The 115,343-nt window shown below is 61.2% G+C and carries 93 protein-coding genes (2 of these 93 only partly in view); 54 read left to right on the plus strand and 39 right to left on the minus strand.

From position 1 onward, the window contains the following. From gcbA to J1G18_RS03945, 12 genes are all read left to right on the plus strand, one after another. On the plus strand, positions 1-861 hold the 3' portion of the coding sequence (gene gcbA, locus J1G18_RS03890) for a diguanylate cyclase GcbA (protein ID WP_027613596.1). The gene continues 810 nt to the left of window position 1, outside the view; the window shows 861 of its 1,671 coding nt (coding positions 811-1,671); its start codon lies off the left edge, out of view; the stop codon is at positions 859-861. Positions 862-1,815: 954 nt separating this feature from the next. Continuing rightward, positions 1,816-2,859: a methyl-accepting chemotaxis protein gene (locus J1G18_RS28320; RefSeq protein ID WP_410477704.1), complete on the plus strand. Its 1,044-nt coding sequence runs from the start codon at positions 1,816-1,818 to the stop codon at positions 2,857-2,859. 252 nt (positions 2,860-3,111) lie between these two features. Beyond that, positions 3,112-3,564 (plus strand): type II 3-dehydroquinate dehydratase, encoded by a 453-nt coding sequence (aroQ, locus tag J1G18_RS03900; protein WP_007914604.1) that lies wholly within the window; start codon positions 3,112-3,114, stop codon positions 3,562-3,564. A gap of 48 nt (positions 3,565-3,612) precedes the next feature. After that, positions 3,613-4,074, plus strand: a complete 462-nt coding sequence (gene accB, locus J1G18_RS03905; RefSeq protein ID WP_027613594.1) for an acetyl-CoA carboxylase biotin carboxyl carrier protein — start codon at positions 3,613-3,615, stop codon at positions 4,072-4,074. Between the two features lie 17 nt (positions 4,075-4,091). Beyond that, positions 4,092-5,450, plus strand: a complete 1,359-nt coding sequence (accC, locus tag J1G18_RS03910; RefSeq protein ID WP_027613593.1) for an acetyl-CoA carboxylase biotin carboxylase subunit — start codon at positions 4,092-4,094, stop codon at positions 5,448-5,450. Between the two features lie 266 nt (positions 5,451-5,716). Further along, the gene (prmA, locus tag J1G18_RS03915) at positions 5,717-6,595 is read left to right on the plus strand and encodes a 50S ribosomal protein L11 methyltransferase (RefSeq protein WP_027613592.1); all 879 of its coding nucleotides are present in this window, start codon (positions 5,717-5,719) and stop codon (positions 6,593-6,595) included. A 30-nt stretch (positions 6,596-6,625) separates the two neighbouring features. Further along, positions 6,626-7,900 carry a DUF3426 domain-containing protein gene (locus J1G18_RS03920; RefSeq protein WP_223007124.1) on the plus strand — a complete coding sequence of 425 codons (1,275 nt, stop codon included), beginning with the start codon at positions 6,626-6,628 and terminating at the stop codon, positions 7,898-7,900. Between the two features lie 185 nt (positions 7,901-8,085). Next, entirely contained in the window at positions 8,086-9,096 is a 1,011-nt protein-coding gene (gene dusB, locus J1G18_RS03925; RefSeq protein WP_007961945.1) for a tRNA dihydrouridine synthase DusB, read from the plus strand. Then, the gene (fis, locus tag J1G18_RS03930; protein ID WP_003221275.1) at positions 9,093-9,413 is read left to right on the plus strand and encodes a DNA-binding transcriptional regulator Fis; all 321 of its coding nucleotides are present in this window, start codon (positions 9,093-9,095) and stop codon (positions 9,411-9,413) included. The genes dusB and fis overlap by 4 nt, the downstream gene beginning before the upstream one ends. Before the next feature lie 82 nt (positions 9,414-9,495). Then, the gene (purH, locus tag J1G18_RS03935; RefSeq protein ID WP_134785341.1) at positions 9,496-11,103 is read left to right on the plus strand and encodes a bifunctional phosphoribosylaminoimidazolecarboxamide formyltransferase/IMP cyclohydrolase; all 1,608 of its coding nucleotides are present in this window, start codon (positions 9,496-9,498) and stop codon (positions 11,101-11,103) included. Between the two features lie 149 nt (positions 11,104-11,252). Then, on the plus strand, positions 11,253-12,548 hold the full coding sequence (gene purD, locus J1G18_RS03940) for a phosphoribosylamine--glycine ligase (RefSeq protein ID WP_027613589.1): 1,296 nt from the start codon (positions 11,253-11,255) through the stop codon (positions 12,546-12,548). A gap of 99 nt (positions 12,549-12,647) precedes the next feature. Next, positions 12,648-15,422 (plus strand): hybrid sensor histidine kinase/response regulator, encoded by a 2,775-nt coding sequence (locus tag J1G18_RS03945; RefSeq protein WP_223007125.1) that lies wholly within the window; start codon positions 12,648-12,650, stop codon positions 15,420-15,422. A gap of 30 nt (positions 15,423-15,452) precedes the next feature. Here J1G18_RS03945 and J1G18_RS03950 read toward each other — a convergent pair whose 3' ends face one another. Both J1G18_RS03950 and J1G18_RS03955 read right to left on the minus strand, forming a co-directional pair. Then, positions 15,453-16,247: a hypothetical protein gene (locus tag J1G18_RS03950; RefSeq protein WP_227698860.1), complete on the minus strand. Its 795-nt coding sequence runs from the start codon at positions 16,245-16,247 to the stop codon at positions 15,453-15,455. Beyond that, on the minus strand, positions 16,228-17,013 hold the full coding sequence (locus tag J1G18_RS03955; protein WP_098967026.1) for a hypothetical protein: 786 nt from the start codon (positions 17,011-17,013) through the stop codon (positions 16,228-16,230). The genes J1G18_RS03950 and J1G18_RS03955 overlap by 20 nt, the downstream gene beginning before the upstream one ends. A 256-nt stretch (positions 17,014-17,269) precedes the next feature. Between J1G18_RS03955 and J1G18_RS03960 the strand changes: the two genes are divergently transcribed. After that, a complete protein-coding gene (locus J1G18_RS03960) occupies positions 17,270-17,866 on the plus strand; it encodes a MarC family protein (RefSeq protein WP_027613585.1) in 597 nt (198 codons plus the stop codon). A gap of 62 nt (positions 17,867-17,928) precedes the next feature. On the opposite strand, the gene J1G18_RS03965 is transcribed toward J1G18_RS03960, so the two are convergent. The 7 genes from J1G18_RS03965 to J1G18_RS03995 form a co-directional block, all read right to left on the minus strand. Then, the gene (locus tag J1G18_RS03965) at positions 17,929-24,885 is read right to left on the minus strand and encodes a TcdA/TcdB pore-forming domain-containing protein (RefSeq protein ID WP_262415514.1); all 6,957 of its coding nucleotides are present in this window, start codon (positions 24,883-24,885) and stop codon (positions 17,929-17,931) included. Positions 24,886-24,995: 110 nt separating this feature from the next. Then, positions 24,996-32,051: a TcdA/TcdB pore-forming domain-containing protein gene (locus tag J1G18_RS03970; RefSeq protein WP_223007127.1), complete on the minus strand. Its 7,056-nt coding sequence runs from the start codon at positions 32,049-32,051 to the stop codon at positions 24,996-24,998. 409 nt (positions 32,052-32,460) lie between these two features. Continuing rightward, entirely contained in the window at positions 32,461-34,161 is a 1,701-nt protein-coding gene (cobJ, locus tag J1G18_RS03975) for a precorrin-3B C(17)-methyltransferase (RefSeq protein ID WP_096794810.1), read from the minus strand. Beyond that, the gene (locus J1G18_RS03980; RefSeq protein ID WP_410477703.1) at positions 34,161-34,895 is read right to left on the minus strand and encodes a precorrin-2 C(20)-methyltransferase; all 735 of its coding nucleotides are present in this window, start codon (positions 34,893-34,895) and stop codon (positions 34,161-34,163) included. The genes cobJ and J1G18_RS03980 overlap by 1 nt, the downstream gene beginning before the upstream one ends. Continuing rightward, positions 34,892-35,518 (minus strand): precorrin-8X methylmutase, encoded by a 627-nt coding sequence (locus J1G18_RS03985; protein ID WP_096794809.1) that lies wholly within the window; start codon positions 35,516-35,518, stop codon positions 34,892-34,894. The genes J1G18_RS03980 and J1G18_RS03985 overlap by 4 nt, the downstream gene beginning before the upstream one ends. Beyond that, the gene (cobG, locus tag J1G18_RS03990; protein WP_316851770.1) at positions 35,511-36,809 is read right to left on the minus strand and encodes a precorrin-3B synthase; all 1,299 of its coding nucleotides are present in this window, start codon (positions 36,807-36,809) and stop codon (positions 35,511-35,513) included. Before cobG ends, J1G18_RS03985 begins: the two co-directional genes overlap by 8 nt. 119 nt (positions 36,810-36,928) lie before the next feature. Beyond that, positions 36,929-37,585, minus strand: coding sequence for a hypothetical protein (locus tag J1G18_RS03995; RefSeq protein WP_223007129.1), 657 nt, complete (start codon positions 37,583-37,585; stop codon positions 36,929-36,931). Between the two features lie 232 nt (positions 37,586-37,817). Between J1G18_RS03995 and cbiE the strand changes: the two genes are divergently transcribed. From cbiE to J1G18_RS04120, 25 genes are all read left to right on the plus strand, one after another. Next, entirely contained in the window at positions 37,818-39,029 is a 1,212-nt protein-coding gene (gene cbiE / locus J1G18_RS04000; protein ID WP_223007130.1) for a precorrin-6y C5,15-methyltransferase (decarboxylating) subunit CbiE, read from the plus strand. Then, complete coding sequence (locus tag J1G18_RS04005) at positions 39,022-40,119, plus strand: cobalt-precorrin-5B (C(1))-methyltransferase (protein WP_139053469.1); 1,098 nt, start codon at positions 39,022-39,024, stop codon at positions 40,117-40,119. Before cbiE ends, J1G18_RS04005 begins: the two co-directional genes overlap by 8 nt. Further along, a complete protein-coding gene (locus tag J1G18_RS04010) occupies positions 40,116-40,844 on the plus strand; it encodes a cobalt-precorrin-6A reductase (RefSeq protein ID WP_139053470.1) in 729 nt (242 codons plus the stop codon). Before J1G18_RS04005 ends, J1G18_RS04010 begins: the two co-directional genes overlap by 4 nt. 255 nt (positions 40,845-41,099) lie before the next feature. Next, positions 41,100-41,390, plus strand: coding sequence for an addiction module antidote protein (locus J1G18_RS04015; protein ID WP_003221244.1), 291 nt, complete (start codon positions 41,100-41,102; stop codon positions 41,388-41,390). Between the two features lie 98 nt (positions 41,391-41,488). After that, on the plus strand, positions 41,489-41,887 hold the full coding sequence (locus J1G18_RS04020; protein ID WP_223007131.1) for a DUF2946 domain-containing protein: 399 nt from the start codon (positions 41,489-41,491) through the stop codon (positions 41,885-41,887). A gap of 47 nt (positions 41,888-41,934) precedes the next feature. Next, the gene (locus J1G18_RS04025; protein WP_098967008.1) at positions 41,935-42,414 is read left to right on the plus strand and encodes a copper chaperone PCu(A)C; all 480 of its coding nucleotides are present in this window, start codon (positions 41,935-41,937) and stop codon (positions 42,412-42,414) included. Positions 42,415-42,435: 21 nt separating this feature from the next. Further along, positions 42,436-42,882, plus strand: coding sequence for a DUF2946 domain-containing protein (locus J1G18_RS04030; protein ID WP_134785329.1), 447 nt, complete (start codon positions 42,436-42,438; stop codon positions 42,880-42,882). 85 nt (positions 42,883-42,967) lie between these two features. Then, entirely contained in the window at positions 42,968-45,088 is a 2,121-nt protein-coding gene (locus tag J1G18_RS04035) for a TonB-dependent copper receptor (RefSeq protein WP_223007132.1), read from the plus strand. A 177-nt stretch (positions 45,089-45,265) separates the two neighbouring features. Continuing rightward, the gene (locus J1G18_RS04040; RefSeq protein ID WP_223007133.1) at positions 45,266-46,645 is read left to right on the plus strand and encodes a PepSY-associated TM helix domain-containing protein; all 1,380 of its coding nucleotides are present in this window, start codon (positions 45,266-45,268) and stop codon (positions 46,643-46,645) included. A gap of 219 nt (positions 46,646-46,864) precedes the next feature. After that, a complete protein-coding gene (locus J1G18_RS04045; protein WP_223007134.1) occupies positions 46,865-48,988 on the plus strand; it encodes a TonB-dependent receptor in 2,124 nt (707 codons plus the stop codon). A 220-nt stretch (positions 48,989-49,208) separates the two neighbouring features. Beyond that, a complete protein-coding gene (locus tag J1G18_RS04050; protein WP_098966999.1) occupies positions 49,209-49,997 on the plus strand; it encodes an ABC transporter ATP-binding protein in 789 nt (262 codons plus the stop codon). After that, positions 49,994-50,941, plus strand: a complete 948-nt coding sequence (locus tag J1G18_RS04055; protein WP_223007135.1) for an ABC transporter substrate-binding protein — start codon at positions 49,994-49,996, stop codon at positions 50,939-50,941. Before J1G18_RS04050 ends, J1G18_RS04055 begins: the two co-directional genes overlap by 4 nt. Then, positions 50,938-51,948, plus strand: a complete 1,011-nt coding sequence (locus tag J1G18_RS04060) for a FecCD family ABC transporter permease (protein ID WP_223007136.1) — start codon at positions 50,938-50,940, stop codon at positions 51,946-51,948. The genes J1G18_RS04055 and J1G18_RS04060 overlap by 4 nt, the downstream gene beginning before the upstream one ends. A 324-nt stretch (positions 51,949-52,272) precedes the next feature. Next, positions 52,273-53,538, plus strand: coding sequence for an urea ABC transporter substrate-binding protein (gene urtA, locus J1G18_RS04065; protein ID WP_064585757.1), 1,266 nt, complete (start codon positions 52,273-52,275; stop codon positions 53,536-53,538). Between the two features lie 237 nt (positions 53,539-53,775). After that, on the plus strand, positions 53,776-55,278 hold the full coding sequence (gene urtB, locus J1G18_RS04070; protein WP_027613563.1) for an urea ABC transporter permease subunit UrtB: 1,503 nt from the start codon (positions 53,776-53,778) through the stop codon (positions 55,276-55,278). After that, the gene (gene urtC / locus J1G18_RS04075) at positions 55,278-56,357 is read left to right on the plus strand and encodes an urea ABC transporter permease subunit UrtC (RefSeq protein ID WP_223007137.1); all 1,080 of its coding nucleotides are present in this window, start codon (positions 55,278-55,280) and stop codon (positions 56,355-56,357) included. Before urtB ends, urtC begins: the two co-directional genes overlap by 1 nt. Further along, positions 56,354-57,223 (plus strand): urea ABC transporter ATP-binding protein UrtD, encoded by an 870-nt coding sequence (gene urtD / locus J1G18_RS04080; protein WP_086794501.1) that lies wholly within the window; start codon positions 56,354-56,356, stop codon positions 57,221-57,223. Before urtC ends, urtD begins: the two co-directional genes overlap by 4 nt. Before the next feature lie 132 nt (positions 57,224-57,355). Continuing rightward, entirely contained in the window at positions 57,356-58,054 is a 699-nt protein-coding gene (urtE, locus tag J1G18_RS04085) for an urea ABC transporter ATP-binding subunit UrtE (RefSeq protein ID WP_098966990.1), read from the plus strand. Between the two features lie 30 nt (positions 58,055-58,084). After that, positions 58,085-58,924 carry an urease accessory protein UreD gene (locus J1G18_RS04090; RefSeq protein ID WP_098966988.1) on the plus strand — a complete coding sequence of 280 codons (840 nt, stop codon included), beginning with the start codon at positions 58,085-58,087 and terminating at the stop codon, positions 58,922-58,924. Positions 58,925-59,071: 147 nt separating this feature from the next. Further along, positions 59,072-59,374 carry an urease subunit gamma gene (gene ureA, locus J1G18_RS04095; RefSeq protein ID WP_007915951.1) on the plus strand — a complete coding sequence of 101 codons (303 nt, stop codon included), beginning with the start codon at positions 59,072-59,074 and terminating at the stop codon, positions 59,372-59,374. Between the two features lie 9 nt (positions 59,375-59,383). Then, complete coding sequence (locus J1G18_RS04100; RefSeq protein ID WP_047600616.1) at positions 59,384-59,917, plus strand: GNAT family N-acetyltransferase; 534 nt, start codon at positions 59,384-59,386, stop codon at positions 59,915-59,917. Between the two features lie 6 nt (positions 59,918-59,923). Continuing rightward, positions 59,924-60,460: a GNAT family N-acetyltransferase gene (locus J1G18_RS04105; RefSeq protein WP_027613558.1), complete on the plus strand. Its 537-nt coding sequence runs from the start codon at positions 59,924-59,926 to the stop codon at positions 60,458-60,460. Further along, a complete protein-coding gene (locus J1G18_RS04110) occupies positions 60,457-60,762 on the plus strand; it encodes an urease subunit beta (RefSeq protein ID WP_098966985.1) in 306 nt (101 codons plus the stop codon). Before J1G18_RS04105 ends, J1G18_RS04110 begins: the two co-directional genes overlap by 4 nt. A gap of 160 nt (positions 60,763-60,922) precedes the next feature. Next, positions 60,923-62,623 (plus strand): urease subunit alpha, encoded by a 1,701-nt coding sequence (gene ureC / locus J1G18_RS04115; protein ID WP_150369550.1) that lies wholly within the window; start codon positions 60,923-60,925, stop codon positions 62,621-62,623. Between the two features lie 147 nt (positions 62,624-62,770). Next, positions 62,771-63,898 carry a sensor histidine kinase gene (locus J1G18_RS04120; protein ID WP_027613555.1) on the plus strand — a complete coding sequence of 376 codons (1,128 nt, stop codon included), beginning with the start codon at positions 62,771-62,773 and terminating at the stop codon, positions 63,896-63,898. A 142-nt stretch (positions 63,899-64,040) separates the two neighbouring features. Here J1G18_RS04120 and J1G18_RS04125 read toward each other — a convergent pair whose 3' ends face one another. Continuing rightward, positions 64,041-64,346 carry a chaperone modulator CbpM gene (locus J1G18_RS04125; protein ID WP_027613554.1) on the minus strand — a complete coding sequence of 102 codons (306 nt, stop codon included), beginning with the start codon at positions 64,344-64,346 and terminating at the stop codon, positions 64,041-64,043. Positions 64,347-64,369: 23 nt separating this feature from the next. After that, positions 64,370-65,317, minus strand: coding sequence for a DnaJ C-terminal domain-containing protein (locus tag J1G18_RS04130; RefSeq protein ID WP_027613553.1), 948 nt, complete (start codon positions 65,315-65,317; stop codon positions 64,370-64,372). A gap of 291 nt (positions 65,318-65,608) precedes the next feature. Here J1G18_RS04130 and J1G18_RS04135 point away from each other — a divergent pair, with 291 nt between their 5' ends. Then, complete coding sequence (locus tag J1G18_RS04135; RefSeq protein WP_098966982.1) at positions 65,609-66,883, plus strand: Hsp70 family protein; 1,275 nt, start codon at positions 65,609-65,611, stop codon at positions 66,881-66,883. A 114-nt stretch (positions 66,884-66,997) separates the two neighbouring features. Here J1G18_RS04135 and J1G18_RS04140 read toward each other — a convergent pair whose 3' ends face one another. From J1G18_RS04140 to J1G18_RS04150, 3 genes are all read right to left on the minus strand, one after another. Further along, the gene (locus J1G18_RS04140) at positions 66,998-68,011 is read right to left on the minus strand and encodes an AI-2E family transporter (protein ID WP_027613551.1); all 1,014 of its coding nucleotides are present in this window, start codon (positions 68,009-68,011) and stop codon (positions 66,998-67,000) included. Between the two features lie 197 nt (positions 68,012-68,208). Further along, entirely contained in the window at positions 68,209-68,514 is a 306-nt protein-coding gene (locus J1G18_RS04145; RefSeq protein ID WP_007966973.1) for a PsiF family protein, read from the minus strand. 63 nt (positions 68,515-68,577) lie between these two features. Next, positions 68,578-69,372, minus strand: coding sequence for an AraC family transcriptional regulator (locus J1G18_RS04150; protein WP_134787546.1), 795 nt, complete (start codon positions 69,370-69,372; stop codon positions 68,578-68,580). A 96-nt stretch (positions 69,373-69,468) separates the two neighbouring features. Here J1G18_RS04150 and J1G18_RS04155 point away from each other — a divergent pair, with 96 nt between their 5' ends. Continuing rightward, a complete protein-coding gene (locus J1G18_RS04155; RefSeq protein WP_108181533.1) occupies positions 69,469-70,356 on the plus strand; it encodes a DMT family transporter in 888 nt (295 codons plus the stop codon). Between the two features lie 120 nt (positions 70,357-70,476). On the opposite strand, the gene J1G18_RS04160 is transcribed toward J1G18_RS04155, so the two are convergent. The 3 genes from J1G18_RS04160 to J1G18_RS04170 all read right to left on the minus strand — a co-directional run bounded on the left by J1G18_RS04160 (position 70,477) and on the right by J1G18_RS04170 (position 72,403). Next, a complete protein-coding gene (locus tag J1G18_RS04160) occupies positions 70,477-71,367 on the minus strand; it encodes an esterase/lipase family protein (protein WP_098966979.1) in 891 nt (296 codons plus the stop codon). A 91-nt stretch (positions 71,368-71,458) separates the two neighbouring features. Next, on the minus strand, positions 71,459-71,764 hold the full coding sequence (locus tag J1G18_RS04165; protein WP_098966977.1) for a DMT family transporter: 306 nt from the start codon (positions 71,762-71,764) through the stop codon (positions 71,459-71,461). Beyond that, a complete protein-coding gene (locus J1G18_RS04170) occupies positions 71,765-72,403 on the minus strand; it encodes an FMN-dependent NADH-azoreductase (RefSeq protein WP_223007138.1) in 639 nt (212 codons plus the stop codon). It lies immediately after the preceding gene. A gap of 108 nt (positions 72,404-72,511) precedes the next feature. Between J1G18_RS04170 and J1G18_RS04175 the strand changes: the two genes are divergently transcribed. Beyond that, a complete protein-coding gene (locus tag J1G18_RS04175; RefSeq protein WP_223007139.1) occupies positions 72,512-73,441 on the plus strand; it encodes a LysR substrate-binding domain-containing protein in 930 nt (309 codons plus the stop codon). A gap of 90 nt (positions 73,442-73,531) precedes the next feature. Next, a complete protein-coding gene (locus J1G18_RS04180; protein WP_027613544.1) occupies positions 73,532-74,065 on the plus strand; it encodes a bacterioferritin in 534 nt (177 codons plus the stop codon). A 103-nt stretch (positions 74,066-74,168) separates the two neighbouring features. On the opposite strand, the gene J1G18_RS04185 is transcribed toward J1G18_RS04180, so the two are convergent. Then, entirely contained in the window at positions 74,169-76,244 is a 2,076-nt protein-coding gene (locus J1G18_RS04185) for an AsmA family protein (RefSeq protein WP_135294851.1), read from the minus strand. Between the two features lie 385 nt (positions 76,245-76,629). On the opposite strand from J1G18_RS04185, the gene J1G18_RS04190 reads away from it, so the two are divergent. From J1G18_RS04190 to J1G18_RS04220, 7 genes are all read left to right on the plus strand, one after another. After that, entirely contained in the window at positions 76,630-77,094 is a 465-nt protein-coding gene (locus tag J1G18_RS04190) for a hypothetical protein (protein WP_098966970.1), read from the plus strand. 173 nt (positions 77,095-77,267) lie between these two features. Continuing rightward, positions 77,268-77,900: a TetR family transcriptional regulator gene (locus J1G18_RS04195; protein ID WP_027613541.1), complete on the plus strand. Its 633-nt coding sequence runs from the start codon at positions 77,268-77,270 to the stop codon at positions 77,898-77,900. 314 nt (positions 77,901-78,214) lie between these two features. Next, entirely contained in the window at positions 78,215-78,715 is a 501-nt protein-coding gene (ureE, locus tag J1G18_RS04200) for an urease accessory protein UreE (protein WP_003221180.1), read from the plus strand. Then, positions 78,712-79,386 (plus strand): urease accessory protein UreF, encoded by a 675-nt coding sequence (locus tag J1G18_RS04205; protein ID WP_098966968.1) that lies wholly within the window; start codon positions 78,712-78,714, stop codon positions 79,384-79,386. The genes ureE and J1G18_RS04205 overlap by 4 nt, the downstream gene beginning before the upstream one ends. A gap of 23 nt (positions 79,387-79,409) precedes the next feature. Continuing rightward, positions 79,410-80,024 carry an urease accessory protein UreG gene (ureG, locus tag J1G18_RS04210; RefSeq protein ID WP_098966966.1) on the plus strand — a complete coding sequence of 205 codons (615 nt, stop codon included), beginning with the start codon at positions 79,410-79,412 and terminating at the stop codon, positions 80,022-80,024. Positions 80,025-80,051: 27 nt separating this feature from the next. Then, a complete protein-coding gene (locus tag J1G18_RS04215; protein ID WP_098966964.1) occupies positions 80,052-80,624 on the plus strand; it encodes a HupE/UreJ family protein in 573 nt (190 codons plus the stop codon). A gap of 181 nt (positions 80,625-80,805) precedes the next feature. After that, entirely contained in the window at positions 80,806-81,945 is a 1,140-nt protein-coding gene (locus J1G18_RS04220; protein WP_223007140.1) for an AGE family epimerase/isomerase, read from the plus strand. Positions 81,946-82,067: 122 nt separating this feature from the next. Here the strand turns inward: J1G18_RS04220 and J1G18_RS04225 are convergent, their stop codons facing one another. The 9 genes from J1G18_RS04225 to J1G18_RS04265 all read right to left on the minus strand — a co-directional run bounded on the left by J1G18_RS04225 (position 82,068) and on the right by J1G18_RS04265 (position 93,303). Then, positions 82,068-82,973 (minus strand): cation diffusion facilitator family transporter, encoded by a 906-nt coding sequence (locus J1G18_RS04225; RefSeq protein WP_223007141.1) that lies wholly within the window; start codon positions 82,971-82,973, stop codon positions 82,068-82,070. A 174-nt stretch (positions 82,974-83,147) separates the two neighbouring features. After that, positions 83,148-83,912 (minus strand): SDR family oxidoreductase, encoded by a 765-nt coding sequence (locus tag J1G18_RS04230; protein WP_027613536.1) that lies wholly within the window; start codon positions 83,910-83,912, stop codon positions 83,148-83,150. Positions 83,913-84,762: 850 nt separating this feature from the next. Further along, entirely contained in the window at positions 84,763-85,479 is a 717-nt protein-coding gene (locus J1G18_RS04235) for an ABC transporter ATP-binding protein (protein ID WP_047600666.1), read from the minus strand. Beyond that, the gene (locus J1G18_RS04240; RefSeq protein ID WP_027613534.1) at positions 85,476-86,348 is read right to left on the minus strand and encodes an ABC transporter ATP-binding protein; all 873 of its coding nucleotides are present in this window, start codon (positions 86,346-86,348) and stop codon (positions 85,476-85,478) included. The genes J1G18_RS04235 and J1G18_RS04240 overlap by 4 nt, the downstream gene beginning before the upstream one ends. Beyond that, positions 86,345-87,646, minus strand: a complete 1,302-nt coding sequence (gene livM / locus J1G18_RS04245) for a high-affinity branched-chain amino acid ABC transporter permease LivM (protein WP_096794779.1) — start codon at positions 87,644-87,646, stop codon at positions 86,345-86,347. The genes J1G18_RS04240 and livM overlap by 4 nt, the downstream gene beginning before the upstream one ends. A 3-nt stretch (positions 87,647-87,649) precedes the next feature. Then, positions 87,650-88,564, minus strand: coding sequence for an ABC transporter permease subunit (locus J1G18_RS04250; RefSeq protein ID WP_027613532.1), 915 nt, complete (start codon positions 88,562-88,564; stop codon positions 87,650-87,652). Positions 88,565-88,802: 238 nt separating this feature from the next. Next, positions 88,803-89,936 carry an ABC transporter substrate-binding protein gene (locus tag J1G18_RS04255; protein WP_027613531.1) on the minus strand — a complete coding sequence of 378 codons (1,134 nt, stop codon included), beginning with the start codon at positions 89,934-89,936 and terminating at the stop codon, positions 88,803-88,805. 368 nt (positions 89,937-90,304) lie between these two features. Beyond that, on the minus strand, positions 90,305-91,588 hold the full coding sequence (locus tag J1G18_RS04260; protein ID WP_223007142.1) for an NAD(P)/FAD-dependent oxidoreductase: 1,284 nt from the start codon (positions 91,586-91,588) through the stop codon (positions 90,305-90,307). Between the two features lie 224 nt (positions 91,589-91,812). After that, positions 91,813-93,303, minus strand: a complete 1,491-nt coding sequence (locus J1G18_RS04265) for an aldehyde dehydrogenase family protein (protein ID WP_223007143.1) — start codon at positions 93,301-93,303, stop codon at positions 91,813-91,815. A 165-nt stretch (positions 93,304-93,468) separates the two neighbouring features. On the opposite strand from J1G18_RS04265, the gene J1G18_RS04270 reads away from it, so the two are divergent. The 3 genes from J1G18_RS04270 (at position 93,469) to nadE (ending at position 96,650) form a co-directional block, all read left to right on the plus strand. Next, positions 93,469-94,380 carry a LysR family transcriptional regulator gene (locus J1G18_RS04270; RefSeq protein ID WP_098966954.1) on the plus strand — a complete coding sequence of 304 codons (912 nt, stop codon included), beginning with the start codon at positions 93,469-93,471 and terminating at the stop codon, positions 94,378-94,380. A gap of 214 nt (positions 94,381-94,594) precedes the next feature. Beyond that, a complete protein-coding gene (gene pncB, locus J1G18_RS04275; RefSeq protein ID WP_003221154.1) occupies positions 94,595-95,818 on the plus strand; it encodes a nicotinate phosphoribosyltransferase in 1,224 nt (407 codons plus the stop codon). Between the two features lie 4 nt (positions 95,819-95,822). After that, positions 95,823-96,650, plus strand: coding sequence for an ammonia-dependent NAD(+) synthetase (gene nadE / locus J1G18_RS04280; protein WP_098966951.1), 828 nt, complete (start codon positions 95,823-95,825; stop codon positions 96,648-96,650). 198 nt (positions 96,651-96,848) lie between these two features. On the opposite strand, the gene azu is transcribed toward nadE, so the two are convergent. Then, positions 96,849-97,295, minus strand: a complete 447-nt coding sequence (azu, locus tag J1G18_RS04285; RefSeq protein ID WP_098966950.1) for an azurin — start codon at positions 97,293-97,295, stop codon at positions 96,849-96,851. A gap of 340 nt (positions 97,296-97,635) precedes the next feature. Here azu and J1G18_RS04290 point away from each other — a divergent pair, with 340 nt between their 5' ends. Further along, a complete protein-coding gene (locus J1G18_RS04290; RefSeq protein ID WP_223007144.1) occupies positions 97,636-98,223 on the plus strand; it encodes a TIGR00730 family Rossman fold protein in 588 nt (195 codons plus the stop codon). A gap of 68 nt (positions 98,224-98,291) precedes the next feature. Beyond that, positions 98,292-98,477 carry a hypothetical protein gene (locus J1G18_RS04295; protein WP_007967464.1) on the plus strand — a complete coding sequence of 62 codons (186 nt, stop codon included), beginning with the start codon at positions 98,292-98,294 and terminating at the stop codon, positions 98,475-98,477. 211 nt (positions 98,478-98,688) lie between these two features. Here the strand turns inward: J1G18_RS04295 and J1G18_RS04300 are convergent, their stop codons facing one another. From J1G18_RS04300 to rnr, 11 genes are all read right to left on the minus strand, one after another. After that, positions 98,689-99,579 (minus strand): transglutaminase N-terminal domain-containing protein, encoded by an 891-nt coding sequence (locus J1G18_RS04300; RefSeq protein WP_098966948.1) that lies wholly within the window; start codon positions 99,577-99,579, stop codon positions 98,689-98,691. Next, positions 99,579-102,065: a circularly permuted type 2 ATP-grasp protein gene (locus tag J1G18_RS04305; RefSeq protein ID WP_223007145.1), complete on the minus strand. Its 2,487-nt coding sequence runs from the start codon at positions 102,063-102,065 to the stop codon at positions 99,579-99,581. Before J1G18_RS04305 ends, J1G18_RS04300 begins: the two co-directional genes overlap by 1 nt. Positions 102,066-102,153: 88 nt before the next feature. After that, positions 102,154-105,429, minus strand: a complete 3,276-nt coding sequence (locus tag J1G18_RS04310; protein ID WP_223007146.1) for a DUF2126 domain-containing protein — start codon at positions 105,427-105,429, stop codon at positions 102,154-102,156. 338 nt (positions 105,430-105,767) lie between these two features. After that, entirely contained in the window at positions 105,768-108,071 is a 2,304-nt protein-coding gene (locus tag J1G18_RS04315; protein ID WP_007967456.1) for a YgiQ family radical SAM protein, read from the minus strand. A gap of 192 nt (positions 108,072-108,263) precedes the next feature. Further along, the gene (gene dnaB / locus J1G18_RS04320) at positions 108,264-109,661 is read right to left on the minus strand and encodes a replicative DNA helicase (RefSeq protein WP_003221138.1); all 1,398 of its coding nucleotides are present in this window, start codon (positions 109,659-109,661) and stop codon (positions 108,264-108,266) included. 120 nt (positions 109,662-109,781) lie between these two features. Beyond that, complete coding sequence (gene rplI, locus J1G18_RS04325; protein ID WP_003221136.1) at positions 109,782-110,228, minus strand: 50S ribosomal protein L9; 447 nt, start codon at positions 110,226-110,228, stop codon at positions 109,782-109,784. 19 nt (positions 110,229-110,247) lie between these two features. Then, positions 110,248-111,141, minus strand: a complete 894-nt coding sequence (locus J1G18_RS04330) for a hypothetical protein (RefSeq protein WP_027611422.1) — start codon at positions 111,139-111,141, stop codon at positions 110,248-110,250. Between the two features lie 36 nt (positions 111,142-111,177). Next, positions 111,178-111,408: a 30S ribosomal protein S18 gene (rpsR, locus tag J1G18_RS04335; protein ID WP_002551829.1), complete on the minus strand. Its 231-nt coding sequence runs from the start codon at positions 111,406-111,408 to the stop codon at positions 111,178-111,180. Positions 111,409-111,436: 28 nt separating this feature from the next. Beyond that, positions 111,437-111,859 (minus strand): 30S ribosomal protein S6, encoded by a 423-nt coding sequence (rpsF, locus tag J1G18_RS04340; RefSeq protein WP_003221133.1) that lies wholly within the window; start codon positions 111,857-111,859, stop codon positions 111,437-111,439. A gap of 309 nt (positions 111,860-112,168) precedes the next feature. Continuing rightward, positions 112,169-112,933: a 23S rRNA (guanosine(2251)-2'-O)-methyltransferase RlmB gene (gene rlmB, locus J1G18_RS04345; RefSeq protein WP_003221131.1), complete on the minus strand. Its 765-nt coding sequence runs from the start codon at positions 112,931-112,933 to the stop codon at positions 112,169-112,171. After that, on the minus strand, positions 112,930-115,343 hold the 3' portion of the coding sequence (gene rnr, locus J1G18_RS04350; RefSeq protein WP_027611420.1) for a ribonuclease R. Its footprint extends 217 nt past the window's final position; only the last 2,414 of its 2,631 coding nucleotides appear in the window; the start codon falls outside the window, past its right edge; its stop codon occupies positions 112,930-112,932. Before rnr ends, rlmB begins: the two co-directional genes overlap by 4 nt.

Consider the following 115,343-nt stretch of genomic DNA (forward strand, 5'->3'; position numbering starts at 1 on the left):
GCCGGAATCGTCACACGCACCCTGATCGAACCGATCCAGGCGATGGCAGAACTGGCGGACTTCCAGCCGGATCTGATCATCCTCGACATGTACATGCCGGCCTGCACCGGCACCGAACTGGCCAAGGTCATTCGCCACAACGACCGCTACGTCAGCGTGCCGATCATTTATCTTTCGGCCGAGGACGATCTGGATAAACAGCTCGACGCCATGAGCGAGGGCGGCGACGATTTCCTGACCAAACCGATCAAGCCTCGGCATCTGATTACGACTGTGCGCAACCGCGCCGCCCGCGCGCGCAATCTCAAGGCACGCATGGTCCGCGACAGCCTCACCGGCCTGTACAACCACACGCACATCCTGCAATTGCTCGAAGACTGCTCGTTCCGCGCCCGTCGCGAGAACAAGCCGCTGAGCTTTGCCATGCTCGACATCGACCACTTCAAGCGAGTCAATGACAGTCACGGCCATCCGATGGGCGACCGAGTGATCAAGAGCCTGGCGCTGTTCCTCAAGCAACGCCTGCGCAAGACCGACTTCATCGGCCGGTACGGTGGCGAGGAATTCGCCATCGTCATGCCCGACACCGACATAGAAGCGGCGCACAAAGTGCTCGACGAGATCCGCCAGCGCTTCGCCGAAATCCACTACCCGGCGCAACCGCACGATTTGTGGTGCACCTTCAGCGCCGGCGTGGTGGAAATGCACGAGGATTCCGACAGCCTGATGATGGCCAGCCAGGCCGACGAAGCGCTGTACCGCGCCAAAGGTGCCGGACGCAATCGAGTGCAGACCGCACGCGACTCAAAGCAAAGTGCCACCTTTTCATCGGAATCCACTGATTCGGTCATAACCCTGTAACAGAACCGCAATAAATTCAGGCGCTTACCATTTCTGCCGTTGGTAGCCGTCATGCGCCTGAAGTTGCTCACCAATCTCAACACTCTGCTGTTGGTCGCCGTCTGCGTGGCGCTCGGCGCGACGCTGTGGTGGTCGCAAAAAGCCTTGGAGCGTCCGTATCTGTTGATGGAGCGCTACCTCGGCCTGTCGCAGCAATTTCAGAATGACGTGGCGCGCAATGTCGAGGACTACCTCGCCAGCGGCGACGCCCTGCGCCTGAGCAGCGCCAGCCAGGCCATCGACGGCCTGCAGAAGGAACTCGGCGAACTGCCGCCGGCACTGGCCGAGACCCTGCGCCCAAGCCTGTCGAGCCTCGAAGAATTCAGCAAAACCGACCTGCTCGCCGCCGGCAAACTGGCCGGTGATCCGCAGGCACTGCTGTTGCAGGCCGAACGCGAACTGAGCGCCAGCCTCGATCAGATCAGCACCTACGCCAATGGCAACGCGACGTACCTGACACCCCTGCTCACCGCCTCGCAGCATCTGGGTAAGCTGTCGCTGGCCCGCGACAAACTGGTCAGCAGCGGCCGCAGTGAACTCGCGGCCGACGTCGAGCGCGAAGTCGACAACATCCGCACCCAGGCTCAGGCCATCGACGCCCTGCCGCTGCTCGGCGTGGTCGCCAGGAACGAATCCGGCAGTGATGATTTCGCCGCGATGATGGGCATCGAAAGCACCGAAAAAGCCGCCGCCGAAGACGCCGGGGTCGGCCTCAAGCGCGAACTCAACAGCCTGCTCGGTCGCTACCCGGCGGAGCTGGCGCGTACCCGCGAGCAGATCCAGAAACGCACCGATCTGAGCACCGCGACCCATTTGAAGATCGCCGCCGTGCAGCAAGCCATCGCCGGACTCGAACCGGTGGTACGCGCCCAGCACGGGCAGATTCAGGGCGAAGTGCGCCTGATGCAGGGCGTGATGATCGGCCTGATTCTGCTGATCGCGCTGCTGATCGACACCTTGCAGCGGCGCCTGTCGCGCACTCTGACCAACCTCGCGCCGGCCCTGTCGACCTGGGCCGAAGGCGATTTCAGTCGCGACATTCAGTTGGGCAAAACCAACCGCGAACTGCATGACATCGAAGCGTCACTGAATCGCCTGCGCGCGTATCTGGTGGATCTGGTCGGGACGATTCGCGGCAATGCCGAACAGGTGGCCGGCAGCAGCCGTACGCTGGCCGAACTGAGCAACGACCTGCACAGCGGCGCCGAGCATCAGGCGGGCGACACCGCGCTGATCCGCGATTCGCTGGGTGAGTTGGAAGCGACGATTCAGCAAGTCGCTGGGGATGCACGACAGGCCGCCGATGCCAGTCGCCATGCGGGTCTTGCCGTCGAGCACGGACAAGCCGTGATCGGCCAGAGCCTCACCGGCCTGCATGCGCTGGTCGGCGAGGTGCAAGGCAACGCGCAGATGATCGAGCATCTTGCCGAAGAGTCGGCGACTATCGGCGGCGTACTGACGGTGATCCGCTCGATCGCCGACCAGACCAACCTGCTGGCGCTGAATGCGGCGATCGAAGCGGCGCGGGCCGGGGAAATGGGCCGTGGTTTTGCGGTGGTGGCCGAGGAAGTGCGCTCACTGGCGCAACGCACGGCGGGCGCCACGGCGGAGATTCAGACGCTGATCGCCGGCCTGCAAACTGCTGCCCGACAATCGGTCGAAGGCATGCGCGCGCAGGTCGAACACGCCGAAGCCACGGCCAGTCAGGCACAAGCGGCAGATGGCGCACTGGATAAAATCGTCGGCGCGATCCAGACCATTTCCGACACGGCGATCCGCATCGCCGATATCACCGCCCAGCAAAGCGGCGCGGTCAGCGAGATCCGTGATCATAGCGAGCGGATCCATCAATTGGGCGGGGATAACCTGCTGCGTATCGGCCGCGGGCGTGAGCAGGGTGAGAATCTGCTGGAGTTGGGTGGGCAATTGCATACCGCCGTTCAGGCATTCCGCGTCTGATAGGCCGCTATCGCGAGCAGGCTCACTCCTACAAGGGAACGCATTCCAACTGTAGGAGTGAGCCTGCTCGCGATAGCGTCATTCGCATCAGCGCAAATCTTGCGGAATGACCGAATCAAATCACTCAGTCATAAATTTCGCGCAAACATCGGTCATCGTGCTGGCTATTGCAGAGAACTGGACAGTCACAAAGCCTTTGCGGCATAGTCGCCGGGTTCTGACGACTGCTCATTCATAACAAGGAACACGCAGATGGCGACGCTACTGGTGCTGCACGGCCCCAACCTGAACCTGCTCGGCACCCGTGAACCCGGCACTTACGGTTCAACGACCCTGGCGCAGATCAATCAGGATCTGGAGCGCCGCGCCCGTGAAGCCGGCCATCATCTGCTGTATCTGCAAAGCAATGCCGAGTACGAATTGATCGACCGCATCCACGCCGCTCGCGGTGAAGGTGTCGATTTCATTCTGATCAATCCAGCAGCATTTACACACACAAGTGTCGCATTACGTGACGCGCTGCTGGGAGTGAGCATCCCATTCATCGAAGTGCATTTGTCCAACGTGCACAAGCGCGAACCTTTCCGCCATCACTCTTACTTCTCCGATGTAGCGGTGGGAGTGATCTGCGGCCTTGGCGCCAGCGGTTACCGACTGGCCCTGGAGGCCGCACTAGAACAGCTTGAAACACAGGCAACGACTTGAACCACAAGCGTTAAACGCCCCTGACCGACCCTTGGGAGTTGATGATTCATGGATATCCGTAAAGTTAAGAAACTGATCGAATTGCTGGAAGAGTCCGGCATCGACGAGCTCGAGATCAAGGAAGGCGAAGAGTCCGTACGCATCAGCCGTCACAGCAAGACCCCGGCTCAGCAGTACTACGCTCCGGCGCCGATGCAGGCTCCGGCCGCTGCGCCTGCCGCCGCTGCTCCAGTAGCTGCTGCCGCTCCGGCTGCCGCTGCTGCTCCAGCACTGAACGGCACCGTGGCCCGCTCGCCAATGGTAGGCACCTTCTACCGTAAATCTTCGCCAACCTCGCCAGCCTTCGTTGAAGTCGGCCAGACCGTGAAGAAAGGCGACACCCTGTGCATCGTCGAAGCCATGAAGATGATGAACCACATCGAAGCTGAAACCAGCGGTGTGATCGAATCCATCCTCGTCGAAGACGGCCAGCCGGTTGAGTACGACCAACCGCTGTTCACCATCGTTTGAACTGCGGAGAGCCTTTGATGACTGCGAAGTTGGAAAAAGTTCTGATCGCTAACCGCGGTGAGATCGCCCTGCGGATTCTGCGTGCCTGCAAAGAGATGGGCATCAAGACCGTCGCCGTTTACTCCAAGGCCGACAAAGAGCTGATGCACCTGGGTCTGGCAGACGAGTCCGTCTGCATCGGCCCGGCTTCTGCCGCTCAGTCCTACCTGCACATCCCGGCCATCATCGCTGCCGCTGAAGTGACTGGCGCTACCGCCATTCACCCAGGCTACGGTTTCCTCGCGGAAAACGCCGATTTTGCCGAGCAGGTCGAGAATTCCGGCTTCGCCTTCATCGGCCCGAAAGCCGAAACCATTCGCCTGATGGGCGACAAGGTATCGGCCAAGCACGCGATGATCGAAGCAGGCGTGCCTACCGTTCCAGGTTCCGACGGCCCGCTGCCGGAAGACGAAGAAACGGCGCTGCGCATCGGTCGTGAAGTCGGCTACCCGGTGATCATCAAAGCCGCTGGCGGCGGCGGTGGTCGCGGCATGCGCGTGGTGCACAAGGAAGAAGACCTGATCGCCTCGGCGAAACTGACCCGCTCCGAAGCTGGCGCGGCGTTCGGCAACCCGATGGTCTATCTGGAAAAATTCCTGACCAACCCGCGTCACGTCGAAGTTCAGGTACTGTCCGACGGCCAGGGTCACGCCATCCATCTGGGCGACCGCGATTGCTCGCTGCAACGCCGTCACCAGAAGGTGCTTGAAGAAGCACCGGCACCCGGCATCGACGAGCAGGCACGTCAGGAAGTTCTGGCTCGCTGCGTCAAGGCGTGCATCGACATCGGCTACCGTGGCGCCGGCACATTCGAGTTCCTGTACGAGAACGGTCGTTTCTACTTCATCGAAATGAACACCCGTGTTCAGGTGGAGCACCCGGTTTCGGAAATGGTCACCGGTATCGACATCGTCAAGGAGATGCTCAGCATCGCCGCTGGCAACAAGCTGTCGTTCACGCAGGATGACGTGGTGATCCGCGGTCACTCGCTGGAGTGCCGGATCAACGCTGAAGACCCGAAAACCTTCATGCCGAGCCCGGGCACGGTCAAGCATTTCCACGCCCCAGGCGGCAACGGCGTTCGCGTCGATTCGCACCTGTACAGCGGTTATGCAGTTCCGCCGAACTACGACTCGCTGATCGGCAAGCTGATCACTTACGGCGCCACCCGCGACGAAGCCATGGCGCGCATGCGTAATGCCCTGGACGAGATCGTGGTTGACGGGATCAAGACCAACATCCCGCTGCACCGTGAACTGACCCGCGACGAAGGCTTCTGCAAAGGGGGCGTGAACATTCACTACCTCGAGCACAAGCTGGCTGGCGAGAAGCACTAAGCTTCAAGTCCGCACAGACAAGGCCGCCTTCGGGCGGCTTTGTTGTTTCTACAGATTACATAAACCCCTGTAGGAGTGAGCCTGCTCGCGATGAGGCCGGCACATCCAGCATATGTGTCGACAGCACCATCGCCATCGCGAGCAGGCTCACTCCTACAAGGGAATGGCGTTTCAAGTCTCTCCCACAAACCGCCTGCGCTCGCGTAAACTTGCGCGCTTCTCGCTGGCCGCTAGGCTGCAATCATATTTTTTCAAAGGTGCCCGCCATGCCTTGGCTGCAAGTACGTCTCGCCATCAGCCCGGAACAAGCCGAAACCTACGAAGACGCTTTCCTTGAAGTCGGCGCCGTTTCGGTGACCTTCATGGACGCCGAAGATCAGCCGATCTTCGAGCCGGAACTCAACACCACCCCACTGTGGGCGCACACGCACCTGCTGGCCCTGTTCGAGGGCGGCACCGAGCCTGCGCCGGTGCTCGCGCATCTGGAACTGCTGACCGGCAGTCCGCTGCCCGAGCATCACAGCGAAGTCATCGAAGACCAGGACTGGGAACGCAGCTGGATGGACGGCTTCCAGCCAATGCGTTTCGGTCAGCGCCTGTGGATCGTGCCGAGCTGGCACGCCGCGCCCGAGCCTGACGCGGTCAATCTGTTGCTGGATCCGGGCCTGGCGTTCGGCACCGGCACCCACCCGACCACCGCCCTGTGCCTGGAATGGCTCGACGGTCAGGACCTGAAAGACTGCAACGTCCTGGACTTCGGCTGCGGCTCGGGAATTCTGGCGATCGCCGCCCTGCTGCTCGGCGCGAAAGAAGCCGTCGGCACCGACATCGACGTGCAGGCGCTGGAAGCCTCGCGCGACAACGCCGGGCGCAACAATATTGCCGACGAGCTGTTCCCGCTGTACCTGCCGGAAGATCTGCCGCAGGTCAAAGCCGACGTGCTGGTGGCCAACATTCTGGCCGGCCCGCTGGTTTCCCTGGCGCCGCAGCTGTCCGGCCTGGTGAAAACCGGCGGTCGTCTGGCACTGTCAGGCATCCTCGCCGAACAAGGTGAAGAAGTCGCTGCCGCCTATGCGCAGGACTTTGATCTGGACCCGATCGCCAATCGCGATGGCTGGGTGCGTATCACCGGCCGTCGGCGCTAGAATGGCCGCCTGCATAAACCGGATCGCCGCATGACCGACAGCTTCGTCACCCAGTGCCCGCATTGCCAAACCAGCTTCCGCGTCAGCCATGCTCAATTGAGCGTGGCCCGCGGGGTGGTTCGCTGTGGCTCCTGCCTGCAAGTGTTCAACGCCGCCAAACAGCTGCTGGAACAACACGCCGGCAAGGAAGCGGTCACTCCGGTGGCGCCGTCCATTGTCCAGCCAGCACCGTCTCAGGCGGTGGTCAGCGAGCCGCCGCCAGTGGTCGAAGCACCCGTCAATGACGAACCGCCCGCGCCGCGCGCCATCAGCCAAAAGCAATGGAGCGCCAGCGAGCTGGACCTGGACAGCCTCGATCTGGACGAAGAACTCGCCCGCCTCGAACAACGGGAAATCCAGCCGACCACCGAATTCGGTCGTCAGCGCGAAGAGTCCCTGAGCGCCCGGCGCGACAGTCCTGAAGCCGATGAAACGGAGTGGCGCGACAGCCTGTTCAGCGCACGCGACGATGAACGTCTGCCCGAGCCCGAAGATGACGTCGAGCCAGATGCCGTCGAACCGGAACCGCTAAACACCGCGCGCACCGAGCCTTCCCTGTCGCTGGAGCCGGTGGATCTGGACGGTGAACCGCCGATCCCGCAACTGCGCCTGCACGATCCGATCGATCCGAATGCCCGTCGTGAACGCCTGTCGGCCAACGTCGAGCCGGACGATGACGACTTGCCATCGGTCGAACCGCTGCGCAAAAAACGTCAACGCGCCGAAGTGTTGCAGGACCTGACCGACGACCCGCTGCAACTGGACTGGCAGAAACGCCGTTCACCCTGGGGCCGGCGTCTGCTCTGGGCTTTGCTGGTGCTGCTCGCCGCCGCCGGTCTGGCCGGCCAGTACATCGCCTATCATTTCGATGAACTGGCGCGGCAGGATCAGTACCGCCCATGGTTTCAGCAGTTCTGCCCGCAGATCGGCTGCACGGTGCCGTCCAAGGTCGACATCGGCAAAATCAAAAGCAGCAATCTGGTGGTGCGCAGCCATCCGGAATTCAGCGGGGCGCTGGTGGTGGATGCGATCATCTACAACCGGGCGACGTTCTCCCAGCCATTTCCGTTGCTGGAGCTACGCTTCGCTGACCTCAACGGTCATCTGATCGCCAGTCGTCGCTTCAAACCCGGCGAATACCTCAACGGCGACCTTGAGGGCATGGCGGAAATGCCGCCGCAGACGCCGATCCACATCGCGCTGGATATCCTTGATCCAGGCCCCAAAGCGGTGAATTACAGCCTGAGTTTCCACTCGCCCGAGTGAATCGCTTCATCGCTTCAGGTTTGACGGCAGTTTTCTGACTTCGCCCGCGCTTACCAAACCGCTGGTAATAACAGAATAACTGTTCAGATTTTGTTCAATTCAGCCTTTATCCAGTCATCGAGAGCGGGTATCATGCCAACCCTTTTTCGAACTCTCATGATCCGGCCCCACTTCAGGGAAGTCCTATGTCGGCGGTACGCATCGGCCCATATACATTGCAGAACGGTTTGATTCTCGCCCCGATGGCGGGCGTCACCGACCAGCCCTTTCGTCAGCTGTGCAAGCGTTTGGGCGCAGGGCTTGTAGTCTCGGAAATGGTCACCAGTGACATGAGCTTGTGGAACACCCGCAAGTCGCGCATGCGCATGATCCACGAAGGCGATCCCGAGCCACGCTCGGTGCAGATTGCCGGTGGCGATGCGCAGATGCTGGCGGACGCGGCACGAGCCAACGTCGAACTGGGCGCACAGATTATTGATATCAACATGGGTTGCCCGGCAAAGAAGGTCTGCAACAAGGCCGCCGGCTCCGCGTTATTGAAAGACGAAGCACTGGTGACCGAGATCCTGCAGGCCGTCGTCGCTGCAGTGGATGTGCCGGTGACCCTGAAGATCCGCACCGGATGGGATCGCGACAACAAGAACGGCCTGACTGTGGCGAAGATCGCCGAGCAGGCCGGGATCACCGCGCTGGCCGTGCATGGCCGCACGCGCGCCGATCTGTACACCGGCGAAGCCGAGTACGACACGATTGCCGCGATCAAGCAGGCGGTGTCGATCCCGGTGTTTGCCAATGGCGATATCGATTCGCCGGAAAAGGCCCGTTACGTGCTTGACGCGACCGGTGCCGATGGCCTGCTGATAGGCCGGGCTGCCCAGGGGCGGCCATGGATTTTTCGCGAGATCGAACACTTCCTGCGTACCGGCGAGAAATTGCCGGCGCCGGAGCTGAGCGAAGTGGAACGCATCCTGCTGGAGCATCTGGCCGCACTTCACGCCTTCTATGGGGATGTGATGGGCGTCCGTATTGCCCGCAAGCATGTGGGCTGGTATCTCGCAACCTTGCCGGGCGCCAGGGAGTTTCGCGCCCACTTCAATCGTTTGGATGGTACGGAAACACAATGCGCCAACGTTCGGGAGTTCTTCGCCGAGCGTTACAAGAGCCTGACAGGGGACGAAGAAGGGGTGGCCGCATGACGATGATGACCGAGACTTTAGTGAGTGGAACAGCACCCGTGAGCGACAACGTGAATTTGAAACAGCACCTCAATACCCCGAGCGAAGAAGGTCAGACCCTTCGCGGGAGTGTCGAGAAGGCGCTGCACAATTATTTCGCCCACCTTGAGGGCGCGTCCGTCACGGATGTGTACAACCTGGTGCTCTCCGAAGTCGAGGCTCCCCTGCTCGAAAGCGTGATGAACTACGTCAAGGGCAACCAGACCAAGGCCAGCGAGCTGCTCGGACTCAACCGCGGCACGCTGCGCAAGAAACTCAAGCAGTACGATCTGCTGTAAGCATTCAATCAAACCAGAAAGGCGCCCGCGTAAAACCGGTCGCCTTTTTTGCTGACTTCCTTTGCTTTTGATGGAAATTGAGATGACCGACCAGACTACCCGCCTGCCGATCCGCCGCGCCTTGATCAGCGTTTCCGACAAGACCGGGATCCTCGAATTCGCCAAGGAGCTTGAAGCCCTCGGCGTCGAGATCCTCTCCACCGGCGGAACGTTCAAGCTGCTGCGCGACAACGGTGTTGCCGCAGTGGAAGTCGCGGATTACACCGGTTTCGCGGAGATGATGGACGGTCGGGTGAAAACCCTGCACCCGAAAATCCACGGCGGAATCCTCGGTCGTCGCGGTATCGACGACGCGATCATGAACGAGCACGGCATCAAGCCGATCGACTTGGTTGCAGTCAACCTGTACCCGTTCGAAGCCACCATCAACAAGCCAGGCTGTGACCTGCCGACCGCTATCGAGAACATCGACATCGGCGGCCCGACCATGGTTCGTTCGGCAGCGAAAAACCATAAAGACGTGGCGATCGTGGTGAATGCCAGCGATTACGCCAACGTTCTGCAAAACCTCAAGGCCGGCGGCCTGACCTACGCTCAGCGTTTCGACCTGATGCTCAAGGCGTTCGAACACACCGCCGCCTACGACGGCATGATCGCCAACTACATGGGCACCGTGAATCAGGCTGCCGACGTACTGAGCACCGAAGGTCGCAGCGAATTCCCGCGCACCTTCAACAGCCAGTTCATCAAGGCCCAGGAAATGCGCTACGGCGAGAACCCGCACCAGAGCGCGGCGTTCTACGTGGAAGCCAAGCCTGCCGAAGTCGGTATCGCCACCGCGACCCAACTGCAAGGCAAAGAGCTGTCGTACAACAACGTGGCCGACACCGACGCCGCGCTGGAATGCGTGAAGAGCTTCGTCAAGCCGGCCTGCGTGATCGTCAAGCACGCCAACCCGTGCGGCGTGGCGGTGAGCCCGGATGCAGAAGGCGGTATCCGTCAGGCCTACGAACTGGCCTACGCCACCGACACCGAGTCGGCCTTCGGCGGCATCATCGCCTTCAACCGTGAACTGGATGCCGAGACTGCCAAGGCGATCGTCGAGCGTCAGTTCGTGGAAGTGATCATCGCGCCAAGCGTCAGCGCAGAAGCTCGCGCCATCGTCGCCGCCAAAGCCAACGTGCGCCTGCTGGCCTGTGGCGAGTGGTCGGCGGATCGCGTTCCGGCCTGGGACTACAAGCGCGTCAACGGTGGCCTGCTGGTGCAGAGCCGCGACATCGGCATGATCGGCGCCGACGACCTGAAAGTGGTGACCAAGCGCGCACCGACCGAACAGGAAATCCACGACCTGATCTTCGCCTGGAAAGTCGCCAAGTACGTCAAGTCCAACGCCATCGTCTACGCCAAGAACCGTCAGACCATCGGTGTCGGCGCCGGCCAGATGAGCCGCGTAAACTCCGCGCGTATCGCCGCGATCAAGGCTGAGCACGCCGGTCTGCAAGTGGCCGGTTCGGTGATGGCCTCGGACGCGTTCTTCCCGTTCCGCGACGGTCTGGACAACGCGGCCAAGGTTGGCATCACTGCAGTGATCCAGCCAGGCGGCTCGATGCGTGATGCTGAAGTGATCGCTGCCGCTGACGAAGCCGGTATCGCCATGGTGTTCACCGGCATGCGCCACTTCCGTCACTGATACAACTCGATCCAAATGTGGGAGCGGGCTTGCTCGCGAATGCAATCTGTCAGCAACAGCCGTTTTGCCTGACACACCGCTTTCGCGAGCAAGCCCGCTCCCACATAAAGCGCTCCAGCAGCGCCTGACAGATTTTTGAGGTTTTTGAAATGAATGTTTTGATCATTGGCAGCGGTGGCCGTGAACACGCCCTGGCCTGGAAAGTGGCTCAGGATCCGCGCGTGCAGAAGGTTTTCGTCGCGCCGGGCAACGCCGGTACCGCGATTGAAGCCAAGTGCGAGAACGTCGCCATCGACGTGCTGGCCCTTGAGCAACTGGCCGACTTCGCCGAGAAAAACGTTTCCCTGACCATCGTCGGCCCGGAAGTGCCGCTGGTGGCAGGCGTGGTCGATCTGTTCCGCTCCCGTGGCCTGGACTGCTTCGGCCCGACCGCCGGCGCTGCACAGCTGGAAGGCTCGAAAGCCTTCACCAAGGATTTCCTCGCGCGCCACAAGATCCCGACCGCCGACTACCAGAACTTCACCGAGATCGAGCCGGCCCTGGCTTACCTGCGTGAAAAAGGCGCACCGATCGTGATCAAGGCCGATGGCCTGGCCGCCGGTAAAGGCGTGATCGTTGCCATGACCCTGGCCGAAGCCGAAGACGCCGTGCGCGACATGCTCGCCGGCAACGCCTTCGGCGACGCCGGTTCGCGCGTGGTGATCGAAGAATTCCTCGACGGCGAAGAAGCCTCGTTCATCGTCATGGTCGACGGCAAGAACGTCCTGCCGATGGCCACCAGTCAGGACCACAAACGTGTTGGCGACGGCGACAGCGGCCCGAACACCGGCGGCATGGGTGCCTACTCCCCTGCCCCGGTGGTCACCGCCGACGTGCACCAGCGCGTGATGGATCAGGTGATCTGGCCGACCGTGCGCGGCATGGCCGAAGAAGGCAACGTCTACACCGGTTTCCTGTACGCCGGTCTGATGATCGACAAGGCCGGCAACCCGAAAGTCATCGAATTCAACTGCCGCTTCGGTGACCCGGAAACCCAACCGGTGATGCTGCGTCTGCAGTCGAGCCTGGTGCTGCTGGTCGAAGCCGCTCTGGCGCAAGCGCTGGACAAGGTTGAAGCACAGTGGGATCCACGTCCGAGCGTCGGCATCGTGCTGGCCGCCGGCGGCTATCCGGGCGACTACGCCAAGGGCGCGGTGATCAACGGTCTGGACACAGCCGCAGGCCTGGAAGGCAAAGTCTTCCACGCCGGTACGGCGCTGAAGGATGGCAACGTGGTGACGGCCGGTGGTCGCGTACTCTGCGCCACCGCCATGGGCGCCAGTGTCAGCGAAGCGCAGCAGCAAGCCTACAAGCTGGCCGCTGCCATCGACTGGGAAGGCTGCTTCTACCGCAAGGACATTGGCTACCGCGCCATTGCCCGTGAACGTGGCGAAACCCAGGAATAAGCTGTCCTTCACGTCCGGCGCGGGATGCAGTCCCTCGCCGGGCTGTTCCGCCGCCGCGCATCGTTATATTCTGGCATCAACCTACGAAGGGATTTCGCCGTGCGCTGGCTCAGGATTGCCATAAGTTTCACCGTCACGTTGCTGACCTTGCTCTGCATGCTTCCGGCTCTGGCCGCGCAAGGCAGTGGCTGGTCGGTATTGCTTGACGATCAGGGTAATCTGCAACTGAGCGACATCCGCTCGGCGCGCTACACCAATCAATTCAGCCCTATCGAACTTGATCGCCTCACGGCGGCCGAGCCCGATGGTGCACTCTGGCTGCGCTTCAAACTGGCGCCGGGCAAGCACGAGCAGGTGCTGCGGATCTTCGCTCCCGACCTGTCCAACCTCAGCCTCTACGTGCTGGACGGGGACAAACTGATCGAGCAACGCACTTCCGGCACCCATCAGCCGCAGGTCGAGCGGCCACTGCCGAGCAGCGACTTCCTGCTGCCACTGCCGCAAAGCGACAAGTCCCTCGACGTTTATCTGCGGATGGTTTCCGACCATCAGCTGCGCCCGCACATCACCCTGCAATCGGCGGTGATGAGTGCCGCCAACCAGAACCAGACGCTGATCTTCGGTCTGCTGTTCGGCTGCCTCGGCATGTTGCTGCTGCACAACATCGTGCGCTACGCCTACTCCCGCTCGCGTAGCAGCCTGTGGCTGGCGGTCTGCGAAGGGCTGCTGGGCCTGAGTCTGTTGCTGTTGCTCAACCTCGCCGGCCCGTGGTTGCCGAACTGGCACGCGATCCAGACCCCGGGCGCCTATCTGGCGTTGCTGCTGACCGCCCCGGCCGGGCTGATGTTCGCCCTGCGCTTCTTCGCCCCGCTCGGCCCGCACCCGCTGAACAAACTGTTGCTGGGCGACATTCTGTTCATTGTGATCTGCAGCCTGCTGCTGTTATTCGTCAACACCCTGCCGCTGAACATCATGACCTACGCGCTGGTGGCGCTGGCCGGTCTGAGCATGTTGCTGGTCGGCTTCTATCACTGGCAAAAAGGTTATCGCCCGGCGCGGCTGTTCGTTGCCGGGATGGTGGTGTTCAACATCGGTACGCTGATTATTTTGCCGGCCCTGCTGGGGCTGACCCTGGTGGCGCCGCAAGGCCTGATCATGACCCTGATGGGTTTCATCTGCATCAGTGGCTTGCTGATGAGCATCGCCTTGGGTGAACGCCAGCGCAGCATCACCGAAAGCCGGTTCAGCATCAGCCGCGATCTTGCCGCGAGCAATGCCGAGATCAACGCCAAAGCCGAATTCCTCGCCAAGATCAGCCACGAAATCCGCACCCCGATGAACGGCGTGCTGGGCATGACCGAGCTGCTGCTGGGCACGCCACTGTCGGTCAAGCAACGCGATTACGTGCAAACCATCCACAGTGCCGGCAACGAACTGCTGACGTTGATCAACGAGATTCTCGACATTTCCAAGCTCGAATCCGGACAGATCGAACTGGACGATGTGCAGTTCGACCTCAACGCGCTGATCGACGACTGCCTGAGCATCTACCGGGCCAAGGCCGAACAACAGAACGTCGAGCTGATCAGCTTCATCCAGCCGCAAGTGCCGCGCGTGATCAGCGGCGACCCGACCCGCTTGCGCCAGACCCTGCTGAGCCTGCTGGAAAACGCCCTGAAGAAAACCGACGAAGGCGAAGTGCTGATCGTCGTCGCCCTCGACGAGCGCAGCGTCAAACCGCGCCTGCGCATCGCCGTGCAGGACAGTGGTCAGCCGATGGAACCGGAGGAGCGCGATGCGTTGCTGCACGCCGAACTGCACAGCAAACACTTCCTCTCGGCCAACCGTCTGGGTGGCAACCTCGGGCTGGTGATTGCGCGGCAACTGATCCGCCTGATGCACGGCGAGTTCGGGATCAAGAGCGGCGCCAATCAGGGCAGCACCTTGTGGCTGACCCTGCCACTGGACCCGGATCGTCTGGAACACCCGACCTCCGACCTCGACGGCCCGTTGCAAGGTGCGCGCGTGCTGGTGGTGGACGACAACGATACCTGCCGCAAAGTGCTGGTGCAGCAATGCAGCGCCTGGGGTCTGAACGTCAGCGCCGTGCCATCGGGCAAGGAAGCGCTGGCGCTGCTGCGCACCAAGGCGCACCTGCGCGACTACTTCGATGTGGTGCTGCTGGACCAGAACATGCCCGGCATGACCGGCATGCAACTGGCGGCCAAGATCAAGGAAGACCCGAGCCTCAATCACGACATCCTGTTGATCATGCTCACCGGCATCAGTAACGCGCCGAGCAAGATCATCGCGCGCAACTCCGGGATCAAACGCATCCTCGCCAAACCGGTGGCCGGCTACACGCTCAAGACTACGCTGGCCGACGAGTTGAACCAGCGCAATAAAGGTCAGGTAGTGTTCCAGCCGCAAGTGGTCACTCCCGCGACGGCGGCCAAGGTGCCGAGCGATTTCCGCATTCTGGTCGCCGAAGACAACACGATTTCGACCAAAGTGATTCGCGGCATGCTCGGTAAACTCAACCTGCAACCGGACACCGCCAGCAACGGCGAAGAGGCCCTGCAGGCGATGAAGGCCCAGCGTTATGATCTGGTGCTGATGGACTGCGAAATGCCGATCCTCGATGGCTTCTCGGCGACCCAGCAGCTACGGGCGTGGGAGGTCAGCAATCAGCGTATACGCACGCCGATCGTCGCGCTGACCGCGCACATCCTCGCCGAACACAAGGAACGTGCGCGTCAGGCCGGGATGGATGGCCACATGGCCAAACCGGTGGAGCTGTCGCAACTGCGCGAGCTGATCGAACACTGGGTAGCCCAGCGCGATCAGCAGAACCGTACGGCGTCGACCTTTTAAGCAGGGGTACCACGCCAATTCGAGTGTGAATCAATCGGCTGCGCCGTTCTCTTCGGCTGAACCGTCTTCATTCAGCCTCAACAGCGCCACGTTAGCTTCAAGCCTGTCCTGGACTTTCAGGGCGATGGCTGCGCGAACCGGCCCATAGAGCGTTTCGGACAAATTGGCACTGGCAGAGCGTCTGCAAACACTGCCGCGAATATCCTCAGCCTGGAATAGCTCGGCCAAAGGGTTGTCAGCGAGAGTCCGTACAGTCGCAAATTCGATGTAGACGCTGCTCATCGACATCGGCGAGTGCGCCACGACCACCAACAGCCGTATGATTCTGGAAACATCTGACTGATCCGTCGATGCATCGCTGGCGCCTTTCTGCATGTAACCACGCAGCAGCTCTAGTGCCGGCTCGCTTGCGGAAAGTGCTGCCAGTCGACGCATGACTGCGTTCGCAACGCCACATTGCTCCACAGCACCCCCGAACTCAGGAGCGACCACCCAGTCAGCGACAGACACGCTGTTACCCTGTGCGACGGACAGATCCAACCGTGCTCTGAAATGTCGCAGCCAGTATTTGTCCAGAAATTCCATGTAGACGTCATACCAGCCAATACCCGGATCTTTCTCAAGTTTCTTGTTGGCCGCCAGTTGCGCCAACAACAGAGAGTTTATTAAATCCTGATAGCGTTCCGGTTTGTCTGCCGGCGGAATCAGTACAACGGCACCCGCAACGATCAAAACGGAATATTTGCAATTCATATAATCGCCCCCCAAAAAAAGCAGTCGACCTTCGACTGCTTTTTTCGATTTATCAGATATCAATATCTTCAATCTGATCGATACCCACCAGCTTTTTCTTGATCGTCTCACGCACTGCGTTGGCGACGTCGGTGTTTTTGGCAAAGAAAGTTTGAGCTCGATACAAACTTACATTACGAACATCGACATCCACGAACATCACTTTGGTAGAGGTGTTCTTGCGCAGAAAACGCACCGTTCCCAGCGCCATGATTGCCTCACCGTCGAGTTCGACACACGCTCCGGTGGAGATGCCGCCCACGCCGTGGTCCAGCAAATTTCGCTCATAAGCGGTCAACGCAGCAGTGTCCCGTTTTTGCAGGGCCGAGATTGCATCACCCGCGACCTTCAGCATCAGAACGCTGGTTGGTCCTGGCAGTGCAACATTAGCCAGCACGGAACCCAGAATCTCCAGTACCAGCTTGTCCATCCGCACACTCGTGCCTTCGATACTGAGGTCATTGTAGTACTGATCGACAGGCGTCCAGCCAGCGAGGGTCATCACCTCACGGAACCGCTTATACCAATCTCGGCCCTGATGCTCTTCGGGGTATAGCTTGTTCGCTGCACGTGTGGCGAACAGAAGAGCGTTCTGGGCATCCGACTTGTTCTGATCCGAAAGTTTGCCAGAAAAACCCATTGTGACTTCGCCGACAACAGAGCCTTTCGACGGTGCCTCGATTTCGTCCCCTACAGCCAACAGGCCACGAGAGCGAATAACCGGCGCACCCACATCACAGGCTTCAATCGCGTTAATACAGGAAGAGATATAAAGCTCATTAACGATTTGACTATGCACAATAAAAGTCCTTATTAATTAGTAGGCAAGCCCCTCTTGAACTTGCAAGAAAACAATAAACAAACAAGCCCAGCACCACAAACTCAAATCTGTAACATCTTATCCAGCAAACAAGATGCAACTAACAACATCACACAAAACAACTATCAAACAAAAAACGAAAAACCGACTGCCTCGCGCAGAATCTTCTGCACACACAAGCAACTAACCGACTGATAGACTCGCCGTCATCACTCTCCGGATGCGAGTCGCCCTCATGCTCCACGTGTTATTCAGCGTTTACCTGAAGATGCTGGTGCTCTACAGCCCGTTCTTCGTGTTGTCCTGCTTCATCAGCCTGACTCGTGGCTACTCGCGCAAGGAACAGCGGCGCCTGGCCTGGAAAGTGGCGATCGCCACGCTGATCTCCAGCGTCTTGCTTTATCTGTTCGGGCGGGTGATTTTCGATGTATTCGGGATCACTGCGGACGCATTCCGCATCGGTGCCGGCAGCGTGCTGTTCATTTCGGCGTTGGGCATGGCCCAAGGCAAGCCTGTGGTGCAGAGTGACAACGTGCAACAGGACGTGACGATCGTCCCGCTGACCATCCCGCTGACCGTCGGCCCGGGCACCATTGGCGCCCTGCTGGTGATGGGCGTCAGTCAGCCGCACTGGGACGACAAACTGACCGCGATCATGAGCATCACCCTGGCCAGTTTCACCGTAGGGGTGGTGCTGTATCTGTCCAATCACATCGAACGGGTTCTCGGCGATCAGGGCCTGCAGATCGTCAGCCGGCTGATGGGCCTTTTCGTCTGCGCACTGGCGGCGCAGATCATCTTTACCGGGATCAAGGGCTATCTGGTGTCCTGAACGAAAAAGGGCTGCGGAGGAAAATCTCCGCAGCCCGGTCTGATCTGCCAGCTCGCAATGGCTTACTGGTCGATGGACAGCCCGATCAGCGCGCCGAGTTCCAGCAGGGGTTCCGTGGCCATCGCACTCATCAGCTCCTCCAGGCTAACGGTCACCGAGATTTCGTCAGGTAACGCAATCCCGAATGTCACCTGCTGTTGCCGTGCCGCATCAAGGCTCGTGGCATTGCGCAAGATGATGCTGCTTCCCGAATCGGGATCCGTCAGCAGCAAATGGCCGTCGGACCTCGAGACCAGCCATCGCTGCATCGGCTCCAGTGTCAACGCCAGATGAATGCCTGCTTCCTCGGCGTCGACAATCAGGCAATCAAGCCGATCCCAAGTCTGTCGGGCCAGTGAAAGGTAATCTGCAGATTTCGCAAACTTGAGTACCAGTGTATCGACGCCATCCGGAATCGCTACAATCCTGCCCGATGAGCCAATACCGTCGATAACCAGCGTATCTGCAATCCGGCTGACCGCTTCCACAGTCATCCATATATCGATGGGTTCAATGCCTTCACTGGCATTGCTGAACAGTCGGCCCGTTACAGGGTCATGCAGCACCAGGGTCTGATCGTTCGCCACGCCCAGATATTGTGGCCATTCACGTCCTGACACCGAGACACTGAGCAGACGGCCGGCTGCGACGTCATACCAGCTGCAAAGATTATCGCTCCTGCCCGCAAAGAGGTAAGGACCGCTACGCTGACCGGCAAGCAGTCGCGCCAGCTTTTGCTCCCGCGCCTGACGAGACGCCAGGCCATTGAAGAATTCGACTTCCACACCGACGATACGCGGTGGCTCGCCATCGGCCAGGTCGAACAGCACGTGGTCATGCCGGCGGACGTGCAGGCCGGCTCCATGGGGCACGGCCCAGGCAAAAGTGTCCCGCGGCATGACTCGCTGCATCGGGGCCAGCAAGTGCGCCTGCAGCAGACGTGTCCCCGAACCGAATGCCGCCGCCAGGCTTTCAGGCGCCATGAAGGGCTGACGATAGATTCGTCCGGATACCCAGTCCATCATCCACGCCGCTTTTTTATCTGGCGTCAGCCTCAACACGCGCATGGCTTTGCCCGCCGTGTCGGCAATCAGAAATTGCTGATCCAGATAGATGACATACAGCGATGTCTTGCCCGTTGCGTCGCGGATACCCCCGACTTCCACGCCATCGGCGGACTCGTTCTGAATGCTGGTCCCGACCGTTTCCCACCACTTGAACCCTTGCCCAGTGCGCTGCTGGCGGGCCGAAAGCCATGCGTGATTGAGTCCCACCAGCCGCGTCTGGCCGTCGTCATTCATCTGGAACAGCATGCCTTCGTCAGTGAGGATGACGTATTGTCCGCCCTGGCGGTGCACATGCTGCACCTCAAGGTGCAAGACACTTTGTGCAAACATCTCGGGCATCTGATCCGCTGCGCCGATGTGCTGTCGATAAACAAGGCGATGGCCAAGATGATGAAACAACACTGTATCGCCGCTTGATTGAAGCGGATCAAGCAGCACCCAATCGAGAAAGTCAGGTGTACCTTCCGTATTGCGCAGCACAGGCCGAATGACGCGCTCATCTTCACTGCGCACCCAGGCTCGGGTGGCTTTACGCAAATTCTCGTCGAAGGTGTCGATCGTAATCATTGCGCCCAGTGTGAATTCCACTCTCTGGTCATCAAGTACCTCATGGTATGGGTAGTCGTGCCGTCGGAGGAAATCCGAAACATTGTCGCGTCCTTCGCGAATGATCCACGGATGGTCTGAATTCATATCGGAGATCGCAGTAAGGGCGAGGTAGTCTTCGCCGAGCAGGTAAGTCAGCTTGTAGAAGCTTTTCCACATGTCTTCAAAGCGCTGGACCACCTGCAGCAAACCCTCTGGCGTCGCCTGAATCGAAACAATGCAGGGGTTTTTTGATAAATGTATTTTCATCACCCGGTAAGTGCGTTTGATCTGCCCGGTGACCAGATCCGTACGCCAGATGATTCCCTGCGCCGGGCAGTAATAAAACATCTCCTCGCCGATCTTCGGGCCGATGCAGATCTGCGCCGCATACTGTGGGTCCAGTCCGCGCACCAAGTGCATGGCATCTTCGGTGTGGTCGTACCAGGCCGTGGTACGAACACCAGTCAGGGCATCGTGATAGTTGCGGATGACCGTCGGGCCATCGGCCAGACGATGAGCGCGGGCGAGTTCGCGCAAATGCTTGCGTGTGGCCGGGCCGTCGGCATCGTTGAGCGCGTCGAGTTCAGCAAAGAGCAGCGCTCCCGTTGCCCAGCCAACCTGATAGAAGCCCTCCGCAAGTTGCAGGTACACGACACTCCTGGCGGGCACCTGCACCCGCATCGAGCCCAACTGAAAAGTATCCTGTTCCAGCTTCACCGCCGCCGCACTCACCCATGGGGCACGCAATGACCACGTCATTGGATCATCGGAGGAAACCTGCAGCCGCAACGACTTGACGCCCTCGGTCAGGGTGATCGAGCAGTGCCCGCCAGTGGCATCGATGTCATAGCAAAGGTAACCGTGCACCTCCTGCGGCAATGGGGGGACGTGCAGAAAACGCTGATCAGGGCCAATCGCAACACTGACGCGGGTTTCCTCGTAGTTGGGCACCATTTTTTCGATGATGTATTCGGTCGGCAACCGGTAAAAAGTGAACCAGAATTGCCGCTTGCCTTCCCTGTCGTGCTCCAGCGCCAAAGCCGTTTCCAGGTTTTCCCTGAGTGTTGTCGAAAAGGGTAGACCACCGTATTCGTAGCCCAGGAAGCACTCTGGCAAACTCGGCAGCACGACGCTTTCAATACCGGGAGTCATATCGAGGGAAATCGTACCGCGAAGGTCGAGAGTCTCTCGAAGGCTGAAAGCCTTGCTGCGATCCCCAACGATCTTCGGCGGATGCAGATCGGAGTAATCGTCCGCTGCGAAAATTTTGTGGTGGCCGAAGGTAATGAGCCCTTTGCGCAAATCAAGCCCGGTATAGACCGCACAAGGATTGGCAATGTAGGTATCGCCTTGCACCGAATGGCTTTGCGGTCGATAGGCCGAATGCACATCATTCAGATACCGGCCGATCCGTCTTCCACGTTCTGCCCTGGCGCTGAACCCCTCGACCAGGGCGCCGATGCCCACCGCCAGCCCGCCCAGAATCACCCCGGCGCCGCCGAGGAAGGCCGCCGCCGTGCCCGCACCGGCAACACCGGCGCCCAAAGCGCCAACACCCAGCACCAGCCCAGCTGAATCGAAGGCCAGCTGCGTGGCATAGACCGCACGCTGGATATCGTTTTGTGCATTGACCAACAGATAAATGTCGAAGCCGATGCTGGCCAGCTGCAAAACGGTTCCGACACCCTCGTTCAAGACGTTGCCCAGTGCATTACTGACAATCGACGAGGTGGTTTTGGCCACCCGCAGTCCGTCGGTAAAGGCATGACGCACCAGATTCAGCAGTTGTACTGCGTCGACCACCAGCCCATGAGCCATCTGCGCGTAGGCCAGGTAACCGTGGATGCGCACTGCCGATGTCAACGCGGTCGACCCCATCCCGGACTCCGCGTTCTGCAACCCGAGCAGCAGGGCTTGAATGGCAAATCCGGCATTGAGCGTGTGCACCGCTCCGACATCCGTCGGATCGATCACTGGCGCCCCCGCGCGTCTGCCGGACAACGCTTCAAACGTATCGCTCAGGTAAGACTTGATCCCTTGCAGGCGCGTGTCATCGGTCTGCACTGTGCGTGTGCGCTGCGGATCACTGGCACTGACCATGGTGATTTCGCTGCGCCCTTGCGCAGTGCTCTTCAGGGAGTCGAACACCGGAACGAAGTCACGAGACAGTTGATGCTGGTCCTGTAACCGCAGGGTCGCGCTTTCGATCGTCCGCGCCCACTTGTGGCTGTCCACACTGCTCAGCGCCTGTCCCAGACGCGCGTTCTCTGACAGGGAACGCGCGCGCAAGGCGGCATGCTGACTCCAGGGTTCGACGGCACGCCCGCCACCCAGCGGATCACTGCTGAGCAAATGCTCAACGCTAATTTCCGAAGGCAACGATTTACCGGCAATGCTTGCGCCGTCGAGTTCGATGACCTCGAAAACGCTGGCAGCCCCCTGTTCCAGACCATAAAGCCGGGCAATCACTTCCTCCTGCATGAAGCGCTGGACGCCTTGTTGCAGATCCTCGATCCGGGCGAACGCATACAGCCCGAAGTTGGGATCGTAGAAGCGATAGGATGTCTCGCCTTGCGCTACAACCTTGCTCACCAGCATCGAATGATTGTCTGTGTTGAGCAACAGGCTGCCGGCAGCGGTTTTTGCTTCCAGCGTCTGCATCACAGTGGCCAGGTTCGCCGCCGGTCTCTTCTCGCCGAATCGCGCCATGGGTACGCCACGCAACTCGTCCAGCACCTTGAGCAGGGCATGGGCTTGCGGTGCGTCGGGAGTGAGATTGGCAATCGCCAGTTTGCCGATCAGCGCGCGCTCGGCCGGAGCGCCTTTCTCCAGTGCGGCGGCCATCACCAGCGCCAGTGGATAGCAGCGTCGGCCCGGATCCCCCGCACCGCGCAGCAGCAAATCCTGTGGCAATTGCCTGCCCGCGTAGGCGCCTGCCTGGACGAAGGTCTCACGTACCGCCTTGCCCCGAGAGAGGATCGACGCCCGGCGCTCATTCATGGCGGCGACTTCGACCCGACTCACGTACTCGCGCCATTGCCGTACGCTGATCGGTTCGGCAAATGCCTGCGCCTTCAACACCCTGGAGTTCTGCCCGAGCGATTCACGCTCCGATGCATTGACTCGTGCCTCGACCGGTGCAGGATCGCGACTGAGCAGTGTCTGTTCGATCACTTCGTAGCGCGCTATCAGGCCACGGTCTCGCGTATCTTCGGCAAAGCCGACGGTGGTTGCCCATGCGTCTGCGAACCCGAGCTGATCCAGTGTTGCGGCACCGAACAGGCCGCCGAACATCACCCGGTGCAACGGGCTCAACTGCTCCAGCGGCAACTTGCCCGCAGCGATGCGCGCCAAGGCCTCGTTGAGATTGCCCAGTGACTCGGCCCCCATGGACGTTGGAGCTTTGTCGACTGTCTGGTTCAGCACCTGCTGTCGAGCATCAAAATCGAGGCGGATGGGAACGTTGAACGTCACATCACCGGTCAAGCGGTCATTCATGGCGCGCACAAACGGCTCACCCAGATCATCCAGCAGTTGCTGCAGAACCGAGGTCAGCAACACGGACTTTCCTTCTATGACCGGCCAGCCCAGTTTGAACGTGAGGGTCCGCTCTTTGAGCAAATCGGACAGATTGCCGGCGTAGCGCGACTTGACCTTGCCCGAATTCCACTTCTCATGTTCTTTTGCCAGCCAGTCTTCGGGGGTATCCTTGACTGCCCAGCCGGAGATCATTTCTTCTTCGGTAAAGACGTTGAAGCCGTCGACCTGCTTCATATGATGGCGAATGTTGTTCAGCTGTTCACTCTGCAGTTCTCTTTCGACATAGCCGATTACACCGCCTTCAAGTGCGCCCGGACCGGTCATGTAGATGGTGCCCAAGGCGTCGAAACGAATCCCGTCCTGATAATACTGAGCTATGGCGCGTATGAGCTTCTCTGATGAATATTCACGCGATGTATTGGGCAAGCGCCCATCAGCCTGTGCTTCAGAGACGACCTTGATTGCAATATCATCGACTGACGACACATCTGCTGGCGTCACGCCTGCGAGTATCATGCGGCGCTCAACCTCATACAGGCAGTCATAAGCCACCCGGATGAAGTGCATGCTCGCATTGACCATCTTGCTGCCAGGATGAGCCAGAACATAGGCATTCATTTCCTTCGACGACGGATTGCCCCAGGCCGCGCCGCGCCCGATGGCATCCTGGGATAAAGACGTCGGCTGCGGCGAAGCGAAAATCTGCTCCACACCCGGCCTGCTCCGGGCAAATGCGCTCAGTGCCTCGAGATGTTCGGCGGGAATATGCCCGGTTCTGTCGGCATAACGTTGCCGATCGCGCCCCGGCATCAAGGTATCGTCATGGTTGAGCAATAACTGCAGGACACCGATCTTCGCGTCTGTGCTGAAACCACTGATATCCACGCCGCCCGGCTTCTCGATCAGTGGTGGCAAATAATCCATGTCGCTGTAACGCCCGCCCTCGAGAAACTCGGCCTGCAGTCGCACCACGTCACTGGCTGCAGCAAAGTTGCCGCGCATGGCGACTTCGCGCTGGTAGACGTCCGCCAGAAAGTGGCTGGCAAACTCCTGGCGAACATCGCGCAGGCGCAAGTCCTCACCCACCATGGCCTGATGCGAATCCAGACATTTCTGGCGGAAGGCTTCGAGCGTCGCACGTTCCTTGCCATAACCCCGCACCATCAGGTCGATCCGCGCCTCGTCTGCGCGTCCGGCCCAGCGTGGATGATTCAGGTAGTCGAACATCTGCTGTTTGAGTACCCGTGCGCGGTCTTCGATCATTCTCGACAGTCCCGTCGGGGTTACCTTTTCGTCCTTTAATACCTTCATCGTGTCCGCACGGGCACTGTCGAGAATCACCCGATTCATTTCAAAGGCCAGCAGCGCATCACTGTCATACCAGAGATTGAATGCATATCCCTGCGACGCCAGCACTTTGCGCCAGATGTTCATGTAATCGCGCTGATTCGGCCCGACCTCACTGCCACCGACCCAGACAAAATGCATGATGCGCGGTATCGGTTTGCCAGCGGAGAGCATCTTCACAGTCGCACTCAAGCGGCGGTCGTAGTCGCCCAGTTTCAGGCGCAGTTTATTGACCTGAGCATCCGCGGCGTCCAGCTGTGGTGATTCAATCGCGTCCTTGAGCAACCTGATCGCTATCAGTTGCTCCGGAAGACTGGTGGCCGCAGCGGCCCCGTCGTAGTAGCGCAAAGGAGCCTCCCCCAGACTACCGCTGACGGACTCAAGTTCTGTGCGCGCAATAAGATCGGCGAACACTCTGCCCATCGTGACTTCATCCATAGTGCTCAATGCAATTTCCTTTTTTTTGGCCAAACGAACCCATCGCGACGACATGAACCGTCGCGACATAGAGAGAAAACAAACTTCAAAAAACCCAACGAAGACTTTCGTCAGGCTGGCACCGCTCCCAGCAACTGCGCCAGCGTTGCACTGCCGTCGGCATCATCGACTTCGACGATTTCCCGCAGCCTCTGCACCAGGCTCGATACCGGATAGGAACGCCCGCCCTCGAACCCGAGGAAGACGTCACCGCGCATCGCCGGATCCACCGAGCACACATCCCGCAGGATCAGGCTGTGCTGGCGATCCGGGTCGACAATCAGCAAGTGCTCGTCGACAAACGACAGTTGCAGTGTTTGCGGTGCGTCCAGCGCCCAGACCAGCTTGCCGGGAATCGCCGGGACCTCGCCCAGCGGGTGACGGCAATCGACAATCACCGAGTCCAGCCGCAACCAGCAGGCCTTCGACAGGTGGTACGTGACGCCGCCCTGCCCCAGGCGCAACACCAGACAGCTCACGTCATCAGCGATCAGTGGCAACAGGTCTTCAACCTTGTTCTGGCCCTCGACCACCAACACCTCGGCGTCACGCCGCATGTATTCGAACGGGCCGATGCTCTGCTGACCGGGGTAGACGTGTACGCGGTGTGCCTGAAGTTCGTGCAACAGCACATGCCGATGGCGGGTGCCGAGCAATTCGCAATCGTCTGGCAGGTTCTGGCCCGCTACCCGAATCAGTTGTGCATTCGCCACGTCGTACCATTGCACGTTGCCCGCGCCAGACTCCACGGCGATGTAGGGCCCATGCTCGGCGGTCTCCAGCAATGCCTGCAGAGACTCCGGCAAATGTTCCGCGTGCTCGCTGGCCCAGTGATGATCGACGCCGATGATCCTTTCAGCTTCCTGATATCGCAGCTTGAGTGACACGCCGTTGACCGATGTCCCGTACAGACCGGAGCCGTCATTGCGCACGGCGCTGAACCGCCAGTCATCCCACTCGGCCTGCGGTGCCGGCAGCAAGTCGCTCGCCAGTAACTGGGCGCCGCTGCCGAATGCTGGCTCGAGTTGCCGGCTGTCGAAGAACCGCTGACTGCAGATTTCACCGCTGGCGACATCGAACAGCCAGACCGCCTGGTTGTCCGGTGTGACCCCGAGCAGGCGCATTTCCCGTTCGTGCCCCGGATCGCACAGCAGCAAGCGGTTATCCACATACCAGGCACACAGGCTGCGATCACCGGCGGCGTTGCGCAGACCCAGAATGGCGAAACTGTTGACCGGGTACTTCGCCGCCAGCGTTTCGAGTGCGTGCCACCACTGTGCGCGCCCCCTGAGCCAGCGCTCACTCAAGCCACCCAGATGCACTTCGCCCTCTGCGGTCAGGTTGAAGAACAGACCGTCGTCGGTCAGGGCCAGATACCCGTCCTGCACCGGTACCACGTCATTCAACCCGTCGGGCTGCAGCAATTGATGCGTCCACTGCGCCGGCCAGCGCTCGCTGCCAGCGGACGCGCTGCGTTGCACCTTGCACAGCTTTTGCGCCAGCCGGTCGTAGATGAAAAACAGCTCGTGCTCATCGTTGACCGGCAGAAGCAGCAGATCACCAAGCTGTTTGATCGAATCGACCCAGCCGCGGTCATGCCCGAAGGTAAACGGATGAATGCACAACAGGTCACGGCTGCGAATCCAGACCAGGTCACGTTTGCCCGGATCGAACGCCCAGCAGACCGACACGTAGGCGGCCGGTTGCCAGTCGACGGTACTGACGCCTGCGCGTTCGGGCACCGGCGATAACGTGAAATAGTGACCAAGCACTACCGACCAATCCGTCAAGGTCGGGTTGGCGAACACTCGCTGGCCCAGCTCACGGTCAATCTCCCGGGTAACTGCCACCAGTTGCAGTTGGCCCTCATGGATCAGATAGTTGAATTGCGTGACTTGCCGATCGGTACCCAGCCATTGCTGTTCGATATGAATCACACCCTGCGCATCGACTTCAATACGGCGAATGCTGCACTGCCCCTCCATGACAAGCAGACGGTAGCGGCACTTGAGCAAACCGCTGACGGCATCGACCTGCCAGATGTCGTAGTTGCGCACCTCATAGAAAAACGCAGAATCGTCGACCACCGCCGCCAGCAGCATTTCATCGGCCGCCAGTACCTCTTCACTGCGGATGTACAGAAAACGATCCTCGGCAGCGTCGTACCAGGCCGTGGTGTGACGCGGCTGGCTCTCGGGCTCGAAAGGAATCGGAAAGTGATGAACTGGCGTGTAAGGCAGCACCAGCCGATGCTCCCGGGCCAGTGTCTGGTAATGCGTGAGCAGCGACTGCTCATTCTCCCCGGCTGGCGCGCTCTGCTCGATAATGTCCAGTCGCCCGTCGCTGCGGTTAACCTTGAACGATTGCCGCCCGGTCAGTTGGAGCATGACCTCATGCCGACCTCTGCCGCCGAACGTCACCTTCACGCCACCCACCGAAAGAACCCCGCCAACGTCGATCCGCACATCCCTCTCAGTGGCCCAGGCGGCTACCAGATTCCAGCGGCACTGCTGCAGGCTGGGGGACTGCAACTGGAGATTGACCCCGCGATTGAGGATCAGTGAGCAGGCGCCGCCCGCACCTTCGATGCGGTACGACACCTTGTCGTGCCAGAGCTGCGGCATCATTGGCACCGCCAGCGCACGCTCGTGGGCATCCAGCCGCACCTCGATCACGGTTGGCCGATACGACGGTGCGAGACGGTTGATGATGTAGTGCACGGGAAAGGAGTAGAACGAAAACAGAAACCGCCACTGGCCAGCCGCATCCTTCTTCTCCAGCTTGCGGGCGGTATCGAAGCCGGTGTCGTGACGCAGCGTCGAGAAAGGGAGCGCTTTGTATTCGTAACCGTAGAACGTGGTCGGCGTGCACGGCAGGACGACCAGTTGCGTGCTCGGCGGATCGAAGTGGATGTAGCCGGGAAGACCCAGTTCACGCCGCAGATCGAGCGCTTGTTGATCATCCGGATTGAAATCCGGCACCCCGAAATGGTCGCGCAGCCGATACACCTTCGGACTGTCGAGCACCAGCATCGTGCGATTGAAGTCCAGGCTCTGGACGACCAGCGAAGGGTGAGCGACCCACGCCCCGAGTCCGTCGTCATACCGATAACCGACACCCCGACAGGCCCGCTCCAGCTCATCGAAGAACAGCCCGACCTCCTGCGCCTGCTCAGCGATCCTGGCAAACCCCTGGGCCAGGGCTGCCACACCCACGGCCAGTCCGCCCAGGATCACCCCGGCTCCACCGAGCACGGCGGCCGCTGTTGCCGCGCCCGCCGTGGCAGCCCCCAGACCACCGGCGGTCAACGCCAGACTGGCGGAGTCGAAGGCCAGTTGGGTGCCGAATTGCGCGCGCTCGATCTCGTTGTCTGCCGTCGCCAATTGATAGATGTCGAAACCGACATTGGCCAGCCCCAGCACCGCGCCCACGCCTTCGTTGGCAACATGTCCCAGCGCCTCGCCAACCACCGGCGCACAGGTGCGGGCGATGATCTTCTCTTCATTGAGCGCGGTTTTTACCAGACTGATCAGGCCAGCGACATCCGTGACATTGCCGTGCACCAGCTGCGCGTAATTGACGTAAGCGTGCAAGCGCACGGCGGTGGTCAGGGTGCGGTCATCCCCCTCTCGTCCACGCAGGACGTTCATCAGTGCCTGGATGGTGAAGCCGGTATTGAGCGTGTGTACGGCACCCGCCTCTGCCATCTGTGGCGAGGCTCGGGTGCCCAGTGCCGAAAACTGCTCCGACAGATAATTTCTGATGCGCAGCAGACGATGATCGGTGCTCACCACCTGCACCACATGCTCGGCCTGCGTGGGATCGACCAGGTTGATCCGGTATTCGCCGGCAGGCGTCATCTCCAGGGTTTCGAACAACGGCACCAGCGGTTTTGCCGCAGCATGCAAGTGCTGTAGAGCGTCAGTCGCCTGGGCAATCTGCTGTCCCCACCAATGACTGTCCAGATCGCGCAGGCTGCGCCCCAGGTGCGGATTACTGACCAGCGAATGGCCGCGAGCACTGTTCAGGCGCCGACGGATCGGTCGCTGTGTATGCTCCGGCAGCACATTGTCGGATTCCAGCAATTGCCCGACGCGCAAACCGCCGGACAGATCCAGCGCCGCTATCTTTTGCCCCTGCAGCTCGATCAGATCAAAGGTCGGGCGCGCGTCGTCGCCATAGGCCGCATAGTATTTCGCCATGCCCTGTTTCTGAAAAAGATCGGTCAGTGCCAACTGAAACTGGTCAGGCTGGCTGAACTCGAACACGCCGAAATTGGGATCATAGAAGTGATAGGTGGCGTGCCCACCATTGAAGATTTTCGCCACCAGCATGGCGTGGTTATCCGAGTTGAGCATCAGCGTGCGCGAGCTGGCGAACGCCTCCAGCGTGGTGCCGAGCTGCTGCAGATCGACCCGCCCCAGCGGCTTGCCGATATCGTGCAACTGCACGCCGCGCAACTCCTCGAGCGCCTCCAGAAATACAATTGAATCGCGCTGCTGCGGCTCGACGGTGGCCAGGAAGAATCGCTCGCGCAAGCGTCGCGACGCCGCCACGCCGTGCTCCAGAGCAGCGCTCATGATCAGCGCCAGCGGGTAACAGCGGCCACCGGGATCCCCTGGCCCCTGGAGCAACAGATCCTGCGGCACCAGTTTGACGTCACTGGCCTCGATTTGCCCCAGTACCTGACCCAGCCGCAGGATCACCTGCTCACGATGTTCGCGGGTGGCGATGGTCTGGATATGGGCAACATGACGCCCCCATTGAAACAGCGTGTGCGCCTGCGACAGCGCAGCTCGTTTCAACGTTAGCGCGCTGTCCGACGAGACCATCGGCTGGTCGACATGGCTGGCGAGACCGGCCATGAATTGCGGCGCCCGATGCTGATACAGATGGCGTTCAATAGCCGCATAACGCACCGATGCTCCTACCTCGGCAACGCTGTTGGCGAGGTTGTCGAGCTCGGGGGCAAGTTGCGTGAAGCTTGAGTTATCCAGTGAGCGTACCCCGAGCATCTGTCCCAACAGTACCCTTTGCAAGGGACTGATCTGGAAGAACTGCAGCGAACCCTCGGCAATGCCGCTTAGCAACTCATCCAGCGCCAGCCCCTGAATCCGCGCATCACTGAGCGACGCCGGAGCTTGCAGAGTGGCGGGTTGGGCCTTGATGGCCTGACGATCGTCGAACCCCAGACCCGGCCCTTCGGGAAAAACCAGCGGACCGTTATGACCTTGCCTCATCGCCGCCACAAACGGTGCACCGAGTCGGTCGATCATCCCTTGCAAGACCCCCGTCAATAACACCGGGCGTCCCTCGATGAGCGGCCAACCCTCTTCGAACACCACAGTCTGCTGTTTGAGCAGGGCAGCAACATCACCGCTGTAGCGGACACTGAACTGTCCTTGCCGCCAACGCTGCTGTTCGTCGACAACCCATTGTTCATCATCGCTGGCGTTGTCTTTCCACGAGTGATCCTGCTCCTCCTCGGTCTTGTCGTTGATCATCCAGAGCGGCTCGATGGCAGTCTCGACGCGCACTGTTTCATCTTCGCGCGGGACGAAATTGTGCTGTTCGTAATCGCGCATGCCAGCGCGCATCGCGGCCGGGCCAGTCAGAAAAATTGTCCATTCGCTCTGCGGGCGGATACCGTCTTCGAAATATCCGGCGACCGCCAGAATCAGTTCGTTCACCGTTGCATGCTCGATCGAGGACAGAGCGGCAATAGAGCCGCAGTTTTGCTCGAATACCTCGCGCGCAAGCGTCGACATGCCGTAAAAATCGCTCAGCGCAACACCGCGCTTGGCCGCCAGTCGAGCCGTCAGGTCGATGAAGTCATAATTGAAGCGAAACCGGTCGATCACGCTTTTGAGCATCGGCGATCGGGCATGGGCCATCAGGAAGGAATTGCTCAGCGAGCTCTGCACAGCAACTGCCCGCAAGTCCTGTGGGCGGACGAGCAGCTCGGCCGGCGCCTGGAACACTTCATTCAGCGCCGGTTTTTGTCGGGCAAACGTCTCAAGCGCGGCGCGGTGTTGCTCGGGAATGCTTGCCAGATAATCAGTGTACTGGTGGCGCAGCGCCTCGCGTGCAGGCATCCAGTGCCGATTGTGATCGAGCAGCAGTTGCAGAACGCCAACGCGTGACCGGGGATCAAACCCGCTGATGTCAACACCTCCCAGAGTCTTGACCAGTGGCGGCAGATTATCGACATCGGCATATCCGCCGCCCTCTTCGTAAAGGACCTCGGCGCGCACCACATCGGAAGCAGCGGCCAGATTGCCGCGCAACCGGATTTCACGCTCGTAGATATCCTGTAATTGCAGCGGAGTATCAAGGGCGTTCAAGTCGCGCAACTGCAGGTCGTCTCCTGCGAGGTCCAGCAGACTGCGGCGGTTTTGCTCGATCAGCGCCTCCAGTTGCGCGGCGTCCTGCCCATAGGCGCGGGCCAACAGATCGACGCGTGCTTCATCAGCTGAAAGTCCCCGCTCCAGTGCGGCATCGATATGCATGGACATCTGTTGTTTAAGGACGATGGCCCGTTCTTCGTACAGCGTGCCCAACTGGTCTTTGGAAATACTGTCGCTGCCATCTTGTTGCAGGGCGTCAGCCTTGGCCGCCTCGACGATCAGCCTGTTGGTTTGCCAGGCCAACAATGCGTCGCTGTCGTACCAGAGATGGAGGCTGTAACCTTGCCCGTTCAGCACCTGTTTCCAGAGGTTGAGATAGTCACGCTGTATCGCGCCCAGTCCTCCACCGAGCCAGACAAAGTGCAGATTCTTCGGCACCGCAGTCGGGGTGCTCTTCGCGTACGCCAGGCTGTTTTGCACACGGGTCTCGAAAGCCTGGATGCTGTTATAGATGCGCGACAACTGTGCAGGCTGGCTATCGGATTGCGAGTATTTATGTGGCGAACCGATCAACTGGCCGATCGACTGCTTGAGCAGTGCCAAAGGCTCGATCAGTCGTGGAGAATCGAGCAAGCCGATACAGGCAAAATAATAACGCCACACTGACTGATAGGATTCACTGCCCCTGTACGCCGACATGGCCTGTTCCAGATCCGCTTGTTTGAACAGTTTGATGAATTTGACAAACCCGCTGGCGTCTTGAGTTCTTCGGTCCTGCATGAAAGTTGCTCCTTTGCCCTGACCAATAACGAAAGTGCCCGCTGGCACTTGCATAGCGGCCAAACTAACTTCTGGCGAATCGGAGCTCAAACTTCAAAACTTTCAATACATGTCAAAATCAACAACTAAAAAACAACTGATAACGCATGTAACGGCAACAAGTTATTTCTACAATTAATATATAAATCAAACGCACCCGAGCAGAACGCGAAACTACCAAGGCTGCAATTTCAGGTCTGTCTATCAGTATTCAAGATAAGTCGAACAGAATGTAAGCAAAGAGAAAGCTCTCACACAGAAGCGGAGCAGATCGTACAGGTCGCGTTGAACAATATGACGCGGTCAGATCCGGAAACAATCTGTGCGGGAGATCGCGGTTGGCGAGGCAGCAAGCTCCCTCGCCAACGGCTCAGGACTGGGGCTTTTCGCCGTACCAGCGCGGCGTGTAGACCCACTCGCCACCTTCAGCCTTGGGGAAGGTGCAAGTCGTTGAAGAGCCAACCAGCACCATGGTGCGCATGTCCACCTGATCCGGGGTCAGTTGCCCCAGTGTCGTCACGCGCAGGGTTTGCCCCGGGCGACCGATGTCGCGCCCCAGCACCACCGGTGTTGCCGCGCTGCGATGCTGCGCGACGATTTCCAGCGCACGCCCCAATTGCCACGGGCGTGCCCGGGAAATCGGGTTGTAGAAGGCCAGCGCCAGATCGGCCTCGGCCGCCAGATCCAGACGTTTTTCAATGATCGACCACGGCTTGAGGTTGTCCGACAGCGACATCACGCAGAAATCATGCCCCAGCGGCGCCCCCGCTTGCGCAGCCGTGGCAAGCGAGGCGGACACCCCCGGCAGGATTTCCAGCTCGACGCTGTGCCATTTCGGGTCGGTCGACTCGTGCAACGCTTCGAGCACCGCCGCGGCCATGGCGAACACGCCGGGGTCGCCGGATGAGACCACGATGACCGAACGCCCCTCGGCCGCCAGCCGGAAGGCGTGGCGGGCGCGCTGCATTTCTTCGCGATTGTCGGTGCAGTGCTGCACCTGATCATCGCGAAACGGGCCGGCCATGCGCACATAGGTTTCGTAGCCGAGCACATCGGTGGCCCGCGCCAGTTCCGCCTTGACCGCAGGCACCATCAACTCGGCAGCGCCGGGGCCAAGGCCGATCACCGCCAGGCGCCCACGTTGACGACCGATCTGCGCGACGTCCAGCGGCTGTTCGGCGCGCGCAATCGCCAGACCGTTGGTATTGCTGATCGCGGCCTGCGGCAGTGCCTGACGAGCCAACTCGCCGAGGTCTTTCTGCGCCGCGACAAAGCGAAGCGGCACCCCCAGTTCGAGGGCGGCTTCACGCAGTCTGGCCGACGCCATTTCAGTGTCAGCCGCCAGCAGACAGGCCAGCGACTGCTGCGCAACCCCGGCCTGCTGCAACGCGGCGCGCACGGCATGCGGCAGATCGTCCAACTGCGCACTCACCGCCACCGCCACACTGCGGGGATAGATCAGCAACTCGTTGGCGCTCGCGACACGCTCGGCACTGCCGACATGAATCGAGCGCTGCGCCTGCGGGTCTTGCGGCAACTGCGCCTGATCCAGCCACGGCGCCGCCCCTTCAATGCGCACGCTGTGCCCCGCCAGCAGATCGGAAACGAAACGCTTGCCCAGTTCCAGATCAGCCAGCGCATAACCGCTGGGTGGATTGAGCAGGCAGGTGCCAAAACGCAATTCGCCACTGGTGGTGATCGCCGCGGCGACCTGCAATGCGGCAGCGATTTCCCGGGCCATGACATTCACTCCGCCGAGGCCACCGAGCAGCGGCACCACGGCGCTGCCGTCTTCAGCAACGGCGAGCACCGCCGGTTCAGCACCTTTTTCCAGCAACAACGGCGCCAGGGTGCGAATGACAATACCAGCCGCGCACAGGGCAATGATCGGCGTGTCTTGCTGATACAACTCACGCAGGGTCGCGCCGAATTCCTGATAGCTGCAGTCGGCGCCTTCGACGCGTCCGGCGAGGCCATGGATCTGCGCCGTCGGATACAACTGCTGGATCCGCCGTGCGGTGGCGAGCGCGCCCTGTCCGAGGATGACAATGGCCGGTGTGGATGGCGTCATCAACCTTGCCACCGTTCGCCCGGGACGATGATCAGCGAGAAGTACGGCGAGGACATCGGCTCGACCTGATCCAGCGGCACGATCTTCTGATTGGCCATGGTCGCGCGTTCGACGTACAGCGCCCGCTCGGCCAGACCGAGTTCTTCGAGTACCGTACGAACTTTGGGAAAGTTGCGCCCCAGCTTCATGATCACCGCCGCATCGGCGTCGGCCAGACGTCGCTTCAGATCCTCATGCGGCAATACGCCGGAGAGCACCGACAGGCTCTGGTTGCGATACACCAGCGGCGCACCGAGCACCGAGGCGCCGCCGAGCATCGAGCACACGCCCGGCACCACTTCGGCTTCATAGCGCGTGGACAACCGGTCATGCAGATACATGTAGGAGCCGTAAAAGAACGGATCGCCTTCACAAATCACCGCCACATCGCGGCCGGCGTCCAGATGTGCGGCCACAGTCTCGGCGGCATCATCATAGAAATCGCTGATCACTTGCTCGTAGGACAGCGGCGCCGGCAGCACTTCGGTGGTCACCGGGTACACCAGCGGCAACAGATTCTGCGCGTCCTGCAGGTGCGCTTCGATAATGCCGAACGCATTGCCTTTCTTGCCCTTGGCGACGAAGTACGCCACCACTGGCGACTCGCGCAGCAGACGCAGGGCTTTGACGGTGATCAGTTCCGGATCACCGGGGCCCACACCGAGGCCGATCAAACGTCCTTTGGCCTGCATCATTCGATCTCCGTGGCGAGGGCATTGACTGCTGCGGCGGCCATGGCGCTGCCGCCGAGCCGGCCTTGCATGATCACGAACGGTACGCCGCGACTGTCAGCCGCCAGCGCCGCTTTCGATTCGGCAGCGCCGACGAAACCCACCGGGAAGCCGAGGATCAGCGCCGGTTTCGGTGCCCCGGCGTCGAGCATTTCCAGCAGATAGAACAGCGCGGTCGGCGCGTTGCCGATCACCACCACGCTGCCTTCCAGATGCGGACGCCACAGTTCCAGCGCGGCCGCCGAGCGGGTGTTGCCCAGCTCACGGGCCAGCTGCGGCACGCTGTCGTCACGCAAAGTGCAGATCACCTCGTTGTTGGCTGGCAGACGAGCGCGGGTCACGCCTTCGGAGACCATCCGCGCGTCGCACAGGATCGGCGCACCGGCCGCCAGCGCATCGCGCCCGGCCTTGCCGGCACCTTCGGAAAACTGCAGACCATCGACCGCCTCGACCATGCCGCAGGCGTGGATCACCCGCACCGCGAGTTTTTCCAGATCGGCCGGGATGCGCGCCAGATTGGCCTCGCTGCGAATGATCGCGAAGGAGTTGCGATAGATCTCCTGACCGTCGCGGATGTAATCAAGCATCAAGGGGGCTCCGTGAGCGGGCGTCGAGCAGGATCGCGGCCGCTTCAATAGTAAGGTTGCGTGCGTGCAGCGTGCCGAAACCCGGCAGCGCTGCATCGCGAAAATAAAGGTCGTAATGACCGGGGCTGACCGCCAGCAATGTCGCCGGGGCGCAATGGGCCGCCGCACAAGAGCGCGGGCAACCGGACAGGTGCACGTGCTGCGCCTGTGGCAACAACGTCGCCAGCAGCCGCGCGTCGTGTTTGGTATCGGCCAGGCCTTTGCCGCAGCCACTGGAGCCGGTGCAGGCAATCAGCCGGGACAGCGGCTCGCGGGTGTCGGTCAACCAGTGCAATTGACTCAGGTGTTGCAGGACTCGCCCCGCGTCGGCGGGCTTCACATTCGGCAGCAGCAGACTTTGCCAAGGGGTGAAACGCAGGCTGTCATCACCGAACTCGCGAGCCAGCCGGGCCACGCCCCGCAGCATGGCCGGATCGAGACGGCCGAGCGCCGGCACCGCACCGACATATACCCGGTCGTCAGCGTTTTGCGCGTGAACACCGATATGCAGCGCATCCGCCATCGGCGTGCGCTGTCGGGCAATGGCGGCTCTGATCGCCACGCGTTCGCGCAACTGTTCGACAAACGCCAGCATCGGCCATTCATCGAGCAAGTGGCGCATGCGCGTCTGCTCCGGCCGAGCCAGCTCAAGGAACAATTCCAGCACCGCGACCACCAGCGCATGGCCGTCTTCCACGGTCACGGCACCGGCCGCACGATCAGCCGGGCAGCCGGCCAGACCGAACGCCAACAAAACTTCACCGTCACGTTCGAACGCCGACAGCCACAGATCATGCGGATGCTTGAGCATCGCCAACGCCTCACCGCCGTCCAGTTGCACGGCGAACTTGGCACTCAACTGGTGAAAGCGCGGATGCGTCTGCAATGTCGCCAGAGTCTGTTCGGCCAAAGGCCGGGTATCGAACAGCAACTGCCGATCGATCCCGGCAGTCGGGCTGAGCATCAGGTTGCGCACATCGTCGCCCGCTGCGGTTTGCGGCCCCAACCCGGCGGCCAGCAAACTGTCGACCAATGCCGCGGACTGCTCGCCGATGCCGCGAATCTGCAGATTGGCGCGGTTGGTCGCCTCGATCGCGCCACTGGCGAAACGCTCGGCGGCATCAGCCACCGCGTCGGCCTGATTGGCAGTGATCGAGCCGCCATTGAGCTTGATCCGGCAGATGCCGCCGTCCAGCGCCTGGACAATACGCAGCAACCCCGGACAAGCCGAGGGGCGCAGAGCGGTGGACATAGAGCGTTCGTTCAAGGGATGACCGGCTGACGGGCAGCGCTGTGGTGGGCGAAAGGTCGCCATTATGCCTGCTTTGCCCGAGCGCATGAAAATGCCTGCCGGTCGGAAACTGCGGCTTTTCAGAGTTCGACCTCCTCAAGGTCGGCCACGCTCTCGCGAATCGCCTGATCTACAACGTCCCGGTTTTTGTCGATGTCCCGGCGATTGATCACCATTCTTCTGGCGCGGATGTCCAGTTGCGACATCGGTTGATGGACCTGCCAGAACAGGTAGTTGGTACTCAATACCAACTTGAAAAAGCGGATATGGCTGAGCACCACCACCAACTCGCCGCTGGCATTCTTACTGACCGGCACAATATGCGAAGTGAAGGTTTTGCCACTCAGAGCAGTAAACTTTTGCAGCAGTGCTGTATCTCTTTCCAGCGCTGCCAGCCCAGCCTCAACCTGCTCTAATTGACCGCGCGCGAGCAAAGGGGCTGTCAACCGCCGCCACGCCTCCTGCACACTTCCGGAAAACGCCTCCTGGACTAGCACCACCGGCTTCTGTTCCAGGTTCCAGCCACATGACCAAAGGCCCCCGGCAAAGTAATCGAACCACTCTGCAGGCTGCAGGCTGCTGTCACAACGGCTGTCCGCCGCGATCTGGGCAAGATAAATGCAGTTCCTCACAAATCTGTTATCGGCCTCTGCCCGTCCCTCCAGTCCGGTGAACAACATATTATTAACGGCAACTGCATTACTCTGACTTAAACCTTTAGCTGAATTGATATCCATATCGCTCCCTGCCAACTTGGCACGTATTAATTTTATAGTTTCATTGCGCCAGACTTATTAAAAAGAACTGACTTGAATCAAACTAACAAAAACGGAAGTTGAAAAAATCACTATTACTCGACATTAAGTTTCCGCGTTGCTCTCGACACGCCGCGACGACAGACCCGCGTCAGGTGCCGGCAGTCGCGTTATCATGCCGCCCGTGAAGATCTACTCAGGATTAAGGAACGGCATGACACCCTGGCTGACGGTTGTGGGAATCGGTGAAGACGGCTTCAAGGGCCTGGGCAAAAATGCCCGGCGCGCCCTGATGGGCGCCTCGCGGATCATCGGCGGCCAGCGGCAACTGGACTTGCTGCCGGTGTGCATTCGTGGCGAACGCGAATTGTGGCCGAGTCCGTTTTCCCTCGCGCCGGTATTGGAGCAGCGCGGCGAAGCGGTGTGCGTGTTGGCCAGTGGTGATCCGATGTTCTACGGCGTCGGCGCCAGCCTCGCGCGGCACGTGCCGAGTGTCGAGATGCTGATCCTGCCCGCGCCCTCTTCCTGTTCGCTGGCCGCCGCCCGGCTCGGCTGGCCGTTACAGGAGGTGGTCACCCTCTCGCTGGTGGCGCGACCACTGGCGGCACTCAATGCGCAGCTGTTCAGCGGGGTGCGCCTGTTGCTGTTGAGCAATGACCGGCACAGTCCGGCGGCAGTCGCGGCGCTGCTGCGCGAGCGCGGTTTTGGCGGCAGCCGCCTGACTGTACTTGAGCACTTGGGCGGCGATGCCGAACGGCGCCTCGAAAGTACTGCCAATGACTGGAATGACCCGGCGATTGCCGATCTGAATGTGATCGCCATCGAATGCCTGGCCGATGCGCAGGCACCGCGCCTGTCACGTCTTGCCGGACTGCCCGATTCGGCATTCCAGCACGACGGCCAACTGACCAAACGCGATGTCCGCGCCATCACCCTCGCCCGCCTCGCGCCGATCCCCGGCGAACTGCTGTGGGATGTCGGCGGCGGTTGCGGCTCGATCGGCATCGAATGGATGCGCGCGCACCCGAGCTGCCGCGCGATTGCCATCGAGGCGGACGAAGGCCGACAGGCCTTGATCGAACACAACCGCGACGCGTTGGGCGTACCCGGTCTGCACCTGGTGCGTGGCCGCGCACCGCAGGCCCTTGCCGGGCTGGAGCGACCCGACGCGATCTTCATCGGCGGCGGCGTGACCCGTGAAGGCGTGTTTGAAACCTGCTGGGAACAACTCAAACCCGGTGGTCGAGTGGTTGCCAACGCCGTGACCCTGCAAAGTGAAGTCACTCTGATGCACTGGCGCGAACGCCACGGCGGCGAGCTGACCCGCATCCACGTGGCCCAGGCGCAACCACTGGGCGAATTCGACACTTGGCGTCAGGCGTTGCCGATTACCTTGCTGGATCTGGTCAAACCCCTCGATGCGTGACGAAACCGCCGAACAACCCGCGCCCCTGCGCAGCGGCCTGACCACCGGCAGCTGCGCCACCGCCACCAGCCTCGCCGCCGCCCGCCTGCTGCTCGGCGGTACGTCGGCGGATGCGGTGCAGATCGTTCTGCCCAAAGGCAAACAAGTGCAGATGCGCCTGGAGTTCTGCCGCCTGACCGAAGGCGGCGCCGAGGCCGGGACGATCAAGGACGCCGGCGACGACCCGGACGTAACTCACGGTGCGCTGCTCTATTCGCACGTGCGGCTGCTGGCCGAGCCGGGGATTCGCTTTGTCGCGGGCGCAGGTGTCGGCACCGTGACCCGGCCGGGGCTGGTGCTCGGCGTCGGTGAACCGGCGATCAACCCGGTGCCGCGCAAGATGATCAGCGACCACCTGACGCTGCTCGCCACCGAAAGCGCTTATGCCGGCGGTTTCGAGGTCACGGTCAACGTCGAGGGCGGCGAGGCGCTGGCGCTGAAAACCATGAACCCGCGGCTGGGCATTCTCGGTGGTTTGTCGATCCTCGGCACCAGCGGCATCGTCCGGCCGTTTTCCTGCGCGGCGTACATCGCCTCGATCCATCAGGGCATCGACGTCGCCAAAACCAATGGCTATCTGCACATCGCCGCGTGCACCGGCAACGCCAGCGAAGACACCATGCGCCGGGTCTACGACCTGCCGGAAATCGCCCTGATCGAAATGGGCGACTTTGTCGGCGCGGTGCTCAAGCATCTGCGCAAAGTGCCGGTGGATAAACTCAGCCTGTGCGGCGGCTTTGGCAAGATCAGCAAACTGGCGGCCGGGCACATGGATCTGCACTCGAGGCATTCGAGCATCGACCTGCCGCAACTGGCTGAATGGGCGGCGGCGATTGGTGCCGATCAGGCATTACAGCAGAGCATTCGTGAAGCCAACACCAGTCAACAGGCCCTGACGATGGCCAGCGCGGCAGGCATTGCCCTCGGCGATGAGGTCTGCCGCCACGCGCTTAATTTCGCACGCAGCGTGGTGCCGGCGCAGGTGCAGGTCGAGGTGTTTGCGATTGATCGCCAGGGCGGCATTGTCGGCCACGCCGGAGGTTTTGCATGAAACGCATTCTGTTGCTCGGCGGCGTCACCGAGGCGTTGGCCATCGCCCGTACGCTGGGGCCAGAACACATTTACAGTCTGGCCGGCGTGGGCCGGGTGCCGACCGACCTGACCTGCCAGGTGCGCGTCGGCGGCTACGGCGGGGCCGAAGGTCTGGCACAATTCATTCGCGCTGAAGGCATCGACCTGCTGTTCGATGCGACCCACCCTTACGCCGCGCAAATCAGCCACAACGCCGCCATCGCCGCACAACTCGCCGGCATCCCCTGCTGGGCCTTGCGCCGCCCCGCGTGGCAGCCGCAACCGGGCGACGACTGGCGAGAAGTCAGCGACTGGGCCGAACTGATCGAAGCCCTCAAACCGTTCCGCCGCCCGCTGTTCACCCTCGGCCGCGAACCGCTGCAACACCTCGACGAAATCCCTGCCAACCAGTATTGGACCCTGCGCGCCCTCGACGCTTATCCCGGTAACGAACGCTGCGAAGTCATCGGCGCCCGTGGGCCGTTTCTGCTGGAGGATGAACGCGCACTGTTCGAACGCCGGCAGATCGATGTGCTGATCAGCAAGAACAGCGGCAGCACCGCGACCGAGCCGAAACTGGAAGTGGCGCGGGAGTTGGGGGTACCGGTGCATGTGTTGAAGCGGCCAGTCTTGCCGGGGGTTGATCGGGAGTTTGGGTCTACGTCTGAAGTCCTCGCGGCCCTTGCCGCCTTCACCCGACTTTAACCAGGCGCAGACCTCGAGTGCGCCTTCGCGGGCAAGCCCGCTCCCACAGTGGTCGGCGGCGACCGCATAGTTTGTGTATGCCAGGGCTCCTGTGGGAGCGGGCTTGCTCGCGAAGGCGCCGGTACTGTAATCCTCTCTCCAACGCCCTACAGCTAAACCGGACGCTACGTACAACCCTTTAAAGAAACACTGACTGTCTGCACTAAATGCCCGGTTTTATGCTCACCGCTTTTGAGCCCATAGGTGAACATTGCGATGACCGAAAAATTCACCCGTTTCGACGCCGCCGAGTACCTTAAAACCCCCGAGGACATGGCGGCTTATCTGGACGCTTGCTTTGATGATGATGAAGGCGATGGCGTACTCATCCGTGCAGCACTGAATGACATAGCCCGAGCCCAGGGCATGACACAGGTGGCACGTGATGCCGGCCTGGGTCGTGAAAGTCTCTATAAAGCGCTGAGCAGCACTGGTAACCCCGAATTCGCAACTATCATGAAGGTCATGAAGGCTTTGGGTTTGAGATTGCACGCCGTCGCGGTGTGATTGATCTGCGACACCAAACCGCACGACGCCTTTTTACTTATCGGCCCTGATCAGGCTAAATAGCCCGCGCCTGATCGCCCACCCAACGGATCTGTCCCATGAACCGACACCGGCTCGCATTTGCCTGGATCGCCTGCTTTGCAGTGCTGTTCAACATGCTCGCCATGCCGATGACCGGGGCGATGGCGCAGGCGGCCAGTTCACCGGCCGAACAGTTGCTGTGGAGCAGTTTCTGCACCGGCAGCGGGACGAAGATGGTGGCGATCAACATCGGCCCCCCGGAGCAGAAAGCCCCGTCCAACGACAGCCATTCCAACATGCAGCATTGCTGGTGCTGCTCGGGTTCAGCGCCGCTGGTGGCGTTGCCGGGCCATACGCCGCAGCTGTATTTCGCACGCTACGAAAGCAATCGCAGCGTGGCGCCGCCCTCGTTGCAAACACCGACACCGCGCCAGCAATGGCCGAGCCTCAATCCCCGCGCCTCGCCTCTGGTCTGATCTGTCTCGCAATTGACCTGCGTTTCACATCGTTCTGGAGAACTGCCATGTTGAACAAACTCTTCGTCATCGCTGCGCTGTTGCTGCCGGCGTGCTTCGCCCATGCCCACGAATACAAGGCCGGCGAGCTGGAAATCGCTCATCCGTGGTCGCAGGAGCTGCCGCCCAACGCGCCGACCGTCGCCGCTTATTTCGTGATCAGCAATCCCGGCAAGACCGACGACCGCCTGCTCAGCGTCGACTCGCCAATCACCGCCGAAGCGCAACTGCATGAGCACGTGATGCAGGGCGACCTGATGAAAATGCAGCAGGTGCCCGACGTGGTGATTCCGGCCGGCGGCAAGGTGACGTTCGCGCCGATGGCCTATCACGTAATGCTGCTCAACCCGAAAGACCGCAGCCTGCTCAGCGACGGCAAACGCTTCCCGCTGACCCTGCATTTCGAGAAGGCCGGTAACGTCACCGTCGAAGTCGCGGTGCAGAAGAAACCTCCGCAAGATACCCAGGCACACGATCACGCCCAGTAACCGATCCGGCTGACCACGCCCGTGCGCCTGCAACGCGCCGGGGCATCCCACCTGCATCGCCAGAGCCAGACTCTGACCCGCGGTAGCTGGATCGCCCTGTTCGCCATGTTGATGATCTTCATCGGCCCGCTGATTTCTCAGTCGATGCCGATGGATCAGCACGCCTCGACTTCCATGCCGATGAGCATGGACATGGCGATGGACATGCCGGGCATGGATCACGCCGCGCACGGCGCACAACCGGCTGCCGAACACTGCCCGCCACAGTCCTCGCACCACGCCCTATGGGAAAAGTGCGGTTATTGCAGCCTGCTGTTCAATTGCCCGGCGCTGACCGGTGGCGGCACGTTCGCCACGTTCAGCATTGCCCACGTCAACACCTTCACCCCGCCCTCCCCGCGTCTGGGCCATGCCCGGCAGACCTTCTTCCCCGGCGCCCGCACCCGCGCCCCGCCCATCACGGCGTAAACACCGCACCTTTGATTGCACACGGTTGAGAAGACAGCTTCAGGCTGCCGGCCGTGTCGTTTACGACTGTTTGATGGAAATTGTCATGTCCAGGTTTTCTGCTGTTCCACGCTCGGGTTCTGCCCAGGCGTCTTTCGCGCTGAACGCATCGCGCATTCGTTTCTCGCACGCCACCGCCGTCCTTTGCGGCGTCCTGCTGTCGCCGCTGGTGCTGGCCGATGACCACGCCGGGCACAACGAAGAACTCAGTCCGACGGTGATTACCGCGATCGCCCCCAGCTCGCCGTTGACCATCGTCACCAACCCCAAGGATCCGCGTCAGCCGGTGCCGGCCAGTGACGGCGGCGATTACCTGAAGACCATTCCCGGCTTCGCCCTGGTGCGCAATGGCGGCACCAACGGTGATCCGGTGCTGCGCGGGATGTTCGGTTCGCGCCTGAACATTCTCACCAACGGCAGCATGCTGCTCGGCGCCTGCCCGGGGCGGATGGACGCGCCGACCTCGTACATCTCGCCGGAAACCTACGACAAACTCACGGTGATCAAGGGCCCGCAAACCGTGCTCTGGGGACCGGGTGCATCGGCCGGTACGGTGCTGTTCGATCGTGAGCCGGAAAGCTTCGGCGAGCTCGGCACACGGGTGAATGCCAGCGTGCTGGCCGGCTCCAACGGACGCTTCGACAAAGTTGTCGACGCCGCTGCCGGCGGGCCATTGGGCTACGTACGGGTAATCGGCAATACCGCGCACTCCGACGACTATCGCGACGGCAACAACGACAGCGTGCCGTCGCGCTACGACAAGTGGAACGGTGACATCGCCGTCGGCTGGACCCCGGACGCCGACACCCTGATCGAACTCACCGCCGGCAAGGGCGATGGCGAAGCGCGCTACGCCGGGCGCGGCATGGACGGTTCGCAGTTCCTGCGCGAAAGCCTCGGCCTGCGCTTCGAAAAATCCAACATCACCGACGTGCTGGAGAAAGTTGAAGCACAGGTTTACTACAACTACGCCGACCACGTGATGGACAACTACACCCTGCGCACGCCATCCGGCACCGGGATGATGGCCGGGCCCATGGCGTCCAACGTCGACCGGCGCACCCTCGGCGCGCGGATCAAGGCAACCTGGCGCTGGGCCGACATCCAGCTGATCACCGGTCTCGATGCGCAGACCAACGAGCATCGCCAGCGCAGCGGCATGGGCATCGACACCTACAAGGATCAGCCCTACACCAAGGACGCCGATTTCCATAACTACGGCGTGTTCAGCGAAATGACCTGGTACGCCGCCGACCGTGATCGGCTGATTGCCGGCGCCCGGGTCGACCGTGCTTCGGCCAAGGATTACCGGCAGCGCATTGGTTCGGGAATGATGAGCCGGCCAAATCCGACCGCCGACGAGACCCGCGCCGACACCCTGCCAAGCGGCTTCGTGCGTTACGAGCATGACCTCGCTGACAGCCCGGCCACGCTGTACGCCGGTCTCGGTCACGCGCAGCGCTTCCCGGATTATTGGGAGCTGTTTTCGCCGAAGTCCGGCCCGGCCGGTTCGCTGAATGCGTTCGACTCGATCAAACCGGAAAAGACCACCCAGTTCGACTTCGGCGTGAACTACAAGACCGCCGAACTCGAAGCCTGGGCCTCGGGCTACATCGGTGTGGTGCGCGACTACATCCTGTTCGACTACACGCCAACGATGATGGGCATGAGCACATCGCGCGCGGAAAACATCGACGCGCGGATCATGGGGGGCGAGCTCGGTGCCGCCTACAAACTCACCGATAACTGGAAAGCCGACGCGACCCTGGCTTACGCCTGGGGCAAGAACAGCAGCGACGGCAAAGCCCTGCCGCAAATGCCGCCGCTGGATGCGCGCTTCGGCCTGACCTACAGCGAAGACAACTGGAGCGCCGGGGCACTGTGGCGCGTGGTCGCGGCGCAAAACCGTATCGACCAGAACAAGGGCAACGTGGTCGGCAAGGACTACGACAAGAGCGGCGGCTTTGGCGTGTTCTCGCTCAACGGCGCCTACCGGATCAACAAAAACTGGAAGGTCAGCACCGGCGTCGACAACCTGTTCGGCAAGGCTTACGCCGAGCACCTGAACCTGGCGGGGAACGCCGGTTTCGGCTACCCGGCCAACGACCCGCAAGCGATCAACGAGCCGGGGCGCACGCTCTGGACCAAGGTTGATATGAGTTTCTAACCGAGCGGCACGCCCTGCCCTTGTGGGAGCGGGCTTGCTCGCGAAGACGGCGGTACATCCAGCATGGGTGGCGCCTGACACGACGCTTTCGCGAGCAAGCCCGCTCCCACAGGAGTGCAGTGGTGAAACTCCCCATACAGAACAAAGAAAAGATCCAAGCCAAGCGGAGCAAACGTGATGCAAAAGCCCAAACCGAACTTCTACAACCTGGCCTGGCGCTGGCATTTCTATGCCGGATTATTCGTCGCGCCCTTCATGGTGATGCTGGCCCTGACCGGCATCATCTACCTGTTCAAACCGCAGCTCGATTCGCTGATGTACAGCAGCCTGCTCAACGTCCCCGCCGGGCATCACACGGTGCCGGCCGATGACTTGCTGCAACGGGTCAAGAGCGCTTATCCACAGGGTCAGATCACCCAGTACCTGCCGCCGGCCAACGCCGAACGCAGCGCGCAGTTCGTGGTGAAAAACGCCGGCCATGAACTCAACGTATTCATCGATCCGTACCACGGCGACATCCTCGGCGAGCAGGATGCGAAGAAAAATCTGCAAGCCGTCGCCCGCGCCATTCACGGCGAATTGATGATCGGCACGCTCGGTGATCGCCTGATCGAACTCGCCGCAGGTTGGGGTGTGGTGCTGGTGGTATCGGGGGTGTTTCTGTGGTGGCCGCGGGGTCAGGCCGCCGGGATTCTGTGGCCACGCCTGAACAGTCGCGGTCGGGTGTTGTGGCGTGATCTGCACGCGGTCACCGGGTTCTGGGGCGCGGCATTGCTGCTGGTGATGCTGCTCAGCGGCATGACCTGGACCGGCTTCTGGGGCAAGCAATATGCGCAGGTGTGGAACGTGTTCCCGGCCGCGATGTGGAACAACGTGCCGACCTCCGACGTCGAGGCCGGCAGCCTCAATAACGCCGCGCGCCAGACCGTGCCGTGGGCGATGGAAAACACGCCGATGCCGATGTCCGGCGACCACGCCGAACACATGGCCCACGGCGGCATGCAACACGGCCCCGCCGCACCCGCGATCAGCCTGCAAGAGGTGCAGAACATCGCCATTGAACGCAAGGTCGAACCCGGCTACAGCATCACCCTGCCAACCACCGCGACCGGCGTGTTCACCATCGCCGTGTTCGCCGACGACCCGCGTAACGATGCGACCCTGCATGTCGATCAGTACACCGGCAAGGTCCTCGCCGATGTGCGTTTCGAGCAGTACGGCGCAGTCGCGCGGGCCACGGAAATCGGTGTGATGCTGCACGAAGGCAAGATGTTCGGCACCTTCAACCAGATCGTCGTGCTGCTGATCTGCCTGATGATTCTGCTCAGCGCCGTCAGCGGTGTGGTGATCTGGTGGAAGCGTCGTCCGCAGGGCAAATTCGGCGTGCCGCCGCTGCGCCATGACCTCCCGAAATGGAAAACCGGGGTGGCGATCATGCTGGTGCTGGCAGTGATCTTTCCGCTGGTGGGCGCTTCGCTGGTGCTGGTCTGGCTGCTGGATCGGCTGCTGTTGTCGCGTCTGGGCCGCCAAGCTGAATCTGCCTCAACTTCAACGTGAAGCAGGCGAGATGCGCGTTTCAGACAGATCTTTAAACTGCCGGGGCTTAAACTCCGGCAGATTCCTGTGGGAGCGGGCTTGCTCGCGAAGGCGGAGTATCATTCAACGAACAGGGTGTCTGGCACGCCCTCTTCGCGAGCAAGCCCGCTCCCACAATTGCCGCTCTGCCCGCCACCAAAAGTGGCGGGCTGTCTTTTGAAGAAGTGATTCACCGTCCCGATGAACAAGTACCTCTTGTCCAGTCTCTGCCTGCTTGCCCTGAACAACGCCAGCGCTGATGGCCAGCCGCTGACGCTGCCCACCGGCACAATCTCCGCGCCTGCGGTTGACGAAGAAAGTGTCAGCCTGACCACGCCGACCACCGCTGGTTCGCGCCTGAACCTGACGGCCATGGAAACTCCGGCCAGCGTCGAAAGCCTCAGCGGCGAGCAGGTTCGCGCCCGTGGCGATCGCAGCGTGCAGGACGCGGTGTCACGCAGCACCGGCATCAGCCGCACCGGCACCCCGGGCGATGGCGGCACCTCGTTGCAGGCACGCGGTTTTACCGGGCAGAGTTCGGTGATGCAGTTGTATGACGGTAACCGCATGTACACCGGTATGGGCACCGTAACTTTTCCGGTCGACACCTGGGCGGTGCAGCGCGTCGACGTGCTGCGCGGCCCGGCCTCGGTGCTGTACGGCGAAGGCGCGACCGGTGCGGTGGTCAACGTGATTCCGAAGAAGCCGTTCGAGGGCGAAATAGAAAATCACCTGCGCCTCGGCTACGGTTCCTACGACAGCCAGCAGCAGGCGTTCGACAGCGGCGGCTCGCTGAGCGACACCCTGAGCTATCGGCTCAATCTCAATCGTCTGCGCAGCAACGGTTGGATCGATCGCGGTGACTCATCAAGCGACTTCATCAGCGCGGCGCTGCGCTGGCAAGCCACTGATGACCTGGCGTTCACCCTCGCCCACGACTACGGCGATCAGCGCCCGCAGAACTACTTCGGCACGCCACTGATCAACGGCCGATTGCAGGACAGTCTGCGCAATAAGAACTACAACGTGCGTGACGATCAGCAGCACTACAACGATCAGTGGACGCGCCTGACCACGGATTGGCAGATCAACGACGCCGTCAGTGCCAGCAACGAGCTGTACTACCTCAAGGCCCAGCGCCGCTGGCAGAACGCCGAGAACTACAACTTCGACCGCGACAGCCAGCAACTCAGCCGCAGTGGCTACTTCGGCATCGGCCACCAGCAGGAGCAGGTCGGCGACCGCCAGACCTTCACCTTCAAGCACTCGCTGTTCGGCCTCGACAGCCAGACCGTGACCGGCGTCGATTACAACCGCATCCGCTTCCAGCTCAACAGCAACTCGCCGTTCAACGACGTGCTGCCCAACGGTCAGCCCTTGGATCTGTATCACCCGCAGCCGGGCTATTTTGAAAGCGCCAACCCGTACCGCGACCAGTTCGACAGCACCACCAAACAGATGTCAGTGTTCGCCGAAAACCGCACGCAACTGAGCGAGCGCTGGTCGCTGGTGACCGGCGTGCGCCGCGACTATGTGCATGTGGATCGCAACAATCTGATCGACGACAGCCAGAGCGACAAGACCCTGACCGGCAACAACTGGAAGGCCGGACTGGTGTTTGCCCTCACGCCCGAGACTTCGTTCTACGGTCAGGTCGCGACCAGCACCGACGGCATCGGTGGCTTGATTTCTCTGAGCCCGAGCCAGCAGCAATACGACCTGTCGACCGCGCGCCAGACCGAGGTCGGCATGAAGCAGTTGCTCTGGGATCAACGCGGCGAGTTCACCCTGGCGGCCTATCGCATCGTCAAAAAGAAACTGCTGACCGACGATCCGGGCAACCCGACGCTCAAGCAGCAAGTCGGCCAGCAATCGTCCAACGGCCTGGAAGCCAGCCTCGATCTGCAACTGCCGCACGCCTGGCAATTGCAGGCCAACGCGGCGGTTGTGAAGGCCAAGTACGATGACTTCTCCGAAGTGGTCGACGGGCAAACCCTGTCGTACAACGGCAATCGCCCGGTGGATGTACCACAGCGCACCGCCAATCTGTGGCTGAACAAAAACCTCAGTGATGATCTGAAGGCCGGGGCCGGCGTGCGTTATGTCGATGCGCATTACGCCGACATGGCCAACCGCAACGAGCTGCCGAGTTACACCGTGGTCGATGCGACGCTGTCGTGGCAAGCCTTGCGCAACACCACGCTCGGTCTACAGCTGAACAATCTGTTTGACCGCCAGTACGCACAAAGCCAATACAATGCGGGCCAGCAGTGGATTCTCGGCGAGCCGAGATCGTTCTTCGTCACCGCTGATTACACTTTTTGATTGAAGATTGCGCCCTCACCCTAGCCCTCTCCCGGAGGGAGAGGGAACTGACCGAGGTGTTTGGGCAAGTTGCACCGACTTGAAAGTCCGAGTCGAACTCAGTTTTGAAACGCATGAAGATCGGCTCCCTTTCCCCCTCGCCCCCTCTGGGGGAGAGGGCTGGGGTGAGGGGGATGGATCTACCGAAAAAACACGAAATCGAGAACACACCGAACGCCCTATGACGTCACTCACCCTCACCCACCTCGCCTGGACACCTCTGGGCCACGGCCACTGCCATCACCAGTTCCAGCTGCGTGACGCCTCGTTGCAGGTGGCTGCCGGTGAGTTTGTCGGGCTGATCGGCCCCAACGGCAGCGGCAAGACCAGCCTGCTGCGCTGCGCCTATCGCTTCAGTCAGCCGGAAAGCGGTGAGGTCAGACTCGATCATCACAACGTGTGGAAACAGTCTTCGCGCTGGTGCGCAAAGCGCATCGCCGTGGTCCTGCAGGAATTCCCCGATGCCTTTGGCCTGACCGTCGAAGAAGTGGTCGCCATGGGTCGCACGCCGCACAAAGGCCTGTTCGATGGCGACACGCTGGAAGATCGCAATCTGGCGACGCAAGCGCTCAAATCCGTCGGCCTCGACGGCTTCGAAGACCATGCGTTCGCCACCCTGTCCGGCGGTGAGAAGCAGCGGGTGATCCTTGCCCGCGCCCTGACTCAGCAACCGCAACTGCTGATCCTCGACGAGCCGACCAACCACCTCGACCCGCGTTATCAGCTCGAACTGCTGCAACTGGTCAAACGTCTGCAGATCGGCACCCTCGCCAGCATTCACGACCTGAACCTGGCCGCCGCGTTCTGTGACCGACTGTACGTGATCAACCACGGCCGGATCGTCGCCAGCGGCACGCCGCAACAGGTACTGACCACCGAGCTGCTGCGCGACGTGTTCGGCGTCGAGGCGTTGATCGATTCCCATCCCCTCCACGGCTACCCGCGAATCACCTGGATAACCCGACCATGACTGTGCGTTCCCTGCTTTGTGTCGCTCTTTTGTTGTGCAGTGCCCAGGCCTTCGCCGAAGCCACGAAATACCCGTTGACCATCCATAGCTGCAACCGCGAAGTGACCTTCAACGAAGCGCCGAAACACGCGGTCAGTCACGACATCAACATGACCCAGATGATGCTCGCCCTCGGCCTCAAATCGCGTATGGCCGGCTACAGCGGTGTCAGCGGCTGGAAGTCAGTAACGCCCGAAATGCAGTCGCTGCTCGACGGCTTGCCGGAGCTGGCCGCGAAATACCCGTCGGTGGAAACCCTGCTCAACGCCAACGTCGATTTCTTTTTCGCCGGCTGGGATTACGGCATGCGCGTCGGTGGCGACCTCACGCCGCAGACCCTGCAACCGCTGGGCATCAACGTATATGAGCTGACCGAATCCTGCGCCTTCGTGATGAAGCGTCCGGCGGCGACGCTGGACGACACCTACAACGACCTGCGCAATCTGGGGAAGATTTTCGACGTGCAGGATCGCGCCAACGCACTGATCGCCGACATGCAGAATCAGGTCGCCGAGATCCGCAAAGACCTGCCCGTCGACAAGCCGCGGGTGTTTCTCTACGACAGCGGTGAAGACCGCGCCATGACTTCCGGGCGTCTCGGCATGCCGCAGGCGCTGATTGATGCTGCGGGCGGGCGCAACATTCTCGACGACGTCGACGCGAGCTGGACGAGGGTCAACTGGGAGACCGTGGTCGAGCGCAATCCGCAGGTGATCGTGATCGTCGACTACAGCGAAATCACTGCTGAACAGAAGATCGAATTTCTGCTGAAGAACCCGGCGCTGCAATCGGTCGATGCGATCAAGAACCAGCGCTTCATCGTCATCCCTTACGTGCAGGCCACGCCGGGGATCGATAACGTGCTGGCGGTGGAAACCCTGGCCAAAGGATTCCACGGCGAATGATCGACCGTCGCTACGCCTTGTTGCTGATCGCCCTCGGTGCCCTGTTGCTGGTGTCGTGCGTGGTCTCGCTCGGTTTTGGTCCGGCGCGGGTGCCGGTGGAGGTGGTGTGGCGGATTCTGCTGCACAAGACCTTGGGTTTCGGCGAGGTGAGCTGGAGCGCCGGGCAGGAGCACATTGTCTGGCTGATCCGTGTGCCGCGCATGTTGCTCGGGGCGTTGGTCGGTGCCGGGTTGGCGTTGATTGGCGCGGTGCTGCAAGCGGTGACGCGCAATCCTCTTGCCGATCCGCACCTGCTCGGCGTCACCTCCGGCGCGACCCTCGGCGCCGTGATCGTGGTGCTGCACATAGGTGAGATCGTCGGTCTGCTGACCTTGCCGATTGCTGCTTTCATCGGTGCGTTGCTGAGCATGTTTCTGGTGCTGGGCATTGCCAACCGTCAGGGTCGGCTCGACAGCGACCGGTTGCTGCTGTGCGGCGTGGCGGTGTCGTTCGTGATGATGGCAATCGCCAACCTGCTGCTGTTCATGGGCGACCATCGCGCCAGCTCGGCGGTGATGTTCTGGATGCTCGGCGGCCTCGGCCTGGCGCGCTGGGAACTACTGACGGTGCCGGCGCTGAGTGTGTTGCTCGGCCTCGGTTTGCTGCTGGGCATGGCCCGACCGTTGAACGCCTTGATGGCCGGTGAACAGACCGCCGTCACCCTCGGCCTGAATGCCCGCGCGGTGCGTTTGCGGGTGTTTGTGATCGCGTCCTTGATGACCGGGGTGCTGGTGTCGATCAGCGGCTCGATCGGTTTTGTCGGGCTGATGGTGCCGCACATTGCCCGGCGTCTGGTCGGTGCCGAACACCGCCGACTGCTGCCGGCCTGCGTCCTGCTCGGCAGCCTGTTTCTGGTGTGGGTCGATGTCGCCGCGCGAACCCTGATCGCGCCGGAAGACCTGCCCATCGGCGTCGCCACCGCAGCTATCGGCGGTCTGTTCTTCATCGGCCTGATGCGCCGCCGCTGATCCAGCACAATCAACTTGTAGGAGTGAGCCTGCTCGCGATGACGGCGACACATTCGACATCAATGCGGATGACAGAACGCTATCGCGAGCAGGCTCACTCCTACAGGGGACAGTGTTGTCCTTGAAATCGCGCCCCAATCTGGCGCGGCCGCTTGCACCAACGCTCTCTCCGCGTCCCTTCATGGTGCACCCCACCCGCGCGCAACCGCTCTAAACCGACATTTTCCTGCCCGATCCCGACCGGGCACAGCCCTTGCAAAACACACCTTCAGTCGTCCGCATCTGCCAACCATAAAAAACTTTAACGTTCATGGAGATCGCACAATGAAGCGTCGCAGTTTGATCAAGGCTTTCACACTCACGGCATCCATTGCCGCGATGGGCATGACCTGGACTGTCCAGGCCGCCGAGACCATCAAGGTGGGGATTCTGCATTCGTTGTCCGGGACCATGGCGATCTCCGAAACGTCGCTCAAAGACATGGCGCTGATGACCATCGACGAGATCAACGCCAAGGGCGGCGTGAACGGCAAGATGCTCGAACCGGTGGTGGTCGACCCTGCGTCGAACTGGCCGCTGTTCGCCGAGAAGGGCCGGCAGTTGCTGACCCAGGACAAGGTCGCGGTGGTGTTCGGTTGCTGGACGTCGGTGTCACGGAAATCGGTGCTGCCGGTGTTCGAAGAACTCAACGGCCTGCTGTTCTACCCGGTGCAATACGAAGGCGAAGAGATGTCGCCGAACGTGTTCTACACCGGCGCCGCGCCGAACCAGCAAGCGATCCCCGCCGTTGAATACCTGATGAGCGAAGAAGGCGGCAGCGCCAAGCGCTTCTTCCTGCTCGGCACCGACTACGTCTACCCGCGCACCACCAACAAGATCCTGCGCTCGTTCCTTCATTCCAAAGGCGTGGCCGACAAGGACATCGAAGAGGTCTATACCCCGTTCGGTCATAGCGACTATCAAACCATCGTCGCCAACATCAAGAAATTCTCCGCCGGCGGCAAGACTGCTGTGATCTCCACGGTCAACGGCGACTCCAACGTGCCGTTCTACAAAGAGCTGGCCAACCAGGGCCTGAAGGCTACCGACGTACCGGTGGTGGCGTTCTCGGTGGGTGAAGAAGAGCTGCGCGGCATCGACACCAAACCGCTGGTGGGCAACCTTGCGGCGTGGAACTACTTCGAGTCCGTGGAGAACCCGGTGAACAAGAAGTTCGTCGCTGACTGGAAGGCTTACGCGAAGAAACACAACCTGCCGGGCGCCGACAAAGCGGTGACCAACGACCCGATGGAAGCCACTTACGTCGGCATCCACATGTGGGCGCAAGCGGTGGAGAAAGCCAAGTCCACCGACGTCGACAAGGTTCGCGAAGCACTGGCCGGCCAGACCTTCGCCGCGCCGTCCGGTTACACCCTGACCATGGACAAGACCAACCACCACCTGCACAAACCGGTGATGATCGGCGAGATCCAGAACGACGGTCAGTTCAACGTCGTGTGGCAGACCGAAGGCCCGATCCGCGCCCAGCCTTGGAGTCCGTTTATCGATGGCAACGACAAGAAGCCGGATTATGCGGTGAAGAGCAACTGAGCCATTGGGTGTCGGCCTCGCGCCTGGCGTGAGGCCGACTCGATCCCCCTGTGGGAACAATATTTTGTGGTGAGGGGATTCATCCCCGATGGGTCGCGAAGCGACCCCAAATGCTACAGGCGCGATGTACCTGTGAATCGCGGCGACTGTTTTTGCGACTGCTTCGCAGCCGATCGGGGATGAATCCCCTCGCCACAAAGACTGTGCCCACCATTAGTCCGCGCAAGGCGACTCTTTATGCCGACTACCCTTTACCGCTTCATCCTCGCCATCGCACTGCTGTTGCCGATGACTGCCTTTGCCGGTGACGCCGAAGACTTCGTCGCCGCCAATCCCGTGCAGCAAGCCAGACTGCTGGAAGCCTGGGCCGCGCAGCCCGAGCCGGCGCGTGTCGAGCTGATCAACGCCCTGCAACAAGGCGAATTGACCCTCGACGGCCAGCCGAAAACCCTGCGCCTGAACAACCGCCTGCGGGGTCTGATCGACACCGCGTTGGCCAGCCACCAATTGCTCGCCGCCGATGCCAAAACCCGTCTGACTGCCGCGCAGCAATTGCAGAAAAGCGCGAAACCCGCGCAGCTGAAATTCCTCGACCAGCAGCTGGCTGGCGAAAAAGACGAGAACGTCCACGCCGCCCTGAGCCTGGCGCTGGCCAATCTGCAGCTGGTCGACAGCGATCCGGCGGTGCGTCTGGCCGCCGTGCGCCTGCTGGGTGAAACCGGCGATCCGCTGGCCCGCACCCGCCTCGAAGGCCTGCTCGAGCCCGGCGTCGAAAGCGATGCCGGGGTGCGCACCGCCGCCGAAACCAGTCTGGCTCAGGTCAAGCGCAAACTGCTGATCGGCGAAGTGTTGGGTCAGGCGTTCAGCGGCATGTCCCTCGGCTCGATCCTGCTGCTCGCGGCGCTCGGGCTGGCGATCACCTTCGGCCTGCTCGGGGTGATCAACATGGCCCATGGCGAGATGCTGATGCTCGGCGCCTACTCGACTTACGTGGTGCAGCTGATGTTCCAGCGTTACGCACCGCAAGCCATCGAGTTCTATCCGCTGATCGCGCTGCCGGTGGCGTTCTTCGTCACGGCGGCGATCGGCATGGCGCTGGAACGCACAGTGATTCGTCATCTCTACGGCCGACCACTGGAAACCCTGCTCGCCACCTGGGGCATCAGCCTGATGCTGATCCAGTTGGTGCGCCTGCTGTTCGGCGCGCAGAACGTCGAGGTGGCGAACCCGGCGTGGCTGTCCGGCGGGATTCAGGTGCTGCCGAATCTGGTGTTGCCGTACAACCGCATCGTGATCATCGCCTTCGCCTTGTTCGTGGTGGTGCTGACCTGGCTGCTGCTGAACAAGACCCGCCTCGGCCTCAACGTCCGTGCGGTCACGCAGAACCGCAACATGGCTGCCTGCTGCGGCGTGCCCACCGGACGCGTCGACATGCTCGCCTTCGGCCTCGGCTCGGGCATCGCCGGCCTCGGTGGCGTGGCGCTGAGCCAGATCGGCAACGTCGGCCCGGATCTGGGTCAGAGCTACATCATCGACTCATTCCTGGTGGTGGTGCTCGGTGGCGTCGGGCAACTCGCCGGCAGCGTGCTCGCCGCGTTCGGGCTGGGCATCGCCAACAAGATTCTCGAACCGCAGATCGGTGCGGTACTCGGCAAGATCCTGATCCTCGCGCTGATCATTCTGTTCATCCAGAAACGTCCGCAAGGCCTCTTCGCACTGAAAGGACGGGTGATCGACTGATGAACCAGCCTCTACTTGTCACGGCCACGCAAAAAGCCGGGCCGAAAGTCACCCTTGCCATCGGCGCGGTGATCCTCGCGCTGCTGATCGCCCTGCCGCTGCTTTCGCTGTTGGCACCGGACAGCGCGCTGCATGTCTCGGCCTACACCCTGACGCTGGTCGGCAAAATCCTCTGCTACGCGATCGTCGCTCTGGCGCTGGATCTGGTCTGGGGCTACGCCGGGCTGCTGTCGCTGGGCCACGGCCTGTTCTTCGCCCTCGGCGGTTATGCGATGGGCATGTACCTGATGCGTCAGGCCGCCGGTGATGGTTTGCCGGCGTTCATGACCTTTCTGTCGTGGACCGACCTGCCGTGGTACTGGAGCGGCACCAGCAGTTTTATCTGGTCGATGTGTCTGGTGGTGCTGGCACCGGGTCTGCTGGCGCTGGTGTTCGGCTTCTTCGCCTTCCGTTCGCGGATCAAGGGTGTGTATTTCTCGATCATGACCCAGGCCCTGACCTTCGCCGGGATGCTCCTGTTTTTTCGCAACGAGACCGGCTTCGGCGGCAACAACGGTTTCACCAATTTCCGCACGATTCTCGGTTTCGGCATCACTGAGCCGGGCACCCGCGCGGTGCTGTTTCTGGCGACCGTGTTGCTGCTGGTGGCGAGTCTGTTCATCGGCTGGCGTCTGGCGCAGAGCAAGTTCGGCCGGGTGCTGACCGCGCTGCGCGATGCGGAAAACCGCCTGATGTTCTGCGGCTACGACCCGCGCGGCTTCAAGCTGTTCGTCTGGGTCTTGAGCGCGGTGCTGTGCGGTCTGGCCGGGGCGTTGTATGTACCGCAGGTGGGGATCATCAACCCCAGCGAAATGTCGCCGACCAACTCCATCGAAGCGGCAGTGTGGGTCGCCCTCGGCGGTCGCGGCACGCTGATCGGGCCGTTGCTCGGTGCCGGTGTGGTCAACGGCATGAAGAGCTGGTTCACCGTGGCTTTCCCCGAATACTGGCTGTTCTTCCTCGGCGCGCTGTTCATCGTCGTGACGTTGTATCTGCCCAAAGGCGTGATCGGCCTGCTGAAGAAACGAGGTGAACAATGAGAGTCACTGCGAGTGCTGAATTCATGCTCGAACCGGCGTTCTTCCCCGTGGAACCGAACAAGGACGAAGGCACCAGCCGTGACTCGATCGGCCTCGGCCAACGCGTCGGCCCGGGCCTCGACACCCGCCACGGCACGATCCTGACCCTGGAAGACATCAGCGTCAGCTTCGACGGCTTCCGTGCGCTGAACAATCTGAACCTGTACATCGGTGTCGGCGAACTGCGCTGCATCATCGGCCCCAATGGCGCAGGCAAGACTACGCTGATGGACGTCATCACCGGCAAGACTCGCCCCAGCCACGGCAAGGCGTGGTTCGGCGAAACCCTCGATCTGACGCAGATGAGCGAAGTGCAGATCGCCCAGGCCGGGATCGGCCGCAAGTTCCAGAAACCGACAGTGTTCGAAGCGCTCAGCGTGTTCGAGAATCTGGAGCTGGCGCAGAAGACCGACAAGTCGGTGTGGGCCAGTTTGCGCGCACGCCTGAGCGGCGAGCAGCGCGATCGCATCAGCGAAGTGCTGGAGACCATCCGCCTGACCACCTCGGTCAATCGCCCGGCGGGCTTGCTGTCACACGGCCAGAAGCAGTTTCTGGAGATCGGCATGTTGCTGATGCAAGACCCGCAACTGTTGCTGCTCGACGAACCGGTGGCGGGCATGACCGATGCCGAAACCGAATTCACCGCCGAGCTGTTCAAATCGCTGGCCGGCAAGCATTCGCTGATGGTGGTGGAGCACGACATGGGCTTCGTCGGCTCGATTGCCGACCACGTGACGGTGCTGCATCAGGGCAGCGTGCTGGCGGAAGGGTCGCTGGAGCAGGTGCAGGAAAACGAGCGGGTGATCGAGGTCTATCTCGGCCGTTGAACTGCAAACACCTTTCCAATGTGGGAGCGGGCTTGCTCGCGAATGCGGTGTGCCATTCAAGTTGATGGCGACTGATCCACCGCATTCGCGAGCAAGCCCGCTCCCACAGGGGGATTTGAGGAGATTTTGAGAATGCTGCAAGTCGACAAGTTGCACCAGTACTACGGCGGTAGCCACATCCTCCGTGGCCTCTCATTCGACGTAAAAGTCGGCGAAGTCACCTGCCTGCTCGGGCGCAACGGCGTGGGCAAGACCACCCTGCTCAAATGCCTGATGGGCCTGTTGCCGGCCAAGGAAGGTGTGGTGAACTGGGAAGGCCAACCGATTACCACGTTCAAGCCGCACCAGCGGGTACACGCCGGGATCGCCTATGTGCCACAGGGCCGGGAAATCTTCGGCCGGCTCACCGTGGAGGAGAATCTGCTGATGGGCCTGTCACGGTTTCCCGGCAGTGAAGCGAAAGAAGTACCAGGTTTCATCTACGAATTGTTCCCGGTGCTGCTACAAATGAAGCAGCGCCGCGGCGGTGACCTGTCCGGCGGTCAGCAACAGCAGCTGGCTATCGGTCGCGCCCTGGCCAGTCGTCCGCGTTTGCTGATCCTCGACGAGCCCACCGAAGGCATCCAGCCCTCGGTGATCAAGGAGATCGGCGCGGTGATCAAAAAACTCGCGGCGCGTGGCGACATGGCGATTTTGCTGGTGGAGCAGTTCTACGATTTCGCTGCGGAGCTGGCCGATCAGTACCTGGTGATGTCCCGGGGCGAGATCGTGCAACAGGGGCGCGGCGAAAATATGGAGGCCGAGGGTGTACGAGGTCTGGTAACAATTTAATCTGTAGCTTCCTAACGATAATTACAAACCATGAATCTAGCGCTTCCCACTGCCCTGTTTACCCCGAGCTGGCATGCCGAGCTGGAGCTGGCCTACGCCCGCTTCGGCGACTGCACGCGCCCGGTTCAGCGCCGGCATCTCGGCCCGCTGCGCGTGCAAAAGCACCTGTATGCCGAAGGCCCCGAGGTCTGCCAGCACATCATCGTCCACCCGCCGGGCGGGATCGCCGGGGGTGACCGGCTGAACATCAGCGCCCGCGTCGAACGGGACGCCTGGGCGCAGATCACCAGCCCCGGCGCGGCCAAGTGGTATCGCGCAGCGGGGCCGGCGTATCAGCAAATCGATCTGAAAGTCGCGGCCGGCGCGACGCTGGAATGGCTGCCGCAGGAAACCATCGTCTACAGCGCCGCTCAGGCTGAACTCACCACCTCGATCGAGCTTGAAGGCGATGCGCGGTTGTTCTACTGGGACGTGGTGGCGCTGGGCCGACCGGCCAGTAGCGAGCGCTTCGACCTCGGACACTTTCAAGCGCATCTGGATATCCGCCGTGACGGGCGATTGCTCTGGCACGAGCGTCAGAGGATTACTGGCGGTGACGGCTTGCTCGATTCGCCGATCGGCCTGGATGGCCATCCGGTGTTTGCGACGCTGCTGGTGACCGGTGAAATCGATGCCGAATTGCTGGAGCGCTGTCGTTCGCTGGGGCATGCAGTGCGCGGCGATCTGACCCAGTTGCCCGGCCTGTTGGTGGCTCGGTGTTTGGCGTCAGAGGCACTGCTCGCCCGTGCCTGGCTCATCGATTTATGGCGTTTGTTACGCCCGGTTCTGCTAGGCCGTGAAGCCCAGCCCCCGCGAATCTGGAACACCTGAAATGCAATCCAACTGTGGGAGCGGGCTTGCTCGCGAAGGCGATGTGTCATTCACACAGATGCTGGCTGACCTACCGCTTTCGCGAGCAAGCCCGCTCCCACAGGAGATTTGTGCACATTTTTCAATCTGCCCTGATGGATACCCGCAATGGACCTGACCCCACGCGAAAAAGACAAGCTGTTGATCTTCACCGCCGGCCTCGTCGCCGAACGCCGACTGGCCCGAGGTGTGAAGCTCAACTACCCGGAAGCCATGGCCTATATCTCCGCCGCCCTGCTCGAAGGCGCCCGTGATGGCCAGACCGTGGCCGAGCTGATGCACTTCGGCACCACCCTGCTCAGCCGTGAACAGGTGATGGAAGGCATCCCGGAAATGATCCCGGAGATCCAGGTCGAAGCGACGTTTCCCGACGGCACCAAACTGGTCACCGTCCACCAACCGATCGTCTGAGGCCGCGCCATGACCTACACCATTCGCGATGCCCTGCACGCCGACCTCCCTGCAATCCGCGACATCTACAACGACGCGGTGCTCAACACCACGGCGATCTGGAACGAATCGGCGGTCGACCTCGGCAACCGCCAGGCGTGGTTCAGCGCCCGTCAGGCCCAGGCCTACCCGATTCTGGTGATCGTCGACGCCGACAACGTTGTGCTCGGCTACGCTTCCTTTGGCGACTGGCGGCCGTTCGACGGTTTCCGCCATACCGTCGAGCACTCGGTCTATGTCCGTAGCGACCAGCGCGGCAATGGCCTTGGCCCGCAATTGATGAGCGTGCTGATCGAGCGGGCCAAAGCCTGCGACAAGCATGTGATGGTCGCCGCCATCGAAAGTGGCAACGCCGCTTCCATTCGTCTGCATGAACGCGCCGGTTTCAGCATCACCGGACAAATGCCGCAAGTCGGCACCAAGTTCGGTCGCTGGCTCGATCTGACCTTCATGCAACTGACCCTCAATCCTGGCGCCCAGCCGCCGGTCGCCAACAAGGAGTGACACGCGATGAACCCCGCCCAACTGCGACGCGTCAATGCGGAAAGTTTTGCGCACTATCGTCAGGGCCTGATTGATCTGCTGCTCGACGCCGTGGGTTATGGCGCCAGCGTCGGTTTCATGGCCGATCTCGATGCCGCGCAGGCCCGCGCCTATTTCGATGAAGTGCAGCAACAAGTGAACAAGGGCAGCGTGTTGCTCTGGGTGGTGGTCAAGGATGAAGAGGTGCAGGCCAGCGTGCAGTTGGGCCTGTGCCAGAAGGCCAACGGCCTCAATCGCGCCGAAGTGCAGAAGCTGCTGGTGCGTGAACAGGCGCGCCGCCGTGGCCTCGGCCAGCAGTTGATGAATGCGCTGGAGCTCGAAGCGGCCAAGCACAAGCGCGGCATGCTCTACCTCGACACCGAGGCCGGCTCCCCCGCCGAAGATTTCTACAAGGCCCTGGGTTACACCCGTGCCGGCGAAATTCCCGACTACGCCTGCGACCCGCACGGTACGTATCGCCCGACCGCCCTCTACTACAAGATTCTGCAAGGAGCCCGGCCATGATTCCCGGCCAGTACCAGATCCAGCCCGGCGACATCGAACTGAATGTCGGCCGCCGCACCCTCAGCCTGAAAGTCGCCAACAGCGGCGACCGACCGATCCAGGTCGGTTCGCACTATCACTTTTTCGAAACCAACGACGCGCTGACCTTTGATCGCGCGGCCAGCCGTGGCATGCGCCTGAATATCCCGGCCGGCACCGCGGTGCGCTTCGAGCCGGGGCAGAGCCGCGAGGTCGAGTTGGTGGAGTACGCCGGGCATCGGCGGGTGTTCGGCTTTGCCGGGCGGGTCATGGGTGATCTCTAAGTAATGCGGTGTCTGCTCTGGCCCCTTCGCGAGCAAGCCCGCTCCCACATTCGACCGCGTTCCTTCAGTTGAAATGCGGTCAATTGTGGGAGCGGGCTTGCTCGCGAATCTGTGAGCGCAGCGAACAGCCTCAAAGACCATTGAATTCCAAGGCGAACACATGAAGATTTCCAGACAAGCCTACGCCGACATGTTCGGCCCCACCGTCGGCGACAAGGTGCGCCTGGCGGACACCGAGTTGTGGATCGAAGTCGAAAAGGACTTCACCACCTACGGCGAAGAAGTCAAATTCGGCGGCGGCAAAGTCATCCGCGACGGCCAGGGCCAGAGCCAACTGCTCGCCGCCGAAGTGGTCGACACGCTGATCACCAACGCGTTGATCATCGACCACTGGGGCATCGTCAAAGCCGACGTCGGCCTCAAGGACGGGCGGATCGCCGCGATCGGCAAGGCCGGTAACCCGGACGTACAGCCCAACGTGACCATCGCCATCGGCGCCAGCACCGAGGTGATCGCCGGTGAAGGCATGATCCTCACTGCCGGCGGCATCGACACGCACATCCACTTCATCTGCCCGCAGCAGATCGAAGAAGCGCTGATGAGCGGCGTCACCACCATGATCGGCGGCGGCACCGGGCCTGCCACCGGCACCAACGCCACCACCTGCACCTCTGGCCCGTGGCACCTGGCGCGCATGCTGCAGGCCGCCGACGCGTTCCCGATGAACATCGGCCTCACCGGCAAGGGCAACGCCAGCCTGCCGGAGCCGCTGATCGAGCAGGTCAAGGCCGGCGCCATCGGCCTCAAACTGCACGAAGACTGGGGTACCACCCCGGCGAGCATCGACAACTGCCTGAGCGTCGCCGACCAGTACGACGTGCAGGTGGCGATCCACACCGACACCCTCAACGAATCGGGTTTCGTCGAAACCACCCTCGGCGCGTTCAAGGGCCGCACCATTCACACCTATCACACCGAAGGTGCCGGCGGCGGTCATGCGCCGGACATCATCAAGGCCTGCGGTTTTCCTAACGTGCTGCCGAGCTCGACCAACCCGACCCGGCCGTTCACCCGCAACACCATCGACGAACACCTCGACATGCTGATGGTCTGCCACCACCTCGACCCGAGCATCGCCGAAGACGTGGCGTTCGCCGAAAGCCGTATCCGCCGCGAAACCATCGCCGCCGAAGACATCCTCCACGATCTCGGCGCATTCTCGATGATCAGCTCCGACAGCCAGGCCATGGGCCGCGTCGGCGAAGTCATCACACGCACCTGGCAGACTGCCGACAAGATGAAAAAGCAGCGCGGCCCGCTGCCGCAGGACGGCGAAGGCAACGACAACTTCCGCGCCAAGCGCTACATCGCCAAGTACACGATCAACCCGGCGATCACCCATGGCATCAGCCATGAAGTGGGTTCGATCGAAGTTGGCAAATGGGCCGACCTGGTGCTCTGGCGTCCGGCGTTTTTCGGTGTGAAACCGACGCTGATCCTCAAGGGCGGCGCCATCGCCGCCAGTCTGATGGGCGACGCCAACGCGTCGATTCCAACCCCGCAACCGGTGCACTACCGCCCGATGTTCGCCAGTTACGGCGGCTCGCTGCACGCCACCAGCCTGACGTTCATCAGTCAGGCCGCGCAGGAGGCCGGGTTGCCCGAGGCACTGGGACTGAAGAAGAAAATCGGCGTGGTCAAAGGCTGCCGCGAGGTGCAGAAAACCGACCTGATCCACAACGATTACCTGCCGAACATCGACGTCGACCCGCAGACCTATCAGGTCAAGGCCGACGGCGTGCTGCTGTGGTGTGAACCGGCCGAGACCCTGCCGATGGCCCAGCGCTACTTCCTGTTCTGACGCACGGCAAAAGGCCCCGGTTTCGTGTCTTGCGCACGATCCCGGGGCCTTTTTCATGTCGCTGGAAAAGCACTGTGCAAACGGTCGTGTATTTCCCGCCAAAGGGGCTAATATTCGATTCGCTCCGCCTTTTTTCAGGAACTGCCCATGCGTCTTTCCGAGTTCATCGTGGCCAATATCGACCCTATCGTCGATGAGTGGGAACAGTTCGCCGCGACCATCACGCCGGCCGCCGACTATCTGGATTCCACTGCGCTGCGCGATCACGCCAGCGAGATTCTGCGGGCCGCCGCCCGCGACATGAACAAGCCGCAAAGCCCCGCCGAACAGGCTGCCAAGGCCAAGGGCGAAGGCCCGGAAAAGACCCCGAGCCTGGACGAGGCCGGCGCCAGCCATGGCGAGCTGCGCCACACCGTCGGTTTTGACCTGGTGCAGATGACCAGTGAATTCCGCCATTTGCGTGCCTGCGTGATCCGCCTGTGGGTCAACAGCCTTGAATCGCCGGACATGACCTATTTTCAGGACATGATCCGTTTCAACGAAGCCATCGACGAGGCACTGGCCGAATCCACCGCGGCCTACGCCGAGCAGGTCAATCGCTCGCGGGACATTTTCCTCGCCATCCTCGGCCATGACCTGCGTGCGCCGCTGCAGGCGGTGAGCATGTCCACCGAACTGCTGCTGCGCAAATCCAGCCTTGAAGGCGATGCCCTGGCCTGCGCCCAGCACATCAAGCGTGGCGCGCGGCACATGGCGACGATGGTCAGCGATCTGCTGGAACTGGTGCGCAGTCGTCTGGGCCGTAGCCTGCCGATCGAGCCGGCACCGATGGATCTGGCCGTTGCGGCGCGAGCGGCGATCGCCGAAGCTTGCGCCGGTCAACCGCAATCCGATCCCAGGCTCACCGTGCACGGTGACACCAGCGGCGTGTGGGACGCCGGACGGATCGACCAGTTACTGCAAAACCTGATCGGCAATGCCTTGCAGCACGGTGCCAACCAGCGCGACGTGACCCTCGATCTGCGTGGCGAGGGCGACCACGTGTGCCTGTCGGTGCACAACTACGGCACACCGATTTCCGAAGAGGCGATCGGTACGATTTTCGACCCGCTGGTGCGCAGCGCCGACGAAGAACTCGGGCAGCCGTCGACCAGCCTCGGGTTGGGTCTGTTTATCGTCAAGGAAGTGGTGACCGCCCATGGCGGGACGATCGATGTCAGCTCGAGCGAGGCTGACGGGACGTTGTTCAGTGTGGTGTTGCCGAGAAAGGTTTAAGCAGGCTTACCGCGTAATCGTTCTTCGCGAGCAAGCCCGCTCCCACATTTGACTGCTTTTCAACTGGAAAACCGCGGTCGAATGTGGGAGCGGGCTTGCTCGCGAAGGGGCCGGCAAAGACACTCAAAAACCAACGGTAAAACTATTCGACCACCAAACGCCCCAACCGCTGGCGCAGCATGCGATTCTCGGCTCGCAATTCCTTCACTTCATCGAGCAGATCAAGCGCCAGGGCGACGCCCTCCCACTCCAGCTCCAGCTCGCGCCGCAACTTCGCGGCGCGCTTGGCCAGGCTCAGCTCGTAGTCGGTGAACCGCCATTCCCGGGGCTGCGCGCCCTGAGGTTCGAGGATGCCGTGTTCGACGATTTCGATCACGTAGACGTCCGACAGATCGGCCGCCTCACAGAATTCTGCCATGTCCAGTTGAACGATCAGGGGGCTGCTCATGATGGGCTACTCCGTCGTCGGATTCAGAAGTTCTCTCTTGGGTTGAACGCGGCTTTTTTCGCCAGTTCCTGCCACAGCGCCTTGACCTCGTCGTCCGAGGTTTTCGGCATCACGGCCTTGAGCTGCACGAACAGATAACCACGCTCACCGGCCTTGTTTTTCAAGCCATGACCCTTGGCGCGCATGCGCTGGCCATTCTGGCTGCCGGCCGGAACCTTGAGGTTGATCTTGCCGGTCAGGGTCGGCACGGCCACTTCAGCGCCCAACGCCAGCTCCCACGGTGCCAATGGCAGGGTGATGATCAGGTTTTCGCCTTCGACATCGAATTTCGGATGCGGCGCAAAGCGAATGGTCAGGTACAGGTCGCCATTGGCCCCGCCACCGATGCCCGGTGCGCCCTGCCCTTTGAGGCGGATGCGCTCGCCGTCGGTGACGCCCGCCGGGATCTTCACGTTCAGGCTCTTGCTGGTGTTGCTGACGTGCTGACCGTTGGCGTTGTATTGCGGGACCTGGAAGCTGACCTTCTTCGACTCGTCCGACAGGGTCTCCTCAAGGAAGACCGGCAGTTCCATTTCCACGTCTTGCCCTCGGCGCCCTGCACTGCGTTGTTGCCGACCGTCGCCACCGAAACCGGCGCCGCGATTGCCGAAGATCGAACTGAAGAAGTCCGAAAAGTCGCCGGTGTCGCCACCGCCGCCACCAAAACCGCCACGGCTCTGCCAGCCCGGCGGGCCCTGGAACGGCTGACCGTGCTGGCCATAACGGCGCAGCTCGTCATATTCGGCGCGCTTGTCGGCGCTTTTCAGCGCTTCATAGGCTTCCGAGGCGTCCTTGAACTTGGCCTCGGCGTCTTTTTCCTTGCTGACATCGGGGTGGTATTTGCGCGCCAGCTTGCGATAGGCAGCCTTGATCGCCTTGTCGTCCGCTGTCGGCTCCACGCCGAGTATCTTGTAATAGTCTTTGAAGTCCATCGAAGGAATCACCATCCGTTATCGATTTCGCGCCGAGGCCAGCATGCGCTCATTCGCGCGTGCCGGGTTGACCGATCTCAACTTTGTGACCGGGTGGCGCAGCAGAAGTTTATCGGCAGTGGACGACGGTTCTTGCGACCGCCGGTATGTCTGCCGGCCCATGCCAGCAAGTTTGGGGCGAAGCTGCGACTTTCAAGAAGCTTAGTCGTGAAATAGCAGATGACCGGCCTTCGAATCTGCCGCGCACTGACATACACTGCGCGGCCGTTTTTTGACCGGAACCCGAAAGACATGAACAACGCCTCTCCAGCCCGTGCCTGCGGTATCGACTTCGGCACCTCCAACTCCACCGTCGGCTGGCTGCGCCCCGGCATGGAAACGATGATCGCGCTGGAAGACGACAAGATCACCCTGCCGTCGGTGGTGTTCTTCAATATCGAAGAGCGCCGTCCGGTTTACGGGCGCCTGGCCCTGCACGAGTACCTGGAAGGCTACGAAGGCAGGCTGATGCGCTCGCTCAAGAGCCTGCTGGGTTCCAAGCTGATCAAGCACGACACCAGCGTCCTCGGCACGGCGATGCCGTTCAAGGATCTGTTGGGGCTGTTCATCGGCCAGCTCAAGAGCCGTGCCGAAACGGCCGCCGGTCGGGAGTTCGAGCAGGTGGTGCTGGGGCGTCCGGTATTTTTCGTCGATGACGACCCGCTGGCCGACCAGGAAGCCGAAGACACCCTGGTCGAAGTGGCGCGCAAGCTCGGTTTCAAGGACGTGTCGTTCCAGTACGAACCGATCGCTGCGGCATTCGACTACGAGTCGACCATCGAAAAAGAAGAGCTGGTGCTGATCGTCGACATCGGCGGTGGTACCTCGGACTTCTCGCTGGTGCGCCTGTCGCCCGAGCGTCGCGGCATGGACAACCGCCACGATGACATCCTCGCCACCGGCGGCGTGCACATCGGCGGTACCGATTTCGACAAACAGCTGAGCCTGCAAGGCCTGATGCCGCTGTTCGGCTACGGCAGCCGGATGAAGAGCGGCGCCTACATGCCGACCAGTCACCACATGAACCTGGCGACCTGGCACACCATCAACTCGGTGTACTCGCAGAAATCCACCCTGGCGCTGGGCAGCATGCGCTACGACATTGAAGACACCGGCGGCATCGACCGGTTGTTCAAGCTGATCGAACAGCGCGCCGGGCACTGGCTGGCGATGGAAGTCGAAGAAACCAAGATCCAGTTGACCCACGCCGACAGCCGCCACGTACCGCTGGACCGTATTGAGCCGGGCCTGAGCGTGGAACTGAGCCGCGCCCTGTTCGAATCCTCCATCGACGCCTTGCTTGAGCGCGTGCGCGGCAGCGTTACGCAGCTGTTGAACGATGCCAACGTGTCGGTGGCTCAGGTCGATACGGTGTTCTTCACCGGCGGTTCAAGCGGCATTCCGGCGCTGCGCAACAGCGTTTCGGCGATGCTGCCGAATGCGCGACATGTTGAAGGGAATATCTTTGGCAGCATTGGCAGCGGTCTGGCGATTGAGGCGATGAAGCGCTACGGTTCGATGGCCTGATCCAGAATCAGCGGCGCGCCATTCGCGAGCAAGCCCGCTCCCACAGGATCACACTGAACCTGTGGGAGCGGGCTTGCTCGCGAAAGGGCACTTTCAAACGCTATAAGGCTTGAATCAAACCATCCCGCCCAGCTTCAACTCACTCTTCAGGTACGCGTAATAAATCGGCCCCGCCACCACCCCCGGCAGGCCGAACGCGGCTTCGAACACCAGCATCGCCAGCAGTAATTCCCACGACTTGGCACTGATCTGCCCGCCGACGATGCGCGCGTTGAGGAAGTATTCGAGCTTGTGGATAAAGATCAGATAGCCCAGCGCCGCCACCGCCACCCAGATCGACAGCGACAGACCGACGATGGTGATCAGCGTGTTCGACATCAGGTTGCCGATCACCGGCAGCAGGCCGAGCAGGAACGTCAGGACGATCAGGGTCTTGGTCAGCGGCAGCTTGATGCCGAACAGCGGCAAGACCACCACCAGGAAAATCGCGGTGAAGAACGTGTTCAGCAGGGAAATCTTGATCTGCGCGAAGACGATGTTGCGAAAGGCTTGAACCACCAGATGCAGACGGTCGAACAGGGCGGCGGCCAGCGGTTTGCGTTTGGTCAGATCCGGTACTCGCTGCAGAGCAATGATCGCGCCGAGAACCATGCCAATCAGCAGGGTGACAAACATGTGCGCCGCGTCCTTGCCTACCAGTTGCAGCTCGGACAGATGCTTGCTCGCCCATTCGCCGATGGCCACGCGAAATTCCGCAGCGCTGGCCGGCAGGTAGGCATCGAGGAACGGCGGCAGTTGGCCGCGCGCGCGATCGACCACGCCCATGAATTTGTCGAGCGAGGCGCCCGGATTTTCCGCTTCGTGCAGCAGGAAACTGATGGCGCCAGCAAAGATCAGCGCCAGCACACTGACCACCAGGGTGCCCAGCAGCGCCACCGCCAGCCAGCGCGCACGCCGACCTTCGATCAGCCGTTGCAGTTGCGGGGTGAGCATGTTGACCAGCTCGAACACCAGCAAACCGGCCAGCAGGCTGGGCAACAAGCGCAGCGGCAACGCCAGCAACAAACCGCCGCAAATGATGATGCAGCTGACCCAAAACACAACATGACGCTCAGAAAACGTTGGCATACAGCCTCAAAACGAACGGCGTAAAAGGATTGGCAGTCTGCCAGCGATCCGGGGAGAGCACTAGGGATATGCAGGGGCTATTGTCGTGCTCAATGGCCCCTTCGCGAGCAGGCTCGCTCCCACATTGGAATGCGCACTCCTGTGGGAGCGAGCTTGCTCGCGAAGAGGCCAGCCCGCTCACCACAAGACTCAAGTGCTTACTTTTTCTTCAGGCAATCACTCATGAAGGTCTTGCGCGCATCGCCGGTCAGCGCCTTGGTTTTCGCGTCGGCGTTGCAGGTTTTCATTTTCTCCTGCTGCGGGGTCAGCACTTTGCCGTCATTGGCGGCCGGTGCAGCCTTGAGGCAAGTGCTCATGAAAGTCTTGCGCTCGTCGCCCTTGAGGCTTTTGGCGGTAGCGTCAGCATTGCAGGTGGTCATTTTGTTCTGTTGCGCCGTGGCGGCGAAACCCTGGGAACACAGGAGCAGACCGATCATCAACAAAGGGACACGCAACATCTTCATGGAGTTTTCTCCTTGTCGCCGCATCGATGGATGCGGCCTCCGCTGAAGTGTAGCCAAATCTTGTTACACCTTCCTGCCTTCCACGTGGCTACGCCGATACTGTTCCGGCGTACACCCGGCCTGCCGGGCAAACATGGCAATGAACGCCGAGCCGCTGCTGTAGCCGAGATCGAAAGCGATTTCCTGCACGCTCTTCGTGCTTTCCAGCGCCTCGATCGCCGCGAGATAACGCAGGCGCTGACGCCATTCGCCGAAACTCAGTCCCAGTTCGCGCACGAACTGCCGGGCCAACGTACGCTCGCTGACGTGCACTTGCGCCGCCCAGTGGGCCAGCGGGAGGTTATTGCCCGGATCGGCCTGCAAGGCGTCGAGGATCGCCAGCAACCCGGGATTGCTTGCGTACGGCAGATAACATTCATGCACCGGCGCCTGTTGCAATTGATCGACCAACACCTGGGCCAGACGCTGGTCGGCATCCAGTTCGGGGATTTTCACGTCGCGGGCGGCGAAGTCCTTGAGAATCGCCTTGAGAATGTCGCTGATTGCCAGCGTGCAGGCGCGCGGCGGCAGATCGGCGCAAACCTTCGGATCGAGGCACACCGCGCGGTAGTTGACCGGTTGATGGCTGTAGAAACTGTGCTCGACCTGCGGCGGCACCCACACCGCGTAGTGCGGCGGCGACATGAAGCGGTTGCCGTCGACGTCCATGTGCAGCACACCGTGGGCCGCGTACTCCAGCGTGCCCCACGGATGACGGTGCGGCGCCGCGTATTCATGGGCGTTGAAGTCGGCATAGCGAAAGTACACCGCCGACGGCAGTTCGCTGAAATCCAGCAGATCGATGTGTTTGCTGTTCATGCTGTCCGGTTGCAGTGGCAGGTTGTCCGGTTCGCAGTATAGGGCTGCATCCAGACAGGCGATAATCACCGTTCATCAACGTTCTGGTTTTAACCCATGCAATACGCGTTTCCCCTGCTGGCGATTTTCATCTGGGCCGGCAATACCGTGATCAACAAACTGGCGGTCGGGGCGATCTTCCCCGCCGAGATCGGTTTCTACCGCTGGCTGCTCGCCGGTCTGCTGTTCACCCCGTTCATGCTCAAAGCGGTGATCGCGCACTGGCCGCAGATCCGCCCGAACTTGGGCAAGATCTTCATCCTCGGCGTGCTCGGGATGGCGGTCTATCAAAGCCTGGCCTACTTCGCCGCGACGCTGACCACGGCGACCAACATGGGCATCATTTTGTCGCTGATGCCGCTGATGTCGCTGGCTATGGCAATCATCAGCCTCGGCCAGCGCCTGACCGCTGGGGCATTGTTCGGCGCGGTGCTGTCGTTCGCCGGCGTGCTGGTGGTGGTGTCGTCCGGCAGCCTCGGCGCGCTGCTGCAACATGGAGTGAACCTGGGTGACGCGATGATGCTGATCGCCACCCTGGCCTACGCGATCTACAGCACCCTGCTGAAAAAATGGCAGCTGCGCCTGCCGCCGCTGGTGTTGTTGTACCTGCAGGTGCTGGTGGCGATTGTGGTGCTGTTTCCGCTGTACGCCGCCTCGCCGAAAACCGGCTTCACCGCGCAGAACATTCCGCTGGTGCTGTACGCGTGCCTGCTGGCGTCAATGCTTGCGCCGCTGGCGTGGATGCAGGCGGTGCAGCGTCTGGGGCCGAGCCGCACGACGTTGTTCTTTAACCTGCTGCCGCTGATTACCGCGCTGATTGCGGCGGTGGTGCTGAAGGAGCAGTTGGCGATGTATCACCTGGTGGGTGGGGTGTTGACATTGGGTGGGGTGATTCTGTCGGAGCGCTGGACCACCGTTCTAGGCCGAAAACTCAGCGTTGCCTGATCTGGCCCTGTGGTGAGGGGATTTATCCCCGAAGGGGCGCGAAGCGACCCCGCTATTTATCTCAAAACAAGGGCTGCTGCGCAGCCCATCGGGGATAAATCCCCTCGCCACAAAAGCGAGTCACAATCCGGCAGCCTTTAGCCGCGCCGCATGCTCGACAAACAACCGCACCGGATCCGCGCCCTTCCCCACCAGCCCCAGCGACTGATTGACGATGTCGAAGTGATCCAGCGGATAGTCGTCGCCAATCACCGTGCCGAGGTGCGAGCTGTAACGCCCGACCATCCCGTCACACTGCCCCGGCTCACGCACGAAGGTTTTTGCGAACAAGCGGCAGCTGCGGTTGGTGCCGTCGAACAGGTTGCCACCGCGATCAGTTTTGCCCGGTTGCAACGTCCCCGACCACGAGTAATAACGCACGCCGTTGACCTCTTCCGGCCCGTGACCGCCCCAGGTCTCGGGCAGGCCCTGTGGATAACGCTGATTGAACAGCGCCACGCCTTCGCTGGTCAGCGATTGATGCGAAGCGTGGATGTCCACCGGCAGTTTCGGCCCGTGGTAACCGGTTTCCAGCAACGCCATCAGCCAGCCGACAAAACGCAACAGCACCTCCAGCACGCGGCCCTTGGCGCTGTTCGCCGGGTAGTGTTTCTGCAGATAGTCGGCCAGTTCAGAACCGTGATTGGGCCCGGCCACGGAGGTTACCGAGGCGACCAGATCCGGCCGTTTGGCAGCAGCATAACGTGCGGTCAGCGAACCCTGGCTGTGGCCGAACAGATTGACCCTGGCTGCGCCGGTCTCGCGCAGAATTTCGTCGATGCGCGCCAGCAACTGCTCGCCACGCACCTCGGTGGAATTGAGCGGCGATACCTGCACCGCAATCACCGTCGACCCGCCACGGCGCAACGCCTTGATGATGCCGTACCAGTACGGATACAGCAGCAGCCGGATAAACCCGAGCATGCCCGGCACCAGTACCAGTGGATAACGTGTCGCCGAACTTTGTGACATGGGCAAACATCCTTGTGGTCGCTGAGTGGATGCCAGACGTGCAAAACGCCCGCCAAGCCTCCTCCTTGATGATGACAACTGCACCATCAGCCTACTTCAGGCCCACCACCCCCGCCACAATCAGCCCCACCGACAGCAGTTTGACCAGAGTCAGGCTCTCGCCGAGCAGGGCAACACCGAGAAACACCGTGCCCAGCGAGCCGATCGCCGTCCAGATCGGATAGGCGATGCTCACCGGCAACTCGCGCAGCGCCAACGTCAGGAAGTAAATCCCGCCAATCGCCGCCACCACCGTGATCAGCGACGGCCACAAGCGGGTGAAGCCTTCGGCGTACTTCATGCCCATGGCGAAAGTCACCTCGAAACCGGCGGCGATCAGCAAGAACAGCCAGGCCACTTAGAACGTCCGGACGAGGTCGAGCAAACGCTGCTCGGCCTCGGCCACTGATACCGCGAAGGTGCGCTCGGCCGACTCTTCGCCCTCAGCCGCGACCACGCTGACGTCGTTGATGCCGACGAAACCCAGCGCCGTGCGCAGCCATGGATCGGCATGGTTCAGTGCTTCCAGTTCGCCGCCGGGGCCGAAGCCGAACCCGCCGCGACTGGTGACGATCAGCGCTTTCTTGCCTTGCAGCAGCGGCGTGTACTGGGCCACGCCGTTGTCCAGGGTGTGGTCGAACGTCAGGCCCAGACGCACGATCTGATCGACCCACGCCTTGAGGCCGCTGGGTACGCTGAAGTTGTACATCGGCGTGGAAATCAGCAGCAGGTCATGCTCGAACAACTCGCCGACCAGTTGATCGCTGAGCGCCAGATCGGCCTGCATCGACAGCGGGCGTGCCTGCGGCTCAGGGTAAAACGCCGCCGCCACAAACGCTTCGTTGACCGCTGGAATCAGCGCCCGTCCGACTTCCCGGCGAGTGACTTGAGCCTGTGGATGGCGCACCTGCCAGGCGCTGAGAAAACTTTCTGCCAAACGCCGTGAGTGCGAACGATCACCGCGAGGGCTGGCATGGATCGCAAGAATCTTGCTCATCTGAATCTCCTTGGGACTAGACTTGAATGGCTGTGTAGCGCCAGATTGGCGCCGACCCGCCGCTGTCTCAAATGAGCAAAAATCAGTCGGGATGAATTTGTTTCATCCATGGAGTATTCAATGTTCGCCTCGTTGCCGCTGACCGCCCTGCGCGCCTTCGAATCCGCTTCGCGGCTGTTGAGCTTCAAGGCCGCTGCCGAAGAGTTGTCGGTTACGCCGACGGCGATTTCTCATCAGATTCGTGCGCTGGAAGACTGGCTCGGCGTGGCGCTGTTCGAGCGTTTGCCGCGTCAGGTGCGCCTGACCGAAGGGGGCGAGCGGCTGTTTCGCAGCCTGCACGGGGCGCTGCTGGAAGTCGCGCAAAGCGTCGACACCCTGCGTCCGCAACGCAGCGGCAGCAACCTGACACTGTCGACCACCGCCGCGTTTGCCGCGCTGTGGCTGGTGCCGCGCCTCGGAAGGTTTTATGCGCAACACCCGAACATCAACGTGCGCCTCGATACCCACTGCGAAGTCATCGACCTGCATCAGGACGCCAGCGTCGATCTGGTGTTGCGCTACAGCCTCGACGACTACCCCAACCTTTACGGCTTGTGCCTGTTCGATGAGACCTTCGGCGTGTATGGCTCGCCGGAGCAGGTAGCTCTGGCCGCCCGACGCACACCGGCGCTGATCAGCGTGCGTTGGCACAACTCGAAGCTGTATGCCCATGGCTGGGAAGCGTGGTGCGCTCGCTCCGGCGAGTCGTGGCTGAACCAGCATCCGGCGATCCGTGAATACGACGAGGAGCATTACGCCCTGCAAGCAGCGATTGCCGGGCAAGGTCTGGTGCTGGCGAGCAATATTCTGGTCTCGCAGAGCGTCGCCAGTGGGTTGCTGGTGCCGTACAAGGGGCAGGTGCAAGTCGATGGTGCCGGATACAGCGCGCTGTGTGTGCCGGGACGGGAGCGGCATCCGCCGGTGCGGGCGTTCTTTGCCTGGTTGCGCGAAGAAGCGCAGTTGTCCGGGCTGGTACCAAGTTCGCCGGAAATCTCATAAAACTTTTTGCGTCGCTCAGGACTCACAACTTGGGTAACCGATCACGCCTGTAGAGCGTGGCGCCATTGGATTAGCCTCCTGGAGATCAACATGAGCGACGACCTGCACTTGTCAGATGTCAAAACCCTGCGCGAACGTGCGCGACAACACGTCGAGAACGGCGCGGTAACCGAGAGCTACAGCGCCGACCGTGACGAGGTGCTGCGCTTGCTCAACGAGTCGCTGGCCACCGAGCTGGTCTGCGTGCTGCGTTACAAGCGTCATTACTTCATGGCCAACGGCGTGAAAGCCCACGTGGCCGCGGAAGAATTCCTCGAACACGCGACCCAGGAAGCGCAACACGCCGACCGTCTGGCCGAGCGCATCGTGCAACTGGGCGGCGAGCCGGAGTTCAATCCGGACCTGCTGTCGAAAATGTCCCACGCTCAATATGTGGCGGGGAACACCTTGAAGGAAATGGTCTACGAAGACCTGGTGGCCGAACGGATCGCCATCGACAGCTACCGCGAGATCATCCAGTACATCGGCGAAAAAGACCCGACCACCCGGCGCATCTTCGAAGACATCCTCGCGCAGGAAGAAGAGCACGCGGATGACATGGCCGACATTCTGAAAGACCTCTGAACCTTTGATACCGCTATCGCGAGCAGGCTCACTCCTACAAGTTTTGCGCTGTACCTGTAGGAGTGAGCCTGCTCGCGATGACGCGTTTACAGACGCTGAAGATTTACTTGGTTGGCTTGACGGTCACTGGCGCCTTTCCCGCCTTCATCTGCTCAAGCAGAGGCGCACACTGGTTCGGCTCCCCACCGCTCGGCGCCACCAGCGCCAACAACCCCGCCGCCGGTGCAGCAATCACGCCCAGTGCAACCATCCCCGCGCCGCGTAGCATCAACGGCACGGCCTTCACCCCGGCGTCCGGCTTGATGAACTTGCCGCGCACGTACAACGGTGAACGCAGCGAAATCAGACGCCAGCCTTTGGACTCCGGTGTCACCGTCAGATCCAATTGCTCGGTGGCCATGTTCGCGGTGCCGTCGATGTAGATGATCGCGTTCTCGGTATCGAACACAAACAGCCGCGTGGTCGCCAGGCCGGTCTTGATGTCGAAGTCCGCCGCCGCGCAGTTGATCTTCACTTCCTTGTCGCCAAAAATCTTGCCGACCACGTAGTTACCGACGTTGAGTCCCGCCAGCTCCATCAGTTCACGGCTGATCGCGCCGTCGTTGATCAGCATCTTCAACTGGCCATTGGCGCCGCCAAGCAGCTTGGCCACCGAGTTGCCGCGACCGCTGATATCAGCATCACCGTTGAGCTCACCGAAGCTGGTTTTCATCGGTTCGAAGGTCGGGAACAACTGCTTGAGCTTGAAGCCGCGCGCAGTCAGTTTGGCCCGGCCTTCCAGCGGTTCGGTGCGACCGTTGAGGCGGATCTGCGCGTCCAGATTGCCGCCGGCCACGCCGAAGCGCAGCGGTTCGAGGCTGAGTTCGCCGTCGTTGAGTTTCAGGTGGGTATAGAGGTCGGTGAACGGCAGCTTTTCACTGTGGACGATGCGCTTGCCGGTGAACTCGACGTCGGCATCCATCGCGCGCCAGCGGTCGGTCTTGAATTCTTCCACCGGCAGCACTTTGTCGGTCGGCTGCTTACTCTCGCCGCCGCGGGCCTTTTGCTTGTCATTCGAGTCGGCGCCGATCAGCGGCGCGAGGTCGGCGAACAGCAATTGATTGGACAGCAACGCGCCGCTGAGCTTGGGCCGTGGCTGGCTGGCGACGTAGGTCAGATCGCCGTGAATGTCACTGCCGCCGATCTTGCCGTTGAACTGTTCATAAGTGAATTTCGCACCGGCGGCGTCATGCAACTTGGCAATCAGATGACCGTCGGTGGAATACGGCGGCGTATCCGGCAGGGTCACGCCGGTCAGTGGATAGAGGTTGCCTAGGCTTGCGCCCGCCAATTTAAGACGCAGATCAAGAGCGCCAAGGTTCAGCGGGTCGGTCAAGGTGCCAGCGAGTTCGATGCTGGTGGCGCCGATCTTCGCCTGGGCCTGCAGCGGGAATGGCTTGTTCGCGTCCTGCAACGCCAGTAATCCGCCTATCTTGCCCTGGCCGGTAAGATTCTGACCGTGGTACTGGCCTTTGACCTTCAGCGCGAATGCATAGTCCTGCGGCGCGGCGCCCTTGTCCTGCGCGGTCTTCGCGGCTTTGGCGCCGACGATATCGCTGAACGGAATCGGTTTGCCCAGCGGATCGATCAACACGTCGAGATTAGTCTTGAGTGTCTGGTCATCCAGGGTGACGTGGCCCTTGTCGAAACCAATGGCTCCGATGTCCACCACCCAGTTCGACGGTTCGGCATTCGGGTCTTTCGGGTCGAACTTGAAGGTCCAGTTGGCGCGGCCATCGGCCAGGCGTTGCAGTTGCGCGTTGGGTTCGGTCAGGTCGATGCGCGGGATCGTCACCCGTTGCGCCAGCAGTGCCAGCGGCGAGATGCGTAGTTCCACACGTTTGAGCGTGACCATCTGCGGCTGCTTCGACCAATCCGGGTTGCCCAGCGTCAGGTCCTCAGCCACCACGTGCGGCCACGGCACCCAGGCCCGCCAGCCGCCCTCGTCCGGCTCACGCTGCCAGATCACCGCGAGGTTGCCATTGATGGCGAACGGACGATGCAATTCTTCCGAGACTTTGGCGTTGAGCGGCGGTTTGATCCGGTTCCAGTCGAAGAACACGATGATCAGAACCAGTACCGCCAACAGCAGTAAGAGGATGGCGAAGGTCCAACTGAAGATTTTTCCGGTGCGCGTCATGCACAAAACTCCTGATGACGACCGCACGCCGACTTCGCGACGCACAGCTGAAACGGCGGGCCAAAGCGACCCTCATGAATTCTACGACTGGCAAACAGTGCGCAGGTTTAATCGGAATATAGATTCCGCGGCAAAAAATCGCCCGAATGCTGACCGATTGGTCGAACAGCGTTACCGCTGCCCGCACATTTGCGAGGCGCGAGTGAGTCGAAAATACCCACTGCGGTGCAACCCCCCCCCCCGCAAATGCCCGAGCTAGAGCGCTTCCGCAGAACAATCAATTCTGTTGATTATTACCATTGCGTTTATGAACTTTTATATCGACTTATCGAGAGTAGCATTGGCTTCGTACCCACTTTATCGCCCTCCCAAGGAGCAACCCATCATGAAACGCCAATTACTGCTCAGCCTTACCCTGTCGATGCTAGCCAGCACCGCTTTTGCCCTGCCCGCTGCCGATCAGGCTACCCCACAAGTGAAATCCAGCCACTCGGTGTTCAGCCAGACTGTGGCGGCTGACGGCAGCGACCGTACCCCACAAGGTCAGACTCTGGCTGAAAACGGTCGTCATCGTCTGGAAGAAAAAGGTCTGGTTGAAGATGGCTACGACAAGACCCCACAAGGTCAAGCTGTAGCAGAAGGCGGCCGTGATCGCCTGGAACAGAAAGGTCTGGTTGAAGACGGCTATGACAAAACTCCACAAGGTCAGACCCTGGCTTCCGATGGCAGCGACCGCACTCCACAAGGCCAGACCCTGGCTGAAGACGGTTTCGATAAAACCCCACTGGGCCAAGCCGTTGCCGAAGGCGGTGGTGACCGTGTGATCGAACGCAACAGCGCTTTGAGCTAAGCCCATGGCGGCCTGGAAAAAAAGCCCAATCACCGGATTGGGCTTTTGACTTTTTCAGTACCGACAATCTGCGAAACCTTTTTTCCTGCTGACTTTCCCTCCTGCCGTTCGACGCCAGCAAAGCCGATTTGCTAGAGTGCGGCGCTTGTCCCGCTCAAGAAAACGCCTTTGCGATGCTGCCCCGCGCCGAACAGAAACAACAGACCCGCAACGCCCTGATGGACGCTGCCCGCCATTTGATGGAAAGCGGCCGAGGTTTCGGCAGCCTGAGCCTGCGCGAAGTGACCAAGACCGCCGGCATTGTGCCCACCGGTTTCTATCGGCATTTTGCTGACATGGACGAGCTGGGTCTGGTGCTGGTCAGTGAAGTCGGTCAGACCTTCCGCGAAACCATCCGCCTGGTGCGCCACAACGAATTCGTCATGGGCGGGATCATCGATGCGTCGGTGCGGATCTTCCTCGACGTGGTCAGCGCCAACCGTTCGCAGTTCCTGTTTCTCGCTCGTGAGCAATACGGCGGCTCGCAGCCGGTGCGTCAGGCGATTGGCCGTCTGCGCGAGAACATTAGCGCCGACCTCGCCGCCGACCTGACATTGATGCCCAAGCTGCAACATCTTGACGCTGCCGGGCTGAGCGTAATCGCCGACCTGATCGTCAAATCGGTGTTCGCCACTCTGCCGGACATCATCGACCCGCCCGCCGAGGCCCTGCCGGAGCATCTGACGCCGCAGGCGAAGATCACCCAGCAACTGCGCTTCATCTTTATCGGCCTCAAGCACTGGCAAGGGTTGGGCAGTACCGAGTAATTCCCCTTTTTTCAAACCCAACACAAATCCCTGTGGGAGCGGGCTTGCTCCGGGCGGCGATCCGACGAAAGCGGTGGGTCAGTCACTTCATTGTTGACTGATGCACCGCTTTCGCGAGCAAGCCCGCTCCCACATTGGTTATGTGTCAAAGCTCACATTTGGTGCATGTAAAAATCTTCACGCACCAAAACCTTCCAAAATTCTGCAACATCTTGAAACATCCTCTACGCTCCGACAGGGATTTCCTACATCTCGTCCGGTTGGCAAGCCCCTTGCTCTAGCCCTCCTACAAGTCCACTGCTGGAAGCTTTCCGATGCTGGTGATTCATCGCAGAATCGACCCTCAACCTGTCTGGTCCGCCGAGTTGCACCTGACCTTCGAAGCGCGGAGCAAAAGCCGTCTGCGCTGTTTCAGTGCCGATGGCGAAGACGTCGGGTTGTTTCTGGAGCGCGGTCAGGCACCGTTATATGACGGCGAATGCCTGCAGGCCGAGGACGGCCGCATCGTTCGCGTCTGCGCCCGCCCCGAGCAACTGCTGCACGTCACCTGCGCCAATGCCTTCGAACTGACCCGCGCCGCCTATCACCTCGGTAACCGCCACGTTGCCTTGCAAGTCGGCGATGGCTGGCTGCGTCTGCTCGATGATTACGTGCTCAAGGCCATGCTCGAACAGCTCGGCGCCCAGGTCGAGGCGATTGAAGCGCCGTTCCAGCCGGAACACGGTGCCTACGGCGGCGGCCATCACCATTCGCGGCATGGCGACGAAGATTTCAACTACGCGCCCAAACTCCATCAGTTCGGCGTACGTCTGTGAATCCGGCCTGGGCGCTGTTGCGCCTGGCTAGTCCGCAACTGCCGATTGGCGGCTACAGCTATTCGCAAGGCCTGGAAATGGCGGTGGATAACGGCCGCGTGAACAACCCGGACAACGCCCGCCGCTGGATCAGCGATCAACTACTGCTCAACCTCGCCCGTTTTGAGGCGCCGCTGCTGCTGGCCCATTGTCAGGCCGCGGCCGAGGAAAACTGGCCCAAGTTGCTGCATCTCTGCGAAACCCACCGCGCCAGCCGCGAGACCCGCGAGTTGCATCTGGAGAGCCGGCAGATGGGCTACTCGCTGCAGCAATTGCTCAACGGTTTGCCGGAACTCGACGCGCCGGCCCGCAGCTTTCTTGAGCAATGCGCTGAACCGCACCTGGCCCTTGGCTGGGCACTCGCTGCCCGCGCCTGGCAGATCAGCCCACAGGACGCCCTCGCTGCGTGGCTATGGAGCTGGCTGGAAAACCAGCTCGCGGTACTGATGAAAACCCTGCCGCTGGGCCAGCAAGCCGCCCAGCGCCTGACCAGCGAACTGTTGCCGTTGCTGCAACAGGCGCAGCAGGACGCCACCCGCATCAATCCCGAACACATCGGCAGCGCCGCATTCGGCCTGTCTCTGGCGTGCATGGCGCATGAGCGCCAATACAGCCGTCTGTTTCGCTCTTAGGGCCTGTCATCTTGGAGAAGCACATGAACACACAACCCCTGCGCGTCGGCATCGGCGGCCCGGTCGGTTCCGGCAAGACTGCATTGACCCTGGCCCTGTGCCTGGCGTTGCGCGATCGCTACAACCTGGCCGTCGTTACCAACGACATCTACACCCGCGAAGACGCCGACTTTCTGGTGCGCAACGAAGCGCTGGCACCGGAGCGGATCATCGGCGTGGAAACCGGTGGCTGCCCGCACACGGCGATCCGCGAAGACGCTTCGATCAACCTCGAAGCCGTCGATCAACTGAACCGGCGCTTTCCGGGGCTGGACCTGATTCTGGTGGAATCCGGTGGCGACAACCTGTCGGCAACCTTCAGCCCGGAGCTGTCAGACCTGACCATTTACGTGATCGACGTCTCCGCCGGCGACAAGCTGCCGCGCAAGGGCGGCCCGGGGATCTGCAAGTCCGACCTGCTGGTGATCAACAAAATCGACCTGGCGCCGCTGGTCGGTGCCTCGCTGGAAATGATGGATAGCGACACCCAGCGCATGCGCAACGGCAAGCCATTCGTCTTCAGCAACCAGAAAACCGGCCAGGGCCTGGAAGACATCATCGCCTTCATCGAGCGCCAGGGCCTGCTGAACGCCGCCTGATTCAATGACCAACAAGGAAGCTTATCCATGACACTCAAACGCATTCTCGGCGCCGTGGCGCTGCTGCTGACCCCGGCACTCGCCTTCGCCCACCCGGGCCACGGCGACAGCGGCTTGATCGCCGGCATCAGCCACCCGATCGGCGGCCTCGACCACTTGCTGGCGATGGTTGCAGTCGGCCTGTGGGCCGCGCAGCAGCAAGGCGCGGCACGCTGGGCGCTGCCCTGCACATTCGTCGGCACCATGCTGATCGGCGGCATGCTCGGTTTTGAAGGGCTGGAGTTGCCGGCGCTGGAAAGCGGGATCGCCGCTTCGGTGCTGGCGCTGGGTCTGGCGGTGGCACTGGCGGTGCGTCCACCGCTGGTGATGGCGGTGGCGGCGACGGCGTTGTTTGCGCTGTTCCATGGTGTGGCGCATGGCCTGGAACTGCCGGACATGAGCAGCCCTTGGGCGTATGCCGCCGGTTTCGTCGCGGCGACTGCAGCGCTGCATGCGGCGGGTTATGGCCTGGTGCGCGTGTTGCCTCAGGCTGCTGCACCATTGGTGCGAGTGGCGGGGGCTGCTTCGGCGGTGACCGGTGCATGGTTGCTGGCCGGCTGATCTTTATCGCCTGAACCGGCCTCTTCGCGAGCAAGCCCGCTCCCACAGGTTTTGTGTACAGCACAATTCCAGTGTGGGAGCGGGCTTGCTCGCGAAAGCGGTCTGACAGACACCGCGTCTCTAAAGGACGCGGCTCTGCTACCATGTCGCGCAATCGCCCCAGCCGTGACGACGTCCGCCAATGCCCCATGCTTGCCGCTCCACCTCCCTGCCCGAATTGACCGCCCTGTTCAGCGATGTGCAACAGCACTTTCTGAACGTGATCGTGCCGCTTTGGCAAGGCCCGGGCTGGAACGCCGACATGGCGCTGCCCTACGAGGCACTCGACGCGGCGCATCAACCTTTGCCACCGCAACGCTATCGGGCGATGGCCTGCGCACGGCAGCTGTACCTGTTTTCCAGCCTGATCGGGGTTGTGGATAACGCCGAGGTGCGCGCCGCCGCGCTGTTCCGCTCGCTGCAACGGCATTTCCACGATGCCGAGCACGGCGGCTGGTTCTACAGCATCGACGCGCAAGGCAAGCCGCTGGATCAGCGCAAAGACCTCTACACCCACGCTTTCATCCTGTTCGCCTGCGCCCATTACTGGGCCAAGTCCCGGGAGCCGCTGGTGGAATCCACGCTCAACGCCGCACTGGAAATCATCGGTCGGCGCTTCACCACCGGTGATGGCCTGTACGAAGCCTGTCTGGACCGCGACTGGATCACCCTGCAAACCGGACCGCTGCAGAACCCGCTGATGCACTTGGCCGAAGCATTTCTCGCCACCCTCGCCGTGCGCGAAGACGCGGCGACGCAGCAAGCGCTGGTGGAGTTATGCACAGCCATGCACAAGCAGTTCGTCGACCCGCAACATGGCGTGTTGATGGAGAAACCGCTGGGGGCTGTGGATAACTGGTACGAGCCAGGGCATCAGTTCGAATGGTATTTCCTGCTTGAGTCTTCAGCCCTGCTGCGTGGTTCGAAACTGCATGCAGCGCTGGACCGGGCATTCGCTTTCACCGAGCAATTCGGCGTTGAACAACCTTCAGGTGCGGTGCGGGCGATGCTCGATCTGGAACTGGAACTGGACGGTCGCCCGAAAGATTCGACTCAGCGCATCTGGGCGCAGGCGGAATACCTGCGCGCCCTGACCTTGCGCCCGAACAGCGAAGGCACCGTGCTGCGCCAGTTGCAGGCGCTGCAGCAGCGTTTTCTGCACGCGGGCGGGTGGCATGAATGCCGAGATGAGCTGGGAGAGGTCAGCCGCAAGGACATGCCTTCGACGACGCCTTATCACCTGGCGACGTGCTACAGCGGGCTGGCTGAATATCTGCGTTGATTGAAAAATAGCTTTCGCGAGCAAGCCCGCTCCCACATGGGAATTTCGGCGAACACATAATCTGTGAACAGCCTGGATCCCTGTGGGAGCGGGCTTGCTCGCGAATAGCCGTTACACGGTCTCTAGGCAATCCACTTCTTGTCACCGGTAAAGCTGATCGTCAACCAGCGTGCCGCATCCGGCTCGCCGAGCTGCGCCGAAATTTCCTCACGCAACGCATCCAGCTGACCTACGCTGCTCAGCGCATAATCCGCCGGCAACACCACATGAATCTCGATAAACCGCGCCCGCCCGTGCTTCTGCACGTAGGTCACGTAATCATCGAAACCATGCTCGACCTTCGCCGCTTCCATGACCTGACGCACCTGATCATCCAGGGTGTCCGGTGCAATACCCAGTACATCACGCAGTGCCGGGCCGAGGATCTTGAACGCCGGTGGCAGCATGGTCAGCGCCAGCACGATCAGGATCAGCGGGTCGACAAACTTCGCCCACTCGCCGAAGCCCTGGGCCTGGAGCAGCAGCGCCACGAGAAAACTGATCAACAGGCCCACCGAGAGCATCGCGTCCACCAGCCAGCTGATGTTGTCGAACTGGATCAGGCTGGACTTGAGCTTGCGATTGCGCCGACGCACATAGAAGAAATAGGCGAATTCGACGACGGTGAACACCGCCGCATAAATGATCACCAGCCCCAGCTCGATGTCGCGGCCGCCGTTGATGATGCCGAACACACCGTTGAGAAAGGCATAGATCGCGATCAACAGCAGGAAGCTGCCTTCGATCAGCAGCACCATCGGCTCCAGATGCCAGAAACCGAACTGGAAGCGGTGATTGCTTTCTTTGGCGATCAGCCGGGCGGTGATCAGCATCAGCACTTTGATGAACGTTGCGATCAGCGAGAAAAAACCATCGAAAAGGATGGATTGCGAACCTGAAACAAAACCGGTGACGATCCCGGCAATCGACACCGCGAACATCAGGATGGTCGATTGTTTGAGCAGTGACTGCTCACCTCGGTTACTCACTTTAACTCCTCGAAAACCTTGAAAACCGCAGGGTGCGGTGGGGTTGTTGCGAGGAGAGTTTACCTTATCGGTATTTATTGCCTGTGACGGCCCCTTCGCGAGCAAGCTCGCTCCCACATGAGACCGCGATCAAATGTGGGAGCGAGCTTGCTCGCGAATGGCCTCAACGCGGTGTCAGGCCTTGTTACGCTCGATCGCAAACCCCGCCCAGGTCTGGCTCACCGGCATCAGCTCCAGGCTGTTGATGTTGATGTGCGCCGGGGCGTTGAGCACCCAGAAGATGGTCTCGGCGATGTCCTGCGGCTGGATCGGCTCAGCACCGGCGTAAGTGGCGTTGTAGCGTTCCTGGTCACCGGCAAAGCGCACCAGCGAGAACTCGCTTTCGCACAGACCCGGCTCGATGTTGCTGACACGCACGCCAGTGCCCTGCAGGTCGCAACGCAGGTTCAGCGAGAATTGCTTAACGAACGCCTTGGTCGCGCCATACACGTGGCTGCCCGGGTACGGGTAGTTGCCGGCGATGGAGCCGAGGTTGACGATACCGGCGCCACGGCCGTGAGCGATCAACCGCGGCAGCAGCAGACGAGTGCTGTACATCAGACCTTTGACGTTGGTATCGACCATGGTGTCCCAGTCGTCGAGGTCGCATTTGGGCGCCGGATCGACGCCCAGCGCCAGCCCGGCGTTGTTGATCAGGCCACGCAGCTTGGCGAACGACGGCGGCAGATTGGCAATTGCCTCTTCCATCGCCTTGCGGTCACGCACGTCGAGCACCAGGCCATGCACTTCAGTCTGCTTCGACAACTCGGCGCACAGCGCGTCGAGACGTTCTGCACGACGGCCGGTCAACACCAGTTTCCAGCCAGCCTCGGCGAAACGACGGGCACAGGCTTCACCAAAACCGGAGGTTGCGCCGGTAATAAACAGGGTGTTGGACATCGTGTTCTCCTTGCGTCGGCCGCCAGCGCAGCCATTGGAATAGAAAATCAGCAGCCAGCATGCCCGGCCCGGCATTTACGAGCAACACCCGCACCGGGACAACTTCCGATCAAATTTTGATCAACCGTCGCTACGCCATACCTGCCGTGGCCTGTAGCCATGTGCACGCACGTTATCCACAGTCCCTTCCACAGTTTCCGGGGGCAAGTGGAAACGCGCAAAGCCGCGCCATACAAGGCTTTGCGCGGGAAACAGAAAGTTTTTTGCTTGACCCTGAAGCGGCTGATGTGCCGGAGATGGCATTTTGCACGACCGGACGGTCAGTGCAGTGATTGCGCGAGGCCAGTAATTACGGCCCTCAGCGGAGTCTTTCCAGAGTTTAGTCACAGACTTATCCACAGGCTTGCTCACACGTAATTGTCTCTACAGAACAGCCTAGAAAAAGGTTGACAACAGCGTCTTCAGCTCCAGCAAAAACGCCTGATCAAAAAGCGATCACCAGCCTGCAGGCCACGGAACACAAGGGCTTCAGCCAGCTACTCCCACGTTATTCACAGCCAGCTCCACAGTAAACGGGGACAAGTCAAAACTGTGGAAAAACAGCCATTTGCAGCGTCTATATGTCGCGCTTTGGCAGCTATGGGAATTTGTTTTCCACAATTCTGAAATCTGGCGCAGATCAACTGTGGGAGCGGGCTTGCTCGCGAAGAGGATGTGTCATAAAACACGGCGTTATCTGACACACCCTCTTCGCGAGCAAGCCCGCTCCCACAAGGGATTTGTGCGGGACTTGGGATGTAAAAAGCCCCGGGACTTTCGTCGCGGGGCTTTGTGGACAACTCAAGCAGAATCAGTGCCCGCCCAGGTAAGCGTTACGCACCTCCTCATTCACCAACAACTCCTTACCGGTACCGGTCAGACGAATCTCGCCGTTGACCATCACGTACGCCCGATCCGACAGCTTCAACGCATGGTTGGCGTTCTGCTCGACGAGGAAAATGGTCATGCCGGTTTTCGCCAGTTCCCGCAGGGTGGCGAAGATCTGCTTCACCACGATCGGCGCCAGGCCCAGGCTAGGCTCATCGAGCAGCAGCAATTTCGGCCGGCTCATCAGCGCACGGGCGATGGCGAGCATTTGCTGCTCGCCGCCGGACATGGTCATCGCCCGCTGAGTGCGGCGCTCTTCGAGCCGCGGGAACAGCTCGAACATGCGCTGCATATCCTCCTTCGCGTACTTGTCGCCGATCGGGATGGTGCCCATCAGCAGGTTCTCCTCGACGGTCATGTCGGGGAACACCCGCCGCCCTTCCGGCGACTGCGCGATGCCGTTGGAGGCGATGTAGTGCGAGGACTTATGGGTGATGTCGACGCCTTGATAGAGGATCTGCCCACCCGCCGCGCGCGGCTGGCCGAAGATCGACATCAACAGCGTCGATTTACCCGCGCCGTTGGAGCCGATCAGGCTGACGGTCTCGCCTTCGTTGATCTGCAGCGACACGCCCTTGAGGGCCTGGATCGGGCCGTAGAACACGTCCAGGTCTTTGAGTTCGAGGATCGGTTTGCTCATACCAGCTCCTCTTCGTCGGCGCCCAGGTAGGCGGCAATCACTTTTGGATCGTTGCGAATGGCTTCAGGCCCGCCTTCGGCGATGACCACGCCGTGATCCAGCACCACGATGTGGTCGGAAATGCTCATGACCATGCCCATGTCGTGTTCGATCAGCACCACGGTCAGATCGTGCTCGTCGCGCAGCAGCCGGATCATCGCGCTCAGCGCTTCGGTTTCCTGAGGGTTGAGGCCAGCAGCCGGTTCGTCGAGGCAGATGATCTGCGGCCGCGTGCACATGGCCCGGGCGATTTCCAGACGGCGTTGCTGGCCGTAGGACAGTTCACCGGCCAGACGGTTGGCGCAGTCCACCAGATCCACCACTTCCAGCCAGTAGAACGCGCAGTCCAGCGCATCACTTTCGGCCTTGCGGTAGCCCTTGGTGTTGAGGATGCCGGCGAGCATGTTGCGGTTGACCCACATGTGCTGCGCCACCAGCAGGTTCTCCAGCACCGACATTTCCTTGAACAGGCGAATGTTCTGGAATGTCCGGGCCAGGCCGGCGCGGTTCACCAAATGGGTGCCGCCGAACATCTTGTAGTACAGGCGACTGAGGAAGCTTTTCGGCGAGACGAAGTCGGTCGGTTTGAACGACTCGCCCAGCAGCTGGATGACGTTGGTCTGCTTGCCGCGCACGTTGAGTTCGATCTTGCCGCCGGAGGCCTTGTAGAACCCGGTCAGGCAGTTGAACACCGTGGTCTTGCCGGCGCCGTTGGGGCCGATCAGGGCGAAGATCGAGTTGCGTTTGACCTTGAGGCTGACATCGCTCAGGGCCTTGATGCCACCGAAGTGCATCATCAGTTTTTCCACAGAGAGTACGACTTCACTCATGGCGCAGTCCTCTCATAGTGAATGGCACCTTTGCGTGGAGTGACCCCGGTACGGCTGATGCGAATCAGCCCGCGAGGTCGCCAGATCATCATCAACACCATCAGGATGCCGAACAGCAGCACGCGGTATTCAGCGAAGCCGCGCAGCAGTTCTGGAGCAACCGTCAACACGAATGCCGCAATCACCACGCCGATGGTCGAGCCCATGCCGCCGAGCACGACGATGGCGAGGATCAGCGCCGATTCGAAGAAGGTGAACGAGGTCGGGTTGACGAAGCCCTGGTAGGTGGCGAAAAACACCCCGGCCAGGCCCGCGGTCGATGCACCGATGGTGAACGCCGAAAGCTTGACCAGTACGTGGTTGAGGCCCATCGAGCGGCAGGCGATTTCATCTTCGCGCAGCGCTTCCCAGGCGCGACCCACCGGCATTTTCACCAGACGATGCTTGATGTACAGCACGGCCAGTACCACCAGGAACAACACCGTGTAGATGAAGTAATACTTCACGTCCGGGTTGTAGGCGATGCCGAAGAACTCGTGGAACGGCACCCCGCCATCCTTGGCCCGTTTGCCGAATTCCAGACCGAAGAACGTCGGCAGTGGCGCCGGCATGCCGTTCGGCCCGCCGGTCAGCGACAGCCAGTTGTTGAGGATCAGGCGGATGATTTCACCGAAGCCCAGAGTCACGATCGCCAGATAGTCGCCGTGCAGACGCAGCACCGGGAAACCGAGGATGCAGCCGGCTAAACCGGCAGTGATTGCCGCCAGTGGCAGCACGGTCCAGAAGCCCAGCCCGAGGTATTGATAACCCAGCGCCAGACCGTAGGCGCCGATGGCGTAGAACGCCACGTAACCGAGGTCGAGCAGGCCGGCCAGACCGACCACGATGTTCAGCCCCAGGCCCAACAGCACGTAGATCAGCCCGAGGATGACCACGCCCAGCAGGTACGAGTTGGAGACAAACGGCACAATCACCGCCAGCACAATCAACAGTGGAATGATCCAGCGCAGGCGTGATTTGTGATCGGCAGGCAGCACATGCACACCGGAGCCGGTGCTCTCGAATCCGTCGAGAATCTTCAGGCCCTTGGGCGTCTGCAGAAACAGACTCAAGGCAAAGCGGCCGATCATGACAATGCCGATAAGCCACGCCACGCGGGTTGGTTCGAGGTTGAAGCTGTAGCCTTCGAGCACGACGCCGACAATCGGGCCGAACACGATCAGGGCAATCAGGCCGGCCAGAATCGCCTCAACCAGGCTTTTTTTGATATCGATATTTTTTTGAGTGGTTGAAGACATCGCTTACACCTTCGACACAAGAGGACGGCCCAACAGGCCCTGAGGCCGGAAGACCAGAACAAGTACGAGCAGCGAGAAGCTGAACACGTCTTTGTAGTCGGAGTTGACCAGGCCCGAGAACAGCGACTCGGAGATGCCGAGAATGATCCCGCCGAGCATCGCGCCGGGCAGTGAGCCGATCCCGCCAAGCACGGCGGCGGTGAACGCCTTGATGCCGATGACGAAGCCTGCGTAGAAGTCGAACGTGCCGTAGTTCATGGTGATCAGCACGCCGGCCAGCGCCGCCATCGCTGCACCGATGATGAACACGTAGGAAATCACCCGGTCGGTGTTGATCCCGAGGATCGAAGCCATCTTGCGGTCTTGCTGGGTGGCGCGGCACATGCGGCCGAGCTTGGTGTACTTGATCACGTAGGTCAGCAGGCCCATGCCGACAAATGCGGCGACCAGAATGAAGATCTTGGTGTAGGTCAGTTGGACGAAACCGCTGCCGACGTCGATGCGCCAGGCACCGGTGAGCAGCGTCGGAACACCCTGTTGACGGGCGCCCTGGCTGATCTGGGCGTAGTTCTGCAGGATCAGCGAGATACCGATGGCACTGATCAGCGGTGCCAGTCGAGTGGAGTTGCGCAGAGGTTTGTAAGCGACGCGTTCGATTACCCAGCCATAGACGCCGGTGACGACGATAGTGAAAACCAGCGTGCCAAGCATCAACAGCGGGAAGGATTCGATACCGAAGTAAGCCAGCAGAGCCAGACTGATTGCCGCGAGGTACGCGGAAATCATGTAAACCTCGCCGTGGGCGAAGTTGATCATGCCGATGATGCCGTAGACCATTGTGTAGCCGATGGCGATCAGGCCATAGACCGACCCGAGGGTCAGGCCGTTGACCAGTTGCTGCAGGAAAATACCATCCATAACGCAATCTCACGCAATGAGAACCTGCCCACCGGAGCGGGCGGTTCTTCTAGGAAAAATACAGATTTACGTCGGAGCAATGCAGACACGTTCCCCCGGAACACCATCGCCTCCTGTGGGAGCGGGCTTGCTCGCGAAAGCGGTGTATCAGCTACCGTTGATGGCGACTGACATCCCGCATTCGCGAGCAAGCCCGCTCCCACAGGGGTTCATGGTGTTCGGATGATCGCGTCAGCCCTTACTTCTGTTTTTCCAGCTGATGGTATTTGCCGTCCTTGTCCCACTGGTAAACCACGTAGTCAGAGACTTTCAGGTCGCCCTTCTTGTCCCAGGCTTTCTCGCCCATGACGGTTTTCACCGGGTTGGCCTTGAGCCACTCGGCGGCTTTTTCGCCACTGTTGGACTTGGCGCCGTTGAAGGCGGCAGCCAGGGTCTGGACCGACGCGTACGCGTACAGGGTGTAGCCTTCAGGCTCGGTGCCGGCCTTGCGGAACGCGTCCACTACCGTCTTGCTGTCTGGCAGCAGGCGAGGGTCGGCGCCGAAGGTCATCAGCACGCCGTCAACGTATTGCGGGCCACCGGCGGTGGTCACCAGTTCGTCGGTGACGATGCCGTCGTCAGACATGAACTTGACGTCTTTCAGGCCTTCGGTACGCAGTTGCTTGACCAGCGGGCCGGCTTCCGGGTGCAGGCCGCCGAAGTAGACCACGTCGGCACCGGCTGCACGAATCTTGGTGACCACGGCGCTGAAGTCTTTCTCGCCGCGGGTCAGGCCTTCATACAGCACCGGCTTCACGCCACGTTTTTCCAGTTGAGCCTTGGTCGCATCGGCCAGGCCCTGACCGTAGGTGTCCTTGTCGTGCAGCACGGCGACTTTCTTGCCCTTGAGCACGTCGACGATGTAGTCGCCCGCGACGATGCCTTGCTGGTCGTCACGCCCGCACATACGGAACATGGCGCTCAGGCCGCGCTCGGTCACTTGCGGGTTGGTGGAACCCGGGGTGATCGCGATAACGCCGGCTTCGTCGTAGATTTCCGAGGCGGGGATGGTGGAAGAGGAGCAGAAGTGACCGACCACGCCGGCTACCTTCTGGTTGACCAGATCCTTGGCGACTGTCACTGCCTGTTTCGGTTCGCAGGCGTCATCGCCCTTGACCAGTACGATTTTCTCGCCGTTGACGCCGCCTGCCGCGTTGACTGCGTCCGCCGCTGCCTGTGCACCCTTCATGTACTGCTCGCCAAATGCCGCGTTGGCGCCAGTCATCGGACCCGCTACACCGATTTTCACATCAGCTTGAGCAAACGCAGAAACACCCAACGCAGTAGCTACTGCGAGGGCCAGAAAGCCTTTCTTGTAAAACGTCTGGGACATGAGGTGGTGCTCCAAGGTTTTTTTTAGTTGGCACTGCGACTTCACTTCACTGAATGCTCTGAGCAAGCGCCGTGCCATCGGTTTTTTATTCTTCAAAAAGTCGCTGCTTTCTTGTTATTTCGACTGTTTCGTTCCCATTTTCATTGGGCGTGCAACCGTCTAAACCGCGGAAGGTGAAACCTTTTTAAATCTGAGGCGCAACCCGCTTGCGCCATCATTGCAACCGCGGCACCAAACGACGTGCAACCAGCCTGTAACAGCTCGCGTCACCGAACTGCACACTGCTGGTGCGGGACTGCTACAACCCGCACCATTAGAGGCTAGTCGCTACGCCGAAAAGCGCCGCTTCCGGCAACATATTTCAACACTCAAATGACGATGCGCAGGCACTGGCCCGCGTGATACAGCGAGAAGCCGGCCTCGTACAGGCAACTGCGCAGGCCGACGCCGGCCAGGGGCTGCATCGGTGCGAAGGGGATCGGCAGGGCTTGAGGATTTCCGTCACACAGGTAGTCGGCGAAGGCTTTGCCGACCACAGTGCCGGTGGTCACGCCACGACCGTTGTAACCGGTGACGGCCACCAGTCCCGGCGCCGGTTCGAACAGGCGCATCAGGTGATCGGGGGTGAAGGCGATGCGCCCGGTCCAGGTGCATTCCCATTCCACCGGTTTCAGGTTGGGGAAGTAGTGTTGCTGCACCCGGTCGGCCCAGGCCTTGAGGAACCACGTCGGCTTCTGATTGCCGTTGCCCAGACTTCCGAGCAACAACCGGCCGTCCTTGTCACGACGGATGCTGCTCAGCACTTGGCGCGTGTCCCACGAGCCCTGCCCGCCGGGGAGGATGTCATGGGCGGCGTCTTCGGTCAGCGGCACCGAAGCGACCTGATAGTAGTAACCGGGGAAGAAGTTGCGCTTGAGTTCGGTCCAGTCGCCCTCGGTGTAGGCGTTGGAGGCGATCACCACTTGCTCGGCGAGTACCGAACCTAGCTCGGTCTGCACCGACCATAGCTGGCCCACGCGTTCGAGACGGGTCACTGGCGAGTGATCGAACATCTGCCCGCCCAAGCCCTTCACCGCGTTGGCCAAGCCGGTGACATAGGCCATCGGATTGAGCGTACCGGCGCGGCGATCGAGCAGTGCGGCGGCAATCTTATGGGTGCCGGTGGCTTGCTCGCAGGCCTTGCCGGTGAGCAACTCGACCGGCGCCCCGCGACGCTTCCATTGTTGCTCGCGACTGCGCAGATCCGCCTCGCCCTTGGCGTTGTGCGCCATGTGCAGGGTGCCTTCGCGGCGCAACTGGCAATCGATGTTGTATTTATCCACAAGGCTGAACACCAGCGCCGGCGCCGCCCCGAGCATGCGGTTGAGCTGACTGCCGACCGCTTCGCCGAACCCGGCTTCGATCTCGTCCGGCGGGATCCACATGCCGGCGTTGACCAGCCCGACATTACGTCCGGAGCCGCCATGCCCGGCACGATGCGCTTCGAGCACGCAGACGCTTTTGCCTTTTTCCAACAGATGCAGCGCCGCCGACAACCCGGTAAACCCGGCGCCGATCACGCAGACATCGACTTTGACCTCACTCTTGAGCGCGGTGTTATCCGGGCGCTGCGGCGTGAGTTTTTCCCACAGACATTCTTCGCGTAACGGCATTGCCAGACTCCAACAGAAACCTGCCAAACACACTGCTGATCCTGTGGGATAAAGCCCTGTGGCGAGGGGATTTATCCCCGATCGGTTGCATAGCAACCGTAAAACCAGTGCATGCGGTGTATCTGAAACTCCGCGATTGCATGTTTTGGGGCCGCTGCGCAGCCCATCGGGGATAAATCCCCTCACCACAAAAGCCCGCTCCCAGGATCTGCTTCATTCCAAACTCAGTCGAAGGTAATGCCCTGCGCCAGCGGCAACTCCAGCGAGTAGTTCACGGTGTTGGTCTGGCGGCGCATGTAGGCGCGCCAGGCGTCGGAGCCCGACTCACGACCGCCACCGGTCTCCTTCTCGCCACCAAACGCACCGCCGATTTCCGCGCCGCTCGGGCCGATGTTGACGTTGGCGATGCCGCAGTCGCTGCCGACCGCCGACATGAATTGCTCGGCCTCGCGCACGTCGGTAGTGAAGATGCACGACGACAGGCCCTGCGGCACCGCATTGTTCAAGCGCAGTGCTTCCTGGAAGTCGCTGTAGCCGACCACGTAGAGGATCGGGGCAAAGGTTTCGCTGCAGACCACGTCGCTCTGCTCTGGCATTTCGACAATGGCCGGCGACACGTAGTAGGCGTTGGGGAACTGATCTTCGAGCTGACGCTTGCCGCCGAACACCCGGCCGCCCTCGCTCAGCGCCTGCTCCAGCGCGTCCTGCATGTTTTCGAAGCTGTGTTTGTCGATCAGCGGGCCGACCAGATTGCCTTCCAGCGGATGGCCAATGCGCACTTTGGCGTACGCGGCTTTGAGGCGGGTGACGATTTCTTCCTTCACCGATTCATGAGCAATCAGCCGCCGCAGGGTGGTGCAACGCTGCCCGGCGGTGCCGACCGCACTGAACAGAATGGCGCGCACGGCCATGTCCAGATCGGCGCTCGGGCCGAGGATCATCGCATTGTTGCCGCCCAGTTCGAGAATGCTGCGAGCAAAACGTGCGGCGACTTTCGGCGCCACTTCGCGGCCCATGCGGGTGCTGCCGGTGGCGCTGACCAGCGCGACACGCGGGTCATCCACCAGCGCTTCGCCGGCATCACGGCCACCGATGATCACCTGGCACAGGTGCGCCGGCGCATCGGTGAAATTCTTCACCACGCGATCGAACAGTGCCTGGCAGGCCAGTGCGGTCAGCGGGGTTTTCTCCGACGGCTTCCACACCACCGGGTTACCGCAGACCAGCGCCAACGTGGTGTTCCACGCCCACACCGCGACGGGGAAGTTGAACGCGCTGATCACGCCGACCACGCCCAGCGGATGCCAGGTTTCACGCATGTGGTGGCCCGGGCGCTCGGAGGCGATGGTCAAACCGTACAGCTGACGCGACAGGCCGACGGCGAAGTCGCAGATGTCGATCATCTCCTGCACTTCACCGAGGCCTTCCTGAGTGATCTTGCCCGCTTCCCACGACACCAGTTCGCCAAGGTCAGCCTTGTACTCACGCAGCACTTCGCCGAACTGACGCACCAGTTCGCCGCGACGCGGGGCCGGCACCTTGCGCCACAGCTCGAAAGCATGATCTGCGCGACTGATGTGCTGCTCGACTTCGGCCGGGCCTTCCCAGTTCACGGCGGCGATGCGGCTGCCGTCGATGGGCGAATGCACCGGCACTTTGCCGTTCTGATACAGGGCCGGGTTCACACCAAGACGATCAAGCAATGCGGCAACCATGGGTCACTCCTCAAGCGAAAAACAGAATGTGTGCGGACGCATTTTCGCGACCGGGCAGGCCTTTAGTTGTAGCTTCCCGAGGGCAAGGCAACAAACGACCTTTACGCGAGATATCATTCCGTTTATTCATGCTGCGCACAGAAAGACAAGAAAAAGGGATCACCCATGCTGAATAAACGCCACCTGCCATCGATCACCGCGTTGCAGTGCTTCGAGGCCGTGACCCGGCACCTGAGCTTCACCCGGGCCGCCGAAGAGCTGAACCTGACCCAGAGCGCTGTCAGCAAGCAAGTGGCGCAGCTTGAGGAATTGTTGCAGCACTTGTTGTTCCGTCGGGTGCGTCGTCGCTTGCAGATGACCCCGGCCGGGGATTTGTACCTGGTGGAAGTCCGAAAAATCCTCACCCAGGTGGAAATGTCCACGCACTACCTGCGCTCCTACGGCGGCGAGACCGAAGTCCTGCGCGTCTCTACACCCTCGACCTTCGGCGCGCGCTGGCTGGTACCGCGTCTGAAGGGCTGGCGTCTGCGCCATCCGTCGATCCATCTCGACTTGTGCAACGAGCAGGAGGCCGACGATTTGCTACAGGGGCGCAGCGATCTGGCGTTCTATTTCGGCCAAGGCTCACGGCCCGGCACCGAATGCCTGAAGCTGTTCGGCGAAGAGCTGGTACCGGTCTGTGCGCCCGGCAGCCTGCCGGATCAGCCCTTCACCGACCCGACGCAACTGACCGATCTGGTGCTGCTGCAAAATGCCTCGCGCCCACAGGCCTGGCATGACTGGTTCGACAGTCAGGGTTACCACACCGAACACAGCTACCACGGCCCGCGTTTCGAAACCTTTTATATGTGCATCCGCGCCGCCCAGGTCGGCTGCGGTGTGGCGCTGCTGCCACGGTTTCTGGTGGAAGAGGAATTGGCCGACGGCAAACTGGTCATTCCATGGCAGCATGCAATGCCCAGTTCCGACGCCTATTACCTGGCCTACCCGGAGCACGCGGCGGAAGTGCCGAAGGTGCGGGATTTTGTGAAGTGGATGCTGGAGCAGATTGATAGCCCGGACCTGACGCCGATATAGAGTTTTCAACAACCCTGTGGGAGCGGGCTTGCTCGCGAATGCGGTGCATCAGTCACATTTGAATTGACTGACCCACCGCATTCGCGAGCAAGCCCGCTCCCACAGGTGATCTCGACGCTCTTAAAAAATGCTGGCAATCCCCACCGCTGATATGCGCCACTAGCGTCATTGATTGATCCCGCGCATCCGCGCGGTGTACCTGGAGACCCCGTTTATGAGCGAGAGTGTGTTTGCCGATCGCATCGTGCAGAACCTGCTCGACACCGACTTCTACAAACTGACGATGATGCAGGCGGTGCTGCACAACTACCCCAACGTCGAAGTCGAATGGGAGTTTCGTTGCCGTAACAGTGAGGATCTGCGGCCGTATCTGGCCGAGATTCGTTACCAGATCGAGCGTCTGGCCGAACTGAGCCTGAGCGCCGACCAGTTGAGTTTTCTCGAGCGCATCACCTTCCTCAAGCCGGATTTCCTGCGCTTTCTCGGCCTGTTCCGCTTCAACCTGCGCTACCTGCACACCGGAATCGAGAACGGCGAACTGTTCATCCGTCTGCGCGGTCCGTGGCTGCACGTGATTCTCTACGAAGTACCGCTGCTGGCGATCGTCAGCGAAGTGCGCAACCGCTATCGCTACCGGGAAATCGAACTGGTACAGGCGCGCGAACAGCTGTATCGCAAGTTCGACTGGCTGAGCGCCAACGCCTCGGCCGACGAACTGGCGCAATTGCAGGTCGCCGACTTCGGCACCCGCCGACGCTTTTCGTATCGCGTGCAGGAAGAAGTGGTCAACGTGCTCAAGCACGATTTCCCCGGGCGCTTTGTCGGCACCAGCAACGTTCACCTGTCTCGCGAGCTGGACATGAAACCGCTGGGCACCATGGCCCATGAATGGATCATGGCCCACCAACAACTCGGCCCACGCTTGATCGACAGCCAGATCGCCGCCCTCGACTGCTGGGTGCGCGAATACCGTGGCCTGCTGGGGATTGCTCTCACCGATTGCATCACCACCGACGCCTTCCTCGGCGATTTCGACCTGTTCTTCGCCAAGCTCTTCGACGGTCTGCGCCACGATTCCGGGGATCCGGTGCAGTGGGGTGAAAAGTGCATCGCCCACTACCACAAGCTCGGCATCGACCCGATGAGCAAGACCCTGGTGTTCTCCGACAGCCTGACCCTGCCCAAGTCGCTGGAGATCTTCCGCGCGCTGCACGGGCGGATCAACGTCAGCTTTGGCATCGGCACCAACCTGACCTGTGACATTCCGGGTGTCGAACCGATGAGCATCGTGCTTAAAATGACCGCCTGCAACGGCCAGCCGGTGGCGAAGATCTCCGACGAGCCCGGCAAGACCCACTGCAAAGACCCGAATTTCGTCGCCTATTTGCGACATGTGTTCCAGGTTCCTGCCGATTCCAGTCTATCTAGCAAGGAGTGAATTCATGCAAGCCGTACAGCGTGAGATTGCTGAACAGCTCAAGGTGCAACCGCCATTCGCCGGGCATCAGGCCCTCGAAGCGGAAGTCGCCCGGCGCATCACCTTTATCCAGGATTGCCTGGTCAATTCCGGCCTCAAGACCCTGGTGTTGGGCATCAGCGGCGGCGTCGACTCGCTGACCGCCGGCCTGCTGGCCCAGCGCGCCATGCGTGAACTGCGCGAGCGCACCGGCGACGACGCCTACAAGTTCATTGCCGTGCGCCTGCCGTACGAAACCCAGTTCGACGAGCACGACGCCCAGGCGTCGGTGGACTTCATCGCTCCGGACGAACGCCACACGGTGAACATCGGCCCGGCGGTCAAATCCCTGGCCAAGGAAGTGGCGGCGTTCGAAGGCAAACATGCGGTGTCGGTGGATTTTGTGCTCGGCAACACCAAGGCGCGGATGCGCATGGTCGCCCAGTACACCATCGCCGGCGCCGCGCACGGTCTGGTGATCGGCACCGACCACGCGGCGGAAGCGGTGATGGGCTTCTTCACCAAGTTCGGTGACGGCGCCTGCGACCTGGCCCCGCTCAGCGGCCTGGTGAAAAACCAGGTCCGGGCGATTGCCCGCAGCTTCGGCGCACCGGAATCGCTGGTGGAAAAAGTGCCGACCGCGGATCTGGAAGACCTGTCGCCGGGCAAACCGGACGAAGCCTCCCACGGCGTGACCTACGCCGAGATCGACGCCTTCCTGCACGGCGAGCCGGTGCGTCAGGAAGCGTTCGACATCATCGTCAGCACCTACAACAAGACCCATCACAAGCGGGTCATGCCGTTCGCGCCTTGATCGGCGACCGAATGAAAAAGCCCGCTGAGGAGCGATCCTCAGCGGGCTTTTCTTTGGCCAGTTCACCTGTCGATGCTGATGGCCTCTTCGCGAGCAAGCCCGCTCCCACAGTGTCCCGGTTGTTCACAAAATGTGTGACCGACACAAACCCTGTGGGAGCGGGCTTGCTCGCGAAGAACGATAACGCGGTGAGCCTGCTTACTTCACAGCAATGGTGCCTTTCATCATCGAGATGTGGCCCGGGAAGGAGCAGAAGAAGCCGTAGTCAGTACCAGCGGTCAGCTTCGATACATCAATGGTCAGCGTGTCTTTCTCGCCGGCACCGATGATCTTGGTGTGGGCAATAACGCGCTCGTCACCGTCTTTCAGGTAGTTCTTGTCGATGCCAGCGGCCAGGCCGTCGGTGGCGATCGGCTGCATGTCAGCGGTTTTGCTGACCACCAGGTTATGGCCCATGACGTTCTTCGGCAGGCTGCCGGAGTGGGTCAGTTCGACGGTGAAGGTCTTGCAGCTCTTGTCGATCACGATCTCCTTGGTGTTGAAGGACATCTGGTCGGTGGAATCAACGGTGGTTTTGCACTCGGCAGCCATCAATTGGCTGCTGGCCAGCGCCAGCAGGGATACCGCAACAACTTTGGAAAACATGGTGAATCTCCAAGGCAGGGTTAACAAAAACACTAATGGTGGAAAGACTGCCTGAAATCTTCGCAAGTTCCTATGACTTGAGTCAAAAATTGTATACAACTTTCAGGCTATGACACTCATCGAAACAATCTACCGGCGATAATCCCGGGCCGGGCCTATGATCGGCGCATCTACTGAAACGGAGTACCGATCATGTTCTTTAACGGTCTGTTGTGCAGTTTGCTCGCCGCCTACGCCTGTGGCGCCAGCGGTACCTTTGAATCGCCAGAACGCGAAGCTTAGTCCTTGGATCAAGGCGTGCCAGCCATTACCCTGTGACGGATTGACCCAGGAGGAAGGCATGTCTCTCAAATCCGTTTGTGTATTTTGCGGTGCCAACGCCGGCACTGATCCGGCTTACACCGAAGCCGCCCAAGCCCTTGGCCGGGCACTCGCCGAGCGCCAACTGACGCTGGTTTACGGTGGCGGTGCCGTGGGCCTGATGGGCCTGGTGGCGGACGCCGCACTGGCCGCTGGCGGCGAAGTGATCGGGATCATTCCGCAAAGTCTGATGGACAAGGAGATCGGCCACAAAAGCCTGACCCGTCTCGAAGTCGTCGATGGCATGCACGCGCGCAAGGCCCGCATGGCTGAACTGAGCGATGCGTTCATCGCGTTACCCGGCGGTCTCGGCACGCTGGAAGAGCTGTTCGAAGTCTGGACCTGGGGCCAGCTCGGCTACCACGGCAAACCGCTGGGGCTGCTTGAGGTGAACGGTTTTTACAGCAAACTCACCGCTTTTCTTGACCATATCGTCGGCGAAGGCTTCGTTCGCGCCCCACACCGTGACATGCTGCAAGTGAGCGAATCAGCACAATCGCTGCTCGACGCCCTGGATAACTGGAAGCCGACCGTCACGCCCAAGTGGGTCGACCAAAAACCCGGCTAACCGCCGGGCACCGATACAGGGCAGAATACGCGCCGCTCAACCTCACCTTCGACCCCAGAGGATCGCCCATGGCCAAACCCAATTACTCCTTCGCCAAACGTCAACGAGACCTGGAAAAGGAAAAGAAGAAAGAGGAAAAGCTTCAGCGCAAGAAACAGCAGGCTGAAGAAGCGGCACTAAACCCTGACGGTGAAGTGGCGACTGATGACGATGTTGATGTTGATGCACCGAAAGACCAGGCGCCTGACGCCTGAGCCCCACCGGGTTTGATGATCGAGTCAGACCCTGCGGATTTGTGACGGGGCTGGCGGTTCAGCCGCTGGCCCCCACACCCTCCCCGTTTTCCGAACACGATACGGCTTCCTGTGGGAGCGGGCTTGCTCGCGAAGGCGTCTTCACCTTTAACATTGATGTAACTGACACACCGCCTTCGCGAGCAAGCCCGCTCCCACATGGGTTGCTGTGTTATTCCAATGGCATCACCGTGACCCGCACTTCCGGATCATGCGAACCGCCCCCCAGAATCACCCCCCGCAACGGCGACACATCGGAAAAATCCCGGCCCCAGGCCAGGGTGATGTGCTCCAGCGCCGGCTGCACGTTGTTGGTCGGATCGAAATCCACCCAGCCCAATACCGGACAGAACACCGACACCCAGGCATGCGACGCATCGGCGCCGATCAGCCGTGGCTGCCCCGGTGGCGGCTGGGTCAGCAGATAGCCACTGATGTAGCGCGCTGCCAGTCCTCGCGAGCGCACGCAAGCGAGCATCAGATGCGCGAAGTCCTGACACACGCCACGCCGGCGCTCGAGCACCTCGACCAGCGGCGTCGCCACTTGCGTGGCCTCGGCATCGAAGGTGAATTCGCTGAAAATTTTCTGCATCAAGGCCTGCACGCCCAGCAACAAGGGCCTGCCTGGAGGAAAACAGCTTTCGGAAAACTCGACGAAGCTGCGTTTCAAATGCACGTAGGGTGATTGAAACCGATAGCGACAAGCCTCCAGCATTTCGGCGGACAACGGCTGACTGCTGTAGGTCAGCGCGTTGCGCGTCTGCTCCCACGCCGGGGACAGACTGAAATCCGCCAGTGGCCGCGCCAGCACCTCAACCGTGAGCCGGGCGTTGACCTGCAACTCGTCATGCGGGCGCTCGAAGGCCAGTCGGGTCAGCGGATTGCCGAACACATCCAGTTCATCCCGCCGCGTGGTCGGGTCCGGGCTGATCAGCAATTGCTGCTCGGTGCAGCGTTGCCACGTGCACTCACGCGGCCACAGGTGCGCGAGTTGCTGCGCCAGCGACACCGGGCTGTCGTAGTGGTAACAGGTGTCGTGGAAGATCTGGTAGTGCGCGCTCATCAGACGGACACCGTGCGCTGGCTGACATCATCGACATGGGCAAAGTGGCGCAGCGCCAGACGATCGGACACCTGACCGCTGGCCTCGGCAATCTCTTGCAGCAGATCCGCCAGACCACCGAGCGCGGCACGCACGCTGTTTTCCCCGAACAGCGGGTTCTCCAGACAGCCCAGATCGAACCGCGCCAGACGCTCGACCAATTGCGGCAATCCGGCCTCGCGAGGCACACCGAAATCGTCATTCAATCGCTTGAGCGTGCGGGTCACCAGTTTCAACTGGAACAACACGGCGTGCGGGTTCTGCTCATCCAGCAGCAACAGGTCGAGCACCGGAATCAACTGCGCCACCGCCAGATACCGCGAACGGTAGGTGATGCTGCTGTTGCCCAGCTCCAGCAGCCATTCCAGCCCCGCCTGATCGAACGCCCCGGCGCCGCGCAGAAACGCCGCCAGACTGCTGCTGAGAAACTGCAAACGCTCGATGCGCCGGCCGATCATCAGAAAGCGCCAGCCTTCGTCGCGGGTCATGTCGTCGAGCGCGAATCCCGAGAGCGCCGCCAGCGACATCACCAGCCGGTTGAGGAAATCCAGCAACTCACCGAAATCCGGCTCTTCGGTGTCCAGCTCCATTGCCTCGCGCTGCAACTCGACCAACGCCTGCCAGTTTTCCCGTGAAAGCTTGCCGCGCACCTGCGAGGCCGCCCACTGCAGGCGCTGCAGGTTGGAGCGCAGACTGAACGACCAGTCCTCGCCGAGCAGCGCCGCCAGCAACCGCTCCGGCAACTCACCCTCCTCCGGCAGCAACATCAGACGCTCGCCCAACTCCACTGCGGCCTGCAAGGCTTGCGGATCATCGCCATCGACATACCGCGCGAGCATGATCCGCAGCAGTCGCGCACTGTCGTCACAACGCTCGCAGTAACGACCGAACCAGAACAGGTTCTCCACCACCCGCGAGGGCAGGTAAGGGTCGCGGCGCACCAGATCGTGTACGCCGACGTTGCGCTGGGTTTTCCACTGTTCGCCGCTGGGCGCACGCTCGCCCAACACCCAGGTGTCCTTGCTCGCGCCACCGCGCTGCATCGACACCACTTCGGCATCGGCCTCGGCGGCGACCCGGGTCAGCCCACCGGGCAATACGCGATAGCCGTCACCACTGGCCACCGCGTACACGCGCATGCCGATCGCTCGCGGTTGCAGTTGGCCGTCTTCGGCCTGCCAGATCGGCGCCTGGGACAGCTGCGCCAACTCTTGCGCGACATACGCGTATGGCCGCGCCTGCATCCGCTCGGCGAGTGCCTGGCGCTGTTGTTCGCTCAGATCGCGGCCGAATACCGGGGCGAAGCTTTGCGAGGGGAATGCCGGTTTGATCAGCAGCTCGGGAAGCTTTTCCAACGCCTGCGCCAGCACCGGCGCCTCGCCGCACCACCATGTAGCGATGGACGGCAACAGCAGTTCTTCGCCGAACAGGTACTGATTGATCTTCGGCAGAAATCCAAGCAATCCCGGCGACTCCAGCACGCCGCTGCCCAACGCATTGGCCACCAGCACCCGGCCCTGACGCACCGCTTCCAGCAAGCCAGGCACCCCGAGTGCCGAGTCGGTGCGCAGCTCCAGCGGGTCGCAGAAGTCATCGTCGAGCCGGCGCATGATTGCGTGCACCCGGCGCAGACCGCTGAGGGTTTTCAGGTACACCGTGGCATCGCGCACGGTGAGGTCGCCGCCCTCCACCAGCGGATAACCGAGCTGGCGTGCCAGATAAAGGTGTTCGAAGTAACTTTCGTTGAAGCGCCCTGGCGTGAGCAACACCACCAGCGGCGCGTCATCGGCACACGGCGCCTGACGCGCGAGGGTTTCCTGCAGGGTGCGGAAGAAGCCGGCCAGGTGCTGCACTTTCAGATCGCGGTACAACTCGGGAAACGCCCGCGAAACGATGGTGCGATTTTCCAGCGCATACCCCGCGCCCGACGGCGCCTGAGTACGATCCGCCGTGACCCACCAGCGCCCGTCCGGCGTGCGCGCCAGGTCCACGGCGTACAGATGCAGAAAGGCATCTTCCGGTGGCGCGATGCCCTGACAGGGCCAGAGAAAATTGTTGTGGCCGAACACCAGCTCCGCCGGTAACAACCCTTCGCTGATCAGCCGCTGTGGCCCATACAGATCGGCCAGTACCGCATTGAGCAAGCGTGCTCGCTGGGCAATCCCCGCCGACAGTTGCTGCCACTCATCAGCAGCGATCACGTGCGGCAGCAGGTCCAGCTCCCACGGGCGGTCAGCGCCCTTGGGATCGGCATAGACGTTGTAGGTCACGCCGTTTTCCTGAATCTGCCGGGCCAGCAACGCCTGCCGCTGCACCAGTTGCCCCGGGGTGCTGCGCTGCAATTGATCGAACAGCCGCCGCCAATGCGGGCGCACTTCCCCGCTGTCATTCAGCAGTTCGTGATAAGTGCCCGCGGTCAGCGGGTAGCGGTCTAGCAGGTCAGGCATGGAAAGCTCGGCAGACAGCAGGGAACGGTCAGACTAACGCAGGCACATGACGTGCGGATATACGAAAAATCCGCATGTCGTGCAGGACTTAGAAACGTCGCAAATCGAGCGTCATCGGCAACTCGTCGGAGATTGTCAGGTTCGGTATCGGAAGTTTCCCCGGCGTGTGTCCGATGCGGAAAAACCGCGCCATGCGCCGGCTCTCCGCTTCGTTGGCATTGACCGGTAACGTCTCGTAATTGCGCCCGCCCGGGTGCGCCACGTGGTACTGGCAACCGCCCAGTGAACGCTGCATCCAGGTGTCGAGCAGGTCGAACACCAGCGGCGCGTGCACCGGGATGGTCGGTTGCAGGCAGTTGGCCGGTTGCCAGGCCCGAAAGCGCACGCCGGCGACGAACTCACCGATGCGCCCGGTCGGTTGCAGCGGCAGCGGAATGCCGTTGCAGGTCAGCAGATAGCGCTGCGGCGGCAAGCCGCTGAGCTTGATCTGCAAACGCTCCAGCGACGAATCGACATAACGCACCGTGCCGCCCGCCGTACCCTCCTCGCCCAGCACATGCCAAGGTTCCAGCGCCTGGCGCAGCTCCATCTCGATGCCGCTGACCGCGTAATCGCCGACCTTGGGAAAACGGAACTCCAGATGCGCGGCAAACCATTCGGCGCGCAACGGATAACCGGCGTTGTTCAGTTCGACGATGACGTCGGCGAAATCCTGCTCGATAAAGTGCGGCAGCATGAAGCGGTCGTGCAGCTCGGTGCCCCAGCGCGCCAGTTTCGGCGGCGCATATGGCTCGCGCCAGAACCGCGCAACCAGCGCCCGCAGCAACAACTGCTGAGCCAGGCTCATCCGCGCATGCGGCGGCATTTCGAAGGCGCGCAGCTCCAGCAGGCCCAGACGCCCGGTAGCGCCATCCGGCGAATACAGTTTGTCGATGCAGAACTCGGCGCGGTGAGTGTTGCCGGTGACGTCGATCAGCAAATTGCGCAGCAGGCGATCCACCAGCCACGGCGCGCACGCTTCGCCCGGTTCAGGCATCTGCGCGAAGGCGATTTCCAGTTCGTACAGGGCGTCGTTGCGCGCTTCATCGACCCGTGGCGCCTGCGAGGTCGGGCCGATGAACAAGCCGGAAAACAGGTAGGACAGTGACGGATGGTTGTGCCAGTAGCTGATCAGGCTGCGTAGCAGATCCGGGCGACGCAGGAACGGTGAGTCCGCCGGGGTCGCGCCACCGAGGACGAAATGGTTGCCGCCGCCGGTGCCGGTGTGGCGCCCGTCGATCATGAATTTTTCGGTGGTCAGGCGGGTTTGCCGCGCCTGTTCATAGAGAAACTCGGTGCGTTCGACCAGTTCGTCCCAAGTCGCGGACGGCTGCACGTTGACCTCGATCACGCCCGGGTCCGGGGTGATGCGGAAGTTGCTCAGGCGCGGATCGCTCGGCGGCTCGTAACCTTCCAGCAGCACCGGGCAATGCAGCTCTTCGGCGGTGGCTTCGATGGCCGCTACCAGTTCCAGATAGTCCTCGACCCGCTCCAGCGGCGGCATGAACAGATACAGACGCCCTTCGCGGGCCTCGGCGCAGAAGGCGGTGCGGGTCAGCCAGTCGGCGGACTCGTCGATTTTCGGCGCACGTTCGGCGGCTGCGGCGGGTTCGGCATGACTGTTGAGCTGCGCGGTGTCCGGCAGCTCGGGAAAGTCCTGATTCGGATCGTTGGGATGAATGAACGGATACTCGGCGGCCTTCACCCACGGCTGCGAGCCGAGTGGCAAGCGATAACCCAACGGCGAATCCCCCGGCACCAGTCGGCAATGCTCGTCGCGCAGATACCAGCGCCCGCTCTGCCATTGATCACCCTTGGCGGTGCGGGCCAGCGGCAGCACCTGGCCGATCACTTTATCCAGGCCCTGCGCGAAAACCTTGCGCAGACGCGCACGCTCCAGCGGTTCTTCAAGACGCGAGTCTTCAGCGCTGACGTTGCTCGGCAATGCGCCCTCACGCCAGAGGTAATAAAAATTGTCTTCGTAGGCTGGAAACACGAAACGAGCAGGCAGTTTCAGGCGTTCGGCAACACTCGCGAGAAAGCGTCCCGCCAGTTCGCCATCGGCGCCGTAGTCCTGCTGCTCATCGGCGATCAGCGCGCTGTTGTGCCAGATCGGCACGCCATCGCGGCGCCAATAGCAGTTGAGCGACCAGCGCGGCAATTGCTCGCCCGGGTACCACTTGCCCTGACCGAAATGCACCAGACCTCTCGGCGCATAGTGCTGGCGCATGCGCTGGAACAGTTCGGCGGAGAGGCGGCGCTTGTCCGGGCCCAGCGCGGCGGTGTTCCACTCGGCGCCATCGGGGTCGTCGATGGAGACGAAGGTCGGCTCGCCGCCCATGGTCAGGCGCACATCGCCTTCCAGCAAGTCGGCATCGATCTGCCGGCCCAGCGCCTGAATCGCCAGCCACTGCTCATCGGTATAGGGTTTGGTGACCCGTGGCGCTTCCCAGATCCGCTCCACCGACATTTCGTGGCTGAACTGGCATTCGCACGGCTCGACCAGACCACTGATCGGCGCGGCTGAGGATGGATCGGGGCTGCAGGCCAGCGGGATATGCCCTTCGCCGGCGAACAATCCGGACGTAGCATCCAGGCCGATCCAGCCGGCGCCCGGCAAGTACACCTCGCACCAGGCGTGCAGGTCGGTGAAGTCCACTTCGGTGCCGGACGGGCCGTCGAGACTCTTCACGTCGGCGGTCAGTTGAATCAGGTAACCGGAAACGAACCGCGCGGCCAGCCCGAGGTTGCGCAGCAGTTGCACCAGCAGCCACGCCGAGTCGCGGCAGGAGCCGGAGGCATGCTCGAGGGTGTGTTCAGGGGTTTGCACACCCGGTTCCATGCGAATCAGGTAGCGAATGTCTTCGCTGAGGCGCTGGTTGAGCATCACCAGGAAATCCACGGCGGGCAGCGGCGTACGGTCGATCCCGTCCAGATAGGCTTTGAATGCCGGGGTCAGCGGCAAGGTTTCGAGGTACGGCGCCAGCTCTTTGCGCTCATCGGCCGTGTAAGTGAAGGGGATTTTCTCGGCGTAGGGTTCGAGGAAGAAGTCGAACGGGTTGAACACCGCCATCTCGGCCAGCAGATCGACTTCGATGCGCAACTCGTCGGTTTTCTCGGGGAACACTAGACGCGCGAGGTAGTTGCCCTGCGGGTCTTGCTGCCAGTTGATGAAATGCTGCTCGGGCGAGACCTTCAGCGCATACGAAAGAATCCGCGTGCGGCTGTGGGCGGCCGGACGCAGGCGTACGATCTGCGGGCCGAGTTCGACAGCGCGGTCGTAGCGGTAATGCGTGACGTGATGCAATGCGACATGAATCGACACGGCGTGCCTCCTGCGAGCCTAAGCGTATTCGAAAGCGCGCAAGACTTATGCCATGCAGAGGCTTGGGCGCTTTCCCGGAATGCTCAGGGCAGTACAGCACCAAAATCGGGCGATGCGGGGAAATGGTTTGAGGAAGTTGCGCCTAAATGTGGCGGCGGTGGTAGATGCGGCGCCTGAGATGACGCCTTCGCGAGCAAGCCCGCTCCCACAGGAGACCGCATTCCAACTGTGGGAGCGGGCTTGCTCGCGAAGGGGCCAGTCGATTCAGCGCATTTCCTGAAACCTGAAATGCAAAACGCCAACCCGAAGGTTGGCGTTCTGTTGAAACAAAAAGCGATTTAGCGCGGTACGACGGGCTTGCGAGCCGGTTTCGGCCCCTTGCCCTTGGCCGCTTCCTTGCGCTCCTTGGCCGCCTGCTGGTTGCGGGCGAATGCCGCAGCCTTGGCCTGTTCACGCTTGTCCCAAGGATTGCCACCGTCGCTGGCACGCGGCGGCAGGCCGTTGTGCTGGGTGAGAATCTTGGTGGTCTTCTCTTTCGCGACCTTGTGGCTGCCGGCCGGCGTCGAGTTCTTGCGACGGGCGCTCTGATAGCTGTCGGTAGCCGGTTGATGCAGCGGAATCAACTGATCCTTGCCCGGACCGATCAGATCACCACGGCCCATGCGGATCAGCGCTTCGCGCAGCATCGGCCAGCCTTTCGGGTCGTGATAACGCAAGAACGCCTTGTGCAGGCGGCGCTGCTCTTCGCTCTTGACGATGGTCACGCCGTCGCTTTTGTAGGTGACCTTGCGCAGCGGGTTCTTGCCCGAGTGGTACATCGCGGTTGCGGTGGCCATCGGCGACGGATAGAACGCCTGCACCTGGTCGGCACGGAAGCCGTTGCCCTTGAGCCACAGCGCCAGGTTCATCATGTCTTCGTCGGTGGTGCCCGGGTGCGCGGCGATGAAGTACGGGATCAGGTACTGCTCTTTGCCTGCTTCCTTGGTGTACTTCTCGAACATGCGCTTGAACTTGTCATAGCTGCCAATGCCCGGTTTCATCATCTGGTTGAGCGGACCTTCCTCGGTGTGCTCCGGGGCGATCTTCAGGTAACCGCCGACGTGGTGGGTCACCAGCTCTTTGACGTACTCCGGCGACTCGACCGCGAGGTCGTAACGCAGGCCGGAGGCGATCAGGATCTTCTTCACACCCGGCAAGGCACGGGCGCTGCGGTACAGCTGAATCAGCGACGAGTGGTCGGTGTTCAGGTTCGGGCAGATGCCCGGGAATACGCAGGACGGCTTGCGGCACGCGGATTCGATTTCCGGGCTCTTGCAGGCGATGCGGTACATGTTTGCGGTCGGGCCGCCAAGGTCGGAGATGACACCGGTGAAGCCCGGAACCTTGTCGCGGATCTCTTCGATTTCGCGAATGATCGACTCTTCGGATCGGTTCTGGATGATCCGGCCTTCGTGCTCGGTGATCGAGCAGAAGGTGCAACCGCCGAAGCAGCCGCGCATGATGTTCACCGAGAAACGGATCATGTCGTAGGCCGGAATCTTCTCCTTGCCGTACGCCGGGTGCGGAACCCGTGCGTAAGGCATGCCGAACACGTAGTCCATTTCTTCAGTGGTCATCGGAATCGGCGGCGGGTTGAACCAGACGTCGATCTCGCCATGTTTCTGCACCAGCGCGCGGGCGTTGCCCGGGTTAGTTTCCAGGTGCAGCACGCGGTTGGCGTGGGCGTACAGAACCGGGTCGTTACGCACCTTTTCCATCGACGGCAGGCGGATCACGGTCTTGTCGCGAGTCATGCGCGGGCTGGCCAGGATCTGTACGACCTTGGCTTCCTCGGGATCATCCACCGGGCCCTTCTCTTGCTCGATGGCGCAAGCCTGGGTGTCCTGGGTGTTGACGTACGGGTTGATGATCTTGTCGACCTTGCCCGGACGGTCGATACGCGTGGAGTCGACTTCGTACCAGCCCTGCGGCGTGTCACGACGGATGAACGCGGTGCCGCGCACGTCGGTGATGTCTTCGATCTTGTGCCCGTAGGACAGACGCTGGGCCACTTCGACGATGGCGCGCTCGGCGTTGCCGTACAGCAGAATGTCGGCGCTGGCGTCGATCAGGATCGAGTTGCGCACGCGATCCTGCCAGTAGTCGTAGTGGGCGATGCGGCGCAGGGAAGCTTCGATGCCGCCGAGGACGATCGGCACATGTTTGTAGGCTTCCTTGCAGCGCTGGCTGTAGACCAGGCTCGCGCGATCCGGACGTTTACCGGCCATGCCACCGGGGGTATAGGCGTCGTCGGAACGGATTTTCTTGTCCGCGGTGTAGCGGTTGATCATCGAGTCCATGTTGCCGGCCGCGACGCCGAAGAACAGGTTCGGCTCGCCGAGCTTCATGAAGTCGTCTTTGGACTGCCAGTTCGGCTGGGCGATGATCCCGACGCGGAAGCCCTGGGACTCCAGCAGCCGGCCGATGATCGCCATGCCGAACGACGGGTGATCGACGTAGGCATCACCGGTGACGATGATGATGTCGCAGGAATCCCAGCCGAGCTGATCCATCTCCTCCCTGCTCATCGGCAGGAATGGCGCTGGCCCGAAACATTCGGCCCAGTACTTTGGATAGTCAAATAACGGCTTGGCTGCTTGCATGTCGATAACCGGTGTTGGCTTTCATTGAATTTCGCGGGCGCGGAATATAGCACAAATTTTGACCAATTCCGACGACTGTGGTCGGAAATTGTGCCATGCCCATTCGCGAGCAAGCCCGCTCCCACATTTGAATGCATTCCAAGTGTGGGAGCGGGCTTGCTCGCGAAGGCGTCAGTTCAAACGATGAAGCATTTACTCGTCGTCGTCGAAGTTGTAACTGCCCGGCGCGAGGTTTTCGAAGCGGGTGTACTTACCGATAAAGGCCAAGCGGATAAAGCCGATCGGGCCGTTCCGCTGCTTGCCGATGATGATTTCGGCGATGCCCTTGTGCTCGGTTTCCGGGTGATACACCTCGTCCCGGTACACGAACATGATGACGTCGGCGTCCTGCTCGATCGCTCCGGATTCCCGCAAGTCGGAGTTTACCGGGCGCTTGTTGGGACGTTGTTCCAGGGAGCGGTTGAGCTGCGACAGCGCCACCACCGGGCAGTTGAATTCCTTGGCCAGGGCTTTCAGGGATCGCGAAATCTCGGAAATCTCGTTGGTCCGGTTGTCACCGCTGGAGCCGGGAATCTGCATCAACTGCAGGTAGTCGATCATGATCAGGCCGATGTCGCCGTGCTCGCGCACCAGACGCCGGGTCCGCGCACGCATTTCCGACGGGCTGATGCCGGCGGTATCGTCGATGAACAGTTTGCGATCATTGAGCAGGTTGACCGCCGAGGTCAGGCGCGGCCAGTCGTCGTCTTCGAGCTGACCGGAACGCACCTTGGTCTGGTCGATACGTCCGAGGGACGAGAGCATACGCATGATCAGCGATTCGCCTGGCATCTCGAGGGAGTACACCAGCACCGCCTTGTCGCTGCGCAGTACGGCGTTTTCCACCAGGTTCATGGCGAAGGTGGTTTTACCCATCGACGGACGGCCGGCGACGATGATCAGGTCGGACGGCTGCAGGCCACTGGTCTTCTCGTCGAGGTCGGTATATCCGGTGGAAAGACCGGTAATCGCGTCGGCAGTGTTGAACAGGGTGTCGATGCGATCGATGGCCTTGGTCAACAGTTCGTTGACCCCCACCGGGCCGCCGGTCTTCGGCCGCGCCTCGGCGATCTGGAAGATCTGCCGTTCGGCTTCGTCGAGGATCTCTTCGGCTGTACGGCCTTCAGGGTTGAAGGCGGCGTCGGCAATTTCGGTGCTGATACCGATCAGCTGGCGCAACGTCGCGCGCTGGCGAACGATCTGCGCATAGGCTTTGATGTTGGCGACGGACGGCGTGTTTTTCGCCAGCTCGCCGAGGTAACCGAGGCCGCCGACCTGGGACGTCTGACCTTCCTTGTCCAGTTGCTCGGCAAGGGTCACGACGTCGATCGGCATGTTCTGATCGGCCAATTTGGCGATCGCACGGAAGATCAGACGGTGGTCATGTCGGTAGAAATCGCCGTCGGAGACTTGATCGAGCACGCGTTCCCAGGCGTTGTTGTCCAGCATCAGACCACCGAGTACGGCCTGTTCGGCCTCGATGGAATGCGGCGGCACCTTCAGGGCAGCGGTTTGCAGATCGTATTGCTCGGGAGCGGTGATTTCGTTCATGGCCACTTGGAGTCAGGTTTGAAAACGGGAGTACCAGAAAGACAAAGGGCACGACCTGTAAACAGGATCGTGCCCGATGTTACCGGCAAGCACCCGAGGGTGCCAGCCGACAAGTATTGCTTAAGCTGCTACCACGACAACGCGTACGGTGGCTTCAACTTCGGCGTGCAGGTGCACAGCCACGTCGAATTCACCCACGTTGCGGATGGTGCCGTTCGGCAGACGAACTTCGCTCTTCTGCACTTCAACGCCGGAAGCGGTCAGTGCGTCAGCGATGTCGTGAGTACCGATCGAACCGAACAGCTTGCCTTCGTCGCCAGCGGTGGCAGTGATGGTCACTTCCAGCTCGGCCAGTTGGGCAGCACGGCTTTCAGCCGATGCTTTACGGTCTGCGGCGGCTTTTTCCAGCTCGGCACGACGCTCTTCGAACGCAGCCAGGTTGGCAGCGGTCGCAGCGGTAGCCTTGCCGAAAGGCAGCAGGTAGTTACGGCCGTAACCGGCCTTAACGTTTACTTTGTCGCCCAGGTTGCCCAGGTTGGCGATTTTTTCCAGAAGGATCAGTTGCATGTGGAAATCCTCTTAACTTTTAACCTTCACCGTTCGCGTTATCGGTGTCTTTCGACACGTGACGACCGCGAAAATCAATCAGGCTGTCGACAATGGCCAGAACCACGAGCAACGGATAGAGCAGCTGCATGAACAACAGCAGCGTGACGTACAACCCCACCAGCCAGAAACCGGCCAGTCGCTTCTGCCCGACCAGCCCGTGAATCAGGGCGAGTCCGGCGAACACCAGCGGTACACTGCACAACGGCGTCAACATGGCCATCTGTGCACCGAGATTCGGGCCCAGAAGCATCAACGCCAGCAGCAACATCGCCGGCCCCAGCGGGATCCGGATGGCGCGAAACTCGCGACCAAAACCACCCGGGTTGTACAACAACGCCTGCCAATGCCGCCCGACAATCAGGCTCAGCACGCTGACGATCTGCAACAGAGCCGCAATCAGTCCGGTCAGGACTGGTGCAATCAGGGACGCGAAGCGCGCTTGCTCATCGACCGACAATTGCTTGTAGGTTTCACCAAGAAGCGCCGGCATGACCTTTATCAAGGCCTGCGCGAGCATCTCGATCTGGGCCGCAAACGCTGCCCCGAGCACCACTGAAAACACCACTCCAATCACTACGCTGACCAGCAGCGTGCGAACCCAGGACTCGCTTGCGCGCAACACCAACGCAAGCCCCGAAGACCCCAGCAGCACCAGAAGTGCCCGTGGATCATCGGCATACAGCCACCAGACCAAAGCCGGCAGCAGCCCCAGAGACAGAACACCCAGGGCGTCCGTCAGTCCGCGCCGCAGAAGCACCAGGCTCCCGGCGGCAGCACCCAACCAATACAACAACGGCAATGTTGCACATCCGGCCACCACGAGAGTGGCCTGCATACGGCCTCGCATGATGAACTCAGCTAAGGCACGCATGCATTCAATCCTTTGCTACTTGTCGACTGCCCGGTCTCAGCGGCCGTGGCTGTCGGTGTAGGCCAGCAGGGCCAGGAAGCGGGCGCGCTTGATAGCGGTGGCCAGCTGACGCTGATAACGAGCTTTGGTACCGGTGATGCGGCTTGGAACGATTTTGCCGGTCTCGGATACGTAGGCTTTCAGAGTGTTGAGATCTTTGTAATCGATCTCTTTCACGTCTTCAGCGGTGAAGCGGCAGAATTTACGACGACGGAAGAAACGTGCCATTTGATAGGCTCCTTAAAAGGTCCGTGGATTACTCGTCAGCGTTATCGCTGTTGTCGCTGTCATCACCCTCAACGCCATCAGCGTCGGAGTGCTCAGGACGGTCGCGACGCTCACGGCGCTCACTGCGGTTTTCTTCAGCCTTGAGCATCTCGGACTGGCCGGTAACGGCTTCGTCGCGACGGATGACCAGGTTACGGATCACAGCATCGTTGTAGCGGAAGTTGTCTTCCAGCTCGGCCAGGGCCTTGCCAGTGCACTCAACGTTCAGCATCACGTAGTGAGCCTTGTGAACATTGTTGATTGCGTAGGCCAGTTGACGACGGCCCCAGTCTTCCAGACGGTGGATTTTGCCGCCGTCTTCTTCGATCAGCTTGGTGTAACGCTCAACCATGCCGCCGACTTGCTCGCTCTGGTCAGGGTGGACCAGAAAGATGATTTCGTAATGACGCATGAATGCTCCTTACGGGTTGTAGCCTGCCGCTCAAAAACGGTCAGACAAGGAGTGAATGACACTTATGGACTTGCTGGCACGGGGCACATGCGTGCCTGCCGTCACAGCAAGGGGCGCAATTGTAGAGAAGGGACTGCGGAGGTGCAAGGCAATTGGTGATTATTTGAACAATCACCATTTCTTTGCCTTCGCACAAAACACTGTGGGAGCGGGCTTGCTCGCGAATGCGTTTCATCAGGCAACATTATTGTTGTCTGACACACCGCTTTCGCGAGCAAGCCCGCTCCCACAGTTTGTTTGCGTACAGCCTTATTTCTTGGCTGCAGCCTTGGCCTTGGCACCGCGTTGACGCTGTGCTTCGAACAGGCACACACCGGTCGCCACGGACACGTTGAGGCTGCTGACGCTACCGGCCATCGGCAAGTTCACCAGATAGTCGCAGTGCTCGCGAGTCAGGCGACGCATGCCTTTGCCTTCGGCGCCCATGATCAGGATGGTCGGGCCGGTCAGGTCCTGGTCATAAATGCTGACCTCGGCCTCACCCGCCGTGCCGACCACCCACAGACCGCGCTGCTGAAGCTTTTCCAGAGTGCGCGCCAGGTTGGTCACCGCCACCAGCGGAATCACTTCCGCCGCGCCGCAGGCCACTTTACGCACCACCGGCGTCAGGGTTGCCGACTTGTCCTTGGGCACGATCACCGCCAGCGCGCCGGCAGCATCCGCCGAACGCAGGCAGGCGCCGAGGTTGTGCGGGTCGGTCACGCCGTCGAGCACCAGCAACAGCGGTGCGCCTTCGGTACGGTCGAGCAGCTCATCGAGCATCGCCTCGCCCCAGACCTGGCTCGGACTGACGTCCGCCACCACGCCCTGGTGCACGCCTTCAACCCAGGCGTCCATTTCGCGGCGCTCGGCCTGACCGATCTGCACACGATTTTCGTTGGCCAGTTCGATCAGGGTCTGCACGCGCGGATCGTTGCGGCTTTCGGCCAGCCAGATCTGCTTGACGCGTTTCGGGTGGTGACGCAACAACGCTTCTACCGCGTGAACGCCGTAGATTTTTTCCAACTGACTCATGACTTCGCCTTCGGTTTACGCGACCCGCCACTTTTGGCTGGAGCCGAACCCGCTTTTGGCGGGCCTTTACGGTGTTTGCTCGGTTTGGCTGGCTTGCCGCCGACGGCCTTCTCAGGCGCCGACCGTCCGGTCTTTCCCCCAGACGCCGCTTTACCACCGCTTTTGGCTTCGGCCAGCAAGGCCTTCTTCAATTCACGGCTTTTGCGCAGCTCGGCATTTTTCGCCACGGCATCGCTCGGGCGATAGGCCTCGACAGCTTTTTCCTTGGCCGGACGACGGCTAGCGGTTTTGGCCGGAGCCTTGTCTTCCACAGCCTTGCTCGCAGGCGCTGCGGTATCGGCGCCACGTTTCTTGCGACCAATCGGTGCGCTGATGGTTTTTTCGGCCATCTCGAAGTCGATCTTGCGCTCGTCGAGATCGACGCGCATCACGCGCACTTCAACGGTATCGCCGAGACGGAAGCTGCGACCGGTGCGCTCGCCCGCCAGGCGGTGATGCACAGGGTCGAAGTGGTAGTAATCGCCTGGCAGCGCGGTGACGTGCACCAAGCCTTCGACGTAGATATCGGTCAGCTCGACGAACAGACCAAAACCGGTCACGGCGGTGATCACCCCCGGGAACGATTCGCCCACGCGATCTTTCATGAACTCGCACTTGAGCCAGTTCACCACATCGCGGGTGGCTTCGTCGGCACGGCGCTCGCTCATCGAGCACTGCTCGCCGAGTTGCTCCAGCGCCGCTTCGTCGTACGGATAGATGCGCGCCTTCGGAATGGTCATCGCCCCGGCACGACGAACGTGCGGAGTGTCCTGTTTCGAATGGATCACGCTGCGGATGGCGCGGTGCGTGAGCAGGTCCGGGTAACGACGGATCGGCGAGGTGAAGTGGGTATAGGCTTCGTAATTCAGGCCGAAGTGGCCTTCGTTCTGGGCGCTGTACACCGCCTGGCTCAGGGAGCGCAGCATCACGGTCTGGATCAGATGGAAATCCGGACGGTCCTTGATGCTCGCCAACAGGGCCTGATAGTCCTTTGGCGACGGGCCATCCTTGCCTTTGTGCAGGGACAGGCCGAGCTCGCCGAGGAACGCGCGCAGTTTTTCCAGACGCTCCGGTGGCGGGCCGTCGTGGACACGGTACAGCGCGGGGATTTCGTGCTTCTTGAGGAATTCGGCGGTGGCCACGTTGGCCGCCAGCATGCATTCCTCGATCAGCTTGTGCGCATCGTTGCGGGTGGTAGGACGGATTTCGGCAATTTTGCGCTCGGAACCGAAGATGATCCGGGTTTCCTGGGTTTCGAAATCGATCGCGCCACGCACGTGACGGGCAGCCAGCAACACTTTGTACAGCGCATAGAGCTGCTTGAGGTGCGGCACCACGTCGGTGTATTCGCCGCGAAGCTTGCGCGCTTCGGTGGCTTTCGGGGTTTCCAGCATCGCGCTGACCTTGTTGTAGGTCAGACGGGCGTGGGAATGGATCACCGCTTCATAGAAGCAGTAGTCGGTCATTTCGCCGGACTTGGAGATGGTCATCTCGCAAACCATGGCCAGACGATCGACGTGCGGGTTCAGCGAGCACAGGCCGTTGGACAGCTGTTCAGGCAGCATCGGCACCACGCGCTCGGGGAAATACACCGAGTTGCCGCGTACCTGGGCTTCGTTGTCCAGCGCCGAACCGATCTTCACGTAGCTGGAAACGTCGGCAATCGCCACGTACAACTTCCAGCCGCCGGAGAACAGGCGCAACTTGCCCGGTTTGGCTTCGCAGTAGACCGCGTCGTCGAAGTCGCGGGCATCTTCGCCGTCGATGGTGACGAACGGCAGATGGCGCAGGTCGACACGCTTCTCTTTGTCTTTTTCTTCGACTTCCGGCTTGAGCTTGGCGGCTTCTTTGAGTACCGCTTCAGGCCAGACATGCGGAATGTCGTAGGTACGCAGCGCGACATCGATTTCCATGCCCGGCGCCATGTAGTTGCCGACCACTTCGACCACATCGCCTTGCGGCTGGAAGCGCGGCGTCGGCCAGTGGGTGATTTTCACCTCGACGAACTGACCGATCTGCGCGTTGGCGTTGCGGCCTGGCGTAACCAGCACTTCCTGCTGGATCTTCGGATTGTCGGCAACGACAAAACCGATACCGCCCTCTTCGAAGTAGCGACCGACGATCGTTTCGTGGGCACGGGACACCACTTCGACGATCACGCCTTCACGGCGGCCACGACGGTCAAGACCCGAAACGCGGGCCAGCGCACGATCGCCATCGAACACCAGACGCATCTGCGCCGGGCTCATGAACAGGTCATCGCTGCCGTCGTCCGGCACCAGGAAGCCGAAACCGTCACGGTGACCGCTGATGCGGCCGAGGATCAGGTCGAGCTTGTCCACCGGCGCATAGGTGCCACGGCGGGTGTAGA

The sequence above is a fragment of the Pseudomonas sp. MIS38 genome (assembly GCF_019891575.1).
GTDB classification, from domain to species: Bacteria; Pseudomonadota; Gammaproteobacteria; order Pseudomonadales; family Pseudomonadaceae; genus Aquipseudomonas; species Aquipseudomonas putida_A.

Excerpts from the sequence above, each read along its gene's own strand:
- J1G18_RS04130 (WP_027613553.1), bottom strand. The coding sequence starts at position 65,317 with ATGGACTTCAAAGACTATTACAAGATACTCGGCGTGGAGCCGACAGCG.
- accB (WP_027613594.1), top strand. The coding sequence starts at position 3,613 with ATGGATATCCGTAAAGTTAAGAAACTGATCGAATTGCTGGAAGAGTCC.
- J1G18_RS03965 (WP_262415514.1), bottom strand. The coding sequence starts at position 24,885 with ATGGATGAAGTCACGATGGGCAGAGTGTTCGCCGATCTTATTGCGCGC.
- rlmB (WP_003221131.1), bottom strand. The coding sequence starts at position 112,933 with ATGAGTCAGTTGGAAAAAATCTACGGCGTTCACGCGGTAGAAGCGTTG.
- cobG (WP_316851770.1), bottom strand. The coding sequence starts at position 36,809 with ATGTCCACCGCTCTGCGCCCCTCGGCTTGTCCGGGGTTGCTGCGTATT.
- ureG (WP_098966966.1), top strand. The coding sequence starts at position 79,410 with ATGAACACACAACCCCTGCGCGTCGGCATCGGCGGCCCGGTCGGTTCC.
- J1G18_RS04125 (WP_027613554.1), bottom strand. The coding sequence starts at position 64,346 with ATGAGCAGCCCCCTGATCGTTCAACTGGACATGGCAGAATTCTGTGAG.
- J1G18_RS04265 (WP_223007143.1), bottom strand. The coding sequence starts at position 93,303 with ATGGTTGCCGCATTGCTTGATCGTCTTGGTGTGAACCCGGCCCTGTAT.
- J1G18_RS04040 (WP_223007133.1), top strand. The coding sequence starts at position 45,266 with ATGCAAAAGCCCAAACCGAACTTCTACAACCTGGCCTGGCGCTGGCAT.
- ureE (WP_003221180.1), top strand. The coding sequence starts at position 78,215 with ATGCTGGTGATTCATCGCAGAATCGACCCTCAACCTGTCTGGTCCGCC.
- J1G18_RS04290 (WP_223007144.1), top strand. The coding sequence starts at position 97,636 with ATGTCTCTCAAATCCGTTTGTGTATTTTGCGGTGCCAACGCCGGCACT.
- J1G18_RS04220 (WP_223007140.1), top strand. The coding sequence starts at position 80,806 with ATGCCCCATGCTTGCCGCTCCACCTCCCTGCCCGAATTGACCGCCCTG.
- J1G18_RS04170 (WP_223007138.1), bottom strand. The coding sequence starts at position 72,403 with ATGAGCAAGATTCTTGCGATCCATGCCAGCCCTCGCGGTGATCGTTCG.
- ureA (WP_007915951.1), top strand. The coding sequence starts at position 59,072 with ATGGACCTGACCCCACGCGAAAAAGACAAGCTGTTGATCTTCACCGCC.
- J1G18_RS04155 (WP_108181533.1), top strand. The coding sequence starts at position 69,469 with ATGCAATACGCGTTTCCCCTGCTGGCGATTTTCATCTGGGCCGGCAAT.
- J1G18_RS04180 (WP_027613544.1), top strand. The coding sequence starts at position 73,532 with ATGAGCGACGACCTGCACTTGTCAGATGTCAAAACCCTGCGCGAACGT.
- J1G18_RS04035 (WP_223007132.1), top strand. The coding sequence starts at position 42,968 with ATGTCCAGGTTTTCTGCTGTTCCACGCTCGGGTTCTGCCCAGGCGTCT.
- nadE (WP_098966951.1), top strand. The coding sequence starts at position 95,823 with ATGCAAGCCGTACAGCGTGAGATTGCTGAACAGCTCAAGGTGCAACCG.
- dusB (WP_007961945.1), top strand. The coding sequence starts at position 8,086 with ATGTCGGCGGTACGCATCGGCCCATATACATTGCAGAACGGTTTGATT.
- J1G18_RS04140 (WP_027613551.1), bottom strand. The coding sequence starts at position 68,011 with ATGCCAACGTTTTCTGAGCGTCATGTTGTGTTTTGGGTCAGCTGCATC.
- purH (WP_134785341.1), top strand. The coding sequence starts at position 9,496 with ATGACCGACCAGACTACCCGCCTGCCGATCCGCCGCGCCTTGATCAGC.
- J1G18_RS04055 (WP_223007135.1), top strand. The coding sequence starts at position 49,994 with ATGACTGTGCGTTCCCTGCTTTGTGTCGCTCTTTTGTTGTGCAGTGCC.
- J1G18_RS04230 (WP_027613536.1), bottom strand. The coding sequence starts at position 83,912 with ATGTCCAACACCCTGTTTATTACCGGCGCAACCTCCGGTTTTGGTGAA.
- urtE (WP_098966990.1), top strand. The coding sequence starts at position 57,356 with ATGCTGCAAGTCGACAAGTTGCACCAGTACTACGGCGGTAGCCACATC.
- pncB (WP_003221154.1), top strand. The coding sequence starts at position 94,595 with ATGAGCGAGAGTGTGTTTGCCGATCGCATCGTGCAGAACCTGCTCGAC.
- J1G18_RS03970 (WP_223007127.1), bottom strand. The coding sequence starts at position 32,051 with ATGCAGGACCGAAGAACTCAAGACGCCAGCGGGTTTGTCAAATTCATC.
- cobJ (WP_096794810.1), bottom strand. The coding sequence starts at position 34,161 with ATGACGCCATCCACACCGGCCATTGTCATCCTCGGACAGGGCGCGCTC.
- J1G18_RS04175 (WP_223007139.1), top strand. The coding sequence starts at position 72,512 with ATGGAGTATTCAATGTTCGCCTCGTTGCCGCTGACCGCCCTGCGCGCC.
- J1G18_RS04160 (WP_098966979.1), bottom strand. The coding sequence starts at position 71,367 with ATGTCACAAAGTTCGGCGACACGTTATCCACTGGTACTGGTGCCGGGC.
- ureC (WP_150369550.1), top strand. The coding sequence starts at position 60,923 with ATGAAGATTTCCAGACAAGCCTACGCCGACATGTTCGGCCCCACCGTC.
- J1G18_RS04150 (WP_134787546.1), bottom strand. The coding sequence starts at position 69,372 with ATGAACAGCAAACACATCGATCTGCTGGATTTCAGCGAACTGCCGTCG.
- rpsR (WP_002551829.1), bottom strand. The coding sequence starts at position 111,408 with ATGGCACGTTTCTTCCGTCGTCGTAAATTCTGCCGCTTCACCGCTGAA.
- J1G18_RS04005 (WP_139053469.1), top strand. The coding sequence starts at position 39,022 with ATGCGTGACGAAACCGCCGAACAACCCGCGCCCCTGCGCAGCGGCCTG.
- aroQ (WP_007914604.1), top strand. The coding sequence starts at position 3,112 with ATGGCGACGCTACTGGTGCTGCACGGCCCCAACCTGAACCTGCTCGGC.
- J1G18_RS04135 (WP_098966982.1), top strand. The coding sequence starts at position 65,609 with ATGAACAACGCCTCTCCAGCCCGTGCCTGCGGTATCGACTTCGGCACC.
- J1G18_RS03960 (WP_027613585.1), top strand. The coding sequence starts at position 17,270 with ATGCTCCACGTGTTATTCAGCGTTTACCTGAAGATGCTGGTGCTCTAC.
- J1G18_RS04255 (WP_027613531.1), bottom strand. The coding sequence starts at position 89,936 with ATGTCCCAGACGTTTTACAAGAAAGGCTTTCTGGCCCTCGCAGTAGCT.
- J1G18_RS04015 (WP_003221244.1), top strand. The coding sequence starts at position 41,100 with ATGACCGAAAAATTCACCCGTTTCGACGCCGCCGAGTACCTTAAAACC.
- J1G18_RS04315 (WP_007967456.1), bottom strand. The coding sequence starts at position 108,071 with ATGCAAGCAGCCAAGCCGTTATTTGACTATCCAAAGTACTGGGCCGAA.
- cbiE (WP_223007130.1), top strand. The coding sequence starts at position 37,818 with ATGACACCCTGGCTGACGGTTGTGGGAATCGGTGAAGACGGCTTCAAG.
- J1G18_RS04235 (WP_047600666.1), bottom strand. The coding sequence starts at position 85,479 with ATGAGCAAACCGATCCTCGAACTCAAAGACCTGGACGTGTTCTACGGC.
- J1G18_RS04215 (WP_098966964.1), top strand. The coding sequence starts at position 80,052 with ATGACACTCAAACGCATTCTCGGCGCCGTGGCGCTGCTGCTGACCCCG.
- J1G18_RS04145 (WP_007966973.1), bottom strand. The coding sequence starts at position 68,514 with ATGAAGATGTTGCGTGTCCCTTTGTTGATGATCGGTCTGCTCCTGTGT.
- rplI (WP_003221136.1), bottom strand. The coding sequence starts at position 110,228 with ATGCAACTGATCCTTCTGGAAAAAATCGCCAACCTGGGCAACCTGGGC.
- J1G18_RS04100 (WP_047600616.1), top strand. The coding sequence starts at position 59,384 with ATGACCTACACCATTCGCGATGCCCTGCACGCCGACCTCCCTGCAATC.
- J1G18_RS04050 (WP_098966999.1), top strand. The coding sequence starts at position 49,209 with ATGACGTCACTCACCCTCACCCACCTCGCCTGGACACCTCTGGGCCAC.
- J1G18_RS03985 (WP_096794809.1), bottom strand. The coding sequence starts at position 35,518 with ATGCTTGATTACATCCGCGACGGTCAGGAGATCTATCGCAACTCCTTC.
- accC (WP_027613593.1), top strand. The coding sequence starts at position 4,092 with ATGACTGCGAAGTTGGAAAAAGTTCTGATCGCTAACCGCGGTGAGATC.
- J1G18_RS04195 (WP_027613541.1), top strand. The coding sequence starts at position 77,268 with ATGCTGCCCCGCGCCGAACAGAAACAACAGACCCGCAACGCCCTGATG.
- J1G18_RS04240 (WP_027613534.1), bottom strand. The coding sequence starts at position 86,348 with ATGAGTGAAGTCGTACTCTCTGTGGAAAAACTGATGATGCACTTCGGT.
- rpsF (WP_003221133.1), bottom strand. The coding sequence starts at position 111,859 with ATGCGTCATTACGAAATCATCTTTCTGGTCCACCCTGACCAGAGCGAG.
- urtA (WP_064585757.1), top strand. The coding sequence starts at position 52,273 with ATGAAGCGTCGCAGTTTGATCAAGGCTTTCACACTCACGGCATCCATT.
- J1G18_RS28320 (WP_410477704.1), top strand. The coding sequence starts at position 1,816 with ATGATCGGCCTGATTCTGCTGATCGCGCTGCTGATCGACACCTTGCAG.
- azu (WP_098966950.1), bottom strand. The coding sequence starts at position 97,295 with ATGTTTTCCAAAGTTGTTGCGGTATCCCTGCTGGCGCTGGCCAGCAGC.
- J1G18_RS04185 (WP_135294851.1), bottom strand. The coding sequence starts at position 76,244 with ATGACGCGCACCGGAAAAATCTTCAGTTGGACCTTCGCCATCCTCTTA.
- J1G18_RS04260 (WP_223007142.1), bottom strand. The coding sequence starts at position 91,588 with ATGCCGTTACGCGAAGAATGTCTGTGGGAAAAACTCACGCCGCAGCGC.
- J1G18_RS04020 (WP_223007131.1), top strand. The coding sequence starts at position 41,489 with ATGAACCGACACCGGCTCGCATTTGCCTGGATCGCCTGCTTTGCAGTG.
- J1G18_RS04110 (WP_098966985.1), top strand. The coding sequence starts at position 60,457 with ATGATTCCCGGCCAGTACCAGATCCAGCCCGGCGACATCGAACTGAAT.
- J1G18_RS04295 (WP_007967464.1), top strand. The coding sequence starts at position 98,292 with ATGGCCAAACCCAATTACTCCTTCGCCAAACGTCAACGAGACCTGGAA.
- J1G18_RS04025 (WP_098967008.1), top strand. The coding sequence starts at position 41,935 with ATGTTGAACAAACTCTTCGTCATCGCTGCGCTGTTGCTGCCGGCGTGC.
- J1G18_RS04060 (WP_223007136.1), top strand. The coding sequence starts at position 50,938 with ATGATCGACCGTCGCTACGCCTTGTTGCTGATCGCCCTCGGTGCCCTG.
- J1G18_RS04250 (WP_027613532.1), bottom strand. The coding sequence starts at position 88,564 with ATGGATGGTATTTTCCTGCAGCAACTGGTCAACGGCCTGACCCTCGGG.
- J1G18_RS04105 (WP_027613558.1), top strand. The coding sequence starts at position 59,924 with ATGAACCCCGCCCAACTGCGACGCGTCAATGCGGAAAGTTTTGCGCAC.
- J1G18_RS04330 (WP_027611422.1), bottom strand. The coding sequence starts at position 111,141 with ATGCGTGCCTTAGCTGAGTTCATCATGCGAGGCCGTATGCAGGCCACT.
- J1G18_RS04300 (WP_098966948.1), bottom strand. The coding sequence starts at position 99,579 with ATGAGCGCGCACTACCAGATCTTCCACGACACCTGTTACCACTACGAC.
- dnaB (WP_003221138.1), bottom strand. The coding sequence starts at position 109,661 with ATGAACGAAATCACCGCTCCCGAGCAATACGATCTGCAAACCGCTGCC.
- J1G18_RS04045 (WP_223007134.1), top strand. The coding sequence starts at position 46,865 with ATGAACAAGTACCTCTTGTCCAGTCTCTGCCTGCTTGCCCTGAACAAC.
- J1G18_RS04010 (WP_139053470.1), top strand. The coding sequence starts at position 40,116 with ATGAAACGCATTCTGTTGCTCGGCGGCGTCACCGAGGCGTTGGCCATC.
- purD (WP_027613589.1), top strand. The coding sequence starts at position 11,253 with ATGAATGTTTTGATCATTGGCAGCGGTGGCCGTGAACACGCCCTGGCC.
- J1G18_RS03995 (WP_223007129.1), bottom strand. The coding sequence starts at position 37,585 with ATGGATATCAATTCAGCTAAAGGTTTAAGTCAGAGTAATGCAGTTGCC.
- J1G18_RS03980 (WP_410477703.1), bottom strand. The coding sequence starts at position 34,895 with ATGATGCAGGCCAAAGGACGTTTGATCGGCCTCGGTGTGGGCCCCGGT.
- prmA (WP_027613592.1), top strand. The coding sequence starts at position 5,717 with ATGCCTTGGCTGCAAGTACGTCTCGCCATCAGCCCGGAACAAGCCGAA.
- urtD (WP_086794501.1), top strand. The coding sequence starts at position 56,354 with ATGAGAGTCACTGCGAGTGCTGAATTCATGCTCGAACCGGCGTTCTTC.
- urtC (WP_223007137.1), top strand. The coding sequence starts at position 55,278 with ATGAACCAGCCTCTACTTGTCACGGCCACGCAAAAAGCCGGGCCGAAA.
- urtB (WP_027613563.1), top strand. The coding sequence starts at position 53,776 with ATGCCGACTACCCTTTACCGCTTCATCCTCGCCATCGCACTGCTGTTG.
- fis (WP_003221275.1), top strand. The coding sequence starts at position 9,093 with ATGACGATGATGACCGAGACTTTAGTGAGTGGAACAGCACCCGTGAGC.
- J1G18_RS04090 (WP_098966988.1), top strand. The coding sequence starts at position 58,085 with ATGAATCTAGCGCTTCCCACTGCCCTGTTTACCCCGAGCTGGCATGCC.
- J1G18_RS04305 (WP_223007145.1), bottom strand. The coding sequence starts at position 102,065 with ATGCCTGACCTGCTAGACCGCTACCCGCTGACCGCGGGCACTTATCAC.
- J1G18_RS04190 (WP_098966970.1), top strand. The coding sequence starts at position 76,630 with ATGAAACGCCAATTACTGCTCAGCCTTACCCTGTCGATGCTAGCCAGC.
- J1G18_RS04120 (WP_027613555.1), top strand. The coding sequence starts at position 62,771 with ATGCGTCTTTCCGAGTTCATCGTGGCCAATATCGACCCTATCGTCGAT.
- J1G18_RS03920 (WP_223007124.1), top strand. The coding sequence starts at position 6,626 with ATGACCGACAGCTTCGTCACCCAGTGCCCGCATTGCCAAACCAGCTTC.
- livM (WP_096794779.1), bottom strand. The coding sequence starts at position 87,646 with ATGTCTTCAACCACTCAAAAAAATATCGATATCAAAAAAAGCCTGGTT.
- J1G18_RS04270 (WP_098966954.1), top strand. The coding sequence starts at position 93,469 with ATGCTGAATAAACGCCACCTGCCATCGATCACCGCGTTGCAGTGCTTC.